This is a genomic window from Actinomadura chibensis NBRC 106107, assembly GCF_001552135.1.
Lineage (GTDB): Bacteria > Actinomycetota > Actinomycetes > Streptosporangiales > Streptosporangiaceae > Spirillospora > Spirillospora chibensis.
Genome location: NZ_BCQP01000029.1, coordinates 55,527 through 169,427 on the forward strand (window position 1 = coordinate 55,527; position 113,901 = coordinate 169,427).

Here is a 113,901-nt window from a genome sequence, read left to right on the forward strand (position 1 = left end):
CCCCGGTGTCCCCCGGCCTCGGCGCCCTGGAGGCACAGCGCGTCGGCGCCGGACGACCGGAGGGCCTCGTCCACGGACGTCACGGTGACGACCACGACGGCGCCGCGGTTCCGGAAGGCCCGGATGACCCGCGGCGACGGGCAGCCGAAGGTGAAGCTCACGAACGCGGGCGGGTCGTCGAGCAGGGCGGCGACCTTGGCCTCGTAGGCGTCGTCGCGGGCGGCGGGCGGCGGGCCCAGCGCGACGCCGAGCCGCTCCGCCTCGGGGACGAGGCGGTCGCGGTAGGCGGCGACGGCGGCCGGGTCGGGCTCGTCCAGGGACGGCATGAACAGGTTCATCCCGAACGGCCGGGAGGTGAGCGCGCGGGTCGCGGCGATGTCGGCGAGCATCGCGTCCGGCGTCCTGTACCCGGCGGCGAGGAAGCCGAGGCCGCCCGCGTCCGACACGGCGGCGGCCAGCCGGGGGGTGGACGGCCCGCCCGCCATCGGCGCCTGCACAATCGGACGTTCGGGCCACGGCGCATGCGTCATGATCAGGACGATAGACGGGAAGGGGCCGCGATGCGGGTACTGCTGCACTACGACACGGACCACGAGGAGCCGGACCTCGACATCGTGAGCTGCTCCGAGCAGGACGACGCGCGCTTCGCCGAACTGCTGCCGGACACCGAGGTCATCTGGCATGTGCTGCGTCCGCTGACGGCGGCCGACATGGACCGCGCGCCGAAGCTGCGGCTGGTCCAGAAGCTCGGCACCGGCGTGAACACCATCGACCTGGACGCGGCGGCCGAGCGCGGGATCGCGGTCGCGAACATGCCGGGCCGCAACGCGCAGGCGGTGGCGGAGACGAGCCTGCTGCTGATGCTCGCGGCGCTGCGCAAGGTCGTCGCGTTCGACGCGCGGACGCGGCGCGGCGCGGGCTGGCCCGCCGACCGGGCGCTGGTCGGCGGGGAACTGGCCGGGCGGACGGTCGGGCTCCTCGGCGGCGGCGAGATCGCGACGCTGCTGCGCGGGATGCTGGCGGCGATCGGCGCGAACGTCGTCTACACGTCGCGGCGGCCGCGTCCCGGCGACCCGTCCTGGATGGAGCTGGACGACCTGCTGCGGGCCAGCGACGTCGTTTCGGTCCACATCCCGCTGACCGAGGAGACGCACCACCTGCTCGACGCGCGAAGGCTGGCGCTGCTGCCGCGCGGCGCGATCGTGGTGAACACCGCCCGCGGCGCGGTGGTCGACGAGGCCGCGCTGGCGGCGGCGCTCGCGGCGGGACGGCTCGGCGGCGCCGGACTCGACGTCTTCGAGACCGAGCCGGTGGACGCGGGGAACCCGCTGCTGAAGCTCGACAACGTCGTCGTCATGCCGCATGTCGCGTGGCTGACCCATGAGACCTGGGAGCGGTATTTCGCGGTCGCGGCGGAGAACTGCCGCCGCCTCGCGCGCGGCGAGGAACTCCTCCACCGCGTCCGCTAGGAGAGCGCGTAGCGGATGGGGAGCCGTTTGAGGCCGCCGACGAAGGTGGTGGCGATGCTCTCCGGCGCCCCGGCCAGTTCGATCGAGTCGAGGCGGGGCAGCAGTTCGTCGAAGAACGCGCGGACCTCCATGCGCGCCAGTGCCGCGCCCAGGCAGTAGTGGACGCCGAAGCCGAACGCCAGATGCTTGTTCGGGTCGCGTCCGACGTCGAACTGGAACGGGTCGGCGAAGACGTCCTCGTCCCGGTTCCCGGACGGGTAGGAGAGCAGCACCGACTCGCCCTCCCGGATCGTGACGCCGCGCAGTTCGTAGTCCCGGGTCGCGGTGCGCATGAACTCCTTGACGGGCGTGACCCAGCGGATCATCTCGTCCACCGCGAACGGCATCAGCCCGGGGTTCGCGCGGAGGCGGGCGAGCTGGTCGGGGTGCTCGATCAGCGCGTGCAGGCCGCCCGCGATCGTCGCGCTGGTGGTGTCGTGCCCGGCCGAGGCGATGATGACGTAGTAGGACGCCGTGTCGAAGTCGTTGAGCGGCTCGCCGTCCACGCGCGCGTTGGCGATGGCGGACGCGAGGTCGTCGGTCGGGTTCGCGCGCCGCGCCTGCGTCAGCCCCTGGAAGTAGGCGAAGAAGTCCAGCAGGACCTGGATCTTCTCCTCGTTGGACGTGCCGCGCTGGAAATCGTCGTCGTCCCCGCCGAACAGCTCCTGGGTGAGTTTCAGCATGCGGTCGAAGTCGTCCTCGGGCAGGCCGAGCAGCGACAGGATCACATACAGCGGGAAATGGATGGCGACCTCCTGCGCGAAGTCGCATTCGCCGCCGAGGTCGACCATCCGGTCGACGTACCGTTTGGCCAGTTCCTTGACGCGCGGTTCGAGGGCCCGCATCGCGCGGGGACGGAACCAGTCCGCGCCGATCGCGCGGATGACGCGGTGGTCGGGGTCGTCCATGTGGACGAGCGTGCGGAGCGCGATCCCCTGCTCGGCCCGCTGCCGGTTCAGCGCGTCGAGTTCGGCGGTGGCGAGGAGCGGGCGCGGCGCGTTCAGGAAGATCTGGTGGTTGCGCTCGACCTCCATGACGTCCTCGTGCTTGGTGACCGCCCAGAAGGGCCTGTAGTCGGGGGCGGCGTCCACGAGGTGCACCGGGGACTCGCGGCGGAGTAAGGCGAGCGCGTCGTGCAGGGCCCGGTCGTCGGCGTAGGTCTTCGGGTCGGCGATCGCGAGTCCCGCCTCGGTCACGGTCAGCGTCATGCGCCGGCTCCTCCTCGAAGTGTTCGCGAGTGGCAACTTACTCAGCCGCCGTCCCGTGCCGTCCGAGGCCCGCGGCGAACCGGGCCACGCCTTCGGCGGCGTCGCGCAGGGAGCGCTCGCCGTACCGGTGTTCGACGGCGATCGCCTCGTCCTCCGGCAGGCCCTCCGTGTCGAGCAGGGACAGGCGGTCGTTCCGCAGGCACGCCTGCGGGAGCCGCGCCAGTTCGGCGGCCAGCTCCTCGGCCGCTTCCCGCGCCTTCCCGGGCGGGACGAGCCGGTTCGCGAGGCCGATGTCGAACGCCTCGCGCGCGGCGACGGGACGTCCGGTGAGGATCAGGTCCATGGCGCGGCTCGCGCCGATCAGGCGGGGCAGGCGGAACGTCCCGCCGTCGACGAGGGGGACGCCCCAGCGGCGGCAGAAGACCCCGAACGTCGCGTCCTCCTCCACGACCCGGAGGTCGCACCAGAGCGCGAGTTCCAGACCGCCCGCGACCGCATAGCCGGCGACCGCAGCGATCACCGGCTTGGACAGGCGCAGGCGGGTGCAGCCGAGCGGCGCGTCGGCGGGCGGCGGGTCGAGGCGCGGGCCGTCCGGGGCGCCGATCGACTTGAGGTCGGCGCCGGAGCAGAACGTCCCGCCCTCGCCCCAGAGGACGGCGACGCTCGCGCCGTCGTCCGCGTCGAACGCGCGGAACGCGGCGGCGAGATCACGGGCGGTCGCGCCGTCCACGGCGTTTCGGGTCTCGGGGCGCGCCATCACGACCGTGGTGACGGGCCCGTCCCGCTCGATCCGCACCGCCACCGAAGCCTCCTCCTCTGAGCCCGCGAGGTTACTCGTCGTCGGCTCGGGGGTTGAGCGTGCCCGCCCATTCCTGGTCCGAGAGTTTGCGGATCGCTTGCATGACCTCGTCGGTGATGACGCGGCGGGCCCGGCCGGGCGGCAGGTCGCGGTAGCGGGAGAAGTCCATGGGCTCGCCGAACCGGACGGTCGGCCGCACGCTGAGCTGCGGCTTCCAGGTGCCGAGCGGGATGATCTGGTCGGTGTTGCCGAGCGCGACGGGGACCACCTTCGCCCCGGACTTCAGGGCCAGCCAGGCGACGCCCCTGCGGCCGAGGTAGAGGCGCCCGTCCGGGGAGCGGCTGCCCTCGGGGTAGATGGCGATGCCGCCGCCCGCGTCGAGGAAGGCGGCCATCCGCTCCAGTGCGCGGACGGCGGCGCGGGTGGGCCCGCGCCTGATCGGGACGTTCCCCAGCGCGAGCATGCCCCACCTGATCAGCCGTCCGCCCACGCCGGGCAGTTCGAAGTACTCGGCCCTCGCGAGCCACCACAGCCGGCGCGGGATGACGGGCGACAGCACGAAGCTGTCCACGAACGACAGATGGTTGCTCGCCAGGATGAACGGGCCCTCGGCCGGGATGTTCTCCCTGCCCTCGACCTTCGGACGCAGCAGCGCGCGGAGCAGGGGCCCGACCGTGTGCGACACGACACCGTAGAACACGCAGCCTCCTGTGACTCGGCACCGGGGACGGGGTGCACGAAGGCGAATCTAGGAAGCCCCGGGCCCGCGCGAATCCGCCATGTGACCAGCCTCATGCCCGCCGCCCGCATCCGGGCCCCTCCGCCGCTGGAAATTAATCGAACGAGCGATTATTTTTTGGAGCGGGAGGAGTCAGGCAGAACCGAGACACCCTTCTTGAGAGGAGCCAGTGATGCACGAGAGGCGCAAGCCGGTCATCGTGCTGGTGGTGGCGTCGCTGATCGGGATGGTCTTCGCCGGGTCGTTCCTCGGCGCGCTGCATCGGACCCGGCCGCACGACGTCCCCGTCGCCGTGGTCGCGCCGCAGGCCGACGTCCACCGGATGGGCGCGGTCCTGGACCGGAAGGCGGAGGGCGCGTTCGACCTCACCGCCTACGGCAGCCTGGACAAGGCGCGCGGCGCGCTGCTGAACCGGGAGGTGGACGCCGTCTTCGTCCCCGGAGACGGCCGCGCCGCGGGACGGGGCGCGAGAGCGCGGCTGATCGTCGCGGGGGCGAGCGGCAGGATCGAGAACGGGGTGCTGACCGAGGTCTTCCAGGGCTTCGGGCAGGCCACCGGGATCCAGGTGGCGGTCGAGGACGCCGTGCCGCTCCCGTCCGGCGACAACAACGGCATCTCGTCGATCTTCTTCGTCGTCACCACGGTGGTGCCGGCCGTGATCCTGGCGGTGCTGCTCGCGTTCGCCGTCCCCACCGCGGGGGCCGGACGCCGGATCGCGCTGCTCGGCGCCGGTTCGGTCGTGCTCGGCGGGGCGAACGTCCTGGTCGCGGACGCGACGCTCGGCGCGCTGGCCGGGGCGCCGTGGGCGCTGTGGGGCGTGACCTCCGTGCTGGTGTTCGCGGTCGCCGCGTTCACGGCGGGCGCGCTCCACGTCGCCGGGCCGCCCGGAGCGGGGCTGACCGCCCTGCTGCTCATCCCGGTCGGGCTGCCCGCGAGCGGCGGGCCGATGGGCCCCCGGTTCATCCCCCAGTGGTACGCCGCGTTCGGCGAATGGCTCCCGCCCTCGGCGGCCACCAGCGCGGTGCGGAACGTCGTCTACTTCGACGGGCACGCGCTCGGACGGCCGCTGCTCGTCCTCGGGCTGTGGGCCGTGGCGGGGGTCGCGCTCATCCTCGTCCCGAGGAAGACGTCCGGTGGGCCTGTCCGGCAGGCTGTTCTCATGGACCGATGAGAAAGCAGGACGTGGCGATGAAGTCGGGAGGCCGGATGCGTCGACGTCCGGGACGTCCCCCGAAGACGCAGGCGGGGGACACCAAGGCGGCGCTCGTCGAGGCCGCGCTGCGGCTCTTCGCGCAGAAGGGCTACACGGGGACGTCGATCCGGGCGATCGCCCGCGAGGTCGGGTTGAGCGAGAGCGTGCTCTACGCCCATTACGCGAGCAAGCAGGACATCTTCGAGGCCGCCGTCGCGAAGCTCGGGCCGCAGGGACTGGTCGCCGGGCGGGAGAGCCTCGACCCGGAGCTCGCCGACCGCGACCCGGCGGGCTACCTCCGCGCGCTGGTCGAGCACGTCCTCGACGCCTGGGACTCGCCGAGCGGGCGGCTGTTCATCAGCCTGATGGTCCGGGACGGCCTGGTGCACAGCGCGGCCATGGGCGCCACGATCGCCGCGTCCATGGAGGAGACGGGTTCGCTGTTCGAGCGGTGGATCGAGACGGGGCGCATAGCGTCCGATCTCGGTCGTCCGGCCGACCTGGCCTGGGCTCTGTTCGGGCCGATCGGCCAAGCGCGGCTACTGTGGTTGCACGCCGATGCCGCGCCTGAAGAACGGCGGGAGGCCCGGGAGCGGGCGCTGCGACACACCGAACTGTTCATCAGGGCGGTCTTCCGCGACCAGCGGAAGTCCCCGGACGCCTGAGCCTGGAGGACGCGACGATGGCGGGCCTGGACCGCGACTCCTCCCGGGCGCCGGCGGAAACGGTGGACGCTTTCCATCCTCGGGAGGTGCGTATGGCCGATGCCTCCGCGGACGGTCCGGAGGAGGGGCGTCCAGCGTCCGGGACGATCCGGATCCTGCTGGCCGAGGACGTCGCCCTCCTGCGCGGCGCCCTCGCCGGGCTGCTCGACCTCGAACCCGACCTGGAGGTCGTGGCGGAGCTCGGCAGCGGCGACGCGATCGTCCGGGCGGCGCTGCGGCACCGGCCGGACGTCGCCGTGCTCGACGTCGACCTCCCCGGCGTGGACGGCGTCACCGCCGCCGCCGAGCTGCACGAGCGGCTGCCGGAGTGCCGGGTGCTGATCCTCACGGGCCTCGGCCGCCCGGGCGACCTGCGGCGGGCGCTGGACGCGCACGCGCACGGGTTCGTCCTGAAGGACGTGCCGCCCGCCGAGCTGGCCGCCGCGATCCGCCGGGTCGCGGCGGGCGAGCAGGTGGTCGACCCGCAGCTCGCGCTGGTCGCGCTGCGCCAGCCGGAGAGCCCGCTCACCCCCCGCGAGGCGCAGGTGCTGCGGCTCGCGGCGGAGGGCGCGGACGTGGACGACATCGCACTCGTCCTCGGGCTGACGGTGGGAACCGTCCGCAACTACCTGGCGAGCTGCATCAGCAAGCTGAACGCCCGCAACCGGATCGACGCCGTCCGCATCGCGGGCGAATTCGGCTGGGTCTGACCAACCCCCTGCCCCCAACCCCGGCCAGAACGCGGAGCCGGTGTGAGGAAGATCTTTGTTTGGACGGGGTGTGAGGAATGCATGGGTCGATCCGCGGGCGATTCATATGTGGATCGGTGTGCACCGCACTGGGCAGGGAGAACGCGGGATGACACGCTCCGGGGCATGGTGGGTGACGGCTGTGCTGCGGGGAGCGGGCTTTGTGGGCGGGCCCACGAGGTCGCCGCGATAGAGCGGGTTCTCGACCGGGCGCGGTCCGGGGCCGGTGGCGGGGTCCTGATCCTGCGCGGGGAGGCGGGGATCGGCAAGACCGCGCTGCTCGACCATGCGGAGGCGCGGGCGGCGGGGATGCGCGTGCTGCGGGGCGGCGGGGTCGAGGCGGAGGCCGAGGTCCCGTTCGCGGCCCTGCACCTGTTGCTCGGCGGGCTCCCCGAGGGGGTGGACGAGCTGCCCGCCGCGCAGGCGGCGGCGCTGCGGGCCGCGCTGGGGCTCGCTCGGCCGCGCCCCGAGGACCGGCTGCTCGTCGGGCTCGCGGTGCTGTCGCTCCTCGCCCGGCCGGACCAGACGCCCCTCCTCTGCCTGATCGACGACGCGCAATGGCTCGACCGCGAGTCGGCGGACGCGCTGCTGTTCGCCGCGCGGCGGACGGCGTCGCGCCCGGTCGTGTTCCTCATCGCGACGCGGGACGACCGGTCCCGCACCGGCCTTCCGGAACTGCGCCTGAACGGCCTCGACGACGCCGACGCGCGCCTGCTGCTGCACGACCTCGGCGCCGACGGCGAGCGCGGCGACGAGCTCGTCCGGCAGGCGCGCGGCAACCCGCTCGCGCTCGCCGCGTTCGCCGCGGCCGGGTCGGGGCTGCTCGCGCGCGTCCCGGCGGAGTTCGGGCGCGCCGTCCGCGACCTGGCCGAGCCGGTGCGGCTGCTGCTCGCCGCCGTCGCCGCCGACGAGACGGGCGAGCCGGGCGTGGTGGTCCGCGCGGCGCGGGGCCTCGGCGTGCCGCTGGACGCGCTGGAGGCGGCGGAGGAGTCGGGGCTCGTGTCCGTCACCCGGACCTCGATCGGCTTCCGGCATCCGCTGGCCCGCGCCGCCGCGTACCAGGGCGTCCCGGTCACCCGCCGGATCGCGGTGCACCGGGCGCTCGCCGCCGTGCACGCCCGGGCGGGCGACGCGGACCTGCGCGTCCGGCACCTGGCCGCCGCCGCGCTCGGCACGGACGAGGCCGTCGCCGCCGAGCTGGAGTCGGCGGCGGACGGCATCGGGCACGACGGCGCCGGGCACCGGGCGGGCCCGGCCGTCGCGGCGTTCGCCTACGAGCGGGCCGCGCGGCTCGCCGGGGAACCGGTGGTGCGGGCCCGCCGCCTCGCCGCGGCGGCGGAGGCCGAACTCGCCGCCGGGAACCCCGAGCGGGCCCGGACGCTCGCCGCCGAGGCCGCCCGGAGCGGCGACGCCGCGACCAGGGCGCGGGTGGAGCTGGTGCGGGCGGGCGTCGAGGCGGAGCACGGCGCCCCGGAGGCGGCCGCGCGGCTGCTGATGGAGAAGGCCCGCGAGCACGACGAGCCGGGGATCAGGGCCCGGCTCCTGGAAGGGGCGCTCCTGCACGCGTGGTCGTGCGGCGACCGGGACACGGCCGTCCGGGCGCGCGAGCGCCTCGCCGAGGCCGAAGGGCCGCCGGAGGGACCGGCGAAGGCGCTCGGCGCGCTCCTCGACGACGATGTGGCGGAGGCCCGCCGGGTCCTCGCCGAGCTGACCGGGGACGGGACGGGCGACGAGCGGCTGCGGCTGCTCGCCGCCGAGGTCGCCCTGCTCGCGGGGGACGACGACGCCGCCGCCGAGGCGGCCGCGCGGGTCGTCGCGCGGTGCCGGGAGCGGGGGACGCCGGGGCCCGTCCCGCGCGGGCTGGCCGTCCAGGCGTGGGCGCGGCTGCTCCACGGCGCGCACGACGAGGCGCGGGCCCTCGCCCGGGACGCGCTGGCGGCCGCCGAGGCGACGGGACGGCGGCGGCGCGCGGCCGCGCGGGCCGTCCAGGCGCGGCAGGCGGCGATGGAGGGCGACGAGGTCCGCTGCCGCGCGCTGTCGGCCGACGGAGGGGTGGGCGACGCGCTGGGGCTGCTCGCGCTCGGCCTGGGCCGTCCCGAGGACGCCCTGGAGCACCTCCGCGACGCCCGTCCGGACGCGCCCGGGCCCCCCGGAGTGCTCGCGCTGGCCGACACCGTGGAGGCGGCGGTCGCGGCGGGACGCCCCGCCGCGGGCGCGGACGCGATGGCCCGCCTGGAGGCGTTCGCGCGCGGCGCCGGGCACCCCTGGGCGGACGGCGTCGCGTCCCGCTGCCGGGCGCTGCTCACCGCCGACCCCGCCGAGGCGGAGCGGCACTTCGACCTGGCGCTCGCCGCCCACCGCGAGGGCGGGCGGCCGTTCGAGCGGGCCCGCACCGAACTGCTCTACGGGGAGTGGCTGCGCAGGTCGCGGCGCCGCGCGCAGGCCAGGGCGCGGCTGAAGGCGGCGCTGGAGATCTTCGAGCGGCTGGGCGCCGTGCCGTGGGCGGAGCGGGCGCGCGGCGAGCTGCGCGCCGCCGGGCAGGGCGTGCGGACGTCCGGGTCCGACGACGTTCCCGGACGGCTCACCGCGCAGGAGATGCAGGTCGTCCGGCTGGCGATGACCGGCGCGACGAACCGGCAGATCGCGGCGCGGCTGCGGCTCAGCCACCGGACCGTCGCCTACCACCTCTACAAGGCGTTCCCGAAGCTCGGCGTGGCGTCCCGCGCCGAGCTGCACCGGCACGTCCCGGCCGAGGTCCCGGTCGGGGCCGCGGCGACGGGGGGTGTCGCCGGAGCGGACCGGACCGCCTGACGGCCCCGCCACAAAAAAATATTCGCCCGCTTATTTCCCTTGATCGGTCGGTCCCGTCGTTTAATCATCCGATGGGACGGCGTTGGGGGGCCGGTGAGCGGAGCGTGACGAAGGCGGGACGGGACGAGCCGGCGGGGCCAGGGGGCCACGCGGGCAGAACGCCCCTGTTCGCGCGCACCATCACCGGGATGTACCTCGTCCTGATGTTGCAGACGCGGCTCGTGAAGCAGGCGGAGACCGGGCCGACGCACATGCTGCTGTCCGCCACCCTCGTGATCACGGGGATCTTCGGCGTGCAGTGGCTGCTCGTCCTGTACGGGCCCAGGTCGCAGCGGCCCCGCCGGTGGGTGATCTGGACGCACCTGTCGGTGCAGACGGCGCTGGCACTGCTGCCGCTGCTCGTGTTCGGCAACGACTGGTATCCGGTCGCGGGCGGGTTCCTCGCCGGGTCGATGCTGCTCCTGCTGAGACCCCCGCTGTCGTGGTTCATGGTGGGGCTGGTCGCCGCCGCCGAGGGCCTGCTGCGCTACTACCAGGGCTGGACGGCCCGCGACGTCTCGTTCTGCGTGGTGACGACCGTCAACGTCGGCGTCTCGATGTACGCGATCACGCGGCTGTCGGGGTTCGTCCGGGAGCTGCACGCGACCCGGGAGCGCTTCGCGGCGGCCGCGGCGGCGCGCGAGCGGCTGGAGGCGGCGGGCAGCCTGCGGGCCGTGCTCGGCGCGGCCCTCGTCCGGATCGAGGAGGTGAGCCGCCGCGCCCGCGACCGGCTCCAGACCGACGCGGCCGGGGCCCGCGCCGACCTGGACGAGGTGGCGCGCACCGCGCGGCGCGCGGCGACGGACGTCCGGTCGATCGTCGGGGCGCTGCAGGGGCCGTCCGCGCGGCGGCACCGTCCGGGACGCGTGACCCAGTCGCGCCTCGCCTGGACGATCCTCATGTTCCTCACGCTGGGCCTCGCCTGGCAGCAGGTCGTCAACGTGTTCGCCGGGACCGGCGGGTCGTGGCCCGCGACCGGCGCGGCCGTCGCGGTCGCGGCGGCGATCACCGCGCTGCAGCTCCGGCACTCCTCGACCGTGCTGCGCGGGCACCGGCCGCGCGCCGGGGCGTGGACGCTCCTCGCGCAGGCGCTGCTGGTGTTCGTCCCGTACGCGGCGCTCGGCAAGGAATGGGCCACGATGGCGTGCCTGGTGTCCGGGTCGGTACTGCTCGTGTCGCGCGGGCGGCGCGCGTGGATCCTGTTCTCGCTGACGATCCTCGGGTGGTGCCTGCCCGCCCTGTGGGCCTCCTACGGGACGCTCTCCTACCTCTACACGTGCGCGATCTCCGTGCAGATCGGCGTGGTCGTGTACGCGCTGTACCGGCTGCCGATGCTCGCCCGCGAGGTCGACGTCGCCCGCGAGCGGCTCGCCCGGATGGCGGCGCTGCACGAGCGGCTCCGCATCTCCCGGGACGTCCACGACCTGCTGGGCCTCGGGCTGTCCACGATCACGGTGAAGGCGGAGCTGGCGCGGCGGCTGGTGACGGCCGACCCGTCCCGCGCCGCGAACGAGATCGGCGAGCTGGCCGACCTCGCGGAGCGGTCCCGCGCGGACGCCCGCGCGGTCGCCGAGCAGGACCGGTCGCTCTCGCTGCGGGACGAGGCCGTCTCGGCGCGGGCCGCGCTCGCCGCCGCGGGCGCGGAGGTCCGCGTCGACTTGCCGGACGAGGCCGACCTGCCGCCGTCGTCCCCGGTGGACGGGGTGCTCGCCGCCGTGCTGCGCGAATCCGTCACGAACGTCCTGCGGCACGCGCACCCCGAGCACTGCGGCGTGACCGTCACCGTGGACGCGGGCACGGTGCGGCTCACGGTCCGCAACGACGGCGTCATCCCGCCGTCCTACACCGGCTCCGACCCGGGCACCGGGAAGGGCCTGTCGAACCTCACCGCGCGGACCGGCGCGCTCGGCGGCTCGCTGTCCGCCGGGACGGACGGCAGGGGCGGTTTCACCCTCGTCGCCGAAGTGCCGTTCGGCCCGGCGGCGCGGGCCGCGGAAGAGGCCCGTCACATGACGGATTCGCCGCTCCCCTTCCGTGCCTAGCGTTCCGGGCATGACGCAGGACTTCGACCTTGGCCGCCCTGTGGCGGTCGACCCGTCGGGGGCGTGGCACGAGATCCCCTCCCACCCGGTGCTCCGCGGCGTCGACGCCACCATCGCGCGGCCGCCGGAGCGCGTGCCGCGCCACCGCATACCGCAGATGGCCCCCGACTGGGCGTTGGCCCACGCCGGCGTACACAGGGAGCGTGCCGCATGACTGACGGCCTCGCTGGACGAACCGTTCTGCTCACCGGGGTCACGGGGTTCATCGGGCAGGCTTTGCTGGAACGCGTCCTGTCCGGGTATCCCGACACCCACGTCGTCGCCGTGCTGCGCGAACGTCCCGGCATGACCGCCGAGCAGCGGCTGGACGAGCTGATCGACAAGCCGGTGTTCTGGTCCTGGCGGGAGCGCGTCGGGGACGACGCGGCGCGGGCGGCCGTCCGGGAGCGGGTGCGGATCGTCGCCGCCGACCTCACCGACTCCGTCCCCGAACTGCCGGACGACATCGACGTCGTCATCCACGGCGCGTCGATCGTGTCGTTCGACCCGCCGATCGACGAGGCGTTCCGCACCAACGTCGTCGGGACGGTCGACCTGTACGACGCCGTCCGGCGCGCCGGGGAGCGGGGCGGCCGGAAGCCGCACATCGTGCACGTGTCCACGGCGTACGTCGCGGGCTCCAAGAAGGGGATCGTCGCGGAGACGTCCCTCCAGCACGAGGTGGACTGGAGGACGGAGCTGGAGTGCGCGGTGGAGGCCCGCCGCGCCGTGGAGCGCGACTCGCGGCGTCCCGAGGTCCTCGGGCGGCTGCGCGCCGCCGCGCTGAAGGAGCAGGGCAAGGCGGGCCCGACCGCGGTCGCCGCCGACACCGAGCAGCGCCGCCGCAAGGAGGTCGACGACCGGCTCATCGCCTACGGCCGGGAGCGGGCCCGCAGCCTCGGCTGGCCGGACGTCTACACGCTCACGAAGGCGCTCGGCGAGCGCGCGGCGGAGCAGACGGCGCACGACGTGCCGCTGTCGATCGTCCGCCCGGCGATCGTGGAGAGCAGCCTGCGGCACCCGTACCCGGGCTGGATCGACGGGTTCAAGATGGCGGACCCGCTGATCCTCGCCTACGGGCAGGGCATGCTCCGGGCGCTCGCCGGGATCCCGGACGGCATCGTCGACATCATCCCCGTCGACCTCGTGGTGAACGCGCTGCTGGCCGCCGCCGCCGCGCCGCCCGAGCCGGGCAGCCCCGCCTACTACCACGTGGGGTCCGGGGCGCGGAACCCGCTGACGCTGCAGCGGCTCATCGAGCTGGTGCAGGAGTACTTCGACGAGCACCCGCTGCCCGGCACCGACGGCCGCGGCGCGATCCGCCCGCGCGACCTGACGCTGCTCAGCGAGGGCCGCGCCGACAAGATGCTCGGCACCGCCGAGCGCGCCATGGACCTCGCCGAGAAGGCCCTGCTGATGCTGCCGAGCGGGGACCGCACCCGCGGCTGGCAGCGCAACCTCTACAAGCAGGGCCGCGAGGTGCGGATGCTGCGCCGCTACCGCGACCTGTACGGGGCTTACGGCGCCGCCGAGGTCGTCTACGCCGACTCCGCGACCCTCGCGCTCGACGCGTCGCTGCCGGACGGCGCGGGCTGCGACTCTGCCGTCATCGACTGGGCGCACTACCTGCGCGACGTGCACTGCGCCGCGGTCACGGCCGCGTTCCGGGGGATGCCGCCGCCCGTCCGGGAGCCGAAGCCCGCCCTGACGGCGGGACGCCCGGCGCCCCCGCCGATCGTGTTCGAGGAGCGCGGCGACGTCGCGGCCGTCTTCGACCTGGACGGGACGATCGTCGCCTCCGACGTCGTCGAGGCGCACCTGTGGGCGCGGCTGCTCGACGCACCGCTGAAGGCGTGGCCGCAGACGATGCTGCCCGTGCTGCGGAGCGTCCCCCGCTACCTGCGCACCGAGCACCGCGACCGGGGCGAGTTCCTGCGCGAGTTCGTCCAGCGGTACGAGGGCGCGAACGAGGCGGAGCTGCGCAGGCTCGCGCAGGAGCGACTATCGGACGTCCTGCTCCGCCGGGCGTGGCCGCAGGCGATCCGGCGGATCCGGCGGCACCGCGCGGCCGGGCACCGGACCGTCCTGCTCACCGGCACCGTGGACGTGTTCGTCGAGCCGCTCCGCACGCTGTTCGACGACGTCCTCGCGGCCCGGCTCCGGGTCGTCGACGGGCGCTGCACCGGCACCTTCGAGCAGCCGCCGCTGATCGGCGAGGCCCGCGCCGCGTGGCTGCGCGCCTGGGCCCGGGACGAGGGCATCGACCTCGCCGGGAGCTGGGCGTACGGTGACCACTACTCCGACCGCCCGGTGCTGGAGCAGGTCGGGCATCCCGTCGCGGTGAACCCGGACGCCCGCCTGTACCGGCACGCCAAACGGCAGCGCTGGTCGATCGCCGACTGGGACGGCGACTCCGGCGCCGTCACCACCCTCCTCGACGCCGCGCTCGCGGGAGCTTCCCCGGAAGGCAGGTCCTGATGATTCTGGCGTTGGAGTACCACCGGTCGCCCGCGCGGTATCTCGCGGCGGCGCGGCTGCCGGGGCGGTTGCGGCCCGCGGCGGTGCCGTCGCTGGCGCCGCTGCGGCTGACGAACCGGCCCGCGCCGAACACGCCGGGGCCGGGCTGGGTGCGGCTGCGGACCGTCCTGTCCGGGATCTGCGGGTCGGACCTCGCGATGGCGGCGGGCAAGGTGTCCCCGTACCTCGGGCCGCTGACGTCGATGCCGTTCGTGCCGGGCCACGAGGTCCTCGCCGAGCTGATGGACGACGTCCGCATGGACGACGGGACCGACCTCCGCGCCGGGACGCGCGTCGTCATCGACCCGGTGCTGCCGTGCCGGACGCGGGGCACGGGCCCGTGCCCGCCCTGCGCGAGCGGGCACGAGAACCGCTGCGACCACGTCAACGCCGGGCGGATCTCCGCCGGGCTCCAGACGGGGTTCTGCGCCGACACGGGCGGCGGCTGGTCCGAGCGGCTCGTCGCGCACCGCAGCCAGCTGCACCGGGTGCCGGACGGGCTGCCGTCCGAGCGGGCGGTGCTGGCGGAGCCGCTGGCCTGCGCGGTCCGGTCGGTGCGCCGCATCGACGTGCCGCGCGGGACGTCCATCGTCGTGGTCGGCGCCGGGACGGTCGGGCTGCTGACCGTCCTCGCGCTGCGCGAGCTGACCCCGGCCGGGCCGATCACCGTGATCGCGAGGCATCCGGGGCAGCGGCGGCGCGCGGTGGCGCTCGGCGCGACGGAGACGATCGCGCCGCAGGCGGCGCTGCGCGGGCTGCGCCGGATCACCGGCGGGTCGCTCGTCCGGCCGGAGCTCGGCCCCGGCTACCTGCTCGGCGGCGCGGACATCGTCGTCGAGTGCACCGGCGGCGAGGGGCTCGACACGGCGCTGCGGCTCGTCCGCGCGGGCGGGACGGTGCTGCTGTCCGGCATGCCGGGAAAGCCCGCCGACCTGACGCCCGCCTGGTACCGCGAGCTGAACATCGTCGGCTCCTACGCGAGCCGCGGCGCGGACGACTTCGCCGCCGCGCTCGACCTCGCCTCGCACGACGCCCTCGCGGGCTTCGTCGACAGCGTCTACCCGCTCACCCGCTGGCGGGACGCGCTGTCGCACGCCCTGTCCGCCGGCCGCTCCGGCAGCGTCAAGATCGCCTTCGACCCGCGCAACGGCGACGGCCACGCGCAGAACGGCGACGCCGGCGAGCCCGCCGCCCTGACCGGGCCGTCCCGCCGCACCGCCTCGACCAGCGACACCGCCTCGACCGGCGACACCGACCATCTCGACCGCGAAGGAGCCGATGGATGAGCAGACCGGGACTCGTGCTGGAGGTGGACGAGCGGACGCCCCCGCTGCTGGTGCACGAGGGGGAGGGGTTCCGGCTGGAACGGTTCCCGCTCGGCACCCGGGTGATCTATCCACCGGATTCGCTGCCGGGCATCCGCGACGTGAACCGCCGGATCCAGGACGCGCTGCTCAACCCCCTCGGCAGCGAGCCGCTGCCCGAGCTGCTGCACTCGGGCATGCGGCTGACGATCGTGTTCGACGACCTGTCGCTGCCGCTCCCGCCGATGCGGGCGCCGGACGTCAGGCAGCGGGTGATCGAGCAGGTCCTGGAGATGGCCGCCGCCGCCGGGGTGGACGACGTCGAGCTGATCGCCGGGAACGCGCTGCACCGCCGGATGACCCCGGCGGAGATCAAGCACATCGTCGGCGAGCGGGTGTTCAACTCCTTCTGGCCGGACCGGCTCCGCAACCACGACGCCGAGGACCGCGACAACCTCACCTCGCTCGGCCAGACCCGGCACGGCGAGGACGTCGAGATCAACTCGCGGGCCGCCCAGAGCGACCTGATCGTGTACGTGAACATCACGCTGGTCGCGATGAGCGGCGGCGCGAAGTCCGTGTCGGTGGGGCTCGCGTCGTACAAGAGCCTGCGGCACCACCACAACGTCCACACGCTGCGGCACTCGCGGTCGTTCAACGACCCGCCGAACTCGGCGATGCACCACTCCTACGAGCGGATGCACTCGCTGCTGTCGGAGTCGGTGCGGGTGTTCCACATCGAGTGCACGGTCAACAACGACCAGTTCCCGTCGCCGTTCGAGTTCCTGAACAAGCGCGAATGGGAGTGGACGCTGAAGGACCAGGCGAAGTTCCTCGCCGGGAAGCGCGCCAACGACCTCGCGCCCGCCGGGGCGCGGCACCGCGTGTGGCAGAACATGCGCGCCCCCTACGGCGTGACGGGCGTGCACGCGGGGGCGACGGACCTCGTCCATGAGAAGACGCTCGCGAACGTCCACCGGCAGCAGCTCACCGAGGTGCAGGGCCAGTCGGACGTCCTCATGCTGGGGCTCCCGTACCTGTGCCCCTACAACGTCAACTCGGTGATGAACCCGATCCTGGTGTACAGCCTGGGGCTCGGCTACTACTTCAACATGTACAAGAACAAGCCGCTTGTCCGGGAGGGCGGCGCGCTGATCATGTACCACCCGATGAAGGCCGAGTTCCACCCGCTGCACCACCCCTCGTACATCGACTTCTACGAGGAGGTGCTGACGCAGACGACGGACCCGGCGACCATCGAGACGAAGTTCGAAGAGCAGTACGCCACCGACCCCTGGTACATCCACCTGTACCGGAACTCGTACGCCTACCACGGCGTCCACCCGTTCTACATGTGGTACTGGGGCGCGCACGCGCTGTCCCACCTGGGCGACGTCATCTGCGTGGGCGCCGACCGCCGGGTCGCGTCGCGGCTCGGGTTCCGCGCCGCGTCCACGCTCGCGGACGCGCTGGAGATGGCGGGCGAGACGGTCGGCCGCAGCCCGTCCCTCGCCTACCTGCACACCCCGCCGATGACGCTGGCGGACGTCCGATGAGCGGCGGCGGGAAGGGCGGCCGGATGAAGCTCGTCGAGGAGGTCCGGCTGCTGCGCCGCGGCCGGGACTGGCGCGGCCGGGCGCCCGCGCCGCGCTCGGCGCAGCCCTGGTCGGTGGGGCCGCCGCCGCGCGCGTTCCCGACCGACTGGGCGCGGACGCCGGCCGCCATCGCGGCCCGGAAGGTCGCGTTCGACGGCGTCCTGCGGACCCTCACGTGGAGCCAGACCCGCCCGGAGATCCACGGCGCGGACATCCTGGACGAGGTCCGCGGCCCGGTCGTGTTCGTCGCGAACCACGCGAGCCACCTGGACACGCCGCTGATCCTCGGGTCGCTGCCGGTCCGGCTGCGGCGGCGCGTCGCGGTCGCGGCGGCGGCGGACTACTTCTTCGACGCCCGCTGGCGCGCCATCGCGACCGCGCTGACGTTCAACGCGTTCCCGATCGAGCGGCGCGGCGCGGGCAACTCGCTCGACCTGGCCACCGAGCTGATCAAGGACGGCTGGAGCCTGCTCATCTACCCGGAGGGCACCCGCTCGACGGACGGTTTCGCGCGCCGGTTCCGGATGGGCGCGTCGCTGCTGTGCCGCGAGCTGGACGTCCCGGCCGTCCCGCTGGTGCTGCGCGGCACGTACCGGGCGATGCCGCGCGGCGGGTTCTGGCCGAAGAAGGGCCGTCCGGTGGTGTCGGTGCGGTACGGGCGCCCGCTCGTCCCCGGCGAGGACGAGTCGACCAGCGCGTTCAACGCCCGCCTTGAGGACGCGGTCGGCCGCCTGTGGGTCGAGCACGACGAGGGCTGGTGGGCGTCGCTGCAGGCCACGGACCGCCGCCGCGCGCCGCGCGGGCCGGACGCGTCCGAATGGCGCCGCAAGTGGGAGGCCACCCGCCCGCAGGCCCCCTCGACCCGCCACAACCGCGTCTGGCGCCGCAAGTAACCGGGCCCCGCCTCGCGAGACGTGGGCGCGCCGCCGACCAACGACGCTCGGCGGCGCCCCTCCCCCGGCCTCGGGCGGCGGTCAGGCGGTTTCGCCGAGGACGACCTGGGTCACGTTCGGGAACTCGCCGAACACCTTCGTCCCCGCGCCGAACCCGTTGCCGGTGACGGTCATCGACGGCATCGCCCCGAACCGCGCGGCGAGGGTGACGAGCAGCGCGGCGCCGGTCGGGGTGGCCATCTCGGCTTCGACGTCGTGTCCCTGGATGGGCGCGCGGGCGCGGGCGACCAGTTCGACGACGGCGGGCCCCGGGTTCGGGATCAGGCCGTGGCGGCAGCGGATGAAGCCGCGGCCGACGGGGATTGGCGCGGCCCGCACCTCGTCCACGCCGAGGGTTTCGAGGGCGGCGCAGGTCCCGACGATGTCGACGATGGCGTCGTGCCCGCCGACCTCGTGGAAGTGGACGTCGTCGGGGGACGTCCCGTGCACCGCGCCCTCGGCCTCGGCCAGCGTCCGGAACACGGCGAGCGCGCGGTCGCGGACCCGGCCGGGCAGCGGCGCCGACCCGATCAGGTCGGCGATGACGGAGTGGTTCCGCGCGACGGCGTCGTCCTCGACGCCGACGATCGCGCGGGTGGCGGCGATGCCGCGCCGCGACACCCGCTCGGTGTCGAGGGACCAGCCGGGGACGTCCAGCCCCTTCAGCATGGCGCGCACCTCGCCGAGGTCGGCGCCCGCGTCGAGCAGCGCGCCGAGCGCCATGTCGCCCGCGATCCCGGCGAAGCAGTGGAAATAGGCGATCTTCTTGGACTGGGCGGTCATGTGAGCATCCTCCGGGCTAGTACCGCGGCGCCGAGGCCGTCGTCGATGCCGGTCACGGCGAGGCCGGGCGCGCCGGAGGCGAGCAGCGCCGACAGCGCGGCGAGGCCGCCGTCCGAGCTGCCGTAGCCGACGCTGGTCGGCACCGCGATCACCGGGCGGGACGTGAGCCGCGCCGTCACCGACGGCAGCGCGCCGTCCATGCCCGCCGCGACGATGAGGACCCGCGCCTCGTCGAGCCGTTCCCGGACGCCGAGCAGCCGGTGCAGCCCCGCCACGCCGACGTCCGCGGTCAGCGTCGCGGCCAGCCCGAACGCCGTCGCCGTCTGGAGCGCCTCCTCCGCGACGGGCAGGTCGGCCGTCCCCGCCGACACGACGGCGACCGGGAACGGCACGGGCGGACGCGGCCGCGTCAGCACCACGAGCCCGGACCGCGCGTGGAACACGGCGTCCGGCGCGGCCTCCCGCGCCGCCTCGAACTGCGCCGCCGAGGCCCGCCGCAGGAACGCGGCCTCGGCGTCCCGCGCGAGCAGCTCCTTGACCCGGTCACGCACCTGATCGGGGCCCAGCCCGGCCGCCTCGGCGGCGGCGACGATCGGACGGCTCATGCCATCACCGTAGTGACGGCCCGCGGGGCGTTGATCATGTGGGCGGCGTAGCCGGCGCCGTAGCCGTTGTCGATGTTGACCGCGACCACGCCCGGCGAGCAGGAGTTCAGCGCCGACAGCAGCGCCGCCCGGCCCGCCGGCGCGCCGCCCGCCGCCGTCGGGAGCGCGATGACCATGCGGTCGACCAGGCCGGACACGAGGGTGGGCAGGGCGCCGCCCGTCCCGTCCGCGACGACGAAGACGGCGGGCGGGTCCTGCTCGCCCAGCCAGCCGGGCAGGGCGGCGGGGTCGTGGACGGGCGCGTCGTAGCGGCGGACGACCCGGCTGCCCATCGCCTCCGCGACGAGGGCGGCCTCCTCGGCGGCGGGCTCGTCCTCGGGACGCCCGCACACGACGTCGACGCGTCCGGCGCCCGGCCGGGACACCGGGGCGAGGACGGCCAGCCGGGCGCGCTCGTGCACGACCGCCCCGGGGAACGCGGCGCGGAGCGCGCCGAGCGTCTCCGCGGACGCCCGCGTCGCGAGCACGTTCTCCGCGCCCGACCCGACGAGGCTCCGCGCGATCGCGACGACCTCCGCGACGGTCTTCCCCTCGCAGTAGACGGCCTCGGGATGCCCCCGCCGCCGTCCCCGTCCGATGTCGACCCGGGCGAACCCCAACTCCTCAACCGCGTCGGCCGGGGCGGAGGTGGTGGGACTGGTCATGGGGCGGCCGTTCGGAGGCGCGGAAGGCCGAGGACGGCGTTGTGGCTGCCCTGGCGGTAGGGCTCCAGGTCCAGCGTGACGTAGCGGAAACCGGCGGCCTTGAGGAGTTCGGCGAGTTCGCCCGCCCGGGTCGCGGCGCGGGGGATGTCGGCGGCCTCCAGCTCGATGCGGGCGAGGTCGCCGCCCTGGTCGCGGACGCGGAGGCGGCCGCCGAAACCGGCGCGGCGGAGGGCGTCCTCGGCGTCCTCGACGCGGCGCAGCGCCTCCCGGGTGACCGGGACCCCGTAGGCGAGGCGGGACGACAGGCACGCCGACGCGGGCTTGTCGGACGTCGGCAGCCCGAAGCCGTGGGCGGCGTCGCGCACGTCGGCCTTGCCGAGCCCGGCGTCCACCATGGGGAACACGGCGCCCATGCGGCGGGCGGCGGCCTGCCCCGGCCTGTGGTCGCCGAGGTCGTCGGTGTTCACGCCGAGCAGGACGGGCCAGTCCCCCGCCTCCGCCGCGACCGCCGACAGCACCGAGACCAGTTCCTCCTTGCAGAACCGGCAGCGGTCGCCGCGGTTCACCGTGTAGCGCTCGTCGTCCAGCTCCCGGGTCTGGACGACGCGGTGCCGCAGCCCGAGCCGCTCGGCCTGCGCGCGGGCGTCGGCCAGCTCGGACCGCGCGAGGGACGGGGAGTCGGCCGTCACCGCGAGGGCCCGGTCACCGAGCTCGCGGTGGGCGAGGTAGGCGAGCAGGGAGCTGTCCACGCCGCCCGAGTAGGCGACGACGGCCCCGGGCAGCGCGGCGAGCGCGGCCCGCAGCGCCGCGACCTTGGCCTGTGCGGCGGCCTTGGCCTGCGCGGCGACCTGGGCCTGCGCCGCGCCAGCGGACGGGGCCGCGTCCGGTGGTGGCGACACGGTGGCGTGAGCCATGCTTTCCTCCTTCGGCGTCGTCCTCCGGCTGGTGAGGCTAGACGCGGGGAGGGGCGCGGCGAATCCGTCATCCGACGGGCGACTTGGGCGCGGGTACGGCACGACGCCCTCCAGGCCGCAAGGAAAGGGTTCTGAGCACGATCCCGGCCTGGAGGGCGCCGTGGTCATCGGCCGCCCCGGACGGACGGTCAGCGTCGGGCGGAGTCGAAGCGGGTCTTGACGTCCGTCCAGTTGACGAGGGACCAGAGCTTCTCGACGTAGTCCGGACGGACGTTCCGGTACTGCAAGTAGTAGGCGTGCTCCCAGGCGTCGAAGACGAGCAGCGGCGTGGTGTTCATGCCGACGTTGCCGTGGTGGTCGTAGACCTGTTCCACGACAAGGCGCCTGCCCAAGGGCTCCCAGGCCAGCACGCCCCAGCCCGACCCCTGCACGGTGGACGTCGCCGTCGTGAGCTGCTTGCGGAAGGCGTCGAACGACCCGAAATGCTCGTCGATCGCGGCGGCCAGCTGGCCGTCGGGACGGTCCCCGCCGTCCGGCGACAGGTTGTCCCAGAAGATCGAGTGCAGGACGTGCCCGGACAGGTTGAACGCGAACGTCTTCTCCAGGCCGACCAGCCCGCCGTACTGCTCCTTGTCGCGCGCCTCGGCCAGCCGCTCCAGCGTGTCGTTCGCGCCCTTGACGTAGGCGGCGTGGTGCTTGGAGTGGTGCAGCTCAAGGATCTCCCCCGTGATGGCGGGCTCCAGGGCGGCGTAGTCGTACGGCAGGTCGGGAAGCGTGTAGTCAGCCATGCGGCCACTATTGCAAATGACTTGCAGGTGCGTCCAGTAGGCAGCAGGCGTGGCGAAGGGTGGGGGTAGGTCTACCGCGAAACGCTCCCCACGCCCACCGACCGGACGACCGGGACGCACCACCATCAATGGCATGAACGACATCGCCGCCCGGCGTTTCACCGCGATCGCCGGGATCGCCTTCTCCGCCGCCCTGATCGTCGAGGTCCCGCTTTATTTCGTGTACTCGGACGAGCCGCCGCAGTCCAATGTGCTGACCCGTCTCCTGTTCGGAATCCTCGGCCTCGGGTTCCTGCTCGTGTTCGTCTCCGGCCTCCGGGACCTCATCAAGAGGGTGAACCCGGAATGCGAATGGGTCGCCAATCTTCTTTCGTCCGCCGGACTGGCCTATGTGGTCGTCACGCTCGTGTCGAGCGGCCTTGAGGCGGGCGCGGTCATCGCATCCGACAAGCCGATCGACCCGACCATCACGGTCACCGGCACCTACATCCTCTACGGCACGATCGGACGCATGCTGCTCGCGATGTTCCTCGGCGCGACGGCGTACGCGATCGCGCGGACGCGGCTTCTCCCGTCCTGGGCGTCCAAGGGCTGCTACGTGCTCGCGGGCGTCAATCTCGCGTTCGTCCCGTCGCTGTTCTTCGGCAACGAGCCCGCGCACTTCTACGCCGCCAACGGCTGGGGGACCACGGCTCTGATGGGCGCGATCCTCAGCTACTGGCTGCTCGCCGTGAGCATCGCCCTGCTCCGGAGCGCCCGAGCGCGCTGAGCCCCGCGAGGCTTGGGGTCAGGGTCGGCGGCGGCCGCCGCGGACCTTGGCCAGCAGGCCGCGGGCCTTGGCCTGGGTGCGCGGGTCCCGGGCGAGTCGCTCCGCCCTGGCCCGCGCCTTCTGGCCCTGCGGGCTGCGCAGGAACCGCTTGATCCGGTCGATGACGGAAGCCATTTCTTCCTCCTCGGCCTTGCCTTTACGGTTCAACGCCTGCCCGCTCAGGAAAGTTCGGAACACCCCTCCCCGCGTGGGTCGCGTCACCCTTGGTCAGGGCCTCCGGGTGGATTGGACGGCCAGCAAGGTCAGCGCGGTCAGGACGGCGCCGAACCACAGGACGGCCTTCGCGGACGCGCCGTTCACCACGAGACCGCCGAACAGGGCGCCGAGCGCGATGGCCAGGTTGAACACGACCGTGTTGAGGGCCGTCGCGGGCTCGGCGCGGTCGGGCGCGGCCTTGAGGATCCACATCTGGACGCCGACCGGGACGCCGCCGAAGGACAGCCCCCACAGGACCAGGAGGGCGGTCCCGGTGACGGCGGTCGCGCCGAGCAGCGGGAACAGCGCCAGCACGGTGGTGAGCAGCGCGCCGACCACGGCGACGGTGGCGCGGACGTCGCGTCCGGCGGCGGCCCCGGCGACGAACGTCCCGACGATCCCGGCCGCGCCGAACACGAGCAGCAGCGGACCGATCAGGTCCTCGTCGATGCCGGAGATGTCCCGAAGGACGGGGCTGACGAACGTGTACGCCGCCATATGCCCGCTGACCAGCAGGAACGTCGCCATCGTGGCGGTGCGGACGACCCGGTCGCGAAACAGCGAGAGCAGCGCGCCGAGCCGGATGGAGCCGGTGGCGGGGATGCCGGGCAGCAGCACGAACAGGGCGGCGACGGCCAGCAGCCCCAGCCCGGCCAGGGTGAGGAACGCGACGCGCCAGTCGGTGAGCCCGCCGATCAGCGTCCCGGCCGGGACGCCGAGGACGTTCGCGGCGGTCGCCCCGCCGAAGGCGATCGACGTGGCGCGCGGCACGCGGCTCTCCGGGACGAGCCGGACGGCGATCCCCGCCGCCAGCGCCCAGAACCCGCCGATGCTGACCCCGACCAGGAAGCGCGACGCCAGCAAGACCGGAAAGTTGGGTGCCGCGAACGACAGCGCGTTCGCCACCACCATCAGGCCGATCAGCGCGAGCAGCACGGTGCGGCGGTCCGCCCGGCCGATCACGACCGGGACGAGCAGCGCCCCGGCGGACGCCACCAGTCCCGGCACGGTGACCATCAGGCCGGCGGTGCCCTCGGACACGCCGAGGTCGCCGCCGACGGACGTCAGCAGGCCCACGGGCAGTTGCTCGGCCGTGACGACGAGGAACGTCCCGACCGCGACCGCCACCACGGCCAGCCACCGCCTGCGCGGTACCCGGTCGGCGGCGGCCACCGCGACGGGCGCGGGGGATTCGGTGTGGTTCACCGGTCTCAACTCCGAAGTCACCATTGACAATCTCAACGTTAAGAGACTGCGTCATGGCAGCGCCAACGTCAAGTAGGTGAACGTTGAGATACCCCTCACGCCCGCCGCCCGCCCGGCGGGGTCAGAACGCCTCGTCGAGGGCGACGGCGCCCTCCACGCCGATCTGGTAGGCGGAGACGCGGCGCTCGAAGAAGTTGGACAACTCCTGGACGTCCTGCAGCTCCATGAACGCGAACGGGTTCGGCGTCCCGTACCGGACGGGCAGGCCGAGCCGCGCGAGCCGCTGGTCCGCGACGTACTCCAGGTAGGCGCGCATGTCGTCGGCGCTCATCCCCGGCAGGCCGCCCCCGTCGCCGCACAGGTCGCGGGCGAAGTCGAGTTCCGCCCGCACCGCCTCTTCGAGCATCGTCGTCACTTGCTCGGTCATGGCGGCGTCGAACAGTTCGGGTTCCTCCGTCCGGACGGTGTCGACCACGGAGAAAGCGAATTCCATGTGCATTGATTCGTCCCGGAACACCCAATTGGTTCCGGACGCGAGGCCGTTCAGCAATCCACGCGACCGCAGCCAGTACACATAGGCGAACGCGCCATAGAAGAACAGCCCCTCGATGCACGCCGCGAAGCAGATCAGGTTCAGCAGGAACGCGCGGCGGTCGGCGGCGGTGCGCAGTTCGTCCAGGGAACCGAGTGAGTCGATCCAGCGGAAGCAGAACTCCGCCTTGGCCCGGATCGACGGGATGTGCTCGATGGCCGCGAACGCCTTGGCCCGCTCGTCCTGGTCGGGCAGGTAGGTGTCGAGAAGGGTCAGATAGAACTGGACGTGGACGGCCTCCTCGAAGAGCTGCCGGGAAAGGTAGAGGCGCGCCTCGGGCGCGTTCACGTGCTTGTAGAGGTTCAGCACCAGATTGTTCGCGACGATCGAGTCGCCGGTGGCGAAGAACGCGACGAGCCGGTTGACCAGGTGCAGTTCGGCGGGCGTGAGCCGCGCGAGGTCGGCCATGTCGGACGCGAGGTCGACCTCCTCCACCGTCCACGTGTTGCGAATGGCGGCGCGGTAGCGCTCGTAGAAATCGGGATAGCGCATGGGACGCAGCGTCAGGTCCATGCCGGGGTCGAGCAGCATGCCGTGCCTTCCGTTCCGTTCGCTCACTGGCACGCCTCGCAGGTCTCGGGGTTCTCCAGCGAGCACACGTCGCCGCTCGTCTGGAGCGCGGCCGTCTGGAGCACGGTCGTCTGCGCGATCCGGGTCGCGGGGCGCGAGCGCAGGTAGTAGGTCGTCTTGAGGCCGCTGCGCCAGGCGTAGGCGTACATCGAGGAGAGCTTCCCGATCGTCGGCGTCTCCATGAAGAGGTTCAGCGACTGCGACTGGTCGATGTACGGTGTGCGCGCGGCGGCGAGGTCGATGAGCGCCTTCTGCGGCAGTTCCCAGGCCGTCCGGTACAGGGTGCGCATTTCCTCGGGAAGGCCGACGAGCCCCTGGACGGAGCCGTTCGCCTTCTTGATCGCCTCGCGGACGGCCGGAGTCCACAGCCCGAGAGATTTGAGGTCGTCCACCAGATAGGCGTTGATCTGCAGGAACTCGCCGGACAGCGTCTCCCGCTTGAACAGGTTGGACACCGGCGGCTCGATGCATTCGTAGCAGCCCGCGATGGACGCGATCGTCGCGGTCGGCGCGATGGCGATCAGCAGCGAATTGCGCAGCCCGACCTCGGCGACCCGGGCGCGGAGCCGCTCCCATTCGCCGGGACGTTCCGGAGCCGCGTCCGGGAAATGGTCGAGATGGAGGAATCCGCGGGCGGTGCGCGTCTGCTCGTACGCGGGCAGTGGGCCGTTCGCGGCGGCCAGGTCGGCGGACGCGCCATAGGCGGCCAGCGCGATCTCCTCCGCGATGCGCGTCGACAATTCCCGCGCCTCGTCGGAGTCGAAGGGAAGGCGGAGCGTGAAGAACACGTCCGCGAGGCCCATCACGCCGAGCCCGACCGGGCGCCATTTCCGGTTCGCCGCCTCCGCCTCGGGCGTCGGGTAGAAGCCGCGGTCGATCGTCCGGTCCAGGAAGCGGACGGCGGTGCGGACGGTCGCGCGCAGCCGCTCCCAGTCGACCCCGGACGGCGTGACGTGCGCGGCCAGGTTCACCGACCCGAGGTTGCACACGGCCGCCTCGCCGTCGCCCGTCACCTCCAGGATCTCCGTGCACAGGTTCGACAGGTGGACGACCCCGCCCCCGGCGGTCTGGTTGCAGGCGCGGTTGGCGGCGTCCTTGAACGTCATCCAGCCGTTTCCGGTCTCGGCGAGCGTCCGCATCATGCGCCCGTACAGCTTGCGGGCCGGGACCTGGCGGACGAACCGCCCCGCCCGCTCCGCCGCCCGGTACGCCTCGTCGAACTCCGCGCCCCACAGGTCGGTCAGCTCGGGGACCTCCTTCGGGTCGAACAGCGACCACGTCCCGTCGGCCTCGACGCGGCGCATGAACTCGTCCGGGATCCAGTTGGCGAGGTTGAGGTTGTGGGCGCGGCGCGCGTCCTCGCCCGTGTTGTCGCGCAGTTCCAGGAACTCCTCGACGTCGGCGTGCCACGGCTCCAGGTAGACGCAGGCCGCGCCCTTGCGGCGGCCGCCCTGGTTGACGGCGGCGACGGACGAGTCGAGCGTCCGCAGCCACGGGACGATCCCGTTCGAGTGCCCGTTCGTCCCGCGGATCAGCGAGCCCCGCGACCGGATCCGCGTCCACGAGATCCCGATGCCGCCCGCGTACTTGCTGAGCCGCGCGACCTGCCCGTACCGCTCGTAGATCGACTCCAGCTCGTCGCGCGGCGAGTCCAGCAGGAAGCAGGACGAGAGCTGCGGACGCCGCGCCGCCGCGTTGAACAGCGTCGGCGAGCTGGGCAGATACGACAGCGTACTGAGCAGCCCGTACAGCTCGGCCGCCTCCGCCACCCCGCCCGCGCCGTCCGCCACACCGCCCGCGCCGTCCGTGCCGCCGGTTTCGTCCGGGTGGGCGAGGCCGCAGGCGACGCGCAGGAGGAAGTGCTGCGGACGCTCCAGGACGAGCCGCGACCGCGGATGCCGGAGCAGGTACCGGTCGTAGAGGGTGCGCAGCCCGAAGTACTCGAAGCGCTCGTCGGCGGACTCGTCGATCAGGGCGTTCAGCGCCGCCGCGTGCGCGGCGACGAACGCGGCCGGGGCGTCGGCCAGCAGGCCTTCCCGGTGCGCGGCGGCCACCGACTCGGCGAACGTGCCGACCCCGGCGGCCGCGGCCTCGGCCCGGATCCGGTTGCCGAGCAGCCGTGCGGCGACCTTGGAGTACCCCGGTTCGGCCGGGACGAGCGCGCTCGCCTCGCCGATCGCGAGCTCCCGCAGCGCGGCGGTGTCGAGCGCGTCCCCCGAGCGGACGAGCAGCCGTCCCGCGTCCACCCCCGGTATGCCGTCGCAGGCCGCCTCGACCTCGGCGGCGATCTCCGCCGCCGGCGGCGCGGCCAGAGCCTGTGTCACGTGCGTCTCCCCTCGCGAGCCGCCTCGCGGAGGGCATGCGAACGGCACGCGACGGCATGCCGCGCTCCGCCCCCCGGCCCACCCGCGAGACCTGGACGTGTCAGATCTGAGGGACGACCCCCAGACCCCTGAAGAGGTCGGTCAGGCGAACCCCGCCACGGCGCGGCCGCCCGGCCTCCTCACGCGCTGGCAGGTCTTCGGACTCGCGGGCACGGCGCCGCTCCGGAGATCCGGAGGAGGGCGCGTCCTACTGGCCGTCGCTTCCCGGGCCGTACGGCCCAGTGCGTATGACGGCGGTCGTTCCCGCTCACCGCTGCGGGGCAGTCCCGGACTCGCACCGGGTTCCCTCTCACGTCGCCCCCGCCTGGACGGCGGGGGCGAACCAGCACGGGACTGAACCCTACATCTAGTTGAGGATCTTTGCGCAACCCCAATATGTTGGGCGCGTCGAGATTGATCACGGGGGTAGGGTGCACAGCCGGGGGAGGGGGTGGGACGATGGTCAACGCCATGTCCCCGCGTCCCCCGCACCCGGGCTTCCGAACCGCGCGCGCGGTGGTGTTCGCCACCGTGTGCGTCGTGCTGGCGACCAGCGGGCACGTCCTCGCGTCGGGGGCGCCCGTCCCGGTGTGGACGGCGGGCGCCGGATTCTGCGCGGTGCTCGGCGTGACGCTCATGCTCGCGGGCCACGAGCGCTCGCTGCCGACGATCCTCGGCGGGCTCCTCGGCGGGCAGTTCGCGCTGCACACGCTGTTCACGGCCGCGACGACCGCCGCCGGACCCGTCCAGCGGAGCGCGGCCGTCCCGCACGACCCCGCCATGCACGGCCCCGGGGCGTACGACCCCGTCACGCCCGGGTCGGCCCTGCACGCGACCGGCGCGGACGTGCTCACGCCGGTCGCGCACGGCTCCGGCGGGATCGCGATGACGCTCGCGCACACCATCGCCGCGCTGGCCGCCGCCTGGTGGCTGCGGCGCGGTGAGCGGGCGGCCTGGGCGCTGGCGCGGCGGGTGGCCGGGGCGGCGGACCGGCCGATCCGGCTGCTGCTCGCGCTCCTCGCCGTCGCCGCCCGGCCCGCGGCCGGGCCACCGCGCGCCGCCCGCGCCGTCCCGGCGGCGGACGCGGCCCCGGCGGTCGGGCGCGTGCTGCGGCACCAGGTCGTCCGGCGGGGTCCACCGCCGCGTTCGAGGGCGCTCGCCGTCCGCTAGGCGGACGAATCGAGCGCCGTACGTCACCGGGCGCCGACCGACCGGCGTTTCCGGATTTTCCGTACGACTCGAACGGAGTTCCGTCATGGCCTTCCTTCCGCATGCCCCGCGCCGGATCGGCGCGGTCGCCGCGCTGTCCGCCGCGTCCGTGCTCGGCCTCGCGTCCGCCGCGTCCGGGCACGTCACCGCCAATCCGAAGACCGCCGAGAAGGGCTCGTACACCAAGGTCTCGTTCCGGGTGCCGAACGAGCGCGACGACGCGTCCACGACGAAGCTCGTGGTGAATCTGCCCGCCGACCATCCGCTGTCGTCGGTGTCGGTCCGCCCGACGCCCGGCTGGACGGCGAAGGTCGAGAAGGCGAAGCTGCCGCAGCCGATCAAGACCGAGGGCGGCGAGCTGACCGAGGCCGTCAGCAGGATCACCTGGTCCGGCGGGAAGATCGAGCCCGGGCAGTTCCAGGAGTTCGACGTCTCGCTGGGCCCGCTGCCCACCGACACCGACCAGCTCCTGTTCAAGACCGACCAGACGTACTCCAACGGCGAGGTCGTCAAGTGGGAGGAGAACCCGGGCGAGGGCGCGAACGAGCCCGAGCACCCGGCGCCCGCGCTGAAACTCGTCCCGAAGCAGGAGGCGGCGACCACCGCGCAGGCCGGGCTGACCGCGCAGGTCAAGCCGCGGGCCGACGTCGAGTCCGACGACGGGACGGCCCGCCTGCTCGGCGGCGTCGGCATCGGCGTCGGCGCGCTCGGCCTCCTCGCCGGTACCTTCGGCCTCACCCGCACCCGGAGCAGGTCGTGACCCGGCCGGTCGCGCGGGCGGGGGCGGGCGCGCTCGCGGTCGGGGCGGTGCTCGCGCTGTCGGCGGCGCCCGCGTCCGCGCACACCGCGCTGACCGGCGCCACTCCGGCGAAGAACGCGTCGGTGGGGGCGCCGGCGCAGGTCGTCCTGGAGTACTCCGAGACGGTGCGGCTGCCGCGGGTGATCCTGTCGGACGCGTCCGGCGGGCAGCACCAGTCGGGCTCGGCGCGGGCCGTCGACAACAAGGTCACCCAGGCGATCAATGGGACATTGCCGAACGGCAAGTACACGGTCGCCTGGCGGGTCGTGTCGGCGGACGGGCACCCGGTCTCGGGGACCTACACGTTCACCGTGAAGGGGTCGTCGGCGAGCGCCACGCCGCCCTCGCCCTCGCAGGCGCAGGCCGCGCCGTCGCAGGCCGGGGCGGTGAAGTCGGCGGACGACTCGGGCGGCGGCTCGTCCGGCTGGCTGTGGATCGGGCTGATCGCGGCCGTCGTCGCGGCGGCGGCCGGGGCGGTCGCGCTGTTCCGGCGCTCGTCGGCCGCCAAGGATTGATCGTCCCGCTTCCGGTCGGGTGATTACAGGATTACTGTGATTACCCGACCGGTCGCATTCTGGGGGGCACATGATCGTCGAGTACATCCGCTACCGCATCGACCCGGCCGAGGCCGGGGAGTTCGAGGAGGCGTACACGCGGGCGTCCGCGTCCCTCGCCGCCGCGCCCCAATGCGTGGACTACGAGCTGTCCCGGTGCGTGGACGAGCCCGAATGCTACGTCCTGCGCATCGGCTGGACGTCCGCCGACGACCACATGAAGGGCTTCCGCGGCGGCGAGCACTTCCCCGCCTTCTTCGCGGAGATCAAGCCGTACGTTCAGCGGATCGAGGAGATGCGGCACTACGAGCGGACGCCGGTGCGGGGCGCGGGCGGGACCGTCCCGACGATGTACGCGTGGGCGGGCGGCGCCGACGCGCTGGCACGGCTCACGGAGGTCTTCTACACGAACGTCCTGAAGGACGACCTGCTCAGGCCCCTCTTCGAGCACATGGCGCCGGACCATCCGAAGTGGGTCGCGATCTGGCTCGGCGAGGTGTTCGGCGGGCCCGAGCGCTACAGCGGGGAGCGCGGCGGCTACCACCACATGGTCCGGCAGCACCTCGGCAAGGCGATCACCGAGGCGCAGCGGCGCCGCTGGGTTGCGCTGCTCATGGACGCGGCGGACGAGGTCGGCCTCCCGGACGACCCCGAGTTCCGCGCCGCGTTCGCGTCCTACATCGAGTGGGGGACGCGCATCGCCCTCGCCAACTCCCAGCCGGACGCGAAACCGCCCCTGGAGGCCCCCATGCCGCACTGGAGCTGGGGCGTCGCTCCGCCCTACACCGGTTGACAAAAAACGCTAGCTGACTAACACTTCCTATCGCGATAGCGAAAGGGAGTGTGTGTCATGTCTGCGTTCCTGGGACGGCTCGGCCGGTTCTGCTTCCGGCGGCGGCTCGCGGTCGTGCTGGCCTGGACCGGGCTGCTCGCCGCCGCCCTGCTGGCCGGCGCGACGCTCGCCGAACCCGCCCCGGACACGTTCTCCGTCCCGGGAACCGAGTCGCAGCGCGCCAACGACGTGCTCGCCGACCGGTTTCCACAGGCCGCGGCCGGGAAGGCGGCGGCGAAGATCGTGTTCACCGGCGAGCGCGCCGGACCCGCCCTCCCGAGGGCGTCCGTCGACCAGGCGCTCGACCGTGTCAGGTCGGCGCCGAAGGTGGCCGAGGTCTCCCCGGCGACGGTCTCGCGCACCGGACGAACCGCCGTCGCCGAGGTCGCCTACCGCGTCCCCGAGTACGAGCTGACCGGCGCCGACCGCGCCGCGCTGCGCGCCGCCGCGACCGTGCCCGGCCTGCGGGTGGAGATGAGCGGCGACGCGGTCGCGCCGCCGGAGGAGGGCGCCGGGGAGCTGCTCGGCGTCGCGGTCGCGGCGGTCGTCCTGTTCGGCACGCTGGGTTCGTTCGTCGCGGCCGGGTTGCCGCTGCTCACGGCCGCCGCCGGGATCGCGATCGGGCTGTCGGCGATCAGCGCCGCCACCGCCGTGGTCGAGCTGAGCTCCGACGCGTCGGCGCTGGCGCTGATGCTCGGTCTCGCCGTCGCGATCGACTACGCGCTGTTCGTCATCTCCCGCTACCGCGAGGAGGTCCGGGACGGGCACGCCCCGGTCGACGCGGCCGGGCGCGCCGCCGCCACCGCCGGGTCCGCGGTCGTGTTCGCCGGGCTCACCGTGATCATCGCGCTCGCGGGCCTCGCCGTCGTGGACATCCCCGTCCTGACGAAGCTCGGGCTGTCGGCCGCGTTCACGGTCGCGGTCGCCGTGGCGGTCGCGCTGACGCTGCTGCCCGCGTTGCTCGGTTTCGCCGGACGCCGCGCGCTCGGCGGCCGCCGTCCCGCCGCCGACCCGGCCGGACGGCGCTGGGCCCGGTTCGTCACCGCGCGGCCGGTCCCCGTCCTCGCCGTGGCGGTCGCCGGGCTGGCCGTCGCGGCGGCGCCCGCGCTCGGCCTGCGCCTCGGCCTGCCGGACGACGGCACCGCCCCGTCCGGGACGACGCAACGCGCGGCATACGACCTGCTCGCCGCGGACTTCGGCCCGGGGATCAACGGGCCGCTGACGCTGGTCGTCCAGTCGCCCCGAAACACGAGAACCACCGCCGAGCGGGTCGCGCGGCAGGTCGCGTCGCTTCCCCGGGTGGCGTCGGTCGGCGAACCGCTGCTCAACCGAACCGGCGACACGGCGCTGCTGAACGTCGTCCCCACGAGCGGCCCGACGAGCGAGGACACCGAGAGGCTGATCAACGACATCCGGGACCGCTTCCACGGCGACGGGGTCGCGGTCACCGGCCGGACGGCGCTCGACATCGACACGTCGGCCAAGCTCGCGGACGCCCTCGTCCCCTATCTCGCGGTCGTCATCGGACTGGCGTTCATCCTGCTCACCCTCGTGTTCCGGTCAGTCGCGGTGCCGTTGAAGGCCACGCTCGGCTTCCTGCTCAGCGTCGCCGCGACGTTCGGCGCGGTCGTCGCGGTGTTCCAGTGGGGGTGGCTGGACGCGCTCGGCGTGGTCCACTCGTCCGGCATCATCGTGAACCTGCTGCCGGTCATGCTGATCGGCCTCGTGTTCGGCCTGGCCATGGACTACCAGGTCTTCCTCGTCACCCGGATGCGGGAGGCGCACGTGCGCGGCGCCGCGCCCGCCGAGGCCGCCGCCACCGGCCTCGCGCACGGCGCCCGCGTCGTCACCGCCGCCGCGATCATCATGACCAGCGTGTTCGGGGGTTTCATCCTGTCCGACACCCCGATGGCGCAGTCGTTCGGCTTCGCGCTCGCCGCCGCCGTGCTGTTCGACGCGTTCGTCGTCCGGCTGACGATCGTGCCCGCCGTGATGGCCCTGCTCGGACGCGCCGGATGGTGGCTGCCCGCCCGGCTCGACCGCGTCCTGCCGCACGTGGACGTGGAGGGCGCGCCGGTAGGCTCGGCGGTGGAAGCGGGCTAGGGAAGGCGGGGCATGGCGGCCAAGCAGGGCCTTCGGGAACTGAAGAAGGCGAGGACGCGGGCCGCGATCCAGCGGGAGGCGCTTCGCCTGTTTCGCGAACAGGGCTACGAGTCGACCACCGTGGAGCAGGTGGCGCAGGCGGCGGAGGTCGCGCACACCACCGTCTTCCGCTACTTCCCCACCAAGGAGGACCTCGTCATCACCGACGAGACCGACCCGGTGTTCTTCGAGTCGCTCCGCGCCCAGCCGCCTGACCTGCCGCCGATCCAGGCGCTGCGCGCCGCGATGCGGGACGTCCTCGGCGGCTTCTCCGCCGACGACCTCGCCGCGGGCCACGACCGGACCGTCCTGATCCTGTCCGTTCCCGCGTTGCGCGGCGTCGCGTTCGGCAGTTTCATCGACACCATGCGCACGGTGACCGCCATTCTCGCCGAGCGCACCGACCGCCCCCTGCCCGAGATCCGGACGCTGACCGGCGCGGCCTTCGGCATCATGCTCGACCTGATGCTCCGCTGGGCGGACGACCCGTCCCTGGACCTCCCCCGAGCCCTGGACGAGGCCCTCGCCACCCTCGGCTGAATGGCCCCGTTCCCCGAACCCGCCGGGCTCCGAGCTGCTACTAATGATCACTGCCGCACGAGGAGGTTCCGGAGCGTGAGCACGCAGCTCAGGTTGTACAGCGTCAGTCTCGGGACGCTCGACATACTGGTCCGGCCGACGAACGTCTGGCTGGCCGAGGAGTCCCGGACGCAGGCCGCCGCCATCGACGCGGAGGGCTACGTCAAGGGCTCGCGCACGGTCACCGAGGCGCTTGAGGACATCCTGCACGACCGTCCCAAGGACCCGGACGCCGGAAACGCCTACGGCCACGCCTGGGAAATCGTCATCGAGCAACTCGAATCGAAGCGCTTCGACTTCGGCCCGATGAAACTGGGCGCCCGTTTCCTGGACGAGGCGAGCAGCGAGCTGAAATGCCTGGACGTCCCGGCCGAGCTGACCCCGGTGGGCTTCATGTACAACTCGCCGTTCACGGGGACGCCCCACCCGTCCGACCTCCCGGCCATCGGACACCTCCCCGCATCCCAGGTAGCCGCCCTCCTGACGGCCTACCAAGCGGCCGAAGACCGCCTCACGAACCCCGACCACAAGGCTCTGGCCCACACCATCATCACGGCCGCCGAAGAGGTAGTGGACTTCAACCGTTTCGCCGACGGAATGGAAGACGAAGACATCCCCTACTGCGACCTGGTCACCTTCTACTCCTGAACTACACCGGGCTGGCGGCCCCGTGCCATTGCACGGTGTCGGTGTACTGGTGCAGCCAGGAGATCAGCCCATCAGCAACCCGCCACAGGTGGACGAACTCGGCCTCGTACTCGCGCCCCGTCGCCCGCGCGGCACCCCGATAACGGCCGGTCACCACGACCATTCCGTCCGTCGTCTCATGCCAGGACTCGGCGTAGGGAGCCGTGTCGAAATCGGCGAACACCGCGCCCCACACTTTTTCGAGCGTCTCGCGCGGCCCGTGGAACGTCCCGCCCGCGCCGCACGGAAGCCCGGGCGCGGTGTGCGCCTCGAACGCCGGATGCAGGATCGCCAGGATCGCCGCCCCGTCCCCCGCCTGCGCGGCCCCGTAGAACCGCGCGACGAGATCCGTCTCCACCGACATGCGCACCTCATTTTAGAGATGATGTTCTAGAATGCTCTACTACTAGCATCGGGAGGGGCCCCTTGGGAAGACCGGCGAAGTTCGACCAGGACCAGATCCTCGACGCGGCCCTCGCCGTCACCGCCGACGACGGCCCCGCCGCCGCGACGATCGCCGCCATCGCGGGACGGCTCGGCGCCCCGTCCGGCTCCCTCTACCACCGCTTCGGCTCCCGCGACCTGCTCCTCGCGACGTTGTGGACGCGCACCGTCCGCCGCTTCCAGAAGGGCTTCATCGAGGCCCTGAACGCGGACGACCCCGAATCCGCCGCCCTGCACACCCCGCGCTGGTGCCGCACCCACATGGCCGAGGCCGCCGTCCTACTCCTCTACCGCCGCCAAGACCTCGCGACCACCTGGCCCACCGAACCGACCGAAGCCCTAGCCACCCTGAACACCCGCCTAACAAAGGCCCTGGACGCCTACATAACCCGCCACCCCACCACCGACCGCAACGGCCTCGTATTCGCCACAGTGGACGCCCCCTACGGCGCCGTCCGCCGCCACCTCCAGGAGCGCCACCCCCCGCCCCCATACGTGGACGCCCTAATAACGAAGACCTGCCAAGCCGTCCTCGGACCTCACACCCCACCAACCCCCCGCACAACAGCTTCGTCCGGCGAGTAGACAACGGGCCCAACCCACACACGCACCACACCGACAACCTGGGCACGATCAGGCGCGGCGGGATTGACGCCAATGCGCCAAGCCCAATTCGCCAACAATCCCTCGGTCGTCGCAAGGCAGGTCGTAACAAGCGTGCAAGCCCGTCCCTTGTCATCCCACGTATGCCAAAGAGCCCACCCCTCCGGACGCGCCTCAACCCCAACAGCGAGCAGACCTCGGCATAGAAGCCCGACGGCCCGTCCAGGGTGCGACAGGCCCCCTTGGTTCGAGCCCGCTCAAGTGACTTCTCTGTAACCCTCGTAGGGGCGACGAGGACTACCTCAAGGTCTACCGGATGGAGGTCGGCAACACGTTGCGAACCCTCGGAGGGGCGATGAGGACCGGCACCGCAACAGCGGGAATGGTTGCGTGCTCTCGGCAGTTGCGAACCCTCGTAGGGGCGATGAGGACCCCATGGTAAAGGCGCTGGCCGGATGCCGTCTGGGCGACCGTGCATGGAGCGCGATTTCAGCAGACCTCCGGTTGTGCATGAGCTCCCGGCGTGTCGCTGAAACGATCATGCCCGGATCCTGACGGCGGCACGTCTGTAGCGTCTGAGACTGGCCCGGTCGCTCGCACCCGCTTGGATCGGGTTCCCTCTGTCGTCAGGGGTGGTCGGGGACGGTGGGACCGGCCCGGAGAGGCCGCATGCCCGTCGTCCCCGACCGGCCCGGCGGGCCGCCTTGACCCTGTAGAGAAAGTTCTCGACGCCGGGGGCTCCGGGCTAGCTCACCCCCTGCTGCTCGTCGCGCTCTGTGTGCTGGTTGCGGATGGCTTGGGCTTGCTGGATGCGGTTGCGGGCCTGCTGCCCAGAAGTGTTCGTCGTGCATGAGGCCGCTGCCGAGGTACTCCCACTGTCCGGTGGTGCGGTTCGGGTCAGGGGCGGGTCGTCATGCGGCTTGGCGGGCTGCCTGGGCGGCGTGGTCGGCTCGGGCCTGGCATAGCTCGGTGAGGGTGACCGGGTACCGGAGGGATTTGGAAGAGAAGTGTGCGCGCGGCGTTGTGGCGCGGTTGGAGGCAGCCGGAGTTGCGCGGCCTCGGCGGGTGGTGTCGGCGGGTAGGGGGACACGGGCGGTGGCCAGTGGGCTCGTCTCGTCGAATTGCTGGCGGGTGGTGGAGGTGGTCGTGGGGGTAGGTGAGCTGCGCGTTTTGGAGGCTGGGAGCGCGCGCCTAGGGTCAGGCGCGGAGGATGGCCGTTATCACTGCTCGGGTTTCGGTTAGGTCGGGGAGGACTGCTTCGGCGCCTGAGAGGCGTAGGGCGGCGGCTGGGGTTGCGCCGGTCGCTACGGCGACTATGTGGGCGCCGCCTTCGTGGGCTGCGCGGACGTCGTGGGGAGTGTCGCCTATCAGGACGGTGTTGGACGCCGTGAATTGCTCTCCGTATTGGCGGGACGCGCGCCGCTGGGCGAGTTTCACCAAGGGCGGGCGTTCGAGAGCGTCCTCGCCGTAGGCGCCCGCGTCGAGGTCGAAGAAGCCGGTGAGGCCGAAGGCGGTCAGTTTGCATTCGGCGATCCGGCGGGTGTTGCCCGTCAGGGCCGACTGGACCACGTCGGGGCGGGCGGCGAGGGCCTTCAGGGCGGCGCGGGCGCCGGGGAGGACGTGGCCCCGGACGGGGAGTTCGGTGCGGCGGGCCTCGAAGGCAAGGGCCAGGGCGTCCAGGAAAGACGAGGTCAGGGACGGTGTCGGGGTCACGCCGTGGTGCTGGAGGGTCTCGGCGGTGATGGCGCGGTCGGTGCGTCCCGCCATGGGGGCGATCCGGAGGGGGGCGCGGCCGATCAGGCGGTGGAAGACGGACGCGTAGATCTCACCGCTGAGGCCGCCCGCGTTAATGAGGGTGTGATCGATGTCCCAGAGCACCAGTGTTCGCACCTGAGCATGCTAGGCGGGCGCCGTCGACCCCCACTTTTCTGTTGTTGTTCACCTTGCCGTGGAATCCTTGTCACCTGGGTGTGGAGCGGTGCCGGACCCCTTCCTGGAGGAGCTGAAGCGTGGCCGAAAGGCATCTGGAGATAGAGCAGAAGTACGACGCCGCGTCCGACTTCGTCCTGCCGGATCTGGACGGGCTGCCGGACGTGGCCTCCACGGGGACGCCCGAGGCGCACGAACTGTACGCGACCTACTACGACACCGACGATTTCCGGCTCGCCGCGCACGGGATCACGCTGCGCCGCCGCCGCGGCGGGACGGACGCGGGCTGGCATCTCAAGATGCCCGCCGGTCCGGACAGCAAGCAGGAGCTGCGGGCGCCGCTGGGACGTCCGAGCGTGGTGCCGGCGCGGCTGTCGGCGCTGGTCGCGGCCTATACGCGGGGCGCGGAGCTGAGGCCGGTCGCGACGCTGGACACCGGGCGGACGGTCGTCCGGCTGTACGACGCGGACGGCCGCGAGCTGGCGGAGATCGCCGACGACCTGGTCACCGGGCGGGCCGGGGCGGGCGCCGAGCCCGACCGCTGGCGCGAGGTCGAGGTGGAGCTCGCCGGTGGGACGCCGGACCTGCTGAAGGCGACCGGGAAGCGGCTGCGCAAGTGCGGCGCGCGGCGGGCCGCGTCGTCGTCGAAGCTCGGCCGGCTGCTCGGCGGGGCGGTGACGCCGTCGGCGGCGGCCGCGGCGCGGGCGGCGGCGCGGTCGCGGGTCGCGGCGGCCACCTGGAACGGCAAGGGCCCCGTGGTGTCGACCGGCGAGGTCGTCCTCGCCTACCTCGCCGAGCAGGTCGACGCGGTGCTGGCGCTGGACCCGAAGGCCCGGCTGGCCGAGGACGACGCCGTCCACCGGATGCGGGTGGCGGTGCGGCGGCTGCGGAGCGCGCTGCGCAGCTACCGGCCCGTCCTGGACGCCGAGCGCACCGCGCCGCTGAACCCCGAGCTGCGGTGGCTCGCCGAGGTGCTCGGCGAGGTCCGCGACCGGGAAGTGCTGAGAATGCGTTTCGCGGGCGCGCCGTCCTTTCTGCTGGACGACCTGAAACAGCAGGAGCAGGCCGCCTACCGCCGCCTCAACGCGCATCTGAAGAGCGCCAGGTATTTCGCGATCCTCGACGAGCTGGACCGGCTCGTCCTCGATCCGCCGCTCGCGGGGGCGGCGGACAGAAAGGCGCGCAAGGAGCTGCCCGGTCTCGTCACGCGGGCGTGGACGCGAATGGCCAAGGACTACCACTCGATCAAGACCGCCGACGATCCCGACCTCGCCCGGCACGAGACCCGCAAGGCCGCCAAGCGGGCGCGCTACGCCGCCGAGCTGGCCGTGCCGGTGCTGGGCGTCGCGGCGAAACGGGTGGTCAAGGACGCCAAGCGCATCCAGGAAGTGCTCGGCGACTACCAGGACGGCGTGATCGCCATGGAGCACCTGGAGGCCGCCGCCAGGCGCACCGATATCCCGGCCGAGGCGTTCACGCTGGGCGTCCTCTACGGGAAAGAGGAATGCGAGGCGGAGGCGGCGAGAGACCGCCTGTCCACTACGTGGTCGCAGACTTTGGGACCGTCGTTTTAGGGCGGTGGCGTTCGAGAGCGGCCATTGAACCGTCGCTCACGTGCGCCACCCAGAACTCCGCCTTGCCCAGCGCGGGATCGTCCGGGACTTTCTGTCCGAGCGCCTTGCACAGTCCGGTGACGAGCGTGGAGACGATCTCGCCGTGCGTGCAGACGACGGCGGGGACGCCGTCCGCGACCAGGCCGAGCAGCGTCTCGACGGCCCGCTCAGGGCCGGTGTCCCCGACCGTGAACGCCGCCTCCGTGCCGACCGGCTCCCGCAGCCGCCGCGCGTAGGGCAGGACGGTCTCCGCGCACCGCGCCGTCGCCGAGCTGACCAGCCGGAACGACCCGTACACCGCGAGCAGCCCGGCCAGCTCGACGGCCTCGGCGCGGCCCGCGGCGTCCAGCGGGCGCAGCTCGTCCGCCTCCCGCCAGCCGAGCTTCTCCCCCGCCGACGCGTGCCGCAGGATCACGAACGGCGTGGTGTGCAGCGGCCCGTTCAGGAACTCGCGGAGCAGGTCGACGTCGTGCCCGTAGCTGAGCCTCTCCTCCGCCTCGGCGGCGGGCAGCCAGGCCAGCTCGTCCACCTCGTCGTTCGGGGCGAACGCGCCCCCGGCGAGCGGGCGGGCCGCCCAGTAGTCGACGTGCTTCGTCCGGTCCCGGACGGGATACGTGCTGGTCGGGAGCCTGCGGCCGAGCCGGGGCACGATCCCGGTCTCCTCCTCGATCTCCCGGACCGCCGCCGCCAGCACGTGCTCGCCCTTGTCGACCTTCCCCTTGGGGAACGACCAGTCGTCGTAGCGCGGCCGGTGGATCACCGCGAACTCGGCCTCGCCCAGCGGACCGTCCCGCCAGAGCAGCGCGCCCGCCGCCCGGATGACGTCAGCCATCGACGGTCCTCCAGCGGCGGCTCTTCACGAGGTGGGTCTGGATGTCGAGCATGATCTCGCCGGGCCGCGGGGTCAGCCGCGTCCAGGTGCCGTCGCCGTCGAGCGCCCACGAGTGGGTGCCCGCGTCCATCGCGCGGTCGAGCAGGGCGAGCAGCTCGTCGCGGTGCGCCCGGTCGGTGACGGTGACGAGGGCCTCGACGCGGCGGTCCAGGTTGCGGTGCATGAGGTCGGCGCTGCCGATCCACACCTCGGGCTCGCCGCCGTTCTCGAACGCGAACACGCGGGAGTGCTCCAGGAACCGGCCGAGGACGCTCCGCACCCGGATGGTCTCCGACAGCCCCGGCACCCCGGGACGCAGCGCGCAGATCCCGCGGACCCAGACGTCCACCGGCACCCCGGCCCGCGACGCCCGGTACAGCGCGTCGGTGATCACCTCGTCCACCAGCGAGTTGCACTTGATCCTGATCCGCGCCGGATGCCCGGCCCGGTGGTTGTCGATCTCGTGCTCGATCCGCTGGACGAGCCCCGACCGCAGGCTGTTCGGCGCGACGAGCAGCCGGTGGTAGGAGCTCTGCCGCGAGTAGCCGGTGAGGTGGTTGAACAGGGCGCTGACGTCCTCGCCGACCTCGGGGTCGGCGGTGAGGAGCCCGAAGTCCTCGTAGAGCCGGGCGGTCTTCGGGTGGTAGTTGCCGGTGCCGATGTGGCAGTAGCGGCGGAGCTGCCCCTCCGCGTCCTGCCGGACGATCAGCGCCAGCTTGCAGTGCGTCTTCAGCCCGACGAACCCGTACACGACGTGGCAGCCGGCCGTCTCCAGCTTGCGCGCCCACGCGATGTTGGCGCGCTCGTCGAACCTCGCCTTCAGCTCGACGACGACCACGACCTGCTTGCCCGCCTCGGCGGCGCTCATCAGCGCGTCCACGATCGGGGAGTCGCCGGACGTCCGGTACAGCGTCTGCTTGATCGCGAGGACGCGCGGGTCGGCCGCCGCGTCCTCGATCAGCCGCTGGACGGTCGTCGTGAACGAGTCGTAGGGGTGGTGGACGAGCACGTCCCGCTCACGGATCGCGCTGAAGATGCTCGCATCCTCCGGCAGCACTTCCTTCGACGGGACGAAAGGGGGATATTTCAGCTCCGGCCGGTCGAGATCGGCGATCGCGGAGAGCCCGCCGAGGTCGAGCGGGCCGACGACGCGGTAGATCTGGTCCTCGTCCACGAACAGGCCGTCCGTCAGCAGGTCCAGCACCCCGGCGGAGATCGACTCCTCGACTTCGAGGCGGACGACGGGGCCGAACCGGCGGCGCAGCAGTTCCCGCTCCAGCGCCTTGAGCAGGCCCTCGCTGATGTCGTCGTCGATCTCCAGGTCCTGGTTGCGGGTGACGCGGAACGCGTGGTGCTCGACGACCTCCATCCCGACGAAAAGCTGGCCGAGATGGGCGGCGATCACGTCCTCCAGCAGGGTGAACCGGTCCGGGGACGCCTCGATGAAGCGCGGCAGCAGCGGCGGCACCTTGACGCGGGCGAACATCGTCGCGTCCGTCTCCGGGTCCCGGACGATCACCGCGAGGTTCAGCGACAGACCCGAGATGTAGGGGAACGGGTGCGCCGAGTCGACGACGAGCGGCGTGAGGACGGGGTAGATCCGGTCGCGGAACAGGCGGCGGAGCCGCTCCTGCTCGGTCTCGGCCAGCTCGTCCCAGCGCAGGATGTCGATGCCCTCCTCGCCGAGGGCGGGCTGGACCTCGTCGCGGAAGACGGCGGCGTGCCGCAGCATCAGCTCGTGCGCGACCTCGCCGGTGCGGCGCAGCACCTCGCGCGGCTGCCGCCCGCTCGCGGACTGGACGGCGAGCCCGGTCGCCATCCGGCGGGCGAGCCCGGCGACGCGGACCATGAAGAACTCGTCCAGGTTGCTGGCGAAGATCGACAGGAACCGGACGCGTTCCAGCAGCGGCAGCGTCGGGTCCTCGGCGAGCTCCAGGACGCGCTGGTTGAATCTGAGCCAGCTCTCCTCCCGGTCGAGGAAGCGGTCGTCGGGCAGCGCCTCGGCAGCGCGAGGGAGATGTCCTGGATTGACGGTCATGCCGGAATTTTCTCCAAGGAAAGTGAACGGCAGTCGAACTCGGTTATTACGCCCACGTATCCGACTCTCCGATCGTTCCCGGAGTTCCCGCAGTTCACTCGGTGCGCCGGAGGTCGATCGCGACCCGCCACGGTGTTCGCCGCGGTGCCCACTACGGTGCGGATTCGCCCGTGATCAGGCGGTGGCCGAGGCGTCCCGCGAGGTCCGCCACGAACGCGTCCGCGAGGGGCGGCCAGTTCCAGAAGCGGAGGCCGAACTCCGCGAACGCGCAGGGGGTCGGCCAGATCCAGCCATTCAGGGTCGTCCGGGCGCCGCAGCGGGCGCAGACCAGCGAGTCGGGGCCGCCCTCCAACCACTCCTCCACCTCCGCGAGGACGGCCTCGAACGGCAGCCACGCGGCACAGTGCGGGCAGGCGACCCGGTCGTCCTCCCGGACCGTTCCGTAGAAGGCGCTGCGGCCGACGTCCACCTCCAGGCCGTTCGGCCACACGTCGGGGAATCCGCCCAGGTCACCCGTGACGATCGCGGTGGCGGCGGGGCCGGGCGCGTGGCCGCCCGGGACGTCGCCGAGCACGCAGTCGGTGCGGTCGGCGACCACGATCCCGGCGCCCACGAGGCGGTCGAGGACCGCGCGGGCGAGATCGGGCGCTTCCACGGGATGGGCGTCGACGTCCGCGACCCAACGGCTGCGCTCCCCCACAAATCCACACATTACGCCGCGCGAGGTCACCGTGGGGGAGTACCGACCTGGCCACCGGGAGGGCTTCACTCGGGCAGGCGGCGTGGGTAGAACGAGAACCGTGACTGCTCACGAACCTTCGCCGCCGTACACGACCGCCGTCTTCTGGCCGCGCTGCACGGCCGTCGACGGGTGCACCGGGCGCACCGCCGGTCCCTCGGGGGGCTGCCCCGCCCATCTGCGTCCCCGGGACTTCGAGCGGTTCGTGGCGTCGCTGCGTCCCGGGGGCGACCTCGACCTGCGCGGGGTCACGATCCCCGGCTGGCTGCTGGATGCCGTGCTCGACGCCGTCACCGGCCCCGACGGCCGCCCCCACCTCGGCCGGACGCGGTTCGACGGCGCGGTGCTGCCGACCGACGCCGGGCTGCGCGGCTTCTGCGTCGAGGGCGACAGCTCGTTCGACGGCGCCTGCTTCCTCGGCGCCGCGTCCTTCTTCGACGCGCGGTTCTTCGGGCACGTCTCGTTCCGGGGCGCGCGGTTCGGGCGCAACGTCTCCTTCCACGGCGTGCGGTTCCACCAGCACACCTCGTTCGAGGAGGCCGTGTTCGCCGGGGACGTGCTGTTCGGCGAGGCCGCCTGGAACGCCGACGCGTCCTTCCGGCGGGCCGTGTTCATGGGCGCCGCCTGTTTCGACCGTGCCAAATTCGGCCGGGACGCCGCCATGCAGGCCGCCTGCTTCGGCGGGGCCGTGTCGTTCCGGCGCGTCCAGGTCGCCAGGCACGCCCGCTTCGAGCGGACGAAGTTCCGCCAGGGCCTGTGGCTCGGCCCCCTCGTCGCGGGCGGCCGGATCGGGCTCGCCGACGTCACCGCGCACGGCGGGCTCCGCGTCCACGCGGCGGCGCGGCAGGTCACGGCGCGGGGCGCGGCCGTCCACGGGGAGGCCGACTTCCGGCTCCGGCACGCCGAACTCGACCTGGAGGACGCCGTCTTCGACGGGACGGCGTGCGTCCGCGCCCTCGCCCACCCCATCCAGGGCCTGCCCGAACCGGCGTGGGCGACCGCGTCGCCGCGGCGGCCCGTCCCGCCGAGGCTGGAGGAGGGCGATTCCGGTGGGTCCGGGTCCGCCGGGGCGGGGCGGCCGTTCGGAACGGTCCGGGTGACGTCGCTGCGGCGGGTCGACGCGAAGCGGGTGCGGCTCGACGGCGTCGACCTGAGCGACTGCGCCTTCCTCGGCCTGCGGCGGCCGGACGCGCTCCGCCTCACCGGCGGGTGCGCCTTCGCGCGGACGCCGGGCCGGTCGTGGCCGCGCCGCTCGCCGGGCCGCGCCGTCCTCGCCGACGACCTCGCCCACCTTCCGGCGGCGTCCGGCACACCGCATGCCGCTGTCGCGGGTCGGCGGTTCCGGACGGCGCGGTTCGTGCTCGGCCGGGCCGGGGCCGGACGGTCCGAGTTCGGACGACGCGGATCCGAGCGGTTCGCAGCGGGGCGGTCCGGAACGGCGCGGTCCGGGGACGGGCGGTTCGGGGGCGGGCGGTCGTGGGCGGCGTGGGCGCGGGCCGGGCGGTTCGGCGGCGCGGGCGCCGGGGGCGGCGACGCGCGGCTCGCGGCGCTGTACTGGGACCTCGCGCGGGCGGCGGCCGACTCGGGGCACGGGCGGCTCTCCCGCGACTTCCGGTACAACGCGCTTGAGCTGCGACGACACAGCGAACCCGTCCCGTGGCGGCGCTGGGGGCTGCACCTCATGTGGGTCACCTGCGGGTACGGGCTGCGGGCCGGACGCGTCGTCGCCTGGCTCGCCGTCATCGTGGCGCTCGTCTGCTGCGGGGCGACGCTGCTGAGTCACGACAATGAGCAGGAGATCGTCCCGTACTTGAGCGCGCCCCGAACATAACTCGCCGGGGGCGGCTTCCCCGGGGTCGGTGAATAGCGCCGCGGCCTTGTTTTGTCAGACCCTTGGGTAATCATTCTTGTTATGAGCAGAGACACCCATCCGGGAGTGCAGTGCCCGCACTGCCAATCGCATCTCGCGCTCGTCCCCGTGCCCGGAAACCCCGCGTCCGGAAACTCCGCCGTCCCACCGATCCCCGTCCTGCCGATCACGCCGAAGGAGGAATGGCAGCCGCCGCCCGTCGCCGAAGTGCTCGCGGTTTACGCGGGACGCGTGAAGGACTCCGCCACCGCCTCCCGCGGCGCCGCGAAGGTCAGGGAAAGCCTCAACCGCGCGCGGGCCGCCGCCGCGCAGCGGCGGGCCGCCCAGAAAACGGCCCGCCGCACCCCCAAAAGCGCCTGATCACATCCCGAACACTAACGACCCCTCGCCCCAATGACACGACGCGTCCCCGCGGCGACGCGACCACGCCCCGAACGCGCACCCGAGGGCGGCGCGAAAGGGACGGCACCGAGTGGGCGCCGTCCCCTTCCCTAACGCGGTCACTTGGGCTGCGCGTCAGTCCATTCCGCGGTGACCGTGACCATCGAGTCAAGGACCTGACCGGCCTTGAACTCGGCTCCGGCCGACGGCTTCAGCAGGATGCTGTCGAAGGCCAGCGCGGTCCCCGTGGACAGGTCGAGCACCACCCGATGGCGGATCACTCCGGCGTCCGTCCGCTCGTCCATGGCGACGGCGTCGCCCTTCCGGCCCTCCGAGTCGACGACCTTCCCGATCGACTTCACCTGCGGCAGCCCGGCCAGCACCCGGAACGCGGCCGACCGCACCGCGGGCTTCACCGGCATGCCGACCACGCCGCGCGCCACCTCGAACAGCCACGCGTCCGCCCCCATCGGGACGTCGCCCTCGGTGCCGTGGCCCTTGTAGTCGCGCAGCAGGTGGGCCTTGAGCTTCGCCGGGTCGGACGGCAGCGACCGCAGGTCCTTCATGGTCACGTTCCGGCCGATCCAGAAGATCATGCCGTCCTTCAGCGGGCTGCTGCTGAGCGTGCGCTCGCCGGGCGCCGCGTTGATCTCGATCGGCTTGCGGATCTTGTTGTTGCCCCGCGTGATCGACACCTCCGACTTGAAGGTGGTCGGCGAACCGGCGCGTTTCCACGCCTGCACGTCCCGCATCGTCGCGGGCTTCGCGTCGAGCTGGTGGACGGCGCCCCACCTCCGGCCGGTCGGGCTGCTCGGCACCCAGCCCTCCTCCATCTGCCGCATGACGATGGTGTAGGCCGCGTCGCCCTTGCCCACCCGGAAGTAGAAGGACGCGATCGTCCGGTCGTGCCAGTAGGTTCGCATCTGGTCGGGCTGCGCGGCCGCCTTGTCCGCCGCCGTCAGCAGGACGGTCCTCACGTCGATCACCTGCTCGGCGCCCGCGCCGGGGGCGTGCCGCGCCGGGCCGTCCCCGCCCGTCGGGACGAGCGTCACCGCCGCCACGGCCCCCGCCGCGACGGCGGCGGCGAGCCCGAGCCCCCACACCGGGCGCACCCGCCGCCGCCGGACCGGGACCACCTCCCGCACAGGGGCCTCGCCCCACGGAGCCGTCGCCATCGCCCGCGCCAGTTCGGCATGCCGCACCCGCTCGTCGAGCGGCGCGCCCGGGTCCAGCTCGGCGGGACGCGCGTCCCGCAGCGTCCGCATCGCGTCCTTCATGACATCTCCTTACCGACGATCCCGACCCGCGTCCCAGCGGGCGTCCCCTTGGTCACGGCGGGTACCGCCGCCGCCTCAGCGCCCACCGCCCGCCGCCCTCGCGACGCGTCGTGCGCGCCTTCCGCGGCGCGGGCGAGGCGGCGGCGCGCGCGGTGCAGCCGGACGCGCAGCGCCGCCGGCGAGCAGCCGACGACGCGGGCCGCGTCGCGCGGCGACAACCCCTGCCACGCGATCAGGACGAGGACCTCCTGATCGCCTTCCGGCAACCCCGCCATCGCGCGCAGGACGGCGAGCCGTTCCGTCACGTCCTCGGCGATGTCCCCGCCGGGGTTCGCCGCGGCCGTCCATCTGCCGAGCTCGGCCGCGAACGCCGCCTGCCGCGCCTCGGCGCGGTGTCCGGCGCGCAGGACGTTCCGCGCGACGCCGAGCAGCCACGGCAGCGGCGGCTCGGGGACGTCGGCGAGCCGCCGCCACGCGATCGTGAACGTCTCGGCGACCACCTCGTCCGCGTCCTGGCGTCCGACGCGGCTGACGGCGTACGCCCACACGCGCCGCCGGCACTCGTCGTAGATCGCGGTGAAGCGTCTCTCGTCGGAGGCTTCATCTGCCACCGCCTGCTCCTCCGTCCCTCCGGGTTCTGACTGTCAGGGGGTAGTGGCGCGGGACGGGCCGCCGTTACACGACGGGCGTCGTCTTTCCGGAAGAGGTCTGTGGCGGCGCCACCGTTTCCAGTGCGTCCGGTGCGTTCCGCCGATCGGGTGCCCTTACTATTTGTGCGCGACGGCGAGCAGCCTCCCCCCATTTCCGCGCGTCCCGCGCCGGGCCCAAGGAGCGGACACATGACCGCCATGCACGGTCGCGGCGCCGAACGCCTCCTCGGCGTCGCCGCATCCCCGCACCTGCTCCTGGTCGAGGACGACCCCGCCGACGCCATCCTCTTCGAGGACCTGCTGACCGAGGCGCAGCCGGACGTCCGGATCACCGTGGCGACCACGCTACGCGAGGCGCTCGGCGCGCTCCGGCCGGAGATCCAGTGCGTGATCGTCGACCTGGCGCTGCCGGACGCGCACGGCCTGGACGCGCTCCGCCAGGTCCGCGCGCACGCGCCCGGCACCGCCGTGCTCGTGCTGACCGGCCTCGCCGACGCGCACGTCGGGGTGGAGGCCGTCGCCGCGGGCGCGCAGGACTACCTCGTCAAGCAGGACATCGACAGCGCGCTGCTCACCCGCGCGATCAGCTACGCGATCGAGCGCAAGCGGGCCGACGAGTCCGAGCGGCAACTCGTCGAGGCACGCGCGCTGAGCAGGGAGAACGCCCGGCTGGAACGCGGTCTGCTGCCCGTCCCGATCCTGCCGGACGAGACGCTGCGCCACCACGCCCGCTACCGGCCGGGACGCTACCGCGCGCTGCTCGGCGGCGACTTCCACGACACCGTCCAGACCGCGGACGGCGCCGTCCACGCCGTGATCGGCGACGTCAGCGGGCACGGCGCGGACGAGGCGTCGCTCGGGGTGCGGCTGCGCATGGCGTGGCGGACGCTCGTCCTCGCCGGGCACACCGGCGAACGGCTGCTCGGCACGCTCGACGCCGTCCTGCAGCACGAGCGATGGGGCGAGGAGATCTTCACCACGGTGTGCATGCTGACCATCGCCCCGGACCGGCGGTCGGCGCGGCTGCACCGGGCCGGGCATCCGCGCCCGCTGCTCTTCGGGCCGGACGGGGTGGAGCCCGTCCCGGACGAGCCGCGCGGCCCGGCGCTCGGCCTGCTCCCCGGCGCCGACTGGCCCGGCGTCGACCTCGAACTCGGCGACTCGTGGAGCCTGCTGCTCTACACCGACGGCCTGATCGAGGGCCACGCCGGAGACGAGTACCTCGACCTGTCCGGGCTGACGGAGCTGGCGCGGGCCGCGCACGCCGGCGGACGGCAGGGCGACGCCCTCCTGGACGGCCTCATCGCGGAGGCGGAGCGCCTGAACGGCGGCGTCCTGTCCGACGACCTGGCGATCCTCCTGCTGAGCCGGGAAGAGCCCTGATGCCCCCGGACGAGCGAGCCCAGGACGGGACGCCTTCGGAGGAGAAGGTCGCGCGGGGGCGGGTGCGGGATTCGGGGCCCGCCGTGGTGCTGTCCGCGGCGAACGTCCCGGAGCCGAGCGGGCTGGGCCGGATCCGGCTCGTCCAGCTCTACCGGGTCGGCTCGGTCGTCATCGGCGTGCTGCTGCTCGCCGCGTTCGCGCAGACGGGGATGGCGCTCTACGAGAACGAACGGGCGCAGAACGTCCTCATCAACCAGGTCGACCAGGCGGCACTGGAGCAGTTCCGGCTGTCCGCCGCGATCGCCGCCCAGGACAGCACCATCCGCGAGTACGCGCTGGACGGCGGGCGGGACCGCCTCACCGAGTACCGCGCGGCCGTCAAGCAGGAGACGGCGTCGGTGGCGCGGATGCGTCAAGTCCTCGACGGGGTGTCCGGGAACGGGAACGTCCTCCGCAGCCTGGACAGGACGACCGGCGACACGCAGACGTGGCGCGCCTCGTTCGCCGACCAGGTCGCGGCGGGCCCGGGCGGGCAGGGCCTCCAACCCGAGCAGAGCAGGGAGGGGCGGCGGCTGCTCAACCAGGCGCGCTACGACATGGGTCCGCTGCAGTCCGGCATCACCGAGCTGCACGACCGGACCGTGGCGACGCTCCGCTCCCGCGCCCGCACGACCCTGTGGTCGACGGGCGGCGCGCTCGCGCTGGTCGTGGTGGCGTCGCTGACGCTGGCGGTGCTGATCCGCCGGACGGTGCTGACCCCCGTGTCCACGCTGACCGGACGCGTCCGCGCCGTGGCGCACGGCGACTTCGCGCACCCGCTGGACGTCCCCGGGCCGTCCGAGATCAACGAGCTGGCGGTCATCATCGACGCGATGCGCGACCGCATCATCGAGGAGTGGCGCGCCAGCGTCGCGCAGGCGAACCGGCTCGACGCGCAGGCCGAGGAGCTGCGCCGGTCCAACGCCGAGCTGGAGCAGTTCGCGTACGTGGCGTCCCACGACCTCCAGGAGCCGCTGCGGAAGGTCGCGAGCTTCTGCCAGATGATCGAACGCCGCTACGGCGACCGGCTCGACGACCGCGGGCGCCAGTACATCGAGTTCGCCGTGGACGGCGCCAAGCGCATGCAGGCCCTCATCAACGACCTGCTGGCCTTCTCCAGGGTCGGACGAGTGGCGAGCGTGGACGAGTCCGTCGACCTCAACGACGTCGCCCGGCAGGCGCTCGGCAACCTCGCCACGCTGCGCGAGGAGACGGACGCGGAGGTGGAGATCGGCGACCTGCCGCGCGTGTCCGGCGACCCGGCGCAGCTCGTCCGGCTGTTCCAGAACCTCGTCGGCAACGCCATCAAGTTCCGCCGCCCGGACGAGCCGCCGCGCGTCGTCGTCGACGCCCGGCGCGCCGGGGACGCGTGGGAGTTCCGCTGCGCCGACAACGGGATCGGCATCGAGCCCCGGCACGCCGACCGCATTTTCCTGATTTTCCAGCGGCTGCACCCGCGGGACGAGTACACGGGCACGGGCATCGGCCTCGCCCTGTGCAAGAAGATCGTCGAATACCACGGCGGCCGGATCTGGCTCGACACCGACGACCCGGACGCCGTGGGCACCACGTTCCGCTGGACGCTCCCCGCCCAGCCCGACCCCGACCCCGAAGAACCTCGGCCCGAACCCGACCCCGACCCCGATTCCGATGACGGAGGGAAGCATGCGTGAAGCACCGCACCCCATCGAAGTGCTGCTCGTCGAGGACGACCCCGGCGACGTGCTCCTGACCGTCGAGGCGTTCGAGCACAACAAGGTCAACAACAAGCTGCACGTGGTCAACGACGGCGAGCAGGCGATGGCGTTCCTGCGCCGGGAGGGCGAGTTCGCGGCCGTTCCCCGTCCCGACCTCGTGTTGCTCGACCTGAACCTGCCGCGCAAGAGCGGCCTTGAGGTGCTGGCCGAGGTCAAGGCCGACGACGATCTGCGCCGCATCCCCGTCGTCATCCTCACCACGTCCGAGGCCGACGAGGACATCCTGCGCAGCTACCACCTCCACGCCAACGCCTACGTGACGAAGCCGGTCGACTTCGACCAGTTCATCTCCGTCGTCCGCCGCATCGACGACTTCTTCGTGACGGTGGTCAAACTCCCCCGCTGACCGGTCCGCGCCCGTTAATCGATCCGCGCGTACAAACGGCTCCGTACGCGTCGATGGTGCCTCAACTCGCCAGCGACTTCTCGAAATGGACGATCGCGCCGTCCCGGTTGACGCGATCGGCGATGCGCAGTTCCTCCGTGAACGCGCGCATGAGTTGCAGCCCCCGCCCGTGCTCGGCGAGCGGCGCGCTCTGCGCGACCTCCCAGCCCGTGTCGAGTCTCGGCTCCACGGCGTCGAACTCCTCGGCCACGCCGCCGTCGATGACCTCGACGACGCACCGCGTCCCGTCCATCCGGGCCCTGACCTCGTACTCCTGCCCGTTCGCCGCGTGCTGGATGACGTTCGCGCACGCCTCGCCCAGGGCCAGCGCGATGTCGGCACGGATCTCGGAGGCGACCCCGAGCCCGCGGAGCGACGCGTCGAGCGTGTGCCGCACGAGCGGAGCGCTCTCGGCGTTCCTCGGCAGGGTCATTTCGAGAACGACCTCCATGCCATTCGCCTCCGTTCCCTCTAGCAGCCAGATTTCCCGTTGCTCTCCAACGGAAACTCCAGTCACCGGAAAACCGTCTCGGCCTGCCTCTGGACGCCTTTCCCAGGAAACGCCCGTCTACCCGCGCGGCGGAGCGCCCCCCGACCGGCGGGACGCAACGGGCGCACCAAGGCGGCGGCGTGATCGAGCAGGTGGGAGGCAAGCTTTCCGGCCGCCCTCGGGGCCGCGGGGCAAGGGACGACCAATCCGTGACATCCCCCTCACTACCGGCTGGAACCGGAACCTGCTCCCGGACCGGTGCATCTATCCCTGCGACATGTTGTTCGTACGGGGGAGGGTTCCGTGGTCCGTTCCGCATCGTTCGTCGCCGTTCTCGCGCTCGGCGGCGTGCTGCTGGTCAGCGGCTGCCAGAGCAACAGCTACAGCTGCAAGAACGGCGTCTGCCACGTGACCGTCTCGGGCGCCGGGCAGACCGTCGACCTGGACGACTCGAAGGTCACCGTCTCGGAGATCAGCGCCCGGGGCGTCACGGTGTCGGCGGACGGCTCGGCCCCGACGACGATCGCGGTCGGCGACACCGCGCGGATCGGCGGCGTCCAGATCACGGTCACGTCCATCGACGGGGACAAGGTCAAGTTCGACCTGCGGTAGGGGTTTCGGTCGGGCTCGCGGGCTCGGTGAAGTAGGCGGCGCTCTCCGCGTCCGCCGGGTAGTAGGACTCGATCGCGATCTCGTCCAGCGTGATGTCCATCGGCGTGCCGAACGTGGTGATCGTGGAGAACAGCCGCAGTTCCCGGCCGTCGACGCGAAGGACCATCGGGATCAGGACGTCGGACTCGACCGACCGGCTCGCCGCGTCCTCCTCGGGAACCGCCGCCAGCAGTTCCTCGTAGAGCGCGGCGAGCTCGGCGTCCGGCGCGGAGGCGAGCTGCCGCGTGATGCGGGAGCGGAACATGGCGCGGACGTCCGAAAGGTTGGCGACCAGGCCGCCGAGGCCGCGCGGGTCCAGGCCCAGCCGCAGCAGGTTCATCGGCGGCCGCCGCAACTCGGGATCGACGCGGGCGAGGAACGGGTCGAGGGCGCGGTTGGTCATCACGATGTTCCAGCGGCGGTCGAACGCCAGCGCCGGAAACGGCTCGTGCGCCTGGAGGACCCTGGCCACCGCGTCGCGGGCGGCCGACAGCGCGCCGTCGTCGAGGGCCCGCTCGGGGTACCGGGGCGCGAACCCAGCCGCGAGCAGCAGCCGGTTGCGGTCGCGCAGCGGCACATCGAGCTGGTCGGCCAGCCGCAGGACCATGTCGGCGCTCGGGTTCGACTTCCCGGTCTCGACCAGGCTGACGTGCCGGGCCGACACGTCGGCGGCGAGCGCGAGGTCGAGTTGGCTGAGCCGCCGACGCGTCCGCCACCGCCGCAGGAGTTCACCGACCGTGTCCACGCTGACCGAGGGTACTCAGCTCACGGCCGGACGCCATGAAATGCCATTTCATCGACAAGCCGCCGGGACCCGGGAAACCTTGCGTCCATGAGCACGGATAACAAGAGCATCGTCCAACAGGCACTGTCGCAACTGCTGGGGCCGGGCGGCGTCGACGCACTCGAACCATTGATCCGGGACGACTTCGTCCACCACAGGCCGGACTCGACGTCGTCCACGAAGGCGGAATGGCTGGCCGCGGTCGGCGCGGCCCTCGTGCCGCTCGCCGACATGCGCGTCGAAATCCGGCACGTGCTGGCGGACGGCGACCACGTGGTGATGCACACGCGCCGGTGGCTTCCCGAAACGGGGGCGGAAGTCGCGGTCATCGACATCCTGCGGGTCGACGACGGCCTGATCGCCGAGGCGTGGGAAATCATCGAGCCGACGTCCCACGCCACCGCGAATTTGTCGTGGTGGGACGCGGCGCGTCCGGCCCCGGCCTGACGCGGGGCGGCGCCCGGCTCCGGCGACATCCGGAGCCGGGCGCTGGCAATCAGCAGTATTTCGAGGAGCCCGTCCGTCCCCAGGAGCACTTGTCCGCGACGCTGCCGCTCGGGTAAAGCAGGTAGGCGGTGTCGCCGGTGTTGTTCCACACGTACTGCGACCGTCCCCAGTAACGGTGCGTCGCGGTGTTGGAGCCCTTCCCCGTGTGCACGTAGACGGACTTGCGGCCCTTGATCGTGAACGCGCCGAAGGTGTACGTGTAACCGGTCTTGTCGCGGAGCTTCACGCCCTTGAGGTTCTTGGACGACGTGGACGTGTTGAACAGCTGCACCCACTCGCCGTTCAGGGACGCGTTCGACCGCGTGTCCTTCCCCGGCGAGTCGTAGTACACCCGGTAGATCTGCACCGGACTCGCGGCCTCGGCCGGAGCCGCCACGACCAGTCCGGCCCCGCCCGCCACCAGCACGGCGGCGGCCCCCGCGACGAGAAGCTTCTTCATCCCCAGCGATCCTCCCTGTTCGGACGAATCCCTAGATGTACCTGTATTCCCCGACGCACGAGAGCCACTGGCCATCTCCGGGCGCACTGGCAACCAGCGCTCATGATCCCGCGTCCGTGGCCACCAGATGGACAGGAAATGGCTACCAGGTGGACGGGAACATGCGGTGCTTGAGCAGCGCGTCCACTTGCCCGATCGCGTGCGTCACGTCGCCGCAGGGAGCGAGGTAGCCGAACCGTCCGCGGGCGGCGTCGTAGTAGGCCCACGTCCCGCCGGGCGTCGCCCGGACCCGCACCGCGACCCTGACGTGGTGCTCCGGGCCGAACGCGAACACCCACAGCATGGGCAGCCAGTGCGGGTACTCCTCCGTCCGGTAGAGCTTGACGCACCGGTACCCCTTGGCCTGGGCCGCGGTCGCGAGCAGGTCGAGGTGACGCACCGCCGTGGCACGCCCCCACCGGGTCCGCCACCGCAGTAACCGGCGCCGCATCCGGTCCTTCATCGGGCGCAGCGAGCCCATACGACCTTCCCTCCCCCGTCCAGCGGCCGGACGCCCCAGTCCATGACGAGCTGGACCACCAGCAGCAGCCCGCGCCCGCACAGCGCGTCGCCGCCCGCCTCCCGGACGACGGGCAGCCCGCTCCCGTCGTCCGAGACCTCGATGAGCACGAGCCCTTCGTCCGCCTCAGGCAGCACCCGCACAACGATGCGCCCGAATCCGACGTGCTTATAGGAATTCGTAACCAACTCCGTAACCACCACTTGTCCGATGTAGTCGTCGGAGCACCCCATTTCGGCATACCGCACGCTGAGGTACCGCCGCGCCAAGCCGGGCGCCCGCTTGGACGGCTCCAGAACCAGCGCCGGCCTCTCCGGCGCAAGAGCAGCCACTGACATCGGCATCTCCCTTCGAAATGAGCGCCGCTTGCCAGTCAATTGAGGCAGCCGTCAATTAAGAGAGACCATCAACCGCCGAATAAACAGAAACCTGCCACACACGAGTTGATGACAGCTTGATGCCGCTTGAGTCATGATGTCGAGATGGCAACCTCCCGGCCGCCCGGTAAGCGCAACGGCGCGTCTCCCATGCTGATCGCGTTCGGCAAGGCGTTCCGGCGCCACCGCGTCGCCACCGGGCTGAGCCAGGAGCGCTTGGCCGTTAAATTGGGCGTTACCACCCAATATGTATCTTTGGTGGAACTCGGACGCACCCGCTGCACATATGACTTCGCCACGGCGGCGGACGACGCGCTCGAGACGAGCGGCGAGATCCAAGAGCTCTGGAAAGATCTCGTGATGGACGCGGCCTACCCCACGTGGTTCGACTGGCCGACCATCGAGTCCGACGCCGTGGAGATCACGGCCTATGGCCTTACCGTCGTGCCTGGCCTCCTGCAAACGCCCGCATACGCAGCAGCCATCCTGCACGACGACAAGGAAGCTGTGGACGCCCGCCTCAAGCGCCAGGAGATCCTCCGGCGGGACGATCCGCCTGCGCTGACCGTCCTCCTCGACGAAGCGGTCCTCCGTCGCGAGACGGGCGACAAGGAGGTCATGCGCGAGCAACTCGAATACCTGCTCAGCGTGGCAGGCCCCACCGTCACCATTCAGATCATCCCGAACCGTGGCGAGCACTCGGGTAACTCGGGTCCCTTCGTCGTGGCCACACTGGCGGACCGATCAGAGGTGGTCTACGTCGAGAGCGCGTATCGTGGCCTTACCTTGAGCGAACCCGACGCCCTGGCTAGAATCGCAAAAACCCTCCTAGAGCTACGCAGCCTGGCATTGCCAATGTCAGCGAGTCTCGAACTGATCCGCAGAACGGTGGAAGAGCTATGGACCTGAGCAAGGCAGTATGGCGCAAGGCCAGCCACAGCACCTCAAATGGCGGTGAGTGCGTCGAGGTCACAAACGTTTCCACAACCATCGCCGTCCGCGACAGCAAGAACCCCACCGGCCCCATGCTCATCATGAGCCGCAACGACTTTCGCCACCTCACCACCACCCTCAAGAACCAGTAGCCCTGCCCCAAGAAAGCGCGCAGGAAATGGATCTGCGAAGCCTCACCTGGCGCAAAGCGCGCCGGAGCACGGAGAACGGCGGCGACTGCGTCGAGGTCGCCGCCGTTTCCGATACGATCCTCATCCGAGACAGCAATAACCCCAACGGGCCCAAACTCCTCATGAGCCGCAACGACCTTCGCCGCCTCACGGCCACCCTCAAGAACCAGTGACCTTGCACCAGGAAGGTGCCATGGAAATGGGCTCGATCAGGACCACCTGGCGAAAGTCGTCCTATAGCGGCGCCAATGGCGGAGAGTGCATCGAAGTTTCCAGCAGACGACCCCACATCGCCCTCCGTGACAGCAAGGATGTCGACGGCCCCGAACTCGTCATAAGCAACAACGACTTCCGCCACCTCACCGAAACCCTCAAGAACCAGTAGCCCTGCTTCAAGAAAGCAGCCCAGGAAATGGATCCTAGAAGCCTCACCTGGCGCAAAGCGCGCAGGAGCACGGAGAACGGCGGCAACTGCGTCGAGCTTGCGACACTGAACGAGTCGATTGCCATTCGGGACAGCAAGAACCCCGAAAGCGCACTCATCCTCACACGCAGCAGTTTTCGGCGCTTCACCGAGACCCTCAAAAATCTCTAGGTCACCTGGACGACCGGAAGAGTGGTCCAAGCATGGACTTGACCAACGTCGTATGGCGCAAGGCCAGCCACAGCACCTCGAACGGCGGCAACTGCGTAGAGATTGCCAGCCTCCCCCAGGTCATCGCCATCCGCGACAGCAAGGACCCCAACGGTCCCGAACTCGTCATAAGCAGCAACGACTTCCGCCACCTCACTGAAACCCTCAAGAGTCAGTAACCCTGCTCCTATCGAGGCAGCCGAGGGAAATGGAACCGAGAAGCCTCACCTGGCGCAAGGCGCGCAGGACGACAGAAAACGGCGGCAACTGTGTCGAGTTGGCGGCCTTCAACGAGTCGATTGCTGTTCGTGACAGCAAAGACCCCGAAGGTCCCAAGCTCGTCTTCAGACGAAGGGATTTCCAGCGTTTCACTGAGACGCTCAAGGAGCTTTGAGCGTAGGACGCGCGTGTATGCCGTGGGCTAGGGCCGTGGCGGGGCTTCTTCCGGGTCACGGCCCACGGCATGGCGCCCGCCGTCCACCGGAACGACGGCACCATTGACGAAGCTCGCCTCGTCCGAAAGCAGAAAGGCGACCGTCGCGGCCACCTCCTCCGGACGTCCGACGCGTCCCACCGGGTGGAGCAGGCGCATCTCATTCTCAATACGCGCTGCCTCGGCGGGCGCCTGGCTTTCGAGGAACGTCTCGTACCGCTCAGTGGTGATGGAGCCAAGCGCGACGGCATTCGTCCGAATTCCGTACGGGCCGTAGTCGACGGCCAGCGCCCGGCTCATCCCCTCGGTGGCGGCCTTGGCCGTCGCATACGGCAGCGAGCCCCGCACCGGCCGCTGCGCCTGGTGGGACGACACATTCACGACGGCCCCACCCGTCCCGGCATCCAAGAACCGGCGGACGGCGGTGAAGCTCCCCACGACCGCGGGCTCGAAGTTCAACCCGACAAGCTCCAACACCTCACGCGCGGACGGCGACGCAACGTCCCGAAACACAGCCGCGTTGTTAACCCACCCGACAAACGTCCCCACCTCTTGCGCCAGGTCAGCGGCCCGCCCGGCAACATGCTCATCGGCCGCGCTCCCCACGACCGGAATGACATCGGCGCACTCCCCGGCCCATTCCACAGCAGCCGGATCGACCTCGATCACGACGACTTTCCCGCCGTCCACCCGAAGCCGCTCGACAATGGCCCGCCCGATTCCACGCCCCCCACCGGTAACGACATACGACCGACCCACGACACCCACCTCCGATTCGGTACCCTCCCCATGATCGCCACTGCCCCCACGACGAGCGAGCCGACCGCCGCCCCCACCCGTGCGACGCACGCCGGAAAGCGCCGAGAGCATGTTCTCGACGCCGATTGTGGACGGAAGCCCAACCCAGGACAGTGCGAGTGGCCGGACCGATCTGAGGGGCTACAGACGTGTCATCCGTCGAGACCGGCCTTGATCGTTTCAGCGACACGCCGGGCCCCGCGCACGACCGGAGGTTCCCTGCAATCGCACCACATGTACGGTCATCTGGGCGGCAGCCAGCCGACGGCTTTACCATGGAGTCCTCATCACCCTAATGAGGGTTCGCAACTCACCGAACACGGCGAGTTCCCGCCGGAACTCTCTGGTCCTCATCGCCCTTACGAGGGTTCGCAACCTCCATACCCATGTCTGGCGGGCGAAGCTGTCGATCGTTCCTCATCGCCCCTCCGAGGGTTCGCAACCTCCATACCGCGACGCCGAACGAGTGGTACAGGTCCCTCATCGCCCCTACGAGGGGCCGCAATCTGCCTACTGCCAGCGTGAGCGCTAGTGCGCTCTTGCTGTCCGGTCGGGGGTGGGGCCCTTCGGGCTCTGGTGATGTCGTTGGGTTAGGGGTTTTGGGCGTGGGGGATGTTCCAGATCCAGGAATTGTCGCCCTGCTGCTGTCTGACTTCTCCGGTTCCGCCGGCGATCTCGTGGCGGAGGTCCCTCAGGTTTTCTGAGTTTTGTTGTCTCGCGAGCAGCCGTCTGACCACCGGTGCGTCGATTTGGGCCAGGCACCACACCTCAAGCTGCTCCATCGGCCAACTCCCGATGTCGTGTGTTGGCCAACTGTCGACGTCCGCGAGGCCCTGCATGATCTGGTCCACCAGGTCATCTTGGTGGAGGTTTATCCCCACACCCGCCTGCTGGAGCATTCTGCCGATTTCCTGGTTCGAGCGCCCGCCGATCCTGCTCAGGTCCCAGCGTGCCACGAACGCCCCGGCGTCGTTCAGGTCTATGAGGTGGGCGAGGTGGTTGACCGTGTCACTCCCGTCCGCCCGTATCCTCTTGTGGACGAAGACGCTTTGCAGGCCCGGTGAGTAGCAGAAATGGTCCGTCCATTCGACGGCCCGGGCCTGGGTGGGCCAGGGATCGGCCACGACCCACTCCGAAGGGTCCTCGTGCTCCGCACCTATGATCACAAACCAATGCCTCTGGTTCGGGTCCATGATCATCATGAGTTCCTCGCCGACGGCCCGTCGCCGGAGGTAGGCGAACGCGCATTCCGCCGCCGTTTTACAGATCATGCTGCGCGATTCCAGGGCCTTCGCGGCCATCAGTTCTTCTGGGTGGGTCCCGGGCGGGATCCTGGAAGTGTCCCAGAAATCGTCGTGCTGCTGGACGATCGAGCGCATGGACGAGTTGTACAGCGTGTGTATCAGCGCCTCTTGCTGATTCGCGGCATGCCGGGTGTCCGCCTGCACCTGTCTAATGGCGTCGTTCGCGACGCGAAGGCGCGCCAGGACGAGAGGGGAAAGGTGCTCGCCCGGGGCCCGCTGGATCACGGCGTCCCGCGATTGCTCGCCACCATGAGCACGCCGTCCGCCCGCCTCGGCTCTTGCGAGCGGAATCGCCATGGCGCGCCTGGCGCTGGCTTCGGCCTCCCGCTCGAAACGGTCACCGGGGTCGCTGACGGACACCCCCTGCCCATTGTCGGTCCCCTCCACCGGCCCGCTGCGCTGCTGGATGACGTGCGTCAGCTCGTGGGCGAGGGTGTGCTTGTCCGCGCCGCCCGCACCGACCACGACGTGGGTGCCGGACGTGTAGGCACGCGCCCCCATCTCGGCGGCCGACCGCTGCGCGGCGACGTCATCGTGAATGCGCACGTCGCTGAAGTCCGCGCCCAACCGCTGCTCCATCTCGTCCCGCAGCCCATCTCCGAGCGGACGCCCGGAGGAGCGCAGGACGTCATGCACCGACGACCGCTGGACCGCAGGCACGTGACCATGCCGCTGCGCTCTCAATGCGGCCGTCACCGCGGCATTGCCTGCCGCGCGCTGCAAAGCCAGCAGAGCTGCGGCCGGATCGGTCGGCTCCGCCGCCTTAGGCCGGGCAACACCACGCGGACGCTCTTCACAGTCCTGCTTGCCCGGTCGCGCATACTCCCGCACGGATGCCTCCCGACAATGAACGCATCTCACTGTCCCCCGGCGCCCTCGGGCCAGTGAAGGTCACGAAGGACAGCGCCAAGGGCACGATCCCGTGCCCTTCCGATCAGGCCAACGCCGCAAGAAGACCGCCATCGATGCACCACCGGGGCCATGGGACGGCCTCCGAGTCACGTCCGAGGACGCCTTCACCGTCCGCGCCCGAGGGCATGCCCACCCAAGCCGGTGCGAGCCGCCGAGCCGCTCTGAGACGCCACGGACGCGCCCGCCGCCGAGATCAACGTTTCAGCACACACAGCCGAAGGTTCGCTGCGATCAGACCCCACGCACGGTCGCCTAGGCGGCATCCAGCCAATGGCTTTACCATGGGGCCCTCATCACCCTACGAGGGTTCGCAACACGCACCAATCGTTCCTGCCGCATCTCGGTCAAGTCCGCATCGCCCCTGCGAGGGTTCGCAACCCGGTCTCGGCTGCGTAGGCGCCCGCCAACTCGCGGGTTCTCATCGCCCCTTCGAGGGTTCGCAACCGGAACTGGATCTTCGCCTCCGGGTTCCACCCAGCGGCCGTTCTCATCGCCCCTGCGAGGGTTCGCGACTCGGCACAGTGCCGTTCTGTGATTCCCGTGCGTGTCCTCATCGTCTCGCCTGTCAGGTGGGCGGTCGGGGGCGTCGGTAGACTTTGGGGTGCGGATGGTTCACTCGGGGACGAGTGTCGTAAGAGGGAACCCGGTGTGAGTCCGGGACTGCCCCGCAGCGGTTAGTGGGAACGACCGCCGTCATACGCACTGGGCCTCACGGCCTGGGAAGCGACGGTCAGTAGGAACGAGTACGGCGCCCGCGAGTCCGAAGACCTGCCTCCGCCCGCGCGCCAACTGGTGCGCGGTGGTCTGCGGCCTCGTGGGACGGTCGGCGGCGTCCGCTTCGCCGTGCGCTCCCCCGGGTCCGCCCGTGGCACAGCGAGGGAAGCCGCCATGAACACCACGATCCTCGGATACCCCCGAATCGGGGCGCGCCGGGAACTGAAATTCGCCACCGAGGACTACTGGGCCGGACGCGCCGACGCCGACGCCCTCCACAGGACGGGCGCGGAACTGCGCGCCGACGTCTGGACGTCCCTGCGCGACGCGGGCCTGGACGCCATTCCGTCCAACACCTTCTCCTTCTACGACCACATGCTCGACACGAGCGTGCTCGTCGACGCCGTCCCGGAGCGGTATCGGAAGCTGAGCGGGCTCGACCGCTACTTCGCCATGGCCCGGGGCGTCCAGGACGTCCCGCCACTGGAGATGACCAAGTGGTTTGACACGAATTACCACTACATCGTGCCGGAGGTCGGGCCGGGGACGCGGTTTCGGCTGGCGGACGGGGCGGCCGCCAAACCGCTCGCCGAATTCCGGGAGGCGCGGGCGCTGGGAATTGAGACGCGGCCCGTGCTCGTCGGGCCGCTCACCTATCTTCTGCTGGCCAAGGCGGAGGAGGGCGCGCCGAAGGAGTTCCGGCCGCTGGATCTGCTGGACGGGCTCGTCGACGTCTATTCCGAACTGCTGGAGCGCCTGGCCGGGGCGGGGGCGAAGTGGGTGCAACTGGATGAGCCCGCACTCGTCGCTGACCGGAAGGAAGAGGAGATCGCGGCGCTGAAACGCGCCTATGCGCGGCTCGGGCGGCTCACGAGCAGGCCGCGGCTCATGGTCGCCACCTATTTCGGCACGATCGGCGCGGACGCGTTGCGCGTTCTGGCGGCGAGCCGGGTCGAGGCCGTTGGGCTGGACTTCGTCGCGGGGCCCAGCAATGTCGACGTTCTGGCGTCGGTGGGCGGGCTGCCGCGCAAGACGCTTGTTGCGGGCGTTGTGGACGGACGCAACGTCTGGCGCACCGATCGGCGCCGAGCCAAGGCCACCTGCGCATCGCTTCTCGGGCTCGTCGACCAATTGGTGGTGAGCACGTCGTGCTCGCTCATGCACGTCCCCATCGACCTGGATGCCGAGACCGCGCTCGAACCCGGCGTCAAGGAGCGGCTCGCGTTCGCGCGGCAGAAGGTCGGGGAGGTCGTCGCGCTCGGGCGGGCGTTGCGTGAAGACGTGCCGCTCCCCGACGACGCGACCGCGCCGCCGGCGACGGTCAACCGAGAAGTGCGCGAACGGCTGGAAACGCTGGACGGCAGCCAGCGCGGTGACCGGGGCGCGCGGTTCGAGGCGCAGCAGGAGGCGCTCGGGCTGCCTGTCCTGGCGACGACCACGATCGGGTCGTTCCCGCAGACGTCCGAGATAAGGCGGGCCCGCGCCGACCGCCGTGCCGGGCGCATCAGCGAGGACGTCTACATCCGCGTCATGAAGGAGGAGATAGCCCGCGTCATCGCGCTGCAAGAGGATCTGGGGCTCGATGTCCTCGTGCACGGCGAGCCTGAGCGCAACGACATGGTCCAGTACTTCGCCGAGCAGCTCGACGGGTACGCGGCGACCCAGCACGGGTGGGTGCAGTCGTATGGGTCGCGGTACGTCCGGCCGCCGATCCTGCACGGGGACGTCGCGCGGCCTCGGCCGATGACCGTCGAGTGGACGACGTACGCGCAGTCCCTTACGAGCAAGCCCGTCAAGGGGATGCTGACCGGGCCCGTCACCATGCTGGCCTGGTCGTTCGTCCGGGACGACCAACCCCTTGCAGACACCGCCCGCCAGGTCGCGCTGGCGCTCAGGGACGAGATCGCCGACCTGGAGGCGGCCGGGATCCGCGTCGTCCAGGTGGACGAGCCCGCGCTCCGCGAACTGCTCCCGCTCCGGGACGCGGACCGTCCCGCCTACCTGGACTGGGCGGTCGGCGCGTTCCGCCTCGCCACCTCGGGCGCCGCCGACACGACGCAGATCCACACGCACATGTGCTACTCGGAGTTCGGCGAGATCATCGGCGCGATCGGCGCGCTGGACGCCGACGTCACCAGCGTCGAGGCGGCCCGCTCGCGGATGGAGCTGGTCGGCGACCTGCGCGCCGCCGGGTACGCGAACGGCATCGGGCCCGGCGTCTACGACATCCACTCGCCGCGCGTCCCCGCCACCGAGGAGATCGAGGAGAACCTCCGCCGCGCGCTGCTCGCCGTCGAACCGGGACGGCTCTGGGTCAATCCCGACTGCGGCCTGAAGACCCGCGCCTACCCGGAGACAGAGGCATCGCTGCGGAACCTGGTCGCGGCGGCGCGCCGCGTCCGCGCCGAACTGACCGGCTGAGCCCGGGCAAAGACGCGCTGAGCCCGGCACCGCATGGCCCGGCCGCCGCCCCCCGGCGCGGTCGGGCCATGCGGCCCCCTCTACTGCCGGTCGTCCCCTCCTTCAGAGAGCCCTTCGTACAGCCGGACGAGCTGCTCGCACACCTCGGTGATGTCGGTGACCGGGAGCCTCCCGGTCTCGCCGGAGCGGGAGCACCAGCGGAACGTCGCCGTCTCGCACCACACCGTCAGTTCGCCGGGCGCGGACAGCATCGCGACGCCGAGCTCGTTCCGCGGCGCGAGCCGCTGCACGCCGCGCTGGACGAGCATCGCCTGCAGGTCGCGCATCGACTGCGTCCCGGCGCTCCGGCGGGCGAGCGGGCGCGGGTGGCCGGTGCGGGTGACCGGCACCGCGAACCAGGTGGCCTTCCCGCGCACCACCGGCGTGCTGAGCCGGGACCGCGTCGGATGGTGCCCCCACCGGCCGGCCGTGAGGATCTCGATGATCTCCAGTCCGCGGCCGTGCTCGTGCATGCCGCCGACCCGCTCCGGCGGACGCCGCCACTGCCGGAGCGAGTCGAACGCCTTGACGACCAGCTCGTCCCCGCCGAGGACGGAGCCGCGCTGGTACACCCACAGCTCGGCGCGGGAGCGTCCGGAGCGGGGCGTCGCGTGCTGGAGGACGTTGGTGGCCAGTTCGCTGACCATGATGGCGACGTCGTCGGCGTCCTGGACGGCGAGGCCGAGGGCCGGGAGCAGGGTTCTGACCTGGGCGCGGGCGACGGCGGCGATCGACTCGTCCGCCGGGAGCGGGATGGCCGCGCAGCCGCCGGGTTCCAGACTCCAGGGGATCCCGCACTCCGTTGCGGCCTTCGTCATGACGCTCACCCTCGGGGTTTCGCGGAGCTGTATTCGCGTTTCAGACAATCGCGACATGAGCCTCATAGGCCCGCGAGTCGCTATGTGTGATTCACAGATCAAAGCTTCGCACATCCGGGCCGGGATTGGGGTGGCACACGAGCAAGCTCGTCCGGGCACGAATGAGACGTTCACCGAACCGGCTGGAAACCGCACAGACCACGTTCCGGAACGGCCCGCGAAGCACGTACCGGCGGCGCCGGGGACGACCCGCCGCCCGCGCTGTAGCGTGGGCGGCGCCTGAGAGAGGGCCGCACACGCGAAGATCCCCCAGGGGATGCAGCCCCTGGGGGATCCGGTGTGCGGCCCGGCGATCGAGCGGGGCCGCGCGCCCTACCGGGACCGCGGGCGCGCCCGCTGGTGGAGAGCCGCTCCCGCGGGGTCGGCCCGGTCGGTGCGGTCGGGGGTCAGCGGTCGTACCGGCCCGCGCGCAGGTCGCCGAGGAAGGCGGCGAAGACGGACCGGGGGACGACGTGCGCTCCGGCCTCCGGCGTCCGGCTGTCGCGCAGCCCGGTGGCCGTCCCGAGGTCGGCCACCTCGACGCAGCCGCCGTTGCTGCTCGCGCTCGCGGTGGCCTTGAACCATCGTGCCTGAGAGAGATCCATGTGTGCTCCGCTCGCTCTCTGGCGCCGGACTCATTCCAGCGCCGCGATGAGTTTCTCCAGGTGTGCCGCGGTGTCGGCGGTGCTCAGGGCCGCCGCGCGGATCTGCTCGAAGATCCGGTCATACGCCTCCACTTTCTCGGGGGTGTCGATCTCCTGGATGTCGGCGTCGTTCTCCAGGAAGACCAGCGGCGGTTCGCCGTCGGGGAAGCGGAAGATGTTGACCAGCGTCGACATGCCGGGGTGCAGGCCGTCCGACAGGCGGAGCAGGCGCAGCTCCACGTTCGGCCGCTGGGACATGGTCAGCAGGTGGCGGAGCTGGGCCCGGCGGTCGCCCGCGTCGCCCCAGTCGTACATCAGCGCCGCCTCGGTGATCAGCGCGACCAGCTCGGGCGCGGTGCCGTCGTCGCGGTCGAGGATCTGCTGGCGGCGCAGCCGCGCCCGCAGCGCCCGCTCGCGCCACTCCGGCGACTGGAACCCCGTCGCGAGCAGGGCCTGCATGTACGGCAGCGTCTGCAGCAGGCCCGGCAGGACCAGCGGCATGATCACGTGGATGCTGGACGCGTCGCCCTCGTACCCCGGGAACTCGTTGTCGAAGACCTCGGGATACTCCCGCCACCAGGCGCGTTCCCGCGCCCGCGAGGCGAGGCTCTCCAGCTCGTCGAGGTCGCTGCCCTCGTAGATGCGGGCGAGGTCGCGGATGTCGCTCAGCTCGGGACGGACCCAGTTGTTCGCCTCGAACCGGCCGACCTTGCCGCGTCCCCAGTTCAGCCGGTCGCACACCTGGTTCGCGGTGTATCCGGCCTCGTCGCGCAGCTCGCGCAGCCGCCGCGCGAGGCCCCGCTTGGCGACGGTGGCCCCGTACGCCTCGCTCACCGGAACCACCTCCCCTGACCTCCGCCCGCCATCAGCATACGCCTTCCGAATTTGTGAATCACAGATGCGGACAGGGGCGACTTAGGAGGCGGCGTGATCGAACTCTCCTTTTTTCACTCCATCGAGGAAGCAGTCCCATTCGTGCTCGTCGAAGACGGAGACGGGGCCGCCCGCGGTGCGCAGCAGCGTCCACTCCCCGGCGAACGCGACCTCGATCGAGCCCTCGGCGGTGCCTGAGCGCTTCCAGTCCAGGGTGTCGGGGTCGAGGCCGAGGTCGTCCAGCGTCGGTTTCTTCGTGTTCATGCGAGTCCCCTCGGTATGTGGGTTTCCCAGGTCAGGCGGGTTTTCTCGCCACGGCGCAGTAGGACCAGCGGGAGCCGTCGCTGTCGGCGGCCTCCGGGTCCTCGGCGCCCCACTCGCCCGCGTAGACGAGGTCCGGCGCGGCGCCCTCGTACGGCGGGACGATCTCCAGCCCGGCGAAGAAGCGGGCGATCTCCTCCCGCGACCTGGTGTGGACGTTGGCCGACGACGTGGAGTAGGCGTCCTTGAGCCCGCTGACCGCCCGCTCCGCCTGCCGGTCGTGCGTCCCGGCGGCCAGCGCCAGGTAGCTGCCGGGGACCAGCCGGTCCATGTACCGGCGGACGACGCCCCACGGGTCGTCCTCGTCCGGGACGAAGTGCGTCAACGCGACCACCAGTAAAGCCACGGGCTGGGTGAAATCGATGGTCTTCTGGGTGACGGGGTGCGCGAGCAGGCCCTCCGGGTCGCGGAAGTCGGCCTGGATGAAGGCCGTCCCGTCCACCCCGGTCAGCAGCTTCTGCGCGTGGGCGCGCACCATCGGGTCGTTGTCGGCGTACAGGACGCGGGCCTCCGGCGCGACGGCCTGCGCCGCGTCGTGCGTGTTGTTGCGGGTCGGAAGGCCCGCGCCGACGTCGATGAACTGGCGGACGCCCCGATCGGCGAGCCAGCTGACGGCGCGTTGCAGAAAGCCGCGGTTCGCCCACGCCGCGTCCTCGGCTTCCGGCATCGCCTTCTTCACTTTGGCGGCGGCGATACGGTCTACCTCGTAGTTCTCCGTGCCGCCGAGAAAGAAGTCATACATTCGGGCCGGGCTGGGGACATCGGGGTCCACCCCGGGGGGAACCTGATCTGTGTCGCTCACCGGTCGGGCCTCCGTTGCGGCAACTTGTGATGCACGAATTATGAAACAAGTTCGCCGATACCGCGAAGGCCGCGCGGAGCGGGCCTTCGCGGTCAGTCGCGCGGTCGGTCGTGCGGGGACGGGGCGGCAACGCAGGCATTTCCCCGCGCGTCACCAATGGCCTGCGGATTCTCGGCGAGCCGCCGGTAGCCGGGGCATTGGAGAATGTCGTCGGCGGCGCATTCCATGACGTGCTCGATCAGCGCCTTGGACGCGTTCAGCGCCGCGATGCGCCGTTCCAGCGCGGCGTGCTGGCGGCGGAGGAGGGCCTGGCGCTCGTCCCGTCCGGGGGCGTCGAGCATGGCGCGGATCTGCTCCAGCGACAGACCGCCCTCCTTCGCCCGGACGATCGTCATGACCCGGACGACGTGCTCGTCGGTGTAGACGCGCCGCCCGTTCACCCGCGCGGCCGGGGTGAGCAGCCCCATCGCCTCCCAGTGGCGCAGCACGTGCGGGGCGAGGCCGAACCGTCCGGCCAGCTCGCCGATCCGCAGCGCCGCGCTTGACTTCATGTTGACATTAACTTGCAGGCTCACGGCCATGTCAACCTCGATGGACCGGACGCGTTCGACGTCCTGATCGCGGGCGACGGGACGAGAGCGCGGGCGCGGCGGGTCGTCCTCGCGACCGGACTCGCGGACGACCTCCCCGACCTGCCCGGAGTCGCACGATTGTGGGGCCGTTCCGCATTTCACTGCCCTTACTGCCGCGGATACGAATGCACCGGAAAACCGTCGCCGTCATGGGGTCGGGACCGGCACGGATAGACGAGTTCGCCCGGACGAGCGTCCCCGGCGTCAAGGCGGGCGACATGGCGCGGCGCGCGAATCGTGAACTATTACCGGTTCGCCGCCGTCACACCGCACTAGGGTCGAAGACGGAGGTGGCGGAACATGGACCTTGTGGCGCTGTCCGAGGCGGCGGCCGCGCTGGTGGCCGCGGGCGCGACGGGGGCGGCGCAGACCGCCGGGGAGCAGGCCACGACGGGGATGCTGCAGCGGATCCGGTCGGTGTTCCGCGGCGACGCCCGCGCGACCGAGAGCCTGGAGGAGGCCGCGTCCACCGGCGACGAGACCGCCGTCCAGGAGCTCGCCGAGTCGCTGCGCTGGTACGCGCGGCGCGACGAGGAGTTCGCCGCCGAGCTGGAGCGGTGGGCGGGCGGGCACGTCCAGCAGGTGACGCAGAACGTCATCGCCGCGCGCGACGCCTACACCGCGGGACGCGACCAGACGGTGACCAACTACCACGGCACGCACCAGCAGGGCACCGACAAGCAGGGCACGCGACAGCAGGACGTCCACCGGCGCGGCGCGTCCGACGACGGCTGACGGGCGCCGCCGGTGACCGCCCCCGACGACGCCGACCCGCCGCGCCAGGACGTCACCGCGGAGCGTGACGCCTACACCGCCGGACGCGACCAGCACGTGACCGTCCACAACACCGCCTACTACGGCGAGCCGCGCGCGCGGAAGAAGCCGCTGCGCGTGCTCGTCTCCTGGACGTCGGACGACCTGCGCGACCACCGCGAGCAGGTGCGCCGCGCGCTGCGCCGGGTCGGGGTGGAGGAGGTCGAGTCCGACGCGGCGGCGCGGCCGCTCGCCGACCACCTGGCCGAGGTGCGCGGCTGCGACCTGTTCATCTGCGTCCTCGCGTGGCGGTACGGGCCGGTGCCCGAGGGCCGCGAGCACTCGCTGCCCGAACTGGAGCTGCGCGCCGCGCGGGAGGCCGGGGTCGAGTCGCTCGTGTTCCTGCTGAGCGACCGCGAGCCGTGGCCGCCGGGCGCGATGGACCGCGGCGAGGCCGCGGGCCGGGTCGACGCGCTCCGCGCCGAGCTGGCGTCCGGGCAGGGCTGCGAGGAGTTCACGACGGCGGTCGACCTCGGCGCCCGCGTCGAGGAGCTGGTGACGCCGCGCGGCCTCGGCGAGGAGCCCGCCTCGCGGGCGGACGCGGCGACGGCCGCGCACTGGCGCGCGTACCGGCGGCGGCTGATCGAGGAGTACGGGCGGCTCGACCTGGAGGCGCTGACCCCGCCCGAGCGGGAGGAGTACCTCCAGCTCTGGCTGCGGGACGTGTTCGTCGAGCCGGACGTCCGGCAGGACGCGCCGCCCGTCGAGCTGCCGAAGGAGCTGTGGCGCAAGCTCCAGGACGCCAAGGAGCTGTCGCCGTCGGACGTCCCGCGCGGCCTGGGGCTGAACCGCGACGACCTGGAGAAGGTCCGCCAGGTGTACCGGACGCGTCCGACCAGGGCGCTGTTCGACGTGGCGGCGCGTCCGGCCGAGCGGCTGTGCGTGCTGCTCGGCGACCCGGGCGCCGGGAAGTCGACGGTCGCCCGCTACCTGGCGCTCGCCCTCGCACAGGACCGGCTGCCCCCGCGGCTCGCCGACCTCGACGGCCACGAGCCGGTGCTGATCGAGCTGCGCGACTACGCGGCCGAGCGCGCCCGCAACCGGTGCGCCGGGTTCGGCGAGTACCTGGCCCACCGCGCCCGCACCGACGGGCTCGGCGTCCCGGCCGAGGCGCTGGAGGCGCGGCTGTCCGGCGGCGGCCCGGCGCTGGTGATCTTCGACGGGCTGGACGAGCTGTTCGACCCGCGCGAGCGGGAGGCGGTGGCCCGGGAGATCGCCTGGTTCGCGTCGTCGCATCCGACGGCGCGGGTGCTGGTGACGTCCCGGATCGTCGGGTACCGGCGGCGGATCCTGGAGGAGGCGGGGTTCACGCACTACACCGTCCAGGATCTCGGGGGCGACCAGATCGAGGAGTTCCTGACGTCCTGGTACGGGCTGGCGCTGCACGACCGCCCGGCCCTCGCGGAGCAGCGGCGGCTGCGGCTGACCGGCGCGATCGACGACTCCCCGCCGATCCGCGAGCTGGCCGGGAACCCGCTGCTGCTGACGATCCTCGCCATCATCGGCAAGCACCGGGAGCTGCCGCGCGAGCGCTGGAAGGTGTACGACCACGCGGCCGGCGTCCTGGTCGAGCACTGGGACGTCAACAAGCACCTCTCCGACGCCCGCGTCGACGCCGACGTGATCCGCGAGGACGACAAGAAGGACCTGCTGCGCAGGCTCGCCTACCGCATGCAGCTCGGCACCGAGGGCCTCGCCGGGAACCACATCTGGAAGGACGACCTCGTCGAGGAGATCGTCGGCTACCTGCAAGGGCGCTTCCAGTACGACCTGGCCCGCGCCACCGCGATCGCGAACGCGATCGTGGAGCAGTTCCACGAGCGCAATTTCGTCCTCGCGCGGTACGGGCCGCGCATCTACGGGTTCGTGCACCGGGCCCTGCTGGAGTTCTTCTGCGCGAGCGAGATCGTCGCCCGGTTCGAGAAGACCCGCGCCCTGACCGAGGAGCAGCTCCGCGAGGAGGTCTTCGAGGTCCACTGGGAGGACCCGGCCTGGACGGAGGTGCTCCGCCTCGTCGCCGGAATGGTGGACGCCACCGTCACCGGCCGCCTGCTGGAGCATCTGCTGCACCGGGTGGAGCCGGTGCGGACGACCGTCCTGGACAAGCCGCCGCTGGGCGCGGTGACGCTCGCCGTGCAGTGCCTCGCCGAGGTGCGCAGTCTCGGGTCCGCCGAGCGGTCGGCCCGCGCCCTGCTGGACGCGATCATCGAACTGCTGCGGGCGCCCGACCGGTCCTTCGCCGACGACCGGCAGGAGCGGCTGGAGACGGCGGCGCTGCCCGCCATCGCCGCCATCGGCCCCGCCTGGCCCGGACGCGACCACTTCCTGCACTGGTTCCGGCGGCACGCGTCGGCGTTCGTGAGCTGGCGCGCCTGCCGCCTCGCGCCGCGCATCCTCGCCGCGCTGTACTCCGACACCCCGTCCGTCCGGGCCATGCTCGCGGACATGGCGCGCCACGACGGCGTCGCCGGGCAGCGGCGGACGTGCCTGCTCGCCGTCGTGGAGCGCTGGCCCGACCAGCCCGGAACGCGCGAGCTGGTCGCCGACCTGCTGCGCGACCACGCCGACGCGCTCCGGCAGACCGCCGTCGAGCAGCTCGCCGCGCACTGGCCGGACGACCCCGGCACCCGCGCGGCCGTCCACGACGCGCTCTACGACGCCGCCGCCGACGTCCGGCGGGCGGCGGTCGAGCAGGTCGCCGCGCGCTGGCCGCGCGAGCCCGCGACGCTCGCCGCCGTCCAGGGGCGGCTCGACGATCCCGACTCCGACGTACGCGAGGCCGCGCTGGAGCAGCTCACGGCGAACTGGGCGACGCGCCACGGCACCCTCGACGCCGTGCACCGCGCCGCGCGGGACCCGCACTGGTCGGTGCGCCGCGCCGCCGTCCGCGCGTTGGACTCGTCGTGGGCGCGCGTCACCGAGACCCTCGCCGTGCTGCGGCACGCCGCCGCGGACGTGGACGAGGACGTCCGGCAGGCCGCGATCCGCGCGCTCGCGGACCGCTTCGCCGCCGACCCCGGCACGTACCCGGCCGTCCTGGACGCCGTCACCGACCCGGACCCGCAGGTCGGCGCGGTCGCGGTCGAGCAGCTCGCGAGCCGGTGGCCGGACCGTCCGGAGACCCTGGACGCGCTGCGCCGCGCCTGCCGCAGCCCGCACGGCGAGGTCCAGTGCGCGGCGGCGGTCGCGGTCGCGCGCCGCGCGGACGGCGACGCCGACCCCGCGGCGGCGCTCCTGGAACGGCTCGGCGACCCGCGCAACGACGACGTCCGGCAGGCCGCGCTCGAACTCGTCGGCGAGCACCGCGCCGGGCGTCCCGAGGTGCTGCGGGCCGTCCTGCGGGCGACGGCCGACCCGATGGCGGCGAACCGCGTCGCCGCGATGCGCGTGCTGTCGCGGTACTGGCCCGCCCATCCGAAGCTGCGGGACGCGTGCCTGTCCTCGGTGTGCGAGTTCGAGGCGGACGTCCGCAAGACCGGGATGGAGACGCTCGCCGCGCACTGGGGCGGCGACCCGGCCCTGCTTCCGGTGTTCCTCGCGGGCGCGCGGGACGCCGCCTGGATGGTCCGCAAGGTCGCCCTCGAAACCCTCGCGGCGCGCTGGGGCGACGACCCGGCCGCCGTCGAAGCGATCGAGCGGCTCACCCGCGACCCGGCCGGGCTGATCCGCGACGCCGCGCTGGAGGCGCTGGTCGCGCTCGGCGCCGACCAGCGGCGCGCCGCCGACGCGCTCGACGACCCGCACCGGGGCGCCCGGCGCAGCGCCCGCCGCCTCCTCGCCGGGCGCTGGCAGGCGGGCTGGACGCGGCGGACGCACGTCACCGCGGCCCTCGCCTCGCCGCTCGGCGCCGTCCGGCGGACCGCGCTCGCCTCCCTGGTCGAGCGGTTCGGCGCGGACCCCGAGACCTGGGCGGCGGTCGAGCGCGCCCTCGCCGACAACGACCCGGACGTGCGGCTCCTCGCCCTCGGCGCGCTGCTCGCCGCCGACCGCGACGAGGACCGCGTCCGCGCGGCCGTCCTCGCCGCCACCCGCGACCCCGAGGGCGAGGTCAGGGGGCTGGCGCTGCGCGCCCTGCTGGTGCGGTGGCGGCTCGATCCCGCCACCCGCGCCACCGTGCGGCGGATGACCGACGACCTGTCCGGCGACGTCCGCCGGACGGCGCTGGAGGCGCTCGTCCTGGCCGAGCCGGACGCCCCCGAGACCTTCGACCGGCTGACCATGGGCTGCCAGGACGACGACGCCGAGGCCCGCAAACGGGCCGTGGAGGCGCTCGCGGCCCACCGCCCCGGTTTCCCGGAGGCCGCCTCGGTGGTGCTGGCCGCGTCCGACGACACCTCCGCCGAGGTCCGCCGGACCTGCGTCAGGGCGCTGAGCCTGCGCTGGCGGGACGCCGACGGCGTGTTCGCGCGGGTCGCCCGCGCCGTGTGCGACCCGAGCGACGACGTCCGGCTCGCCGCGCTCGGCGCCCTCACGACCCGCTGGTCCACGCACCCCGAGACGCCCGCCCTGGTCGGACGGCTGCTCTGGGACGAGACGACCCGGCTGCGCGGCACGGCCTACGTGTGCCTCGCGTTCCTCGGCGCGGCGGAGGCGCGGTCGCTGCCGCTGGACCGCCCGGCCGCGGCGGCGGCGGTGGCGCACCCCGACTCGCGCGTCCGGGCCACCGGGCTGTCGCGGCTGCTGCTCGCCTGGCCGGACGCGCCGGAGACGCGGCGCGCCGTCCGGATCGCCTTCCAGGACGAGGAGTGGCCCGTCCGCGGCCTCGCGTTCGCCGACCTCGTCCGCCGGATGCCGGACCCGGACGCGGCGGCCGTCCTCGACGCGGGGCTGCGGTCGCCGTCGGAGGCCGTCCGCGAGCTGGCGCTGTGGGGGCTCGCGACGGCGCTGCCCGGCGACCCCCGGTGCCGGGGCTGGATCGAGCGGGCGCTCGACGACCCGGCGCCGAACGTCCGCGACACGGCGATCGACCTCGTCGCGCGCCTCTACACCGGCCACGACGAGTGGCTCCGCCGCAAGACCGCCGACCCGTCCGCGCGGGTGCGGGTGCGGGCGCTGAGCTGGCTCGCGGCGCTGCGCCCCTCCGCCCCCGAGACCGTCCGGGTGCTGGCGAGGCGCGCCGGGGACCCGGACGACGACGTCCGCGCGGCGGCGCTCGAAGCGCTGCTCGTCCAGTGGCCGGACGCGCCCGAGACCGTGGACGCCCTGCGCCTGCTGAGCCGCAGCCCCGGCCAGGACGACCGCGACATGGCGGGCGAGACGCTCGACCGGCGGGACCGGCGCGGCCCCCGCGACCTGGCCGAGACGGTCCGCGCCGCCGGGCGGGGGCATCCCGCCGGGCGGGCCGACGCCGTCCACGAGCTGGTCCTCCGCTGGCCGGACGAGCCCGCGACCCTGCGCGCCGTGTGCGACGCGGCGGCCGCCGAATCCGCCGTGGTCAGGCACTCCGCGCTCCGCGAGATCGGCTCGCTGTGGCTGCGCGACCCCGGCTGCCTCGCCGCCGTCGAGCGCGCCGTCGCGGACGAGGACGACGGCGTCCGCTACAAGGCCCACGCCGTCCTCTCCGACGGCTACCACCCGGACGGCCGCCACGCGCTCGTCCCCGCCGCGCGGACCGACCCGTACTGGGCGCTGCGCGCGCTGGCGATGCGGCACCTGGTGATCCGGCGGCCGTTCGACCCGGAGACCGTGGAGACGCTGCGGGAGATGACGGCGGACCGCGACTGGTACATCCGCCGGGTGGCGTTCGGCCTCCTCCACCAGACGGCCCGGACGCGGGCCGAGGACCCGTGGCCGGGCGCGTGCGACCCGAACGCCGCCACCGAGGGGGCCCGGCGGCACGTCCTCGGCGCGGGCGACCGCCCGCTGCCGCTCACCCCGCCCGGCCTCCTCCCCCTCTGGGACGGCGACCCGCGCCGGGCCGCGCTCATCACCGCCCACCTGCGCGGCGACGACCCCGACCTGCGGCCGGAGCTCGTCCCGGCGGCGCTGGGCGACGACCACGCCGCGCACGGCCCGGCCCTCGCCGCGCTCGCCACCTGGTGGCCGGACGACCCGGAAACCCGGGAAACACTGCTGGCCGCGACGCGCCACGACTGCCCGCGCCTGCGCGGCGCGGCGCTGGCGGCGCTCTACACGCGCCCGGACGAGACCGTCCGCGCCCTGGCCCGCGAGGCCCTGGCCGACCCGGTCGCGCCGATCCGCTACACCGCCCTGAACTTCCTCGACGTGACCGGCCCGCTCGACACCGCGACCCTCCTGCGCCTCGCCGCCGACCCCGACGAGGACGTGGCGATGCGCGCGATGGAGTCCGTCGGCGTCCGGGAGCCGGACGACCCCGGCGTCTTGGCCGAACTCCAGAACGCCGCCGCCGCGTTCCACGTCCCGGGGCCGGCCCGCTGGGTGGCCTGGCGCCGCGAGACCGCCCGCTGAAACCGTCCCGCGGCGAGCGGCGCGCTAACTACGATGAGCCCGGTGACGAGCAATGACATTCCGGACCTGATCCATTTCGCCGACGAGCACGGGAACAGCGTCGTCCTCCGGGTGAGCGAGCTGGAGGGGGGCGGGCTGACCGGGCGGATCGAGGTCCGCAGCGCCTTCGTCAACGGCGCGCTGGCCACCTCCGTGGCCGCCGAGGACCTGGACGAATGGGAGACCGTCCTCGACGACCTGCACGAAGGCGACAACACGGCCTGGCGCGAGGACAAGCGCGCCCCGGAGATCTGGCTCGAACTGGACGACGACGACCGCCTCCTCGTCTCCGTCATCGACCGCGCGGGCTCGTCCACCACCGCCGAACTCCTCATCGCCGTCCCCGAAGGCTGGCTGGACGACCACTACGACCGCCTCGCCACCATCCGCAAACTCCAGACCGAATAGCACGCCGGTCAGATGAAGCGGCGGGCGATGGGGGCTATTTCGGGGCCCTCGCGGAGGAAGGCGCGGAGGTCGTCGCCCCAGCCGGGGGGCAGGGCGGGGGACGCGGCGGCGTCCGCGGACTGGTCGGACGGGACGTCGAACACCGGGAAGACCGCGCGGAGTTCGGTCGTCCAGCCGGACGGGTCGCCCTCGCGGGCCGCGCGCTCCAGCCGTTGGAGGGGGTGCTCGGACGCGGCGACCGCGGTCGACGCGCCCAGCATGCTGATGACGTGCGGCCACCGGATCGCGAAGGCGGCGAGTTTGGCGATCTGCTCCTGGTCGGGGGCGGGCGCGCCGAGGAGCCGCTGCCTCTCCGCGACGAAACTGTAGAACCGGAACAGGTTGACGAACCGCTTGATCTCGCGCGGGTTGCGGGAGCCGAGCACCGGCAGGGAGCGGGCCAGCACGGCGTGCGCGTCCAGGTCGCTGTACAGGTCGGACACGACGCGGTCGGCGGCGGCCAGGGTCATCGGACGCAGCGGTTCGGGCAGGTCGAGCAGTTCCCGCTGGACGGCGAGGGCCGTCTCGCGGAGCGTCTCCGGGGTCGGCTGGCGGGCGCGGATCCGGCGCTCGATCTCGGCGATCACCGCGATCGAGGGGGTCTCGGCCCGCTCCGGGCGCGTCGGGAGTTCCGGTGTTCCCCCGGGGCGGGGCTGGTCCGGTAGGGGGGCCGGTCGTCGCGTGCGGAGAGGTCGGCCCGCCGCGCGGCGTTCTCCGGCCGGTGGGGCGACGGAGCGGGTCTCCGGGGCCCGTGCCTCGACGAGGGAGCGCAGGTAGTCCTCGATCTCGCCGTCCCCGCCGGGCGCCGGGACGCTCAGCGGCAGCTGGACGATCTTCTCCAGGAACCGCCAGCCGAGCGTCGACCAGTCCCCGGCCAGCCGCCCGTCGCGCTGGGCCTTGACGAGGTCCTGGTAGGCGACCTCGACGTGCGCGGCGACCGCGCCCGGCTCCATGCCGAGCACGAACACGCAGTTGGGGAACTCGCCCGCGAGGAACAGGTTGACGGCCTCGATGACCTGGGTGACCGCGCTGGGCGAGCAGCGGTCGAGGTCGTCCACGAAGACGACCAGCGGACGTTGCGGAGTGGCGATGAGGTCCAGCACCCGCTTCATGTCGCTGTGGACGAGGTGCAGGAACCCGAGCCGTCCGGCATAGCCGGGGTCAGGCATGATCGTGTCGAAGCCGGTCTTGGCCTGGTCGGCCAGGAGGCGCTGGCTTCCGCCGAGGATGTCCGGCTTGCGGACGAGGGCCGACAGCGGCCCCGACGCGGCCTTGCCGAGGAACGACAGCGTCTGCCCCGCCCCGCCGACGAGGAGCACGACCGTCCCGGTGCCGAGCACGGCGGCGGACACCCCGCGCAGCACGCCGCGCAGCGGGTCGACGAGCTGCCCGACCGCGAGCCAGGCGAGGGTGACGAGGAACGCGACGACCCACACCGCGAGGAACGGCAGGAGCCGTTCGGCCAGCAGCCGGTACCAGCGGCGCCGGATGACGCTCCGGTCGATCCGCGCGAGGTTGAGCCTGAGCCAGAACCGCTCCCGGTCGGCGACGGGAAGCCGCTCGGTGACCTGCGTGATGATCTCGTGCGCGAGCCCGGCCCAGATCTGCTCGCCGTTCTGGTACATCCACGGGTTGAACCAGACGGTCGGACGCCAGTCGCCGGGAAGCACCGGAGCGTCCTCGGTGACATGGGCGCGCAGGCCCGCGGTCGGGTCGCGCGGGCCGGGCTCGTCGGAGTGGAGCAGGATCTCCAGGTTGGTGACCGCCGATCCCGGGGCGGTGGTCCGCCGCCGGAGGATCCCGCGCCATCGGGACGGCTTGGTGCGGTGGCGCCGGTGGTCCAGGCGGATGGCGCGGGGACGTTCGCCGTCGCGCGGGTCCAGGTTGTTCTGGACCATCCGCATCAGCGATGTCTTGCCCGCGCCCCACGGCGCCTTCAGCCCGATGGTGAGCGGCGGACGCGTCTGCCGGTGCCGGATGAACTCCGCGATCGCGTCGGCGTAGTGGGAGTAGGAGAGGCGGTCGCGGAGCGTCCAGTAGTCCCGCGTGATCGTCGGCTCCGGCTGCGGGCGGTGCCCGCGCTCCATCAGGAAGAACCGCCGCGCCCGGTCGCGGACGGCGGCGAGCTCGATCGCCTCCTCCGCCTCCTCGGCGCGCTCGCGCGCGAACTCCCGGACGGGGTCGTGCATGCGGATGACCTGGCCGTCCTGCCAGGTGTAGAGGAGGTGGAGGCCCACCAGCCGGTCGATCACCCCGTCCGCCTCGTCCGGGGCGAGTTCGTCCCGGACGAGGAACGGGAGGAGGCCGCGCGGGATCTCCTCGTGCTCGTCCACGAGCGCCAGCCTGCGCAATACCAGCGCCTCCGCGTCGTGGAGGCTCCCGTAGAGCCGGTCGAGCAGCCACCGCTCGCGCCGGGACTCCCTGGCCCCGCCCATCGCGAGGACGAGGCTCCCCATGGGCATGGACGGGTTCGCGGCGAGCAGCGCCCCGGCGAGGTGCACCATCAACGGCGAAGCGCCGCACAGCCGGATGAGCTCGGACGCCCCGTCCGAGTTGCCCCTTTCCGGGCCCACCGCCGCCGAGAGGATCGCGAGCCCGTCCTCCTCCGAGATCCCCGTGAGTTCCACGAAGTGTTCGCGCAGCATGTCGAAGGGACGCGTGCACGTGACCAGCAGCAGCGACCGTCCGTCGTCCCCGGGAAGCAGCGCCTCGACCAGCGCGGAGCCGTCGGACGCGGACACGTCGTCGAGGACGATCAGCAGCCGCCGCGCGGCCAGCAGGTCGCGCAGCGCCGCGGTGCGCTCGGCGAACGTCTCCGGCACCGCGTCCGGCGCGACGCCGAGCGCCTGGAGGAGGCCGCCGAGGACGGTCCTCACCCGCTCCGACCGCGGATGCAGGTGCGCGAGGTTCGCGAAGAGGACCCCGTCCGGGAACTCGTCCGCCATCCGGTCGGCGATGGCGATCGCCCTGCAGGTCTTGCCGACCCCCGGCAGGCCGTTGATCACCGTGAGCCGGGGGATCCGTCCGCCGATCGCCGATCGCCTGAGCCACGGTGGAAGGAGCAAGCCCCCGCCGGAGTCCGCCATGGACGGCGGCAGCGGCGACGGCAGCGGCGGCAGCGCGAACGCCGCGAAGTCCCGCCGGACCTCCGCCGGAGGCGACGGGGCGGGTTCCGCCGCCAGCATCCGCATCAGCCGGGTGTGCCGGGTCCGCCAGTGGTCCAGGTCGAAGGCCGGGACGTCGGTCGGGAACCGCCCCTTATCGGCGAGGAGCCGGCAGACGCTCACGAAGGTCACGACGAACTCCCAGGTGGGAGCCGACCGTCCGGTGAGCTTGTCGCGGACGGTGGTCGCGCTGAGCCGGAGGCCGCCCTCGTGCTCGCTGGTCCGCACCAGTTCCCGGATGGGCGGGCTACCGGCCTTGTCGAGCACGCTCCGCAGTTCCTCGCCGAACTCGCGGAGCGCCTCGGCGCGGGGGTCCTGCGCTCTGTCGCCGGTCACCGCGTTCCCTTCCTCGTCACCAGCGTCACCGGGGTCAGGCGGTCAACTGCCGCGTCATCGCCCGGACGTCGGGGTGGTCCTTGCCGTACATCCCCGTCCAGCGGAGCCGGGCCGGTTCGCCGAGTTCGCGGGCGCTGCGCCGGTCGCCGCTCGCCTGGAGGTAGCGCACCTGGGACAGGACGAGCCCCCGCACCTCCGGCAGGTCGCAGTCGTACACCTCGGACGGCAGCAGGTGCGGCTGGATCTCCTTGAACCGGGGCCAGTTGGCCGGGTCGGCCGGGTCGGCGGGCGCGTGCCGCAGCAGCAGGAGGTGGACGGCGTGCGCGAGGCCCACCCGGCGCAGCGGCGACATCGACTCCTTGCGGCGGACGACCGCCTGGATCAGCCGGTGCACCTCGACCGTCCGGCGGGCGGGGTCGACGCGCGCGAGCGCGAAGCGGCGCAGGTCGCGGAGCGCGAGGTCGAGGGCGAGCGAGTCGCCGAGCGTCCCGCCGAGCGCCGAGGGCAGGACGGTGTCCGCGTCGGTCGCCAGCATGGCGAGCGGGATGGGTTCGGGCGCGAAGAGCGCGCACAGCTCCAGCAGTTCGACAGCCGCCGGGTTGTCGGCGCGGAGCCGGTCGATGGCCATCTGCCACGTCGCGTACAGCGACACCGGGTAGCCGGGCGGGAGGTCGTCCGACAGCATCGACGGCAGGACGTCCTCGAACCGCCGCAGGTGCTCGTCGATCGGCATGCTGGTCGACGCCTGCCACTCGGCGGCCTGGACGAGCGCGATCGGCAGCCCGCCCGCCGCCTGCGCCATGCGGGCCGCGTCGGCGTCGGACAGGCCGCGGCCGGCGGGCAGGTGGCGGCGCAGCAGGCGGACGCTCTCCTCCGGTGTCAGGACGCCGACGTCGATCGCGTCCGTCCGCAGCGACCAGACGGGGTTGCGCGACGTGACGAGCAGGTGGCCGGGCCCCTCGGGGAGGAGTTCGCCGAGTTCCTCGGGACGGTCGGCGTTGTCGTAGACCAGCAGCCAGCGGCCGCACGGCTCGCCGCTGCGCAGCGCCGCGAGCGCCCGCGACCACGGCTCGCCGCCCGCCGACCGCGCGCCGGGCGGGCCGCCGACGTCCGGTCCGAGGCGGTGGGCCAGTTCGGTCAGCGAGACGCGGACACCGGCCCGCTGCTGCGCCGGAACCCACCACACCAGGTCGTAGTCGTCCCCGTACCGGTGCGCGTACTCGATGGCGAGCTGGGTCTTGCCGACGCCGCCCATCCCGTGGAGCGTGCACGTCAGCAGGGCCGACCCGCCGGTCTCCAGCTTGGCGCGCAGCTCCGCGAGCATCGGCTCGCGTCCGGTGAAACGCGGGTTGGCGCTCGGCACCGAACCCCAGATCGGCGCCCGCTTCGCGCGGACCGGCTCGTCCGGGGCGCCGCCCATGGCCTGGGTCACGCGCCGTCCGCCGACGGGCCTGCCCGCACCGCGCACCGACTGGAGCACCGTCCGGCGGACCTCGGCGAACGCCAGATATGACGGGTCGTCCGGAAGGGAGCGCTGGGAGCCGAACGCGTCGGAGAGGACGCCCAGCACGCGCGTCGCCTCGGTCCGCGACAACTGTGCGAGCAGGACCTCGCGGACGCCGGGCAGGAAGTCGTACCGGACGCCGTCCGGGGAGCCCGCGCGGCCCGCGTCGTCCCGGCGCAGCAGGAGCCCGCTGAGGAAGACCTCCGCAAGGTGCCCGTTCGTCGAGTGCGGCGCCATCTCGTCCTGGACGAGCCGCATCAGCGGCAGGGTCAGCACGGCGGCGGCGAAGCAGCGGGCGAGGCTCCCGGCCTCCGGGGACGCGACCGCGCGGAAACGCGCGACCCGCTCGGACGGCGACGGCTCCGGCCCTGCCCCGTCCGCGTCCGCTGCCGCGGGCTCGGCGCGCTCGCCGACGACGTGGGCGAGGCCGTTGACCCAGCCCGTGCCCGTCCCGGCGATGACCGTCGCCCACGAGTTCAGCCAGCGCGGCTGGAGCTCCAGGACGGGAATCGGCACGCCCCGGGGCGCCGTCCCGTCGGCGCGGTCGCGGCAGACCAGCCGGTCGTTGGACCGTCCGGGCGGCGAGGCGCACTGCCAGCGGACGGCCGTGAGGTCCAGCGCCGTCCGCCGCCAGAGCCGCTGCGGGAGCACCTGCACGATCGCGACGGGCTGCCTGCGCCCCCACCCGGCGAGCATCCGCCGCATCGCGCCGGTCCGCCACGCGTCGCCCACGCAGTCGCTCAGCACGAGCACGCACTGCCGCCGCGCGGGCATCACGACCTCGCCGGGACGGCGGCCGGACGCGCCCCCGCCCGTGCCGAGCGCGGGCAGCCCCTCGCCGGGCGCGCGGTCGGTGTCGACCGTCCAGATCCGGATGTCGCGGAACACCCCGAGATGCTCGATCACCGTGCGCAGCCACCGCACCGCCGGACGCCACAGGTCCATGGACGTCCCCGTGTCGACCACGAGCGCGAGGTCGAAGGGACGGTCCCGGACCGTCCGCGTCTCCGGAAGCAGCAGGTCGGGCGCGCCGAGGGAGAGCGCCCCCTCGTCGAGCCGGACCCGGCGGGCGCCCGTCCCGGCGTCGCGCAGCGGGCGGAACGCCCGGGCGAGCGCGGCGGCGCTCGGCATGCCCGCCGTCCCCGACATGGCGGGCCCCGGCACCCGGACGGGCAGCGCCGCGACGGCGGGCCGCGGTGCCTCCTCGGGTGGCGGTGTGGCGGGTGACTGCGGTGGGGCGCCCGTGTGGGAGGCCAGCCAGAAGGCGTCGGCGATCTCCTCGCCCGTCGGTCGCAGGCCGAGGTCGCCGAGCGCGCCGAGCAGCCGGTCGATCATCCGGGGCCGTCCGCCGCCGCCGTCCTGAGCAGGACGTCGGCCAGCCGCCGCGCGTCCGGTCCGTCCCACGAGGTGGAGAGGTAGATGGCGTTGAGGAGCTGGTCGACGCCGACGTCGCCGCGGGCCCGGTTCGCGAGGAAGCTCTCGATCAGCTCCCCGCTGCGCGCGGTCAGGTCGGGGCCGAGGTGCGCGGTGACGATGTCCACGAGCTGCGCCACGCCGGGCGGCGCGATGCCGAGCCGCAGGCAGCGGCGCAGGAAGCCGGGCGGGAACTCCCGCTCCCCGTTGCTGGTGATCACGATCATCGGGAAGGCGTGGCAGCGGACCCGGCCGTCCGGGACGACGACCCGCCGGCCGTCCGCGGTGAGCACGGCGGCCGCGGGCTCCGCGCCCGCGATCCGCATCAGCTCCGGGATCTGGAACTCGCCCTCCTCCATCACCGACAGCAGCTCGTGCGGCAGGTCGAAGTCGCTCTGGTCGAGCTGGTCGATCAGCAGGACGCGGGGGTACCGGGCGGGCAGCAGCGCCGTGCCGAGCGGGCCCAGCCGGATGAACGACCCGATGTCGGCCGGACGCGTCCCGCTGGACGAGGCGATGTTCGTCTCCTGCAGCCGTCCGATCGCGTCGTACTCGTAGAGGCCGTTGCGCAGCACCGACGAACGCGTGATCGGCCAGTACAGGACGGGTCCGAGCTTCAGCTCGTAGGCGATGCTGTAGGCGAGGGTCGACTTCCCGGTGCCGGGCATGCCGGTGACCAGCAGCGGACGCCGCAGGATAAGCGCGGCGTTCACCACGTCCACCACGCCGGCGTCCGGCTTGTAGGAGCGCGCCCGCTGCAGGGACGTGCCGACCTCGACCGGCTCGGGCGGCGGGGGCGGCGGGCCGTCCTGGAACGTCCCCGCGTTCCCGAAGTCGCGCCACGGCGGCGGGGGCGGAAGGCGCTGGATGCCGTCGTGCGGCACCCCCGTGCCCTGGTAGACGCGGTGGGTCTGGAGCCCGGTCCCTGCCGTCTCCGCGGTCATCGGCTCGTGTCTCCCTCGGAACGCTCGGGAACGTGCAGACCCCCCGGCCGGTCCGGGACGCGGTGCGGATCGTCGAAGATCACCTGGAGGCCCTTTCCTGGGTGGTCGGCGTCGGCGGGCGCGGTGGCGGCCTCCCGGCGCAGGTCGCGGACCAGGCGGGGGAGGTCGCCCGCGGGCGTGCGGGCGAGCCGGGACCGGAGTTCGGCGGCCGCCGCCGGGCCCGGGTCGCGCCGATGCCAGACCGCGACCGAGACGCCGCCGCGGAGCGCGTCGAGCACCCCGTCGGGACCGTCGTCCGCGAGATAGACCGGCAGAAGGACCGGGACCGTCCGGCCGTCCGCCAGGTCCTCCCTCGCCCGCCGTTCCCGGGACGCGCCGACCCGTTCCAGGCTGCGGACGACGACCGGGAACAGCGTCCCGATCACGGCGTGCCCGAACCGCCACTCGTCCACCGGGACGTTGAGCAGCATCCGGGGCAGGACGAACTCGATCACCAGGTCGTCGGCGCCCCCCGGCGGCGTCCCGGTCCGGACCGTGCCGACCAGCTCCCCGATCAGCTCCCCGACCAGCCGCTCGGCCTCCGGGAGGGTCACCGCCTCGTCCGGGCTGAGCAGCACGGTCGGCGGCTCGTCCGGGCGCTGCGACAACGACGCCGTCAGCAGGAAGTGGTCGGCGTCGAGCCCGTCCTCCTCCAGCCGGACGATCAGGTAGGACGGGGCGTCCGGCGGCGGCCGCCGGGGGCGTCCGGTCGGCAGCGACGCGGGCGGCAGGCCGAGCCGGTCGGCGACCCCGCGCAGCCAGGCCCGCAGCGGCGTGCCGACCTCGGGCGCCGCCTCCCCGGCGAGCCGCGCCACGAACTCCAGCAGCGGCGGGACGCCGGCGGGGGAGGCGGGCGCGTCCTCCAGCGTCCGGATGGTGGACGGGAGGTCGCCGCCCCCGCCGGGCCGGGCGCCGATCGAGCCGCCGCCGAGAGGGCCGACCACGGCGCCGAGCACGGTTCCGATCCCAGGGCTGATCACGGTTCCGGCCACGGCGCCGCCGGGCGGCGCGGCCGGTGCGGTCCGCGTGCCCTCGACCAGGCGCAGCAGGTCGGCCCGCTCGGTCTCGGTGAGCAGCGGCGGCGGGACCACGCGCTCGATCCGCTCCGCGAGCTGCTCGACCTCGACGCTCGCCGGGTGGAAGATCCGGACGACGTCCAGCAGCGCGTGGAAGGCGCCCGGACGCTCGGCGCACCAGTTGACGAGGAACCACAGTTCGCGGCGGGTCTCGCGGCTGACCCCGATGTCGGGACGCTCCCCGAGCTCCGCCCCGAGCAGGTCGGCGTAGAGGGCGCGGAGCCGACGTTTCGCGAGGTCGGGCATGTCCATGAGCGCGTCGAGGATCGTCCCGGCCTCCGCCGCCGACAGGCGCGCGGGGCGGGCGGGCGGCGCGGCGAGCCCGGCGAGCGGCGGCCAGAGTTCCGCGACGGCCCGCGCGGACAGCATGAGCGCCGTGCGCTCCGGCGCCGCCGCCGTGAGGACGCCGACGACGTTCCCCGTCTCGGCGGACAGGACGGCCGCGCCGCTGAATCCCGGCCCGAGCCGGCCCGGGGAGTCGACGTCGAGCGACCGCAGTCCCCCCGCCCGGTCGCCGCTCGCCGAGACGCGCGCGGACATCCACATCCCCCGGTCGGCGTCGCCGGGATAGCCGAAGTACCGGACCTCCATGCGGGGCGGGACGTGCTCGTCCGGCCGCACGACCGGAAGCGGATCGCACCGGACGGACGGCCCGACGAGGCTCAGCACCGCGAGGTCCCCGGCCCCGGACGGCGCGGCCCCGGACGGCGCGGCCCCGGACGGCGCGGGCCCGGACGACGCGGCCAGCCAGCCGCCCGGCAGCACCTTGGCCGACCGGTCCTGCCCGAACGCGGGCAGCTCGACCCGGACGCCTTCGGCCGGGCGCCCCGCCGCGCCGCCGCCGCCCGCCACGACGTGCGCGCAGGTCAGCACCAGGTGGTGGTCGATCAGGAATCCGGTACCGGCGACGAGCCCCTGCTGGTCGAGCACGCGGACACACCACGGAGGCGCGTCACCGGGCACGCTCGGCCAGTTCACCGCTCACCACCCTGGGTCATCCGAACCGCCATTATTTCGGACACCGAAGACCCTCGCCAGGTTTCCGCGGCGAGCGCGCGCGGCCCCCGTTCCCGGCATTGTTCGGCGCTCGGCCGCCTAACGCTCCAATGCGCGCGCCATCATCGGACGAGCCGGGCGATGAGCTCCTCGCGCGCGGACACACCGAGCTTGCGGTAAATGGATTTGAAATGGTCGTTGAGGGTGTGGGGCGACATCGCCAGGCGGCGCGCGATCTGCTTGGTGGCGAGCCCTTCGAGGACCTGCTCCACGACCGCGCGTTCCTTGGGCGTGAGGCCGTGCCAGAGCGCCATCGCGGGCAGCAGGTTGGTGCCGACGGCGGGCTGGATCGTCACGGCCACGTCCTCCCCGGCGGTCAGGGGCTGGGCGTGCAGGACGATCCATCCGCGCCGGGTGGGGACGCGGGTCATCGCGGGCCCGCCCGTGGTGCGCGCCGTCTGGGTGAGAATCCAGACGGTGCTCTCCATCGGCAGGTCGGGGGCGGTGAGCGCGTCGGCGGGCAGCGTGCCCAGTTCACCGAGCCATCCGCGCACGGACGGCGTCGCCGTCACAACCGTCCCATCGGTGTCGGCTCCGGCTCCCACGATGAGCACGCCCGGCGGGAGGTCGAGCGTGCTGGGCTCCGGCGGCGTGCCCGACGCGTAGCGCCTCATCGCGGCGACGACGCCCCGCGCGAGCCGCCGGGCCTGGACGGCCTCCTCCGCTGAGAACGGCCGGGCTCCCCGGGGGCGGAGCAGCACCAGGCCGCCCCACATCGTCCCCGCGTGGGCCAGCGCGATGCGCAGCTCGCTGCCGACCCCCTGATCGAGCATCATCTCGCGCATCGCCTCGTTGCGGCGCAGCCCCGGAGCGTCCGTGTTGAAGACGCCCACCCGGGGCCGGTCCGCGAAGGGCCGCTCGAAGGGGAACGGGTGGTCGCCGTCGATCCGGTCGCCCACGGTCAGCCGCCGCGCGGTGGCCTGGCTGTAGCCGTGTTCCCTGGCCAGGAAGCATCCCACGGCGGTGACCGGGTCGACCGCGGCGAGCATGTACCCGTCGTGCGGGACCGCCCGCCCGACCCACCGCGAGATCACCGCACCCAGTTCGACGGCCGACCGGACGTCCGAGGCGGCTCCGAGGGACGAGCACTCACCCCTGCTCACCCGACCAGTATCCGCCACGCAGCGCATTCTGACGAGCACGGATTGTCGCCGAAGTTCCAGCCGGGACGCGACAACCCCCTAGACCTGGGGATCGTCCGCCGTCCCCCGTCCGGCGACTGTTTGTGCCAGGACGGCTCGCCGCCCGCGTCCGCGGCGGACGAGCCCAGACCGGATCGGAGAACGGAATGCGTAGATTCGTAATGCTGGTGCTGCTCCCGACGATCACCATGCTCGGCGGCGTCGGCGCCGTGTCGGCCGCCTCGGCGGCCCCGTCGCCCCACCTCGACGAGGGCTTCTCGATCAAGTCGAACGGCGCCGCCGACCTGTGCCTCGACGTCGCCGACGCCAACACCGGAAACGGCGCCCTGGTCACCCTGTGGCCCTGCACCGGCGCGGCCAACCAGCGGTGGATCTTCGAGTCGAACAGGCTCCGGAGCGCTCTGCCCGGTGACAAGTGCCTCAATGTCCGCTCGGGGAACACCGGCGACGGGGCCGCCATCAACACCTACGACTGCCACTCCGGGAACCCGCAGCTGTGGCGCTTCAGCGGGGACACGCTGGTCAGCGGCCTCAACGGCAAGTGCCTCAGCGTCCTGGCGAACAACTTCGCCGCCGGGGCGGCCGTGGTGAACTTCGGCTGCAACGGCGGCAGGGGCCAGTCCTGGCGGACGTCCTGACCGAGGCGCCCCGGAGCGCCACAGGCCCGGGCCGGAGGCAGCCCCTCCGGCCCGGGCCGTTCCCTCGGGCTGAGCTGCGCACGGTCGGTTCGCGCCGCTGGGCCTCCCGCTCGGCTTGGAACGTGTTAACCTCCCCCAAAAGTTCAGATTTGAACAACCTTGGGAGGGAGCATGACCCCCGTCGACCGGATCCCCCACCTCTCCGACATCGGCCTGCTCATCGGCCGCGTCGCGCTCGGCGTCGTGTTCGTCGCGCACGGCTGGCAGAAGTTCGACGACATGGGCCACGGCGGCGTCACCAAGATGTTCGAGGGCATGGACATCCCGGCGCCGTCCCTCGCCGCCTACTACTCCACCTGGGTCGAGCTCGCCGGCGGCCTGGCCCTCATCGCCGGCGTGGCCGTCCCGCTGGCGGGCCTGCTGCTCGCCGCCGACATGGCGGGCGCCTTCTGGTTCGTGCACAAGGGCAACGGCGTCTTCGTCACCGAGAACGGCTTCGAGCTGGTCCTCGTCCTCGGCGCGGGCGCGCTGCTGCTGGCCCTCGCCGGCGCGGGCCGCTTCTCCCTCGACGGCCTCCTGTTCGGCCGCCGCGCCACCGAACGCCAGGAAGCCACCACCTGACCGGCGCCCGCCCTCGCGTGCCGGACGGCTCGTTCAGTCCGGGACGCCGAACAGGTCTTTCAGGTCGTCGGCGTACTCCAGCAGTGAACGCGTCGCGGGGTGCCGCGCGCCGAACGCGGCCCGGGCGCGTTCTTCGGCTCGTGCGATCGCCGCGAGCGCCTCGGCGGCCTGTCGCAGATCGCGGTGCGCGGTCGCCAGCTCGCTCAGAAGTTGGACGACAAGGAGGTGGTCGGGTCTCGGGGCGGCTTCGGCGATGGCCAATGCCCGTTCCAGCAGCGGGAGCGCGGCAGCGGCCTGCCCCAGATCGAGATGCCTGTCGGCCAGGTTGCCCAGTCGCATGACCACGGTGGGGTGATCGGGGCCAAGCGCGGCCTCGGTAATGGCCAACGCCCGTTCCAGCAGCGGCAGCGCCTCGGCCGCCCGTCCCAGATCGTTGTAGACGGTGGCCAGATTGCTCAGCAGGGTGGCGACGCGCGGATCGTCCGGGCCCAACGCGGTCTCGGCGATGGCCAACGCCCGCTCCAGCAGCGGCTTCGCCGTCGCCGCCCGCCCCAGGACGCGATGCGCGGCAGCGAGATTGCCCAGGCACGTGGCGACGTCGGGATGATCGGGGCCCAGCCTGGCCTCGACGATGACCAGTGCCCGTTCCAGCAGCGGCAGTTCGTCGGCGTTGTGTCCCAGATAGCGGTGGACGGCGGCCAGATTGGCCAACCCGGTGGCGACCTCGAGATCGTCGGGCTCCAACACGGCCTCGGTGACGGCCAGCGCCCGTTCCAACAGCGGCAGCGCGGCGGCGGCCTGCCCTAGGGCAAGGTGCGTGACGGCCAACCTGTCCAGCGCGATGGCGATGTCGGGATAGCCGGGGCACGACGCGGCCTCAAGGATGGACAACGCCCGCTGCTCCAACGGCAGCGCCTCGGCCGCCCGCCCCAGCGCGCGATGCATGGCGGCCAGATTGGCCAGTTCGCCGGCGACGGCGGGATGGTCGGAGCCGAGGGCGGCCTCGGTGACGGCCAGCGCCCGTTCCAACAGCGGCAGCACCTCGGCGGTGCGCCCCAAACCGGCGTAGGTGCCGGCCAAGGCGCTCAGCTTGGCGGCGACGGTCGGGTGGCCGGGGCCCAGCGCGGCCTCGGCGATGGCCAGCGCCCGTTCCACCAGCGGCAGCGCGGCAGCGGGCTGATCCAGCGCACGATGCGTGGCGGCCAGGTTGGCCAGCACGTCGGCGACGGCGGGGTGATCCGGGCCGTACGCGGCTTCGGCGATGGCGAGCGCCCGCTCCAGCAGCGGCAGACCCCCGGCCGCCCATCCCAGCGCGCGGTGCGTGGCTCCCAGATTGCCCAACAGGGTGGCGACCATGGGATGGTCAGGGCCGAACGCGGCCTCGGTGACGGCCAGCGCCCGCTCAAGCAGCGGGAGCGCGTCGACCGCCCGCCCCACATCGCTGTACATGCCGGCCAGGTTGCTCAGCAGGCTGGCGACGTTGGGATGGGCGGGCCCAAGCGCGGCCTCGGTGATGGCCACCGCCCGCTCCAGCAGCGGGAGCGCCTCGGTCACCCGTCCCAGGTCGTTGTAGGTGGTGGCCAGGTTGCCCAGCCCGACGGCGACGTTGGGATGGGCGGGCCCCAACCCGCTTTCGAAGATGGCGAGCGCCCGTTCGAACAGCGGGAGCGCTTCAGGCGCCCGTCCCAGCCGGCGGAACGTCATGGCCAGGCTGCCCAGGCGAAGGGCGACCATGGGATGGTCGGGGCCCAGCGTGCTTTCGGCGATGCCGGTCGCGGTGGCGAGCATGGCGTTGGCGCGTTGGTACTCGCCCTGGACGCTCAGGAACAGGCCCGCCTCGTAGAGCACCGACCCGAGTTGCTCGGACGGGCGGGACGGTGACGTCGGCGACGCGGCGACCGCCTCGACATGGACGATCAGAGACCGCCAGGTCGGCCATCCGCTCACGTCGGACTCGGCGTCGTGGGGGACGGCCGAGTGGAGCCAGTCGAGGGCGCGGTCGCGAGCCGCGCCGAGCGCCTGCTCCTGGCCGGTGTTCTGGGCGCGGGACAGGATGGCGGCCCGGGTGAGGCGGTGCATCACCACCACGTCTTCGGTCAGGTCGATCATGCTGTGGGAGGCCAGGACTCCCAGCGCCTCGTCCACGGCCGCGGTGGCCTGCTCGTCCCCGCCGCCCAGCATCCACCGGGGAATGTCCGCCGGGGCGTACTGCGCCAGCACCAGGGCGAGTCCGGCCGCTTCAGGCGCCTGCCGGTTGAGGGTTTCGAGGGTGATGTCCAAGAGGCGGGCGATGGCGGCCTGGGCTTTGTCGCCGTCGGCGGCCTTGGCGTAGTAATGGGCCGGATACTGCCGCAGTAATTCCGAATAGCGGCCCAGCGAAATGCGGGTCTGGCGGATGTGGGCGGCGGCCTGGTCCAGGGCCAACGGTAAATGGCCGAGTTCTTCGGCGATCAGCGCGGCCGTCTCCCGGTCGTCCGCGGTGGTGTGCCCGGTGATGGTGGTGATCAGTTCGGCGGCCGGCTCCGGGGCGAGCAACCCCAGCCGCAAGGTGCGCGTGGTGCCGGGCCAGCGTACGTCCCGGCGGCTGGTGATCAGCACGTGCCCGCCCTCCAAGCACCCCAGCAGCCCGGCGACATGGGACGGGTCGGTGACGTTGTCCAGGACCAGCAGCCATCCCGGACGCGCCCGCAGCCAGCCCACCGCCCACGCCGCCGCGTCCTCGGTCGTCGCCGCCCGCGCGGCGTCCTGAACCAGGTGATGGGTCAGCCCGGCCAACCCCGCTTCGACCCGCTGCGGACTTTCGGCGGTCACCCACCAGACCGTCTCGTACCGTCCCCGGGCCCGGGCGGCGTACTGCAACGCCAACTCCGACTTCCCCACCCCGCCCATGCCATAGACGGCCTGGGTCACCACCACCGTCCCCGCGGCGGAGGCCAGCACCTGCTCCAGGCGGCGGTAGTCGTCATGGCGTCCGACGAACACCGCCGTGGCCGGACGCGGCAACCCCACCACCCGCGCGGCGGGCCGCACCGACTCCGGCGCGGGAAGCGACACCGCCGCCTGCGTGATCTCGTCCCCGGTCTTGACGCTGCCGAAATTGACACCGATTCCCGGTGACCGCCCCCCGGAGGTCCGCACGTGTCTCGCGGGCGGGTGACCGGCCCGCCGCTCGGCTCCCGCGTTTCCGTCGGCCATGACCGGTCACTGCCGGAAGGTGTTGCCGTCACCGGTGGCGATGACGCCGTGATTGGTGTGCACCGCCGGGGACCGCTCCCCGGACGTCACCACCCGCACCCCGGCTCCACGCGCGTCCCGCACCCACTCCTGAACCTGCGCCGCCAATTCGGCGTCCGCGCTCAGGGCCCTGCGAACGGCCTCGCGCAACGCCGCCTGATCGTCGGGGTCGTCGATCACATCGGCCAGTGCCTCGGGCACCTCCTCGCCCTCCGCGCGGACACCGAAGATCCGCTGCGCCAGCCGCCGCCCTAACCCCGCCGTCGCGTCAGCCGCCTGCTCCCGCGTACGCGCCAACACCGCGCCCCCGTACGCCCCCGCCGCCGTGGTCACGTACTGGGCCACGTCCCCGGCTAACTGCACCAGATCCCCAGACATCCCTACGCCCCTCCGTGAAACGGCCACCACCGACCCCAAGCCCAACTGACCGTCATCTAAGACGTTAGACGCGCACCCCCCACCTTCCGCCCACCCACCCACGACCGATACCGGCCCACACCCCGGCCCTCAGTCGCGACACTGTCCGACGGAGACCCGCGGAAACTCCCCCTCGCGGACGCCCAGCACCTCCGCCCCGTGGCCCACTGCGGTGCGGCTCTGACTCAATCCGGAACCCCGAACAGATCTCGCAAATGGGCGGCGTACTGCCGCAGCGACCGCGTTGTGGGGTGCTGGGCTCCGAGTGCGGCCGTTGCGCATCGTTCGGCTCGGGCGATCGCCGCGAGCGATTCGACGGCCCGTCCCAAATCACGGTGGATGGCAGCAAGGTTCCCCAACCGGGTGGCGACATCGGGGTGCTCAGCACCCAGCGCGGCCTCCGCGACGGCCAGCGCCCGCTCCTCCAAAGGCAACGCTTCGGCGGCCCGCCCCAGAGCACGGTGTACGGCGGCCAGATTGCCCAGCCGAGTAGCGATGTCGGGATGCTCGCGGCCCAGGGCGGTCTCGGTGATGGTCAACGCCCGCTCGAAGAGCGGCAGTGCCTCCTCCGCCCGTCCCAGCGCGCGGTGTGTCGCCGCCAGGTTGGCCAGCCGGGTGGCGACGTCGGGGTGATTCGGGCCCAGCGCGGCCTCCGCGACGGCCAGCGCCCGCTCCTCCAAAGGCAGCGCTTCGGCGGCCCGTCCCAGCGCGCGATGTGTGGCAGCTAGGTTGCCCAGCCCGACAGCGACGTCGGGATGGTCTGGGCCCAGCGCGGCCTCGGCGATGGCTAACGCCCGTCGCTCCAGCGGGAGCGTCTCAACCCACCGCCCCAGCGCGCGAAGCGTGACGGCCAGGTTCCCCAGGGCGAGGGCGACGCTGGGATGGCCAGGACCCAGCGCGGCCTCGGCGATGGTTAACGCCCGTTGGTCCAAGGGCAGGGCTTCGGCGGGCCGTCCCAACGCGCGGTGTGCGGCGGCCACGTGCGCCAGCCCGATGGCGACGTGGTGGTGGTCAGGGCCCAGCGCTGCCTCGGCGATGGCCAGCGCCCGCTGCTCCAAGGGCAACGCTTCGGCTGCCCGTCCCAGCGCGCGGTGTGTGGCGGCCAGGTGCCTCAGCCGGGTGGCGACGACGGGGTGACCAGAGCCCAGCGCTTCCTCGGCGTGGGCGGCCGCGGCGGTGAGCAGGGCGTTGGCGCGTTGGTACTCGCCCTGCGCGAGCAGGAACAGCCCCGTCTGGTCGAGTACTTGGCTGAGCTGCTCTGAGGGACGGGACGAGGCGAATGCGGGGACGATCGCCTCCACGTGCGCGACCAACGATCGCCAGACGGGCCACCCGGTCACGTCGGATTCGGGGTCGTCGGGCATGGCCGCCTGGAGCCAGGTGAGGGCACGGTCGCGAGCCGTGCTTTCCGCGCGGCCTTCACTGGTGTCCTGGGCCTTGGACAGGACGGCGGCTCGGGTGAGGCGGTGCATCGCCACCACCTCACCGGTCAGGTCGATCATGCTGTGGGAGGCGAGGACCCCCAACGCCGCGTCTGCCGCCTCGGTGGCCTCCTCGTCCCCACCGCCCAGGATCACCCGGGGAACGTCCGCGGGTGCGTAGTGCGCCAGCACCGAGACGAGCTCGGCCGCCCGCGGGGCCTGCTCCCGAAGGGTTCGCAGGGTGATGTCCCATAGGCGGGCGATGGTGGCCTGGGCCTTGTCGCCGTCGGCGGCCTTGGCGTAGCAGCGGGCCGGATGCCGTCGCAGCAATCCCAGATAGCGGCCCAACGTGATGCGGGTCTGCCGGATGTAGGCGGCGGCCTGGTCCAGAGCCAGCGGCAGACACCCGAGTTCTCGGGCGATCCGCGCAGCCGTCCGCCGGTCTTCCGGCGTGCGCTGCCCGGTGATCGTGGTGATCAGTTCGGCGGCCGGGTCCGGGTCGAGCAGCCCCAGCCGCAACGTCCGCGTGGTGCCGGGCCAGCGCACGTCCCGGCGACTGGTGACCAGCACATGCCCGCCCTCCAGGCGCCCTAGCAGACCGGCGACATGGGTTGGGTCGGTGACGTTGTCCAACAGCAGCAGCCAACCGGGATGGGCCCGCAACCAGCCGACCGCCCATGCGGCGGCGTCCTCGGTGGTCGCTGCCCGCGCGGCATCCTGGACAAGGTGATGGGTCAACCCGGCCAACCCGGCCTCGACCTGCTGGGGATTCTCGGCGGTCACCCACCACACCGCCTCGTACCGTCCCCGGGCGCGGTGGGCGTACTGCAACGCCAGTTCCGACTTGCCGACGCCACCCATGCCGAACAGGGCCTGCGTCACCACCACGGTTTCGTCGTCGACGCTCAACACCTGTTCGAGCCGCTGGTAATCGCCATGGCGTCCGAGGAACACCGGCGTGGCCGGACGAGGCAACCCCACCACCCGCGCGGCAGGCCGCACCGACTCCGGCGCCGGAAGCGACACCGCCACCTGTGTGATCTCGTCCCCGGTCCTGACGCAGCCGAAGTTGACGCCGACGCCCGGCGCCCGCGCCCCTGAAGTCCGCAGGTCAACGGCAGGCGAGGAACGAGTGTCGCCGACCCCGCCGTCCAGCCGGTGGCGCGGCTCCCCGTCCTCCGCGCGGACAGCGAAGCTCTCCTGCGTGCGTGCCGACACCGCGCCTCCGCAAAGCCACTGACCGTCACCAGGGAGGTTAGGGGCGCTGCCTCGCGTCCCGAATGCGAACACCTTCCACGACCGAATCCGGCCCACCGGCCCGGCCACGCGCCGCGCGGTCAGGTTCGGGCGGGCCTGGCGGCCGACGTCCAGCCAGACCGGTCATGTCGATGGGCTGACGACCGTCTGACCGCAGATGACGTTTATGGCCGCGATGCCTTGCGCCGCTGCGGGTTCGCGTGACGGCGGTGCTGTCAAGTCTTGTTTTCCTTTCCGGTAGCGCTTAAAACGATCATGCCTCTTGCGTGATCCCCGGGGGGCGTCCGGCCGCTGGCCTGGCGCATCACGCGCCGACCGAAGGGACCTCTCATGAGGAGTTCTCGCAAGCCGGGGAAGGTGGGGCGGCGAGCACCATGGCTCGTCCTGTCCGCCGCGCTCGTCCTGAGCCCGCTACCCGCACTGGCTCAGGGCGCGACACCGAACGGCGGCGTTTCCCCCGACCGTCGATCCAGTAGCGAGCAGAACGGCGTCGCGCTCATGCGCGTCGTCGTTCCCGACCAGCAGGCCGTCGACCGGCTGAACGCCCTCGGCGTGGACCTCGCCGAGTACACCCGTCCCGTGGACGGCGGAATCGAGGTGCACGCCGTCCTCAGCCCGGCCGAGGCCAAGGAGCTGAGGAGCAAGGGCTACGACGTCCGCGACGCCATCTCCGACCAGCAGGACGTCGCCAAGCTCCGGCAGGAGCGCGAGCAGACGCTCCGCTCGCTCGCGCAGGACGGGCAGACCGCCGACACCCTCACCCCGCTGCGCGCCGAATGGTTCACCAGCCTGGAGGGGCAGCGGTTCCTGTCGATCGAGGTGAAGACGAGCGCCCCGGACGCCACGAACATCCTCACGGCGACGTGGAACAGCGGCAAGGGCACCGAACCCGGCTCCGGCGGAACCGCCACGATGTCGCGCTTCACCGACGCCGGCCAGTACATGTACCACCGGTTCACCTCCCCGCTCGCGATCGACGCCGCGCCGACGAAGGCCACCGTCACCAGCAGTTCGGGCGGCAGCGTCACCGTCCCGGTCAAGGAATGGCTGGGCAAGCCGCGGAAGGCTCCGGGCAAGCACTACGTCAGCGACTTCGTCGACCACTACATGGACCCGACCGAGGTCTACGGCAGGATCAACGGGCTCGCCAAGGAATTCCCGAAGCTCGCCGAGATCGTCGACCTCCCGAACAAGACGAACGGATACCGCCGAAAGGCCCAGGCGCAGTTCGGGACCGTCGCGGCGAGCACCTTCTACGTGACCTCGAACGCGTACGGCTCCGACGGCGGCAACGACATCGCGCTGGCGCTGCGGAAGGCCGACCGGCCGTCCGCCCCGCTGTCGGTGTCGGTCGACGGCAAGAACGTCACCGTCACCCTGGCGACGGACGCCGAGGGCGCGGCGACCAGCACGGCCAAGCAGGTCGTGGACGCGCTGAACGCCGACGCCGGCACGCTCCTGCGCGCGGACACCTACCGCGGCGACGCCGGTTCCGGCGTGGTGGCCGAAAGCGCCGCGACGAAGCTCACCGACGGGCTGAAGGCCCCGGCGTCGGTGTCGCGCAAGCCGTTCCAGATGCAGGCACTGCGCATCGGGAAGCGGCGGGACGGCTCGAAGCCGGGGGTGTTCCTGTACTGCCAGGAGCACGCCCGCGAATGGGTGACCCCGCTGACCTGCGTGGAAACCGCCGAGCGGCTGCTGCGCAACTACCGGCTCGACCCGGCGACGCGCAAGATCGTCAATGACCTCGACATCTTCGTCCTCCCGTCGGTGAACCCCGACGGCGCGCACTACAGCATGTACGACTTCAACATGCAGCGCAGGAACATGACGGACCACTGCGGCCCGGCGGAGTCCGACCCCGGGTACCGCAACTCGTGGGGCGTCGACCTCAACCGCAACTTCTCGGTCGGTTCCGTGTTCGACGGGTACAGCGGCGCGTCGACGTCCTGCCGCAGCGACGTCTTCGCCGGGCCCGCCGAACTGTCGGAGCCGGAGGCCAAGAACGAGGTGTGGCTGACGCACCGGTTCCCGAACATCAAGTTCGCGATGAACACGCACTCCTACGGCGGGTACTTCATGTGGCCGCCGGGGGCGTACAAGGTCCCGGGCCGCGAGCTGCTGCCCCGGGTCGACCTCGGGACCGAGAGCTTCTTCTGGGCGGCGTCCGACCACATCCTCAACGCGGTGCAGAGCCGGCGCGGCACGGCCATCTGGCCGGGACGCACCGGCCCGGTGCCGGACGTCCTGTACTCGGCGGCCGGCAACAGCGCGGACGAGCACTGGTACAACCGCGGCATCATCGGCTGGGACTTCGAGGTCGGCGCGGACATCTGGAACCCGTCCACCAAGCGGTTCGACCCGGTGGGCTTCCAGCCGCCGTTCGCGGAGGGCCACGAGGAGGCGATGGAGTTCGCCAGCGGGCAGATCGGCATCCTTGAGGTGGCCCGGGCCTACGGCTCCGACAAGACGCCGCCGAGGTCGAACCTGCTGATCGCCGACCGCCAGCCGGGCTCGACGACCTTCACGTTCACGACGAACGAGCCCGCCACGGTCTACTACACCCTCGACGGCAGCCGTCCCACGCTGAAGTCGCCGAAACTCAAGGCGGCAGGCGTACGCGAGGGCCCGGAAAAGCTCAAGGTGGCCAAGAACACCGAAGTCAAGTGGTTCACAGTCGACATAGCAGGCAATATCGAGAATCATTACAACCCGGACGGCAACCGACAGAACTACCGGCACCAGTGGGTGACGGTCAAGAACTGACCCGCTGAGCCCGCGACCGTGGCCGCCCGCCCTCCCCGGCAGGCGGCCACGATCGCTTCCAACGATGTCGCCATTGCGGTAAATGATCGGTTTGCCAATTCTAGAGTCGACCGGCCGGGCCATCACAGTGCCCTGTCGATCACTATTCCCAGTGTTTGCGACCAGAGCGGCATGTACCGCATCCCCGCCGGGCAACGTGATCAAGAAAAGCGATGCCGGACACCTCCGGCAAAACGCCGAAATCACTTGTTCGAGGGAGAAAGAATGAGGAGTAGTGCGCGCACCGGCATGGCGGTCGCGGTGGCCGGGGCGGCGAGCGGCCTGACCATGCTGAGCGGCGGTGCCACCGCCCTGGCGGCGACCACCACCGCATCGCCGGAGAGGCCCGCCGCCGGCAACATCTGCCGTTACGAGGTCATCGCGCGGCATGGGCTCAAGGTCCACCAGACGCCGCGCGGCAAGGTGATCCCGCCGGCGCTGAAGTTCGGCACCCGCGTCGACGCGGACTGCAAGACGAGCCACGGCGGCTGGGTCGAGCTGCACGGGGGCGTCCCGGTCAGCCAGCGCCACGGCTGGGTCTTCGCGAAGTACCTGAAGCTGATCAGGCCCGTCGGCGGCGTCTCCGCCGGCGGCGGCGGCACCTCCGGGGCGGCGAACCCGATGCTGGCCGGCGCCGGCATCGGCGCGGTCGTCCTCGGCGCGGGTGTCGCGATCTCCGCGCGGCGCCGCCAGGTGAAGAACGTCGCCTGAGGGACGGAACGCACCATTCGGCGGTCGGCCGGCCACCCAGGTGGCGACCGGCCGTCGTCCCCTGCCTACGAAGGGTCTCGGGTGAGCCCATGAGCGAACCGAAGCGAAGCGGCCGATCGGTCCATGTGCGGTACTGGCTGGCCGCCGTGATCATCTCGACGGGCGTCGCCCTGTGCGTCGTCGGGTTCCGGCTGACCGGCCCCGACGCACCACCGCGACCGCCCGCGTCGGTCGCGGACATCCCCAAGGACGCGTCCCCGAACCCGGAGTTGGCGCTTCCCGCGTCCGTCCCGAAACGGATCAGGATCCCGTCCATCAAGGTCGGCGCACCGGTCGTCCCGGTCGACGTCCAGCCGGACGGGGCGCTCGGCGTACCACCGCTGAGCCGCGTCGACGAGGTCGGCTGGTACAGGGCCGGGCCGACGCCGGGCGAGAACGGCCGCAGCGTCCTGGTCGGCCATGTCGACTCCAAGAAGCAACCGGGTGTCTTCTACAAACTGGGCGCGCTGCGCCAGGGCCGCCGGATCGAGGTCGTCCGCGAGGACGGCACGACAGCGACCTTCCGCGTCGACGGCGTCAAGCTCGTCCCCAAGGACAGGTTCCCGACAAAGAGCGTCTACGGGACCGAAGGCGGACCGGAACTACGCCTCGTCACCTGCGGCGGCCGCTTCAACCGCAAACGGGGCCACTACGAGGACAACATCATCGTCTACGCATCCCTGACTCCCAGAACAGCGACAACCCACTCGCCTAACAAGCAGTAAACGCTCCCCGCGCGCCTGCCAACGCTTGACGGGAGCCCTCTCACAACTCCTCATCCAGGTACTGGACGGCGACGAACCAGTGCGGCATAGCCAACCGGTTCGTGGCAAAGTGGCGGAATGCCTGGCGCGCGGTACGGGATGGATGCGCCCTACGGGTTCAGCTTCGTGGGCCTGGTCGTGTTGGGGTTCTGGGTGACCGGACTGGTGATGGCGCTCACCGCCGACCTGGCCGCCGCCCTGCCCGCACTGGTCTCCGGCACCCTGCTGGCGGTATGCCTGGCCATGAGCCTGCACGCCACCCTGCGCGGCAAGTTCCTGGTCTGGCAGGACGTACTGGACGAGTTAGACCTGCGCGGCGACGAACGGCTGCTGGACCTCGGCTGCGGACGCGGCGCCGTCCTGTTAGCCGCCGCCCGGCGCCTCCCCCAGGGCCAGGCGATCGGCGTGGACCTGTGGCGCGGACGGGACCAGTCCGGCAACACTCCAGCGGCGACCCTGCGCAACGCCCACGCCGAAGGCGTCGCCGACCGCGTCCACGTGCAAGGGGGTGACCTGCGCAGACTCCCCTACACTGACTCAAGCTTCGACCTGGTCGTCTCCAGCCTGACGGTACACACCATCTTCAGCGCGGACGCCCGCGCCCAAGCAATCACCGAGGCCTACCGCGTACTACGACCGGGCGGCCGCCTACTGATAGCCGACCTGGCCCGAACCCCCCGCCAATACGCCGAGGTGCTGACCCGCCTGAACGCCCAAGAAATAGACGTACGCAACCTGGGTTGGCGCGCCTGGTGGGGCAGCCCGTGGGTCCCAACCCGCCTACTAACCGCCCGCAAACCCCCCACCCCCTAAAGACGTACCACCACACCCCAGCCCCCCGTGGCCACACATGTGCGGCAGAGTCGGGGGCATCGCGGGCTGAGTCGATGCATCAACTGGGGCCCTCCTCCGCAGGCAGCACAGCTCTACCCGCAGCGCGCGCAAGAAGCGCCGCAAGCCCAAGAAATCAGGCACGCAGCGGGGCACCGTAGCCGACGAACAGAAGAGACAAGGGTCAGTGACGAGCCACTGGCCCGACCTTCGCTGGAGCATGTGACGGGAATCAAACCTGTGCTGTCAGCTTGGAAACCATTGCGATCACACCGGTTGGAGCCGCTGACCTGGTATTTGGACGTACCGCAAGTGACCCATGATCGCCGCCTTCAATGGCACGTCAATGGCACGGACCGTACTTGATGACCCGCGCATCCTCGGCCTGATCGGAACAAACACAGCATCCGATCACCCGAGGTCAAGCAGCCACGAAGCGCAGGGCGGTCACGGCACGAGCACCGGAGGCAGCGCGGCAGCAATCGCCCCCGACCACGCAACCCATCCCAGCCACGCTGTGGCGATCGAAGGGCGCAACCACCCTCGTCTGATCAGTGGGAAGATCCAAGACGTCCAGCGACGTCCTCCCCAGGTCCCGTGACCAGCGCCGCGCTGTCGCGCGTATTCGCATCTGTCCAAGATGATCCGTCACGTTGCTAGCACCACCTTTAACGCGGGACGCCCGTCCTGAGGATCCTCCGCGCGAACAGCAGGGCGGTGTGACAGCCGGAGTCGCGCGGGCGTGCCCTCCCGCCCGCGGGGCCGGGGTTCGGAGGGTACTAGACCCTCATTCCGCGCCCGTCCAGCGAGCAACCAATCGACGAATCCGAATCATGCACAAGCTCGTTAGGTCGTGCCGTGAAATACGGCGCACTCCAGGCAATCTTCGACCTCCAAGGAGCGCTGGTGTTAACTAGTGTGACTTTGCGATATCCGTGAGACTCACGGCCGTTCCACCGTACAGCCGGACGTGAACCACTTCTGGCGGCTGAGCGTCTAAACTGCAGGCGCTGACTGGCCAGAGGCGGGGGAGTCTCGATGGTCTACGATTACAACCAGGGCCCCGGAGGATCACCTCCGCCAGGAGGCAAAGATCGCAGAAAGAAGCGGGGGTCCAGGCTAAGGACTGCCAGCTACGTCGCTACCGTGCTTACGCTGATCGTAGCAGTCGCTGCTGCCGCTATGGACTACTTCGGTATCAGTTCTTCCAACCAACAGACGACGAATCACGGCCCAGTCGCTGCTGGATCGGAAGGTCCCGACCCCACCGATGCGAGAACTTCAGACCCTACCAATACTAGAACGCGAAGCTCTACGGTATGGATTAGAGCAACCGGAGCGTTCACAGGTTCCTGCTTGGACGTCCGTGGCCCTCTGCAGGAACCGGGAACCCCCACACAGATCTGGACATGCAAGAGCGTCGACGAAATGCTTTGGATTCCTTTCAAGGATGGAACTATTCATGGATTCGGCAATCTGTGCCTGAGCGCGGACAATAGTCCCGAAGACGGCTCACGCGTTTATATGGATACCTGCTCCGGACGCGTGGGTCAGATATGGAAGATCCCGTCCGACACAGGGCACGTCAAGAATGGGACTGGCCTATGCCTGGACATCCAAGGCCCCTCAACCGCATTGGGCACGGCCGTCCAATTATGGCATTGCCAGGAAGTCGATCAGCATAAGTGGCAATTCGAGGCTCACTTGTGATCCTTTTCGTTCCACACTGCGCCCGTAACCAGACAGCCAGAGGGAATGTTCGAGAAAGGCCGCACGCCCGACTCCAAAGTTGGGCACGGCCACCCGGACGCGCCGGACGCAGCGTCACTTCCTGGCAGACTGCCCCCTCACGTTGAGTAGGGGTCGCTAATTCGGTCCAGGCGGGGAGCGGACGCGCGGTTGGCTCCAAGGGCCTAGCGGCCGTCGACGACGGCTGGCGAGAACGCTGCGCCGTAGCGAGCGAAGTTGCGGCGGGCCTCGGTCAGGCTGAGGTCTGCGTTGCCGTGGCCGCGTACGACATCGGCGTCATGGTCGTCGTCCTCTCATGGACACACGGGGGCACGTCTCGCAGGCTCCGCGCTGCCCCAGGGTGAGGTAGCCGCAGCATGAGCAGGGCTCGCGGGGGCGGATAGGACGCACGTTGGAAGGCCTCTTCCCTTGCTTCACCTGGGTGCGCGAGATCGCCATGTCTCCAAGGAAGCTGCTCGGTCACGCTCCCCTCGTGCCCACTTTCCTCCCGTCGCCTTCCCCGTAGCCGCGGGTTCGTCCAGGGCGTCGAGCCTGGCTCAGCGCGCTCGTCCGGGCCGAGCGGAAGCGGGACGGCGACGATGACGGCGAGGCAGCGGGCGCTCTCGTGCCGGTGGCCTAATTGCACGGCGCTGGAAACGATCAAGGCCCAGGGCTGGGGATCGTGGTCCCTGGCCTGGGCCTTTGGGGTGGAGCGGGTGACGGGAATCGAACCCGCGCTGTCAGCTTGGGAATCAAACCGATCCAGGCCGTCATAGCGCCTGAGCTGGCCTCCGCACGTACCGCGAGTGACCGTGATTGCCCCCTGATCACCGTGGCTAGTTGCACGCTAATTGCACGCCACCGTTGCCGCTGAGCTACACGTCCTCGGCCTGCTCGGAACGGCGACAGCGCCCCGATCATTCGAGGGCAAGCGGACCCGGAGCGCAGGGCCGGCCACGGCCCGAGCACCGGAAGCCGCGCGGCAGCGATCGCCCCAACCATGCAACGCGCCTCAGCCACGCTGTGGCGATCGTAGGGCGCAACCATCGCCGTCTGATCCGTAGCAAGATTCGGCGCGTCCAGGCATGTCCCCACATTCGCGCGGGCGTGCGCTCCGGGGCTTGGGGGCCGGAGGGCCGGCTTCGCACACGCTAAGCAGTGTGTAATCCGCGGGGAAGCCCAGTAAGCGAATGCTGATCAAGCCGGGTGTTCAGCCTCACGTTCATAGAACATTTCTGGCTGATCCTCTGCCTCGGCTGCGTGGTTCATATGCACGAGTCGAGACGAGCGAGAGTAATAGTGAGCCAAGAGGGAAGACTGTCCGCTTCCCAGGCGTAAAAATGGACATCATTCGATTTGGCTCGATTGTGGATATCGCAGAGCCACAGGCCATTTTCAACTACGCTACGCCCGCCAAGGCTATACGGCCAAAAGTGGTCGATCTGATGCGCCATACGAATATGAGGGCACACGTAGCCCCATATTAGCCCAGAAGCGCAACGGGTGCTTCTTGGGCGGGAGATGTTGAATGGGCGAGAGCCAATACAACTACTCCACTGTGCGGGAGTGACCGGAGCTACGTCCGGATGAATAAGAGCAAGAGCTTCAGGAAGGGAACGGCGAGCAAGAGCATCCACGTATCGCAGCTTCCAAGTATCTGAGGAAATACCTTCGAGATCCTCCACAAGCTGCAGATATTTAAATGCAGAACTGAAACGCAGCTGCATGACCTCTACTTCGATCACCAGTTGATCTGCAGCTCCGACTGACTCGACAGATCACCATAATGCTTCATAACAACGACTATTTCCAGTGGCTTCGGGTAGTCGCCACCCAGAATCAGTCCTTTCCTTTCCATCTCTTTGTAGCGCAGAGGGCGTCCGACTGTCTTTGCATCCAGAATTTCGTAATCGCCTACATTCGACGTATAGTCAGTGACTTTGACGTGGGTTGCTGTGCCGGCACTATGACTTCCCATCGCGCCTCGGAGCATCCTGTATTCTTCCCTGCCATGCTTAGCAGGACGCTTTGCAGGGGTGAGTTTACTGAAGCTGAGAACGACTGCCGCGCCATTACCCTTGAGATGGTCAGCAAGGTTGCTATTCGCTTCCGGAAGAGCGCCTGTTCTCAATGCATCTTCCAAGACGCTTCTAGCTATTCTCTTGCTAACCGTGTTGGCCGGTCCGCTAAGATTACGGACCCACGAGAAGGTCCAATTGGTATTCTGAAACTTTAGGTCCTGGAGTATTGCGCGATAATCAGCCGTCGGTCCGTTCTCCAGAGCCCGGGCCAGGACGCCCACCAAGAAAGCCTCTTGCATAATTGTTTGCTGCTTTTGTCCCTTACCAAAGAAAACTGAACTATCATGATCCCCGACAGTTTGATGGAGAGCGATGTAGGCGTGGCTGATTTCTGCAGCAAGCTCGGCCGGGTTGAGATGCTTATGAAGTTGGACTGGCAGATTATAATAGTTTCTGCTGATCAGGTCGCCCAAAGTGTTGCACTTGAAGGAAAATCCGCCATAGATCGGCGTCGCCGGTCGATGCTCATTGAACTGAACGTTGTTGAAGAAGGGATTAGATATGCCGCGGAAATTTGGCGTTCGACAGAGTTCAACAACTGCCCTGAAGGCAAGCCTGGCGGCAGAGCTTGCACTCTTGCTCGAAGAATATTTACCCAAGTCGAACGCATACGTAAGCCACTCGTTGTGAAGTTCATCCAACTTTGTAGCCGCGGTGGTAACTTGTGCAAAGAGGCTCGCCAGTAGAGGACTACTGTATGAGTTACTGCCGTCATCCAGGAGTAGAACGAGGGGCACCGGGTCGTTGGCTTGTGCGGATTGACTTAGCCCCGAAATACGGTGTTGACCATCGAGGATCCATAGCGGGCGTTGCGCAGGATCGTCGGTCACCTCGGGTACATCTACTATAAACGTGCCCGTACCATATGAAGTGCCATCTATTTGCTTCGGAGAAATATCGATTCCTGAAGCGAATGCATTCTTGGCAAGCAACACTGGGTTAGGCATTAGCCCGCCGGTATTATTGAATGTTTGTGCGAGTTGTTCTACACGGTCATGATTGATTGGACGCTGCCAGTCTCGTACAGGTTCGGCGGTGATGTTGGCTGCGATTTGTTGATGGTCCGTCTGCTCAGTGAAGGCGGGGGCAATAGCTATAACGGCTATTTCCGCCGCGGATGCAAAGCCGATATAGATCGGGAAAGTCTTGCTACCGCTGGAAATGTAAGAGCGCAGGCATTCAATCTGCACGCGTTACCCCCGGCTACGCGGACCGATACAGGTAGCCGTCATGTTAGCACTGAACAGTCTTCCGACGTGAGTAAGCTGCGGGTGGGTCTGGAATTCGGCATTCCCCAGAGGCCTCGTGCTGAAGAGGCCAGTAGCGTCCTGGCCAGTCGGCCGGGGCGGGTCGGCCCGGAGAGGCCGCATGCCCGGCCCGGACCGACCGGCGGCGGCCGCGGAGCGGGCGCCCTTGAAGACGTAGAGAAAGTTCTCATCCGGCACGTGGCTGATGGTGCTGGGCTGCGGTTATGTCATGAGTTTGGTGAGGGTTCGGCGGGTTTGGTCGGCGAGGCTGACGGCTGCGCCTAGGCGGTTGTCGATGGTGACGTGGGCGTTGTCGGGTGGGTCTTCGGGGTTGAGGGTGCTGGCGTATTCGTCCCAGTTGGCGAGCTTCCAGGCGTCGCGGGCGGCGTCGCGTTGCTCGATGTACTCGTGCATGGTGTCTAGGTCGCTGTGGACCCAGATGGAGGTCACGTCCACGCCCTTGGCTTTGCATCGGTGGGTGAGGCGTGGGAGCCAACTCGGGTTGGTGAGTTCGGTGATGAAGGGGGCGGCGAGGATGATCGAGACGCCGCAGTCGATGTTGCCGTAGGCGGCGTTGAGCAGGCACCGGTACTCGTGCGGGCGGACCTCGGCGCGGTAGAGGTCGGTGTGGCGGTCGTGCTGGTCGGCGCCGAGTGAGACCAGGAGGCGTTCGGTCATGCGGCGGGTGAGGGCGTCCTTGTCCAGGAACGCCCAGCCTGAGAGATCGGACAGGAAGCGGGCGAATTCTGTCTTGCCTGATCCGGCGTAGCCGCCGACCAGGACCAGGACGGGGTTGCCTCCGGCGTTGGCGACGGCTCGGCCGTGCCAGGCGTTGGCCAGGCGGGTCTTGAGCGCGGTGGCGTCGGGGAAGAAGGCCGACAGGTCGAACGGGGTGCCGTCGTGGCCGGGTTCGCGGCCGTGGGCTTGCGCGGCCATGCGTTCCAGGACGGGGAGTGCGATGTTGTGCGCGCGGGCGAGGTAGGGCAACCAGTCGTCGGGGATGCGCAAGCCGCGTTCCCAGCGGGACACCTCGTGTCGGGTGAGGGTGTCAGTGGAGGCGAGGTCGCAGAGTTGAGCGGCTAGGGCGCGTTGGCTCCGGGTGCCGCGTAGGCGGGCCAGGTATGCGCCGAACGCTCGTCGGGCATCGGTCGTCATGGGTGGCTACCTCCTGTAATCGAGTGTGGCCCCCTCCCGGCCCCCTGTCAGGCTCCTTTGCGAATCGACGGACGGCGGAAACCTGGCGGGGCGGTTGAGGGCATGCCGCGCGGGCCGGTCCGGCTCGCTGACGAATCCGACGAGGAATCCGCCGATGGAAACGCGTGCGCAGACTGAGGACCCGGCGCTCCGCCAACTCCGGGAAGAGTTCACCGGTCACCGGATATGGCGGGCCCAGCGGTCGGACGGCAGTCCCGGCGACTGGGTCGCGACGCTGCACAACCCGGCCGCCGGGGTTGACGCGACGGTGATCTGCCGGGACTCGGAGGAGTTGCGTGCGGCGCTGGTGCACGAGCGGCAGCGGGCGGCGGGCCGTTCGGTAATGAAGAGGGCCTGGTGATGGTGGTGTGGACTCCCCCACTGTCACCTCATGGGGCCGTCTCAGAAGATGGGGCGGTCCAGGGGGAGGCTGAGGCGGCGTGGTGGGTGCTTGTCCCCCCGGCTGCACCCGCCGCGCTGCCTCGGCCCCTCACCGCACGCCGCCGCCTCAACCGCCTCGGGCGGGCGCTGCGGCGGCAGGGCTGGATTGCCGAACGCCGGTACGCCGACGCGGTTCCGCTGCTGCGGGTGCACTCCCCGGACATGCCGTTCGTCGGCGAGAGCGTGTGCGTGGTCGGCGGGGACGGCGGGTGGTGGTTCCGGTTCAGTACCGGGACGCTCCTCGCGCCCTGCGCGCGGATGGACCTGGCGGTGTGGCAGGTCACGGCGCTGCTGACCGCTGCGGGGCTCGGCGCCGGGGCCGTCCCACTGGACGAATGACCTGCGATGGATGCCCGGGCCGTCGCTGTGGAGGAGATCGCCCAGTGGTTCGGGGTTCCGTGCTGGGTCGGTGTCCACACGGGCAACTATTGGGCGTTGGTGCTCGGTAGTGGCGGCTGGTGGAGGCGCTGACGCTTCGGGAGCTGGCCACGGCCATCACGCACCCCGACCGGTGGCCGTGGCCTTGAAGACCGCGCGGCAGGGCGAACGGGAGAGCCAGAGGTCACCTGCCGCGCGGTCTTCGCTATTCGAGGTCAGGCAGTGCAGTGACGGGCTCGCTCGGGCTCGTCTCCACGGCAGCGAGGATGCGGCGGGCCGTCTCGGTGGGGTCGGTCTGGTCGGTTCGGACGAGCAGGTTAAAGGTCGGAGTCTTCGCTGCCCGGAGGTCGTCGCGTGTCTCGTCCCACGCCTGGAGGCGCTCGGAAGCGTCGGCGTCTCCGCGGTGCTGGGACCGGTCGGCGCAAACGGCTCGGGAGATCCAGAGGAGAACGGTCGTCCAGTCGAGGGGAACGGCTACGCGTAGGCGTTGCACATCGCTGAGGTTGCCCATGTGGACGACTGGGACCTTGTCGGCCTCGACCAGGGCGGCGATGTCGTCTCGATCGACGGCGTAGACGTTGCCGTAACGGTGGGTCTCAGCGACCAGGCGGCCGGAGTCGCGGAGTTTCTCAAGGTCGGCGGCCGTGACGTGCCGGTATCCGGTGCTGCGGCCGGTCCCGAGTTTGAGCTTGGGCAGTAGCGCGTACCGGTCGTCCTGGCGTGCCAGCTCGGCCGTGACCGTGTCCTTGCCGCTGGTCGGCGGGCCGTAGAGGATCACGCCGGGACTGGTCATGACAGGACCCTACGCAACGCCTCCCGTGTCTGGTCGGCGATGCTGATCGCCGCACCTAGCCGGTTGTCGACGGTGAGGTGGACACCCGGCGGGCTGGTCTGGGTGTCGAGCTTGCTGGCGTACTCGTCCCAGTTGGCGAGCTTCCAAGCGTCGCGCGGGGCGTCGCGGAACTCGATGTACTCGCGCATGGAGTCGACATCGCACCGGACCCAGATGACCGCCACGTCTACGCCCTTGGCTTTGCACCGGTTGGTCAGGCGGCTCAACCATGCCTCGTCGCTGAGTTCAGCGATGAAAGGGGCGGCGAGGATCGTGGATATGCCGCAGTCGATGTTGTCGTTCGCGGTGTCCATGAGGCACTTGTACTCAAGCGGCCTGACCTCTCTCAGATAGAGGTCGGTGTGCCGGTCGTGCGGGTCGCCGTCCATGGAGACCAGCAGGCGTTCGGTGAGGCGGCGGGTTAGAGAGTCCTTGTCCAGGAATGCCCAGCCCGATACGTCGCCGAGAAAGCGGGCGAATTCTGTCTTGCCTGATCCGGCGTAGCCGCCGACGAGGACGAGGGTGGTCGTCCCGATACTGCCGCTCATCGCCCGGCCGCGCCATGCGTTGACCACGCGGGCCTTGAGGGCGTCACCTGCGGTGGGGTCCTGGTCCTGGGTCTCGTCGGAGACTCGGTCCAAGCCCTGAGAGATCGTGTTGGCCGCGTCCTCGGTGGCTGCGGGGCTGAGCGGGCCCGGCAGGGGGAGCGTGAGGTCTCCTGCCTCCTCGGCTGGGAGGGGGAGGCGAAAGCCCAACTCGGGCTCGGTGGCCTCGTACATGAGGCAGTAGGCGCGGCGGTAATGCGGGCCGGGGTATCTGTTCCCGCTCTCGTGCTCCCACAGCGTTTGAAAGTTCGCCGCCACGCTCAGCCCACCTCGCTGGGCCACTTGACGCAACTTGTCGCCAGCGGCTTCAAGGCTCAAGCCGTGGTTCTCGCGGCGCTCGCGAAGTTTGCCGGGTTGCCAACCAGCTCGCTGCTTGGTCGTACTCAAATCCAACCTTTCCATGTGGCAGAAATCGGCACATGTCGACATGTGCTCGCTGTCCGCTGGGGAGCGTGAAAGTGGACGTATAAACGAACGTGTAAGAAGCTGGAGACGCATTGAGGATGGGCTTCGCGCGCCTCCTGAACTGAAATACCGGTATGCCGATCGAGACCTGGATCACAACGGGAGGCGGTCACCGGTGGCAGTGGACGGCGGGCAGGCGCGGACACCTCGGGATCTCATCGACCAGATCCTTGCCGAACTGGACGCACTCACTTGCCGGGTCGACCAGCTTGCGGAGGCTCTGGAAACACGCTCCGCTCAATGCGCGCGACGCGCTCACCCAGGTCCCGGACAGCCGCCAGGACTTCCGTGAGCTGCCTCATCGTCGCCTCGTCTCCGGCGGGCGAGGACGCGGCCTGACTCGGCGGGCGGCGCTCGGCCTGGTCGCGGACGAACACGCCCTTGCCTTGCTGGCCAATGACGGCGCCCTCCGTCCTCAACACGCTGATGGCGGCCTTCACCACCCCGGCCGACACCTCGTACTGATCGCTGAGCTGGGCGGTGGACGGCAAGGACTGGCCCGGCGCAAGCCGCCCGTCGCTGATCTGTTTCCGCAGGTCATCGGCTATCTGGAGATAGCCGGGCCGCCCAGTTCTCTCGACCATCGTGCGCCTTCCGTCAGGGGTCTGCACACAAGTTCAGCACAGCCCGCGGGCCAAGGGAACCAGGATGGCCTTGATAGCTTAGACAGCTAAGTAGACTATGTCGTCTAAGTAGTCCAGCGAGCCTCGGAGGTTCTCGTGCGCAACATTCCGGTGGACGTGTCGGCGCTGTCGTTCGTGTGCGTGTCCGCGCCGCGTCCCAAGGTCGTCAATCAAGACACGGGGGAGGTGAAGACCGACCGCAACGGCCAGACGGTGTTCACGGTGGGGCTGTCGGCGGCCGATGCTTCGGGGCGGGTGGACCTGCTCAACGTGGCGGTGGTCGGCGACCAGTCGGTGGGCATCGGGGAGATCGTCACGCCCGTCGGGTTGGTCGCGTTCCCGTGGGAGGCGGTGCTCGGTGGTGAGAAGCGGTTCGGTGTGGCCTTCCGCGCCGACCGCATCGCGCCGGTCTCGGCGGCCGGTCCGGCTGATGCGTCCGCTTCGGCGGGCGTGGCCTGAGCGGCGGCCCGGTCATGGCTGATCTGCGTGTGGTGCTCGGGGTCCTGGCCGCTGCGGCGGCCGGGCTCTGGGCCTGGCGCCGGTTCCACCCGGTGTCGTTCTGGTACGGCATCGCCTTCCCGGCGCGTGCGGTGCTGGTGTACCTGACCTGGCATCACGTCGCCTCCGGCTGCAAGCTCACCCGCAACCGGCGGCGCTTCCGCCTCACCCTCGACGCCGTCCCCGTCGTCGGTCCGGCCGCGCGCAACGCCGCGACCGTGGTCGAGCAGCGGCGGCGGGTGCGGCGGGTCGACGTCGAACGCGCTCCGCGTCTGGGTGTGCTTCGGCCTACTCGGCTCGGGTGGCGGATGCGGCTCCGGCTGCACGACGGGCAGGTCCCGGCCGACTATGAGAAGGCAGCGGAGGGGATCGCGCACGCCTGGCGGGTGCACTCGGTGCGGGTGGTCGATGTCCGGCCGGGCTACGTGACGTTGTGGGCGACGATGCGTGACCCGCTGGTGGACGTGGTCACCGAGCCCGAAACCGGCGAACTGCTGCGGGTGCGTCCCGGCAAGCTGGAGAACGGCCGAGACTGGGTGATCGACTTTCCGACCGTGCCGCACTGGTTCAACGCCGGAGCGACCCAGTCCGGCAAGTCCAACCTGGCCAACGCCATCATCAAGGGCCTTGCACCGCAACCGGTCGCGCTGGTCGGGTTCGACCTCAAGGGCAGGTTCGACCTCAAGGGCGGGGTCGAGTTCACCCCCTACGCGCCTCGCCTCTCGGCGCTGGCGACCACCCGCAAGGAGTCGGTCGACCTGCTAGGCGACCTGGTGGACGAGGTCGAAGCCCGGATGGCGACGTGCCGCGCCCACGGGGCTCGGAACGTGTGGACGCTCCCGGAGGCGCTGCGGACGGTGCCGGTGGTGGTCCTGGTGGACGAGGTCGCCGAACTGTTCCTCATGGCCGACAAGTCCGAGAAGGAGGAGGTGTCCAAGACCGCTACCGCGCTGCTGCGGGTGGCGCAGCTCGGCCGGGCGTTCGCGGTCCACCTGATCGTCTGCGGACAGCGCATCGGCTCCGACCTCGGCCCCGGCGTCACCGCCCTCCGCGCGCAACTGTCGGGGCGGGTCTGCCACCGAGTCAACGACCCCGAAACCGCGAACATGACCCTGGGCGACCTGGACCCGGCCGCGCTGGACGCCGCCCGCGCCATCCCCGCCGAGACTCCCGGCGTGTGCATCGTCGCCGGACAAGACGGCACCTGGCACCGCGCCCGCTCGGTCTACGTCCCCGAGCAAGACGCCGAACAAGCCGCACTCGACTACGCGCACCTGACCCCGGACTGGGAAGCCCTCGTCGGCTCGGTCCCGACCGTCTCCCCGGCCGCATAACCGGGCCGGTCGCCCTCTCGCTCCCTTCCTCCTCCGGCTCGGCGTGAGCCCTGATCACGCCACGTCCCTACCCGACCCATGCCCGAAACCATCCCTGGAGGCTGCCCGATGGTCGCCCACGTCCGTGTCCTTCGTCCTCGTCCCCGTCCTCGGTTCGTCGCCGTCCCGTCCCCGTCCTCACCGTCCGACTCGTCGTCTTCCGGCTCGTCCCGGCCGTCCTGTGTGTCGTCGTGGGACGTGTGGCCGGTCGGGGTCGAGTGGGACGAGTTCCGCTCCCTGCACCTCGCCCGCTGCCAGCGGTGCGCCGACTCGTACGCCTCGTCCCACGCGGCCGAGGTGGACGACTGGGCCGACACCCACCGCTGCGACCCCGAACTGGCCGCGCTCCTCGCGCTCGTCACCTCCCGGCGGGCAGCATGACCCGCCGCCTCCTCGGCGCGCTGGCCGACTCCGGACCCGTGGTGGTGCTGGCCGGGATCGCGGCGGCCGGATCGTTCACCCACATCCGCGACACCGCCACCGAACACGGCCAAACCGGGTGGATGGCCTGGGCCATCGCCGTCTGCATCGACCTCACCTGCGTCATGGCGGCCGGAGAACGCCAGCGCGACAAACGCACCGGACGGGACACGGGGCCGCTGTCGTGGCCGACGCTCGTCCTGGTCGGCGGCGTCCTGCTCTCCCTGGCCGCCAACCTCGCACAAGCCGACCCGACCGTGTGGGGCTGGATCACCGCGGGGACACCAGCGGGCGCGTTCCTGGTCGCCGTCTCCATGCTCGAACGCCGAAAGGCCAGCACCACGACAGCGGCCCGGCCTACGCCGATCCCGGACTCCTTCGGCCGCCCGTCCTCGACACCGTCCCCGGCGGTCTCCTCGTCCGGCCCGGCCTCGTCACCGTGGGTGGTGTGGGAGGACGCCCGCCCCGCCGCCCCCGCTGTCCCGGACGAGCCGGACGAGCCGGACGAGGAGAGGCGGCCCGCAGAAGAGCCGGACGGCCAAACCTCCATCCCCGTCCCGGCCGACATGGCACCCGCCGAATCGTCCGCGTCCTCGTCCCGGTCCGCGGCGCCCTCATCGGCATCCGGACCAGCCGGGCCGCTGGTGGAGTTCGCGCGCCAGGTCGCAGCCGAACACCAGACCGAGCACGGGCGGCCCATCACCCGCGACGCGCTCCGCGCCCGCCTCGGCGTGTCCAACCAACTCGCCTCCGACCTGCTCCGCCAGATCCGCACCGACCGAACCCGTAGCGAGACAGCGGCCTGAACCAGGCCAGATCAGGAGATCCGCGTGTCTGAACACGCCCTCGTCCCGGACGCCTCCGGCCGCTCACACCGTGCCAGTGGGGCTGGGTGGCGGCTGCGCTGCCGTACCTGCGATGTCACCACCGGCGGGCTCACCTGGGTGTCGCTGCTCGCACCCCGGGGCGGCCCTTCGTGCTCGGCCTGTGGCTCGGACCAGGTGACCGCGCAGGACTCGGCGAACGGATCGGCTGTCGCGTTCCCGCGTCCGCTCGCGCCGGTGGGCGAGTGGTGGCGGTGCTGCAACTGCGGCGGGACCGGCCTGGACTCCTACGGCGACACCTGCCCGCACTGCACCGGCCTGGGCAACTGCCAATGACCCGCTAGTGATCGAGCGCCCCCGGCGTGGCCGCACAAGCCGCCAAGCACATACGCGCCACGTCGGGGGCCATCCCCTCAGCCACTCGTAACGGTCAAGGAGACCCCTTCATCGTGCCTCACCCTGTCCTCACACCGCAGGACGCCCGGCAGATGGCCAAGATCATCGACCGGGCGGACTTCGAGCGCTGGGCCGCCCGCGCCCGCGCTACCGGTGGCTGCTCTCAACCCGTCTACCTCACCGGAACCGTGGAGCACGTCCACGCCGGTACCGGGGAACTGCTGCACCGCTACACCACCGACCGCGAGCCGGACGGCGCGCTACCGGTGGCGTGCAAGACTCGGCGGGCGTCCCGCTGCCCCGCCTGCGCCGAGATCTACCGGGCCGACACCTATCAGCTCATCCGCGCGGGCCTGGCCGGTGGGAAAGGCATCCCGGACAGCGTGGCCGGTCACCCGGCCGCCTTCGTCACCCTCACCGCGCCCTCGTTCGGTCCCGTCCACGCCCGGCGAGTCCGCAACGGCGGACAGGTCGAGCGCTGCCGTCCCCGCCGGGACGCCCGGCCCTGCCCGCATGGCGTGGTGCCCTCCTGCGCCGTCCGGCATGGCGAGAACGATCCCCGGCTCGGGGAACCGCTGTGCCCCGACTGCTACGACTACGCCGGGTCGGTGCTGTTCAACGCGCTGGCTCCGGAACTGTGGCGACGCTTCACGCTGGCCCTGCGGCGCTACCTCGCCAAGTCGGCCAGACTGACACACAAAGAGTTCCGCGAAACCCTGGCCGTCTCGTTCGCCAAAGTCGCCGAATACCAGCGGCGCGGCGTCGTCCACTTCCACGCGGTCATCCGCTTCGACGGACCAGACGGGCCAGCCACGTCCCCGCCCGAGTGGGCCACCGTCCGCCTCCTGGACGACGCGGTCCGGCACGCGGCGGGCGCGGTCTCGGTCACAACTCCGGCCGCTTCCAGCATGCCCGCGCGGTCGCTCTCGTGGGGCGCGCAAGTGGACGTGCGAGCCATCACGGCCTCTGGCGCGCTCACCCAACAGGCCGTCGCGGGCTACATCGCCAAATACGCCACCAAGGCCGCCGAATGCGTCGGCACCCTCGACCGGCGGCTTCGCCCCGCCGATGAGCTGGCCACGCTCCCGATCACATCACACGCCCGGCGGCTCATCGGCGAATGCCTGCGCCTAGGGGCACTGGACGAGTTCGCAGACCTCCGCCTCGTCCAATGGGCCCACATGCTCGGGTTCCGCGGCCACTTCTCCACCAAATCCCGCCGCTACTCCACCACCCTCGGCGCGCTACGCGCCGCCCGCATCGCCTACGCCCGCGAACAGTTCCCTGGCTGGCAACCACCCGACGACCAAGACCCGGAACTCATCCTCACCATCGGCGAATGGCGCTTCCACAGCCAGGGCCTCACACGCGGCGAAGCACTCGTCACCGCCGCACTCACCGGAAGACCTCTACCGCCCTCGCCGGACACAACCGCTAGGAGTGCCGCTTGAGCAAGGCAAGGGTTCAAACACGCCCGGTCGGCCTGAACGAACGGTTGCTGACCGTCGCTGAGGCGGCCGAGTACCTCAACACCTCGCAGCGGTTCCCGCGTCGGCTCATCGCCGAACGACGCATCCGCTTCGTCAAGCTCGGGCGCTTCGTCCGCATACCCGAATCCGCGCTTCGTGAGTTCGTCTCCGCCGGGCTGGTCGAGCCCATGACCGCATCCGACGTCTGGAGGGCTGCGTAATGGCCAAGGGAAACAAGCCGGGTCACCGTCGTTTCGGCAACATCCGGAAGCTTCCGTCCGGCCGCTTTCAAGCGAGCTACCTCGCTCCGAACGGACAGCGACGGACGGCGCCTGAGACTTTCCAGCGCAAGGGCGATGCGGAGAAGTGGCTGACGCTGGCCGAAGCGCAGATCCTCAGTGGCGAATGGACCGACCCTGAGCGGGCCAAGGTCAAGGTGGGCGACTACGCCGCACAGTGGATCGAGCAACGCGCGGGGCTGCGTCCTCGGACGGTGGAGCTGTATGCCTGGCTCCTCAACAAGTACATCGCGCCGCACCTGGGCGGGGTCACACTGGGCAAGCTGAGCACGGCCATGATCCGCGAGTGGCGGTCGACGCTCCTCGGCTCCGGCGTCTCACCAACCATGGCAGCCAAGGCGTACCGGCTGCTCCGAGCCGTCCTCATGACGGCGGTGGAGGAAGACAAGATCCTCCTCCGCAACCCGTGCCGCGTCCGGGGCGCTGGCACCGAGGAGGCTCCCGAGCGTCCCGTGCTCACTGTGGCCCAAGTCTTCGAGTTGGCCGAACGGGTCGGCGTGCGGCCGGTCGGCAACTTCCGCAAGCTGGACTCCGGTGAGTACCGGCTCCGCTACCGCGTCAAGGGCGGAGTCATGCGGCGCTTCCCTCAGACCTTCGCCACTCGCATGGAGGCGGAACGGACGCTGTGGAAGCTGGCGGACGACGGACATGCGGACGTAATCCAAGATGATCGGCTGTTCGCGTTCATCCTGCTGGCCACGTTCGCAAGCCTGCGATGGGGCGAAATCACGGCGCTTCGCCGCTGCGACCTGGACCTGGTCAACCAGACCGTGAGCGTCCGGCGCGCCTTCGTCGAGCGATCCAACGGGGAGATGATCCTCGGTCCGCCCAAGTCCCGCGCTGGCATCCGGACGGTCACGATCCCGGCCCTGATCATCCTCTACTTGGACGCCCACATGGACAAGTACACCGGGAGGGAGCCCGATGCCCTGATCTTCACGGGGGTCAAAGGCGGGCCGCTCCGCCGTAGCGGCTTCAACAAGCTCACGAACTGGAGGCACGTGGTGGAGGCGCTCGGCGTGCCGAACCTTCACTTCCACGACCTTCGGCACACGGGCAACCAGC

The 113,901-nt window shown here is 71.6% G+C and carries 102 protein-coding genes and 2 riboswitches (2 of these 104 running past the window's edge); of the genes, 56 read left to right on the top strand and 46 right to left on the bottom strand.

All coding sequences use genetic code 11. The features are described from left to right. Window positions 1–530: the 5' portion of a nitronate monooxygenase gene (locus ACH01S_RS17495; RefSeq protein ID WP_067892442.1), read on the bottom strand. It extends 499 nt beyond the left edge of the window; 530 of the gene's 1,029 nt are visible here — the first part of the coding sequence; the start codon lies at window positions 528–530; its stop codon lies off the left edge, out of view. 30 nt (window positions 531–560) lie between these two features. On the opposite strand from ACH01S_RS17495, the gene ACH01S_RS17500 reads away from it, so the two are divergent. Then, window positions 561–1,469: an NAD(P)-dependent oxidoreductase gene (locus tag ACH01S_RS17500; RefSeq protein ID WP_067892444.1), complete on the top strand. Its 909-nt coding sequence runs from the start codon at window positions 561–563 to the stop codon at window positions 1,467–1,469. Here ACH01S_RS17500 and ACH01S_RS17505 read toward each other — a convergent pair. Genes ACH01S_RS17505 through ACH01S_RS17515 form a run of 3 tightly spaced genes read right to left on the bottom strand, consistent with a single transcriptional unit; the run spans window position 1,466 to window position 4,215 of the window. After that, the gene (locus ACH01S_RS17505) at window positions 1,466–2,716 is read right to left on the bottom strand and encodes a cytochrome P450 (protein ID WP_067892446.1); all 1,251 of its coding nucleotides are present in this window, start codon (window positions 2,714–2,716) and stop codon (window positions 1,466–1,468) included. The two genes, ACH01S_RS17500 and ACH01S_RS17505, sit on opposite strands and share 4 nt — an antisense overlap. 37 nt (window positions 2,717–2,753) lie before the next feature. Then, complete coding sequence (locus ACH01S_RS17510) at window positions 2,754–3,518, bottom strand: crotonase/enoyl-CoA hydratase family protein (RefSeq protein WP_083980804.1); 765 nt, start codon at window positions 3,516–3,518, stop codon at window positions 2,754–2,756. 28 nt (window positions 3,519–3,546) lie between these two features. Beyond that, entirely contained in the window at window positions 3,547–4,215 is a 669-nt protein-coding gene (locus tag ACH01S_RS17515) for a lysophospholipid acyltransferase family protein (RefSeq protein ID WP_067892448.1), read from the bottom strand. Between the two features lie 211 nt (window positions 4,216–4,426). Between ACH01S_RS17515 and ACH01S_RS17520 the strand changes: the two genes are divergently transcribed. The 10 genes from ACH01S_RS17520 to ACH01S_RS17565 all read left to right on the top strand — a co-directional run bounded on the left by ACH01S_RS17520 (window position 4,427) and on the right by ACH01S_RS17565 (window position 18,139). Further along, complete coding sequence (locus ACH01S_RS17520; RefSeq protein WP_067892450.1) at window positions 4,427–5,425, top strand: hypothetical protein; 999 nt, start codon at window positions 4,427–4,429, stop codon at window positions 5,423–5,425. Continuing rightward, window positions 5,422–6,111 (top strand): TetR/AcrR family transcriptional regulator, encoded by a 690-nt coding sequence (locus ACH01S_RS17525; RefSeq protein WP_218010296.1) that lies wholly within the window; start codon window positions 5,422–5,424, stop codon window positions 6,109–6,111. Before ACH01S_RS17520 ends, ACH01S_RS17525 begins: the two co-directional genes overlap by 4 nt. A 92-nt stretch (window positions 6,112–6,203) precedes the next feature. Then, window positions 6,204–6,860, top strand: coding sequence for a response regulator transcription factor (locus ACH01S_RS17530; RefSeq protein ID WP_067892452.1), 657 nt, complete (start codon window positions 6,204–6,206; stop codon window positions 6,858–6,860). A 165-nt stretch (window positions 6,861–7,025) separates the two neighbouring features. Then, complete coding sequence (locus ACH01S_RS17535) at window positions 7,026–9,710, top strand: AAA family ATPase (RefSeq protein ID WP_083980805.1); 2,685 nt, start codon at window positions 7,026–7,028, stop codon at window positions 9,708–9,710. A 71-nt stretch (window positions 9,711–9,781) separates the two neighbouring features. Further along, window positions 9,782–11,791 (top strand): sensor histidine kinase, encoded by a 2,010-nt coding sequence (locus tag ACH01S_RS17540; protein WP_148344201.1) that lies wholly within the window; start codon window positions 9,782–9,784, stop codon window positions 11,789–11,791. Between the two features lie 10 nt (window positions 11,792–11,801). Further along, entirely contained in the window at window positions 11,802–12,005 is a 204-nt protein-coding gene (locus tag ACH01S_RS17545) for a hypothetical protein (RefSeq protein ID WP_148344200.1), read from the top strand. Beyond that, a complete protein-coding gene (locus tag ACH01S_RS17550) occupies window positions 12,002–14,308 on the top strand; it encodes an HAD-IB family hydrolase (RefSeq protein ID WP_067892457.1) in 2,307 nt (768 codons plus the stop codon). The genes ACH01S_RS17545 and ACH01S_RS17550 overlap by 4 nt, the downstream gene beginning before the upstream one ends. Next, window positions 14,308–15,633 (top strand): zinc-dependent alcohol dehydrogenase, encoded by a 1,326-nt coding sequence (locus ACH01S_RS17555; protein WP_067892459.1) that lies wholly within the window; start codon window positions 14,308–14,310, stop codon window positions 15,631–15,633. Before ACH01S_RS17550 ends, ACH01S_RS17555 begins: the two co-directional genes overlap by 1 nt. Continuing rightward, window positions 15,630–17,207, top strand: coding sequence for an NPN-dependent hydroxyacid isomerase, LarAH14/15/16 family (larAH, locus tag ACH01S_RS17560; protein WP_174564887.1), 1,578 nt, complete (start codon window positions 15,630–15,632; stop codon window positions 17,205–17,207). The genes ACH01S_RS17555 and larAH overlap by 4 nt, the downstream gene beginning before the upstream one ends. After that, a complete protein-coding gene (locus ACH01S_RS17565) occupies window positions 17,204–18,139 on the top strand; it encodes a lysophospholipid acyltransferase family protein (RefSeq protein WP_067892463.1) in 936 nt (311 codons plus the stop codon). The genes larAH and ACH01S_RS17565 overlap by 4 nt, the downstream gene beginning before the upstream one ends. An 81-nt stretch (window positions 18,140–18,220) precedes the next feature. On the opposite strand, the gene larC is transcribed toward ACH01S_RS17565, so the two are convergent. The 5 genes from larC to ACH01S_RS17590 form a co-directional block, all read right to left on the bottom strand. After that, complete coding sequence (gene larC, locus ACH01S_RS17570) at window positions 18,221–18,961, bottom strand: nickel pincer cofactor biosynthesis protein LarC (RefSeq protein ID WP_067892465.1); 741 nt, start codon at window positions 18,959–18,961, stop codon at window positions 18,221–18,223. Next, on the bottom strand, window positions 18,958–19,566 hold the full coding sequence (gene larB / locus ACH01S_RS17575) for a nickel pincer cofactor biosynthesis protein LarB (RefSeq protein ID WP_067892467.1): 609 nt from the start codon (window positions 19,564–19,566) through the stop codon (window positions 18,958–18,960). Before larB ends, larC begins: the two co-directional genes overlap by 4 nt. Next, window positions 19,563–20,270 carry an AIR carboxylase family protein gene (locus tag ACH01S_RS17580; RefSeq protein WP_067892469.1) on the bottom strand — a complete coding sequence of 236 codons (708 nt, stop codon included), beginning with the start codon at window positions 20,268–20,270 and terminating at the stop codon, window positions 19,563–19,565. Before ACH01S_RS17580 ends, larB begins: the two co-directional genes overlap by 4 nt. Then, the gene (larE, locus tag ACH01S_RS17585; protein ID WP_083980806.1) at window positions 20,267–21,184 is read right to left on the bottom strand and encodes an ATP-dependent sacrificial sulfur transferase LarE; all 918 of its coding nucleotides are present in this window, start codon (window positions 21,182–21,184) and stop codon (window positions 20,267–20,269) included. Before larE ends, ACH01S_RS17580 begins: the two co-directional genes overlap by 4 nt. Window positions 21,185–21,372: 188 nt before the next feature. Then, complete coding sequence (locus ACH01S_RS17590) at window positions 21,373–21,972, bottom strand: superoxide dismutase (protein WP_067892471.1); 600 nt, start codon at window positions 21,970–21,972, stop codon at window positions 21,373–21,375. Between the two features lie 133 nt (window positions 21,973–22,105). Here ACH01S_RS17590 and ACH01S_RS17595 point away from each other — a divergent pair, with 133 nt between their 5' ends. Beyond that, a complete protein-coding gene (locus ACH01S_RS17595) occupies window positions 22,106–22,741 on the top strand; it encodes a hypothetical protein (RefSeq protein ID WP_067892473.1) in 636 nt (211 codons plus the stop codon). 18 nt (window positions 22,742–22,759) lie between these two features. Here the strand turns inward: ACH01S_RS17595 and ACH01S_RS44440 are convergent, their stop codons facing one another. The 4 genes from ACH01S_RS44440 to ACH01S_RS17610 form a co-directional block, all read right to left on the bottom strand. After that, window positions 22,760–22,915, bottom strand: a complete 156-nt coding sequence (locus tag ACH01S_RS44440; protein WP_169809289.1) for a hypothetical protein — start codon at window positions 22,913–22,915, stop codon at window positions 22,760–22,762. Window positions 22,916–23,008: 93 nt separating this feature from the next. Beyond that, window positions 23,009–24,202 (bottom strand): MFS transporter, encoded by a 1,194-nt coding sequence (locus tag ACH01S_RS17600; protein ID WP_246236528.1) that lies wholly within the window; start codon window positions 24,200–24,202, stop codon window positions 23,009–23,011. A 121-nt stretch (window positions 24,203–24,323) separates the two neighbouring features. Next, window positions 24,324–25,352 carry a ribonucleotide-diphosphate reductase subunit beta gene (locus ACH01S_RS17605; RefSeq protein WP_246236527.1) on the bottom strand — a complete coding sequence of 343 codons (1,029 nt, stop codon included), beginning with the start codon at window positions 25,350–25,352 and terminating at the stop codon, window positions 24,324–24,326. Next, the gene (locus tag ACH01S_RS17610; RefSeq protein ID WP_067892475.1) at window positions 25,349–27,688 is read right to left on the bottom strand and encodes a ribonucleoside-diphosphate reductase subunit alpha; all 2,340 of its coding nucleotides are present in this window, start codon (window positions 27,686–27,688) and stop codon (window positions 25,349–25,351) included. Before ACH01S_RS17610 ends, ACH01S_RS17605 begins: the two co-directional genes overlap by 4 nt. Before the next feature lie 171 nt (window positions 27,689–27,859). After that, window positions 27,860–28,090: riboswitch (cobalamin riboswitch) on the bottom strand. A 108-nt stretch (window positions 28,091–28,198) separates the two neighbouring features. Between ACH01S_RS17610 and ACH01S_RS17615 the strand changes: the two genes are divergently transcribed. From ACH01S_RS17615 to ACH01S_RS17645, 7 genes are all read left to right on the top strand, one after another. Continuing rightward, window positions 28,199–28,897 (top strand): hypothetical protein, encoded by a 699-nt coding sequence (locus tag ACH01S_RS17615; RefSeq protein WP_067892656.1) that lies wholly within the window; start codon window positions 28,199–28,201, stop codon window positions 28,895–28,897. Between the two features lie 85 nt (window positions 28,898–28,982). Then, a complete protein-coding gene (locus ACH01S_RS17620; RefSeq protein ID WP_067892476.1) occupies window positions 28,983–29,696 on the top strand; it encodes a YcnI family copper-binding membrane protein in 714 nt (237 codons plus the stop codon). Further along, window positions 29,693–30,250: a copper resistance CopC family protein gene (locus ACH01S_RS17625; protein ID WP_148344199.1), complete on the top strand. Its 558-nt coding sequence runs from the start codon at window positions 29,693–29,695 to the stop codon at window positions 30,248–30,250. Before ACH01S_RS17620 ends, ACH01S_RS17625 begins: the two co-directional genes overlap by 4 nt. A 70-nt stretch (window positions 30,251–30,320) precedes the next feature. Next, window positions 30,321–31,082 carry a group II truncated hemoglobin gene (locus tag ACH01S_RS17630; protein ID WP_067892478.1) on the top strand — a complete coding sequence of 254 codons (762 nt, stop codon included), beginning with the start codon at window positions 30,321–30,323 and terminating at the stop codon, window positions 31,080–31,082. A 57-nt stretch (window positions 31,083–31,139) separates the two neighbouring features. After that, the gene (locus tag ACH01S_RS17635; RefSeq protein ID WP_067892480.1) at window positions 31,140–33,224 is read left to right on the top strand and encodes an MMPL family transporter; all 2,085 of its coding nucleotides are present in this window, start codon (window positions 31,140–31,142) and stop codon (window positions 33,222–33,224) included. Between the two features lie 12 nt (window positions 33,225–33,236). Continuing rightward, window positions 33,237–33,803: a TetR/AcrR family transcriptional regulator gene (locus tag ACH01S_RS17640; RefSeq protein WP_067892482.1), complete on the top strand. Its 567-nt coding sequence runs from the start codon at window positions 33,237–33,239 to the stop codon at window positions 33,801–33,803. 75 nt (window positions 33,804–33,878) lie between these two features. Further along, window positions 33,879–34,490: a DUF7691 family protein gene (locus ACH01S_RS17645; RefSeq protein ID WP_067892484.1), complete on the top strand. Its 612-nt coding sequence runs from the start codon at window positions 33,879–33,881 to the stop codon at window positions 34,488–34,490. A gap of 1 nt (window position 34,491) precedes the next feature. Here the strand turns inward: ACH01S_RS17645 and ACH01S_RS17650 are convergent, their stop codons facing one another. Next, window positions 34,492–34,893: a nuclear transport factor 2 family protein gene (locus ACH01S_RS17650; protein ID WP_067892486.1), complete on the bottom strand. Its 402-nt coding sequence runs from the start codon at window positions 34,891–34,893 to the stop codon at window positions 34,492–34,494. A gap of 62 nt (window positions 34,894–34,955) precedes the next feature. On the opposite strand from ACH01S_RS17650, the gene ACH01S_RS17655 reads away from it, so the two are divergent. Then, window positions 34,956–35,558: a TetR/AcrR family transcriptional regulator gene (locus tag ACH01S_RS17655; RefSeq protein WP_067892487.1), complete on the top strand. Its 603-nt coding sequence runs from the start codon at window positions 34,956–34,958 to the stop codon at window positions 35,556–35,558. 1,215 nt (window positions 35,559–36,773) lie between these two features. Here the strand turns inward: ACH01S_RS17655 and ACH01S_RS17660 are convergent. Next, complete coding sequence (locus tag ACH01S_RS17660) at window positions 36,774–37,466, bottom strand: haloacid dehalogenase-like hydrolase (RefSeq protein ID WP_067892489.1); 693 nt, start codon at window positions 37,464–37,466, stop codon at window positions 36,774–36,776. Window positions 37,467–37,585: 119 nt separating this feature from the next. Between ACH01S_RS17660 and ACH01S_RS17665 the strand changes: the two genes are divergently transcribed. Further along, window positions 37,586–39,079 (top strand): CYTH and CHAD domain-containing protein, encoded by a 1,494-nt coding sequence (locus ACH01S_RS17665; protein WP_067892491.1) that lies wholly within the window; start codon window positions 37,586–37,588, stop codon window positions 39,077–39,079. On the opposite strand, the gene ACH01S_RS17670 is transcribed toward ACH01S_RS17665, so the two are convergent. From ACH01S_RS17670 to ACH01S_RS17680, 3 genes are all read right to left on the bottom strand, one after another. Next, window positions 39,045–39,950 carry an NUDIX hydrolase gene (locus tag ACH01S_RS17670; RefSeq protein ID WP_067892492.1) on the bottom strand — a complete coding sequence of 302 codons (906 nt, stop codon included), beginning with the start codon at window positions 39,948–39,950 and terminating at the stop codon, window positions 39,045–39,047. The genes ACH01S_RS17665 and ACH01S_RS17670 overlap by 35 nt on opposite strands. Then, entirely contained in the window at window positions 39,943–42,027 is a 2,085-nt protein-coding gene (locus ACH01S_RS17675; RefSeq protein WP_067892494.1) for an RNA degradosome polyphosphate kinase, read from the bottom strand. Before ACH01S_RS17675 ends, ACH01S_RS17670 begins: the two co-directional genes overlap by 8 nt. 151 nt (window positions 42,028–42,178) lie before the next feature. Further along, window positions 42,179–42,727: a hypothetical protein gene (locus tag ACH01S_RS17680; RefSeq protein ID WP_067892496.1), complete on the bottom strand. Its 549-nt coding sequence runs from the start codon at window positions 42,725–42,727 to the stop codon at window positions 42,179–42,181. Between the two features lie 100 nt (window positions 42,728–42,827). Here ACH01S_RS17680 and ACH01S_RS17685 point away from each other — a divergent pair, with 100 nt between their 5' ends. After that, entirely contained in the window at window positions 42,828–44,597 is a 1,770-nt protein-coding gene (locus ACH01S_RS17685; protein ID WP_067892498.1) for a pentapeptide repeat-containing protein, read from the top strand. 81 nt (window positions 44,598–44,678) lie between these two features. Further along, window positions 44,679–44,996, top strand: coding sequence for a hypothetical protein (locus ACH01S_RS17690; RefSeq protein ID WP_067892499.1), 318 nt, complete (start codon window positions 44,679–44,681; stop codon window positions 44,994–44,996). Between the two features lie 140 nt (window positions 44,997–45,136). On the opposite strand, the gene ACH01S_RS17695 is transcribed toward ACH01S_RS17690, so the two are convergent. Further along, complete coding sequence (locus ACH01S_RS17695) at window positions 45,137–46,294, bottom strand: CU044_5270 family protein (protein WP_067892501.1); 1,158 nt, start codon at window positions 46,292–46,294, stop codon at window positions 45,137–45,139. After that, window positions 46,291–46,905: an RNA polymerase sigma factor gene (locus tag ACH01S_RS17700; protein WP_083980811.1), complete on the bottom strand. Its 615-nt coding sequence runs from the start codon at window positions 46,903–46,905 to the stop codon at window positions 46,291–46,293. Before ACH01S_RS17700 ends, ACH01S_RS17695 begins: the two co-directional genes overlap by 4 nt. A gap of 228 nt (window positions 46,906–47,133) precedes the next feature. Here ACH01S_RS17700 and ACH01S_RS17705 point away from each other — a divergent pair, with 228 nt between their 5' ends. From ACH01S_RS17705 to ACH01S_RS17715, 3 genes are read left to right on the top strand one after another with little or no spacing between them, the layout of a single operon-like run. Further along, window positions 47,134–48,327, top strand: coding sequence for a PP2C family protein-serine/threonine phosphatase (locus ACH01S_RS17705; RefSeq protein WP_067892503.1), 1,194 nt, complete (start codon window positions 47,134–47,136; stop codon window positions 48,325–48,327). Beyond that, on the top strand, window positions 48,327–50,039 hold the full coding sequence (locus ACH01S_RS17710) for a sensor histidine kinase (RefSeq protein WP_067892504.1): 1,713 nt from the start codon (window positions 48,327–48,329) through the stop codon (window positions 50,037–50,039). Before ACH01S_RS17705 ends, ACH01S_RS17710 begins: the two co-directional genes overlap by 1 nt. Further along, window positions 50,032–50,469 carry a response regulator gene (locus ACH01S_RS17715; protein ID WP_083980812.1) on the top strand — a complete coding sequence of 146 codons (438 nt, stop codon included), beginning with the start codon at window positions 50,032–50,034 and terminating at the stop codon, window positions 50,467–50,469. Before ACH01S_RS17710 ends, ACH01S_RS17715 begins: the two co-directional genes overlap by 8 nt. Window positions 50,470–50,530: 61 nt before the next feature. Here ACH01S_RS17715 and ACH01S_RS17720 read toward each other — a convergent pair whose 3' ends face one another. Beyond that, complete coding sequence (locus ACH01S_RS17720; RefSeq protein ID WP_067892509.1) at window positions 50,531–50,959, bottom strand: ATP-binding protein; 429 nt, start codon at window positions 50,957–50,959, stop codon at window positions 50,531–50,533. A gap of 342 nt (window positions 50,960–51,301) precedes the next feature. Between ACH01S_RS17720 and ACH01S_RS17725 the strand changes: the two genes are divergently transcribed. Next, the gene (locus ACH01S_RS17725; protein WP_067892511.1) at window positions 51,302–51,610 is read left to right on the top strand and encodes a hypothetical protein; all 309 of its coding nucleotides are present in this window, start codon (window positions 51,302–51,304) and stop codon (window positions 51,608–51,610) included. On the opposite strand, the gene ACH01S_RS17730 is transcribed toward ACH01S_RS17725, so the two are convergent. Continuing rightward, a complete protein-coding gene (locus ACH01S_RS17730; RefSeq protein WP_067892513.1) occupies window positions 51,591–52,394 on the bottom strand; it encodes a helix-turn-helix transcriptional regulator in 804 nt (267 codons plus the stop codon). The two genes, ACH01S_RS17725 and ACH01S_RS17730, sit on opposite strands and share 20 nt — an antisense overlap. Before the next feature lie 87 nt (window positions 52,395–52,481). Between ACH01S_RS17730 and ACH01S_RS17735 the strand changes: the two genes are divergently transcribed. Beyond that, on the top strand, window positions 52,482–52,880 hold the full coding sequence (locus ACH01S_RS17735) for a nuclear transport factor 2 family protein (RefSeq protein WP_067892515.1): 399 nt from the start codon (window positions 52,482–52,484) through the stop codon (window positions 52,878–52,880). Window positions 52,881–52,929: 49 nt separating this feature from the next. Here ACH01S_RS17735 and ACH01S_RS17740 read toward each other — a convergent pair whose 3' ends face one another. The 3 genes from ACH01S_RS17740 to ACH01S_RS46790 form a co-directional block, all read right to left on the bottom strand. Continuing rightward, window positions 52,930–53,379: a lamin tail domain-containing protein gene (locus ACH01S_RS17740; protein WP_067892517.1), complete on the bottom strand. Its 450-nt coding sequence runs from the start codon at window positions 53,377–53,379 to the stop codon at window positions 52,930–52,932. A gap of 142 nt (window positions 53,380–53,521) precedes the next feature. After that, window positions 53,522–53,899 carry a hypothetical protein gene (locus tag ACH01S_RS17745; protein ID WP_067892519.1) on the bottom strand — a complete coding sequence of 126 codons (378 nt, stop codon included), beginning with the start codon at window positions 53,897–53,899 and terminating at the stop codon, window positions 53,522–53,524. After that, the gene (locus ACH01S_RS46790; RefSeq protein ID WP_370671574.1) at window positions 53,878–54,282 is read right to left on the bottom strand and encodes an ATP-binding protein; all 405 of its coding nucleotides are present in this window, start codon (window positions 54,280–54,282) and stop codon (window positions 53,878–53,880) included. The genes ACH01S_RS17745 and ACH01S_RS46790 overlap by 22 nt, the downstream gene beginning before the upstream one ends. A 138-nt stretch (window positions 54,283–54,420) precedes the next feature. Between ACH01S_RS46790 and ACH01S_RS17755 the strand changes: the two genes are divergently transcribed. From ACH01S_RS17755 to ACH01S_RS42300, 7 genes are read left to right on the top strand one after another with little or no spacing between them, the layout of a single operon-like run. Then, window positions 54,421–55,224: a helix-turn-helix domain-containing protein gene (locus tag ACH01S_RS17755; protein WP_067892523.1), complete on the top strand. Its 804-nt coding sequence runs from the start codon at window positions 54,421–54,423 to the stop codon at window positions 55,222–55,224. Beyond that, entirely contained in the window at window positions 55,215–55,400 is a 186-nt protein-coding gene (locus ACH01S_RS17760; protein ID WP_067892525.1) for a DUF397 domain-containing protein, read from the top strand. The genes ACH01S_RS17755 and ACH01S_RS17760 overlap by 10 nt, the downstream gene beginning before the upstream one ends. 26 nt (window positions 55,401–55,426) lie before the next feature. Continuing rightward, on the top strand, window positions 55,427–55,612 hold the full coding sequence (locus ACH01S_RS17765; RefSeq protein WP_067892527.1) for a DUF397 domain-containing protein: 186 nt from the start codon (window positions 55,427–55,429) through the stop codon (window positions 55,610–55,612). Further along, window positions 55,609–55,824, top strand: coding sequence for a DUF397 domain-containing protein (locus ACH01S_RS17770; RefSeq protein WP_246236526.1), 216 nt, complete (start codon window positions 55,609–55,611; stop codon window positions 55,822–55,824). The genes ACH01S_RS17765 and ACH01S_RS17770 overlap by 4 nt, the downstream gene beginning before the upstream one ends. Before the next feature lie 27 nt (window positions 55,825–55,851). Continuing rightward, window positions 55,852–56,034 carry a DUF397 domain-containing protein gene (locus tag ACH01S_RS42295; protein WP_083980813.1) on the top strand — a complete coding sequence of 61 codons (183 nt, stop codon included), beginning with the start codon at window positions 55,852–55,854 and terminating at the stop codon, window positions 56,032–56,034. 32 nt (window positions 56,035–56,066) lie between these two features. Continuing rightward, window positions 56,067–56,252: a DUF397 domain-containing protein gene (locus tag ACH01S_RS17775; protein WP_067892529.1), complete on the top strand. Its 186-nt coding sequence runs from the start codon at window positions 56,067–56,069 to the stop codon at window positions 56,250–56,252. 29 nt (window positions 56,253–56,281) lie between these two features. Beyond that, window positions 56,282–56,467 (top strand): DUF397 domain-containing protein, encoded by a 186-nt coding sequence (locus ACH01S_RS42300; protein WP_083980814.1) that lies wholly within the window; start codon window positions 56,282–56,284, stop codon window positions 56,465–56,467. A gap of 27 nt (window positions 56,468–56,494) precedes the next feature. Here ACH01S_RS42300 and ACH01S_RS17780 read toward each other — a convergent pair whose 3' ends face one another. Both ACH01S_RS17780 and ACH01S_RS17785 read right to left on the bottom strand, forming a co-directional pair. Next, a complete protein-coding gene (locus ACH01S_RS17780; protein WP_306303247.1) occupies window positions 56,495–57,274 on the bottom strand; it encodes an SDR family NAD(P)-dependent oxidoreductase in 780 nt (259 codons plus the stop codon). A 620-nt stretch (window positions 57,275–57,894) separates the two neighbouring features. Beyond that, complete coding sequence (locus tag ACH01S_RS17785) at window positions 57,895–59,439, bottom strand: eCIS core domain-containing protein (RefSeq protein ID WP_083980816.1); 1,545 nt, start codon at window positions 59,437–59,439, stop codon at window positions 57,895–57,897. A gap of 671 nt (window positions 59,440–60,110) precedes the next feature. After that, window positions 60,111–60,310, top strand: a riboswitch (cobalamin riboswitch). Window positions 60,311–60,408: 98 nt separating this feature from the next. On the opposite strand from ACH01S_RS17785, the gene metE reads away from it, so the two are divergent. Further along, complete coding sequence (gene metE / locus ACH01S_RS17790; RefSeq protein WP_067892535.1) at window positions 60,409–62,655, top strand: 5-methyltetrahydropteroyltriglutamate--homocysteine S-methyltransferase; 2,247 nt, start codon at window positions 60,409–60,411, stop codon at window positions 62,653–62,655. Window positions 62,656–62,735: 80 nt separating this feature from the next. On the opposite strand, the gene ACH01S_RS17795 is transcribed toward metE, so the two are convergent. The 6 genes from ACH01S_RS17795 to ACH01S_RS17820 form a co-directional block, all read right to left on the bottom strand. Next, the gene (locus ACH01S_RS17795) at window positions 62,736–63,512 is read right to left on the bottom strand and encodes an ATP-binding protein (RefSeq protein WP_067892537.1); all 777 of its coding nucleotides are present in this window, start codon (window positions 63,510–63,512) and stop codon (window positions 62,736–62,738) included. Between the two features lie 446 nt (window positions 63,513–63,958). Beyond that, the gene (locus tag ACH01S_RS17800) at window positions 63,959–64,156 is read right to left on the bottom strand and encodes a DUF397 domain-containing protein (protein ID WP_067892539.1); all 198 of its coding nucleotides are present in this window, start codon (window positions 64,154–64,156) and stop codon (window positions 63,959–63,961) included. 30 nt (window positions 64,157–64,186) lie between these two features. Next, window positions 64,187–65,029, bottom strand: coding sequence for a helix-turn-helix domain-containing protein (locus tag ACH01S_RS17805; RefSeq protein ID WP_067892541.1), 843 nt, complete (start codon window positions 65,027–65,029; stop codon window positions 64,187–64,189). An 81-nt stretch (window positions 65,030–65,110) separates the two neighbouring features. Then, the gene (locus ACH01S_RS17810) at window positions 65,111–65,332 is read right to left on the bottom strand and encodes a DUF397 domain-containing protein (RefSeq protein ID WP_067892543.1); all 222 of its coding nucleotides are present in this window, start codon (window positions 65,330–65,332) and stop codon (window positions 65,111–65,113) included. 31 nt (window positions 65,333–65,363) lie between these two features. Continuing rightward, window positions 65,364–66,191: an SAM-dependent methyltransferase gene (locus ACH01S_RS17815; protein ID WP_083980818.1), complete on the bottom strand. Its 828-nt coding sequence runs from the start codon at window positions 66,189–66,191 to the stop codon at window positions 65,364–65,366. A gap of 92 nt (window positions 66,192–66,283) precedes the next feature. Beyond that, window positions 66,284–66,742, bottom strand: coding sequence for a helix-turn-helix domain-containing protein (locus ACH01S_RS17820; RefSeq protein ID WP_067892547.1), 459 nt, complete (start codon window positions 66,740–66,742; stop codon window positions 66,284–66,286). A gap of 381 nt (window positions 66,743–67,123) precedes the next feature. Between ACH01S_RS17820 and ACH01S_RS17825 the strand changes: the two genes are divergently transcribed. From ACH01S_RS17825 to ACH01S_RS17835, 3 genes are read left to right on the top strand one after another with little or no spacing between them, the layout of a single operon-like run. Beyond that, window positions 67,124–67,558: a hypothetical protein gene (locus tag ACH01S_RS17825; RefSeq protein ID WP_067892549.1), complete on the top strand. Its 435-nt coding sequence runs from the start codon at window positions 67,124–67,126 to the stop codon at window positions 67,556–67,558. A 12-nt stretch (window positions 67,559–67,570) separates the two neighbouring features. After that, window positions 67,571–74,065 (top strand): HEAT repeat domain-containing protein, encoded by a 6,495-nt coding sequence (locus ACH01S_RS17830; RefSeq protein WP_067892551.1) that lies wholly within the window; start codon window positions 67,571–67,573, stop codon window positions 74,063–74,065. Between the two features lie 42 nt (window positions 74,066–74,107). Beyond that, on the top strand, window positions 74,108–74,512 hold the full coding sequence (locus ACH01S_RS17835; protein WP_083980819.1) for a DUF5959 family protein: 405 nt from the start codon (window positions 74,108–74,110) through the stop codon (window positions 74,510–74,512). Window positions 74,513–74,520: 8 nt separating this feature from the next. Here the strand turns inward: ACH01S_RS17835 and ACH01S_RS17840 are convergent, their stop codons facing one another. The 5 genes from ACH01S_RS17840 to ACH01S_RS17860 form a co-directional block, all read right to left on the bottom strand. Next, window positions 74,521–78,051, bottom strand: a complete 3,531-nt coding sequence (locus ACH01S_RS17840; protein ID WP_067892554.1) for a P-loop NTPase fold protein — start codon at window positions 78,049–78,051, stop codon at window positions 74,521–74,523. Between the two features lie 34 nt (window positions 78,052–78,085). Further along, the gene (fxsT, locus tag ACH01S_RS17845) at window positions 78,086–80,890 is read right to left on the bottom strand and encodes an FxSxx-COOH system tetratricopeptide repeat protein (RefSeq protein WP_067892555.1); all 2,805 of its coding nucleotides are present in this window, start codon (window positions 80,888–80,890) and stop codon (window positions 78,086–78,088) included. Continuing rightward, the gene (locus tag ACH01S_RS17850) at window positions 80,887–81,912 is read right to left on the bottom strand and encodes an AAA family ATPase (protein ID WP_067892556.1); all 1,026 of its coding nucleotides are present in this window, start codon (window positions 81,910–81,912) and stop codon (window positions 80,887–80,889) included. The genes fxsT (ACH01S_RS17845) and ACH01S_RS17850 overlap by 4 nt, the downstream gene beginning before the upstream one ends. After that, entirely contained in the window at window positions 81,909–83,957 is a 2,049-nt protein-coding gene (locus ACH01S_RS17855) for a VMAP-C domain-containing protein (protein WP_067892560.1), read from the bottom strand. The genes ACH01S_RS17850 and ACH01S_RS17855 overlap by 4 nt, the downstream gene beginning before the upstream one ends. 188 nt (window positions 83,958–84,145) lie before the next feature. Beyond that, window positions 84,146–85,186, bottom strand: a complete 1,041-nt coding sequence (locus ACH01S_RS17860) for a helix-turn-helix transcriptional regulator (protein ID WP_148344197.1) — start codon at window positions 85,184–85,186, stop codon at window positions 84,146–84,148. Between the two features lie 185 nt (window positions 85,187–85,371). On the opposite strand from ACH01S_RS17860, the gene ACH01S_RS17865 reads away from it, so the two are divergent. Both ACH01S_RS17865 and ACH01S_RS17870 read left to right on the top strand, forming a co-directional pair. Then, a complete protein-coding gene (locus ACH01S_RS17865; protein ID WP_083980821.1) occupies window positions 85,372–85,863 on the top strand; it encodes an RICIN domain-containing protein in 492 nt (163 codons plus the stop codon). Between the two features lie 171 nt (window positions 85,864–86,034). Next, window positions 86,035–86,484: a DoxX family protein gene (locus ACH01S_RS17870; protein WP_067892566.1), complete on the top strand. Its 450-nt coding sequence runs from the start codon at window positions 86,035–86,037 to the stop codon at window positions 86,482–86,484. 33 nt (window positions 86,485–86,517) lie between these two features. Here ACH01S_RS17870 and ACH01S_RS17875 read toward each other — a convergent pair whose 3' ends face one another. From ACH01S_RS17875 to fxsT (ACH01S_RS17885), 3 genes are all read right to left on the bottom strand, one after another. Then, the gene (locus ACH01S_RS17875) at window positions 86,518–89,679 is read right to left on the bottom strand and encodes a tetratricopeptide repeat protein (protein WP_148344196.1); all 3,162 of its coding nucleotides are present in this window, start codon (window positions 89,677–89,679) and stop codon (window positions 86,518–86,520) included. 6 nt (window positions 89,680–89,685) lie between these two features. Continuing rightward, a complete protein-coding gene (locus ACH01S_RS17880) occupies window positions 89,686–90,096 on the bottom strand; it encodes a hypothetical protein (protein ID WP_067892570.1) in 411 nt (136 codons plus the stop codon). Window positions 90,097–90,320: 224 nt separating this feature from the next. Beyond that, a complete protein-coding gene (gene fxsT / locus ACH01S_RS17885; protein ID WP_067892572.1) occupies window positions 90,321–92,774 on the bottom strand; it encodes an FxSxx-COOH system tetratricopeptide repeat protein in 2,454 nt (817 codons plus the stop codon). A gap of 369 nt (window positions 92,775–93,143) precedes the next feature. Here fxsT (ACH01S_RS17885) and ACH01S_RS17890 point away from each other — a divergent pair, with 369 nt between their 5' ends. From ACH01S_RS17890 to ACH01S_RS46795, 5 genes are all read left to right on the top strand, one after another. Next, on the top strand, window positions 93,144–95,579 hold the full coding sequence (locus ACH01S_RS17890; protein ID WP_067892574.1) for a M14 family zinc carboxypeptidase: 2,436 nt from the start codon (window positions 93,144–93,146) through the stop codon (window positions 95,577–95,579). A gap of 264 nt (window positions 95,580–95,843) precedes the next feature. Further along, a complete protein-coding gene (locus ACH01S_RS17895; RefSeq protein WP_148344195.1) occupies window positions 95,844–96,329 on the top strand; it encodes a hypothetical protein in 486 nt (161 codons plus the stop codon). An 89-nt stretch (window positions 96,330–96,418) separates the two neighbouring features. Then, the gene (locus ACH01S_RS17900) at window positions 96,419–97,093 is read left to right on the top strand and encodes a class F sortase (RefSeq protein WP_067892578.1); all 675 of its coding nucleotides are present in this window, start codon (window positions 96,419–96,421) and stop codon (window positions 97,091–97,093) included. 177 nt (window positions 97,094–97,270) lie between these two features. Beyond that, window positions 97,271–97,945: a class I SAM-dependent methyltransferase gene (locus ACH01S_RS17905; RefSeq protein WP_246236524.1), complete on the top strand. Its 675-nt coding sequence runs from the start codon at window positions 97,271–97,273 to the stop codon at window positions 97,943–97,945. Between the two features lie 1,200 nt (window positions 97,946–99,145). After that, on the top strand, window positions 99,146–99,673 hold the full coding sequence (locus ACH01S_RS46795) for an RICIN domain-containing protein (RefSeq protein ID WP_370671575.1): 528 nt from the start codon (window positions 99,146–99,148) through the stop codon (window positions 99,671–99,673). 1,759 nt (window positions 99,674–101,432) lie between these two features. On the opposite strand, the gene ACH01S_RS43600 is transcribed toward ACH01S_RS46795, so the two are convergent. Together ACH01S_RS43600 and ACH01S_RS17910 are read right to left on the bottom strand one after the other, a co-directional pair. Next, on the bottom strand, window positions 101,433–102,962 hold the full coding sequence (locus ACH01S_RS43600) for a ParB N-terminal domain-containing protein (RefSeq protein ID WP_148344194.1): 1,530 nt from the start codon (window positions 102,960–102,962) through the stop codon (window positions 101,433–101,435). Window positions 102,963–103,241: 279 nt separating this feature from the next. Then, on the bottom strand, window positions 103,242–104,027 hold the full coding sequence (locus ACH01S_RS17910) for a P-loop nucleotide/nucleoside kinase family protein (RefSeq protein WP_067892582.1): 786 nt from the start codon (window positions 104,025–104,027) through the stop codon (window positions 103,242–103,244). Between the two features lie 301 nt (window positions 104,028–104,328). Here ACH01S_RS17910 and ACH01S_RS17915 point away from each other — a divergent pair, with 301 nt between their 5' ends. Together ACH01S_RS17915 and ACH01S_RS17920 are read left to right on the top strand one after the other, a co-directional pair. Continuing rightward, window positions 104,329–104,574 carry a hypothetical protein gene (locus ACH01S_RS17915; protein WP_067892584.1) on the top strand — a complete coding sequence of 82 codons (246 nt, stop codon included), beginning with the start codon at window positions 104,329–104,331 and terminating at the stop codon, window positions 104,572–104,574. Window positions 104,575–104,660: 86 nt separating this feature from the next. Then, complete coding sequence (locus ACH01S_RS17920) at window positions 104,661–104,993, top strand: hypothetical protein (RefSeq protein WP_148344193.1); 333 nt, start codon at window positions 104,661–104,663, stop codon at window positions 104,991–104,993. A gap of 244 nt (window positions 104,994–105,237) precedes the next feature. Here ACH01S_RS17920 and ACH01S_RS17925 read toward each other — a convergent pair whose 3' ends face one another. The 3 genes from ACH01S_RS17925 to ACH01S_RS17935 form a co-directional block, all read right to left on the bottom strand. After that, the gene (locus tag ACH01S_RS17925; protein ID WP_067892588.1) at window positions 105,238–105,825 is read right to left on the bottom strand and encodes an ATP-binding protein; all 588 of its coding nucleotides are present in this window, start codon (window positions 105,823–105,825) and stop codon (window positions 105,238–105,240) included. Beyond that, window positions 105,822–106,727: a P-loop nucleotide/nucleoside kinase family protein gene (locus tag ACH01S_RS17930; RefSeq protein ID WP_246236523.1), complete on the bottom strand. Its 906-nt coding sequence runs from the start codon at window positions 106,725–106,727 to the stop codon at window positions 105,822–105,824. Before ACH01S_RS17930 ends, ACH01S_RS17925 begins: the two co-directional genes overlap by 4 nt. A gap of 395 nt (window positions 106,728–107,122) precedes the next feature. Continuing rightward, entirely contained in the window at window positions 107,123–107,518 is a 396-nt protein-coding gene (locus tag ACH01S_RS17935; RefSeq protein WP_067892590.1) for a GntR family transcriptional regulator, read from the bottom strand. A 150-nt stretch (window positions 107,519–107,668) separates the two neighbouring features. Here ACH01S_RS17935 and ACH01S_RS17940 point away from each other — a divergent pair, with 150 nt between their 5' ends. The 8 genes from ACH01S_RS17940 to ACH01S_RS42310 form a co-directional block, all read left to right on the top strand. Beyond that, a complete protein-coding gene (locus tag ACH01S_RS17940; RefSeq protein WP_246236522.1) occupies window positions 107,669–108,016 on the top strand; it encodes an SCO3933 family regulatory protein in 348 nt (115 codons plus the stop codon). 14 nt (window positions 108,017–108,030) lie between these two features. Next, on the top strand, window positions 108,031–109,389 hold the full coding sequence (locus ACH01S_RS17945) for an FtsK/SpoIIIE domain-containing protein (protein WP_067892594.1): 1,359 nt from the start codon (window positions 108,031–108,033) through the stop codon (window positions 109,387–109,389). A gap of 237 nt (window positions 109,390–109,626) precedes the next feature. Beyond that, complete coding sequence (locus ACH01S_RS17950; protein WP_148344192.1) at window positions 109,627–109,809, top strand: hypothetical protein; 183 nt, start codon at window positions 109,627–109,629, stop codon at window positions 109,807–109,809. Then, the gene (locus ACH01S_RS17955; protein WP_067892597.1) at window positions 109,806–110,654 is read left to right on the top strand and encodes a DUF2637 domain-containing protein; all 849 of its coding nucleotides are present in this window, start codon (window positions 109,806–109,808) and stop codon (window positions 110,652–110,654) included. Before ACH01S_RS17950 ends, ACH01S_RS17955 begins: the two co-directional genes overlap by 4 nt. 24 nt (window positions 110,655–110,678) lie before the next feature. Further along, window positions 110,679–111,008, top strand: coding sequence for a hypothetical protein (locus ACH01S_RS43605; protein ID WP_148344191.1), 330 nt, complete (start codon window positions 110,679–110,681; stop codon window positions 111,006–111,008). Window positions 111,009–111,121: 113 nt separating this feature from the next. Further along, complete coding sequence (locus tag ACH01S_RS17960; RefSeq protein ID WP_306303248.1) at window positions 111,122–112,519, top strand: replication initiator; 1,398 nt, start codon at window positions 111,122–111,124, stop codon at window positions 112,517–112,519. Then, window positions 112,516–112,758 (top strand): helix-turn-helix domain-containing protein, encoded by a 243-nt coding sequence (locus ACH01S_RS17965; protein ID WP_218010298.1) that lies wholly within the window; start codon window positions 112,516–112,518, stop codon window positions 112,756–112,758. Before ACH01S_RS17960 ends, ACH01S_RS17965 begins: the two co-directional genes overlap by 4 nt. Next, window positions 112,758–113,901, top strand: the 5' portion of a protein-coding gene (locus tag ACH01S_RS42310) for a tyrosine-type recombinase/integrase (RefSeq protein WP_083980825.1). The gene runs 206 nt beyond the window's last position; only the first 1,144 of its 1,350 coding nucleotides appear in the window; it begins with the start codon at window positions 112,758–112,760; the stop codon falls past the right edge of the window. Before ACH01S_RS17965 ends, ACH01S_RS42310 begins: the two co-directional genes overlap by 1 nt.

Excerpts from the sequence above, each read along its gene's own strand:
- ACH01S_RS17555 (WP_067892459.1), top strand. The coding sequence starts at position 14,308 with ATGATTCTGGCGTTGGAGTACCACCGGTCGCCCGCGCGGTATCTCGCG.
- ACH01S_RS17915 (WP_067892584.1), top strand. The coding sequence starts at position 104,329 with ATGGAAACGCGTGCGCAGACTGAGGACCCGGCGCTCCGCCAACTCCGG.
- larAH (WP_174564887.1), top strand. The coding sequence starts at position 15,630 with ATGAGCAGACCGGGACTCGTGCTGGAGGTGGACGAGCGGACGCCCCCG.
- ACH01S_RS17755 (WP_067892523.1), top strand. The coding sequence starts at position 54,421 with ATGGCAACCTCCCGGCCGCCCGGTAAGCGCAACGGCGCGTCTCCCATG.
- ACH01S_RS17800 (WP_067892539.1), bottom strand. The coding sequence starts at position 64,156 with ATGGATCTCTCTCAGGCACGATGGTTCAAGGCCACCGCGAGCGCGAGC.
- ACH01S_RS17935 (WP_067892590.1), bottom strand. The coding sequence starts at position 107,518 with ATGGTCGAGAGAACTGGGCGGCCCGGCTATCTCCAGATAGCCGATGAC.
- ACH01S_RS42295 (WP_083980813.1), top strand. The coding sequence starts at position 55,852 with ATGGATCCTAGAAGCCTCACCTGGCGCAAAGCGCGCAGGAGCACGGAG.
- ACH01S_RS17695 (WP_067892501.1), bottom strand. The coding sequence starts at position 46,294 with ATGAAGGACGCGATGCGGACGCTGCGGGACGCGCGTCCCGCCGAGCTG.
- ACH01S_RS17895 (WP_148344195.1), top strand. The coding sequence starts at position 95,844 with ATGAGGAGTAGTGCGCGCACCGGCATGGCGGTCGCGGTGGCCGGGGCG.
- ACH01S_RS42300 (WP_083980814.1), top strand. The coding sequence starts at position 56,282 with ATGGAACCGAGAAGCCTCACCTGGCGCAAGGCGCGCAGGACGACAGAA.
- ACH01S_RS46790 (WP_370671574.1), bottom strand. The coding sequence starts at position 54,282 with ATGCCGATGTCAGTGGCTGCTCTTGCGCCGGAGAGGCCGGCGCTGGTT.
- ACH01S_RS17955 (WP_067892597.1), top strand. The coding sequence starts at position 109,806 with ATGACCCGCCGCCTCCTCGGCGCGCTGGCCGACTCCGGACCCGTGGTG.
- ACH01S_RS17760 (WP_067892525.1), top strand. The coding sequence starts at position 55,215 with ATGGACCTGAGCAAGGCAGTATGGCGCAAGGCCAGCCACAGCACCTCA.
- ACH01S_RS17535 (WP_083980805.1), top strand. The coding sequence starts at position 7,026 with ATGGTGGGTGACGGCTGTGCTGCGGGGAGCGGGCTTTGTGGGCGGGCC.
- ACH01S_RS17615 (WP_067892656.1), top strand. The coding sequence starts at position 28,199 with ATGTCCCCGCGTCCCCCGCACCCGGGCTTCCGAACCGCGCGCGCGGTG.
- ACH01S_RS17850 (WP_067892556.1), bottom strand. The coding sequence starts at position 81,912 with ATGACCGCGGAGACGGCAGGGACCGGGCTCCAGACCCACCGCGTCTAC.
- ACH01S_RS17765 (WP_067892527.1), top strand. The coding sequence starts at position 55,427 with ATGGATCTGCGAAGCCTCACCTGGCGCAAAGCGCGCCGGAGCACGGAG.
- ACH01S_RS17630 (WP_067892478.1), top strand. The coding sequence starts at position 30,321 with ATGATCGTCGAGTACATCCGCTACCGCATCGACCCGGCCGAGGCCGGG.
- ACH01S_RS17745 (WP_067892519.1), bottom strand. The coding sequence starts at position 53,899 with ATGGGCTCGCTGCGCCCGATGAAGGACCGGATGCGGCGCCGGTTACTG.
- ACH01S_RS17710 (WP_067892504.1), top strand. The coding sequence starts at position 48,327 with ATGCCCCCGGACGAGCGAGCCCAGGACGGGACGCCTTCGGAGGAGAAG.
- ACH01S_RS17820 (WP_067892547.1), bottom strand. The coding sequence starts at position 66,742 with ATGAAGTCAAGCGCGGCGCTGCGGATCGGCGAGCTGGCCGGACGGTTC.
- ACH01S_RS17540 (WP_148344201.1), top strand. The coding sequence starts at position 9,782 with ATGGGACGGCGTTGGGGGGCCGGTGAGCGGAGCGTGACGAAGGCGGGA.
- ACH01S_RS44440 (WP_169809289.1), bottom strand. The coding sequence starts at position 22,915 with ATGGCTTCCGTCATCGACCGGATCAAGCGGTTCCTGCGCAGCCCGCAG.
- ACH01S_RS17870 (WP_067892566.1), top strand. The coding sequence starts at position 86,035 with ATGACCCCCGTCGACCGGATCCCCCACCTCTCCGACATCGGCCTGCTC.
- larC (WP_067892465.1), bottom strand. The coding sequence starts at position 18,961 with ATGACCGCCCAGTCCAAGAAGATCGCCTATTTCCACTGCTTCGCCGGG.
- ACH01S_RS17545 (WP_148344200.1), top strand. The coding sequence starts at position 11,802 with ATGACGCAGGACTTCGACCTTGGCCGCCCTGTGGCGGTCGACCCGTCG.
- ACH01S_RS17580 (WP_067892469.1), bottom strand. The coding sequence starts at position 20,270 with ATGACCAGTCCCACCACCTCCGCCCCGGCCGACGCGGTTGAGGAGTTG.
- ACH01S_RS17500 (WP_067892444.1), top strand. The coding sequence starts at position 561 with ATGCGGGTACTGCTGCACTACGACACGGACCACGAGGAGCCGGACCTC.
- metE (WP_067892535.1), top strand. The coding sequence starts at position 60,409 with ATGAACACCACGATCCTCGGATACCCCCGAATCGGGGCGCGCCGGGAA.
- ACH01S_RS17550 (WP_067892457.1), top strand. The coding sequence starts at position 12,002 with ATGACTGACGGCCTCGCTGGACGAACCGTTCTGCTCACCGGGGTCACG.
- ACH01S_RS17900 (WP_067892578.1), top strand. The coding sequence starts at position 96,419 with ATGAGCGAACCGAAGCGAAGCGGCCGATCGGTCCATGTGCGGTACTGG.
- ACH01S_RS17795 (WP_067892537.1), bottom strand. The coding sequence starts at position 63,512 with ATGACGAAGGCCGCAACGGAGTGCGGGATCCCCTGGAGTCTGGAACCC.
- ACH01S_RS17620 (WP_067892476.1), top strand. The coding sequence starts at position 28,983 with ATGGCCTTCCTTCCGCATGCCCCGCGCCGGATCGGCGCGGTCGCCGCG.
- ACH01S_RS17945 (WP_067892594.1), top strand. The coding sequence starts at position 108,031 with ATGGCTGATCTGCGTGTGGTGCTCGGGGTCCTGGCCGCTGCGGCGGCC.
- ACH01S_RS17590 (WP_067892471.1), bottom strand. The coding sequence starts at position 21,972 with ATGGCTGACTACACGCTTCCCGACCTGCCGTACGACTACGCCGCCCTG.
- ACH01S_RS17720 (WP_067892509.1), bottom strand. The coding sequence starts at position 50,959 with ATGGAGGTCGTTCTCGAAATGACCCTGCCGAGGAACGCCGAGAGCGCT.
- ACH01S_RS17505 (WP_067892446.1), bottom strand. The coding sequence starts at position 2,716 with ATGACGCTGACCGTGACCGAGGCGGGACTCGCGATCGCCGACCCGAAG.
- ACH01S_RS17530 (WP_067892452.1), top strand. The coding sequence starts at position 6,204 with ATGGCCGATGCCTCCGCGGACGGTCCGGAGGAGGGGCGTCCAGCGTCC.
- ACH01S_RS17640 (WP_067892482.1), top strand. The coding sequence starts at position 33,237 with ATGGCGGCCAAGCAGGGCCTTCGGGAACTGAAGAAGGCGAGGACGCGG.
- ACH01S_RS17595 (WP_067892473.1), top strand. The coding sequence starts at position 22,106 with ATGAACGACATCGCCGCCCGGCGTTTCACCGCGATCGCCGGGATCGCC.
- ACH01S_RS17890 (WP_067892574.1), top strand. The coding sequence starts at position 93,144 with ATGAGGAGTTCTCGCAAGCCGGGGAAGGTGGGGCGGCGAGCACCATGG.
- fxsT (WP_067892555.1), bottom strand. The coding sequence starts at position 80,890 with ATGATCGACCGGCTGCTCGGCGCGCTCGGCGACCTCGGCCTGCGACCG.
- ACH01S_RS17675 (WP_067892494.1), bottom strand. The coding sequence starts at position 42,027 with ATGACCGTCAATCCAGGACATCTCCCTCGCGCTGCCGAGGCGCTGCCC.
- ACH01S_RS17865 (WP_083980821.1), top strand. The coding sequence starts at position 85,372 with ATGCGTAGATTCGTAATGCTGGTGCTGCTCCCGACGATCACCATGCTC.
- ACH01S_RS17520 (WP_067892450.1), top strand. The coding sequence starts at position 4,427 with ATGCACGAGAGGCGCAAGCCGGTCATCGTGCTGGTGGTGGCGTCGCTG.
- ACH01S_RS17740 (WP_067892517.1), bottom strand. The coding sequence starts at position 53,379 with ATGAAGAAGCTTCTCGTCGCGGGGGCCGCCGCCGTGCTGGTGGCGGGC.
- larE (WP_083980806.1), bottom strand. The coding sequence starts at position 21,184 with ATGGCTCACGCCACCGTGTCGCCACCACCGGACGCGGCCCCGTCCGCT.
- ACH01S_RS17565 (WP_067892463.1), top strand. The coding sequence starts at position 17,204 with ATGAGCGGCGGCGGGAAGGGCGGCCGGATGAAGCTCGTCGAGGAGGTC.
- ACH01S_RS46795 (WP_370671575.1), top strand. The coding sequence starts at position 99,146 with ATGGACTACTTCGGTATCAGTTCTTCCAACCAACAGACGACGAATCAC.
- ACH01S_RS17635 (WP_067892480.1), top strand. The coding sequence starts at position 31,140 with ATGTCTGCGTTCCTGGGACGGCTCGGCCGGTTCTGCTTCCGGCGGCGG.
- ACH01S_RS17810 (WP_067892543.1), bottom strand. The coding sequence starts at position 65,332 with ATGAACACGAAGAAACCGACGCTGGACGACCTCGGCCTCGACCCCGAC.
- ACH01S_RS17705 (WP_067892503.1), top strand. The coding sequence starts at position 47,134 with ATGACCGCCATGCACGGTCGCGGCGCCGAACGCCTCCTCGGCGTCGCC.
- larB (WP_067892467.1), bottom strand. The coding sequence starts at position 19,566 with ATGAGCCGTCCGATCGTCGCCGCCGCCGAGGCGGCCGGGCTGGGCCCC.
- ACH01S_RS17715 (WP_083980812.1), top strand. The coding sequence starts at position 50,032 with ATGCGTGAAGCACCGCACCCCATCGAAGTGCTGCTCGTCGAGGACGAC.
- ACH01S_RS17525 (WP_218010296.1), top strand. The coding sequence starts at position 5,422 with ATGAGAAAGCAGGACGTGGCGATGAAGTCGGGAGGCCGGATGCGTCGA.
- ACH01S_RS17690 (WP_067892499.1), top strand. The coding sequence starts at position 44,679 with ATGAGCAGAGACACCCATCCGGGAGTGCAGTGCCCGCACTGCCAATCG.
- ACH01S_RS17880 (WP_067892570.1), bottom strand. The coding sequence starts at position 90,096 with ATGTCTGGGGATCTGGTGCAGTTAGCCGGGGACGTGGCCCAGTACGTG.
- ACH01S_RS17670 (WP_067892492.1), bottom strand. The coding sequence starts at position 39,950 with ATGGCTGACGTCATCCGGGCGGCGGGCGCGCTGCTCTGGCGGGACGGT.
- ACH01S_RS17925 (WP_067892588.1), bottom strand. The coding sequence starts at position 105,825 with ATGACCAGTCCCGGCGTGATCCTCTACGGCCCGCCGACCAGCGGCAAG.
- ACH01S_RS17775 (WP_067892529.1), top strand. The coding sequence starts at position 56,067 with ATGGACTTGACCAACGTCGTATGGCGCAAGGCCAGCCACAGCACCTCG.
- ACH01S_RS17735 (WP_067892515.1), top strand. The coding sequence starts at position 52,482 with ATGAGCACGGATAACAAGAGCATCGTCCAACAGGCACTGTCGCAACTG.
- ACH01S_RS17650 (WP_067892486.1), bottom strand. The coding sequence starts at position 34,893 with ATGTCGGTGGAGACGGATCTCGTCGCGCGGTTCTACGGGGCCGCGCAG.
- ACH01S_RS17825 (WP_067892549.1), top strand. The coding sequence starts at position 67,124 with ATGGACCTTGTGGCGCTGTCCGAGGCGGCGGCCGCGCTGGTGGCCGCG.
- ACH01S_RS17875 (WP_148344196.1), bottom strand. The coding sequence starts at position 89,679 with ATGGCCGACGGAAACGCGGGAGCCGAGCGGCGGGCCGGTCACCCGCCC.